The sequence below is a fragment of the Amycolatopsis tolypomycina genome, from assembly GCF_900105945.1.
Taxonomy (GTDB): domain Bacteria; phylum Actinomycetota; class Actinomycetes; order Mycobacteriales; family Pseudonocardiaceae; genus Amycolatopsis; species Amycolatopsis tolypomycina.
Genome location: NZ_FNSO01000003.1, coordinates 784,241 through 896,360 on the forward strand (window position 1 = coordinate 784,241; position 112,120 = coordinate 896,360).

Below are 112,120 nucleotides of genomic sequence, written 5' to 3' on the forward strand. Positions count from 1 at the left end.
CCGAAGTGATCGAACGGAGGTTCGGTTCGCTCGGAGATCGCCCGCCTTGCGGACGATCTTGCCGGCCTGGATGACAAGTCGTCCGGATATCGATCGGTTGGCCGGCGCCAGCGGGCGGGGAAGAGCCGCATGTGCCTCGACGAAGACCAGTTCGCATTCGGTGCCGTGCGTCGCCAGTGTCCGCTCGACGTCCAGCACGGCGTGCCCCGTGCTGATCCGGCGGCGAAGGTTCGTCCCCACCTCGCTGCGGGACGTGCGCGAATCCGGTCAGCACATCCCGCAGCACTGGCTGCGTTTACCTCTTGGCTGCGGCGACCTTTTTCCGCGAACCACGCTTTGGCTTCGTCGGTGCTTGTTCGGTTTCCTGGGCGCGCTCGTACAGGTCGACGATCTCCGTGGAGAGCCTGCCGCGATCCGAGATCTCGTAGCCCTCGGCCTTGGCCCACGCGCGGACCTTCTTCGAGTACTCACGGCTGGTCGAGCTGCTCGGCGTGCTGGTCGCCCCCGTGGCCGACTTCATGCGCTTGCGGCCACCGGTTCGCCGCGCAGCCTCGATATAACCGGCGAGTTCCGTGCGGAGCCCTTCGGCGTTCTCGTCGGACAGGTCGATCTCGTACTCGATGCCATCCAGGGCGAACGTCACGGTTTGAGCCGCCGTGGTTCCGTCGATGTCGTCCAGTAGTTCTACTTTTACGTTTCGGGCCATGGCATGACTCCAGAGTGATCGCCTTGATGCTTGGACGCTGTCGAATATAGCGCACACCGAAAGCAGTTAACGGGCAATCCGGTGGCTTGTGCTGCCGCATGGTGTCTGGTTTAGAGAAACCTTTGCGAATTCGGGAATGCGGGCTTGAATGCCTGCCGTCCCAGCCCTACGGTTTCGGTGGTAGCGCGGTGACGTGTAGTAGCCGGAGTCGCGGCGCTGACGGCAAGCGGGGGTTCGGTCATTCTCAAGTTGCCCCTGCCTGCCCGATTCCGGCCGCGATCGATTGTGGACGTCCTGGTGGCGTCCCGGGTATTGAGGGGTGATGGCATGAAGACGCGGACCCTGTGGGCCGCCTTGCTTGCCGGTGAACCGGGCGTCATTTTCGGGGTATCGGTCTTGGCGTTCGTGGTCATCGTGACTGTCGTACTCGTGTTCTGTGACCTGGCGCCGCGGCGGGCCGAGGTTTCTGATGGCCGCCCGACGGTGTGGCAGCTTCAGCAGCAGAATCCTCGGAATAGGGAGGAATGGCTGCGACAACGAGTTGAGGCCTACCGAGACGCGGTCCGTCCACGGGCTGCGGAGGCTGTGCGGCAGGAGGCCGCCGAGCTGACGGATCGGGACGCGCAGCTGGTGGCACTGGTCACCGAAGACGACTGGCCGACCCTGGAGGACCTGAACGCGGCAGAACACGCGTCCGCCGATGTCGGGGCCGGGGCCTCCAGTGTCGCTGCGCAGGCGTGCGAACCCCGGCCGATCGCTCCCCAGGTCTCGAGCCGCAGCCGTTTGCGTGGACTGGCACAGCGCGAACCCCGGCCGTTGTTATACGGTCGGCCGGAGATCGCCGCGTGAGGCACCCGACGTTGCCACCTCCGGCGGTCTCGACCGGGCGTCGCTGGCGGAGCCGCGTCGACCGATGCCTCGGGATGTTCTACGCCGGTCGGCGTGGTCGTATTTCAGCGGCCGAGAACGGAGACCATCCGGGTCAGCAGGTAGGTGCACGCCCACCGCGCCTCAGTACCCTTCGGGTTGATCGCGCCCTTCGCGAGCTTCAGGGCGAGCTTCCGTGGCTCCGGGATCGTCGTCGGATCATCGGCGCCCTGCAGCGCGATCTGCCAGTCGAGTTGGGTCAGCCGGGAAATCTCGCTCCCGACGATCAGACGCCGGACCTTCGGGTCGTTCTCCAGCACCTGCACCACGAGGTCGGCGTTCTCCTGCCCGGGAAGCTTGGCGATCACGCTGAGGGAGTTCGTGCGCAGCGCCGCCGTGTCGCCCTCGATCGCCCACTTGCGGAACCACGCGACGGCCTTGTCGGACACGACGCTGCCCAGGCTGACGTCCGTGCAGTGTGCGGTCGGTGTGATGCGCAGCGGGCCGGGGTCGCCCTGCTCGACGCCGGCCAGCAGCTGCGCGCGGCTGGCCTTGTCGACGATCAGCAGGTTCGAGTACGTGCGAGGCATTCGGTGACCGCGCTTGTCGACCGGCCGCTGGGCTGCGCGTCGCCGCCGGACCGTGTCCGATGGGAGTGGCACCTGTTCGAGGCCGACGAGCTGGTGCACCTCTACCGGATCGCCGAGCTGCGAAACACGCGGCTGTACCTGCTGCGCCCGTGGTGCGTGCTGGACGATCCGTACCCCCTCGATCATGACCGGCCGAGCATCGACCCGCGCAACGTGATCCCCAGGCAGGACGGGACTTGCCTGAAGTGCGCGGGCCACGCCTCGGTCGTCATCCCCCATCCCCGAACCGGAACGCCGGTCGCCGGTGAGTTTGCCGGCGAGTTGTTCGAGGTGGTGACCCGCCATGGACACCCTTGACCGAACACATCCCGGGCAGGCCGATCCTCGGCAGGCTGGCCTGGTCGGTGGGCGTGTGCCCGGGGCGGAACACGGAACAGCGGCGCAGAACATGTGCAGCCGGCCCCAGCCCGCGCGGGTTGATCACCTGGCTGGCGAGCACACCCCCGGCTCCGCGCGAGGTGTTCCCTCGCGCTCGTCACGCGGAGCCGGGCTTCCCCACGCAGCCAGTCCACAACGTCCGCAGCGTCAACCGACCGACCGAAGGCACGACGATGGCCGTATTCACCCTCCCTGCGGTTCCGGCAGCGATCCCCAGCACGATCACGTGACGGGAGCGTTCGGAAGGTGTCGCCGGAGCGACCTTCGGCCAGGCCGTCCGATCGAGGCGGAGCGATGATGCCGGAGCACGACGACGCCGACGCGGGCATCGAGGCACGCATTGCTGACGGCGGCTGGGCAGTACGCCCACACGAGTGGGCCGCCGTCGACGGCCTGCCCGTTGCGGACTGGCGAGCCGACGTCCGGCGCCGGTGCGTGGAGGCCGGTGTTCCGTACGCGTTCCAGATCGACCTGGAGCACGGCGTGACCGCGGTGATCAACCCTCGGAATCCGCCGGACGAGACCGCGATTGCCGCCCGGATCGCCGAGCTGACGAGGATTCCAGGGCCCGGTGATCACGATCGGCGTTAGGACTCCCGGGTTCGCCGTTGTGCCCACTACCTGTGATCGGCTGGGGCTGTTCGAGTGAATCGCCGGCGGGACAGCTGCGTCGTTCGTGATCTCCTTTAGGCTGCGGTGACTGTCGTGAAAATCGTTTACGTGCACGTGGGGACGGGAGTCATGGCTCGTCGGAGGGGGACGAGGCCGGACCGGGTTCGCCTGCCGCGCGGTGGCGAGTTCGCTGCTGTGTGGGTGGGTGAGCTGGGCTCGGTCGCTGGGGATCAGCTGGCCAAGGTGGCTGTCGCACTGCTGGTTTTCGATCGCACCGGCTCGGCGGCGTGGACCGGCGCGGCATACGCGGCGAACTTCCTGGCACCGCTGGTGGCCGGACCGTTGCTGGCGGGCCTGGCCGATCGCTATCGGCGGCGTGAGCTGATGGTGGCTTGTCTGCTGCTGCAGGCTCTGTTCGTTGCCCTGATGGCGATTCCGGCGGCCCCGATCGCGTTCCTGTTCGCGGGGACGATGGCGGTCGCGTTGCTGCAAGTGCCGTTCAAAGGCGCTCAGGGTGCAGTGGTGCGCCAGATCCTCGCCGACTACATGATCGGCGAGCGAGGCGTGGAGCCGGACGACCCGGCGCGCGACGACCTCAACGGGCCGGGCCGGGCGCGGTTGGTGATGCTGAGGGAGGTCGGTCAGCTCGCCGGCCTCGGCGGCGCCGCGGCCGTGGTCCTGGTCATCGGGACCAGCTGGGCTCTCACCGCTGACGTTGCGACCTTCGTGGCCGCTGCGATCCTGCTGCGCAGCGGGCTGCGCGACCGGGTGGCGCCAGCTGGTCCCGCCTCGTCGGGCGGCTCCACCGTGGCGAGCCTGTTCACGCAGCTGCGGACAGCTGCCAGCCTCGTGCGTGACGACCAGGCGGTGCGGCTGCTCGTCGGGTTCATCGCCCTGATCGGCTGCACTGCCGCGGCGGACGCCGTCATCGTGCCTTTGGTAGCCGAGCTCGGCGCACCGCGGTGGGTGGTCGGCCCGCTGCTGGCGGCGGACTGCGTCGGGATGGTCATCGGGGCCCGCTGGCTGGAGGGACAGCCGGGAAGCCGCAAGACGCGGTGGATGGGGCCGATGGCCGTGCTCAGCGTTCTGCCGCTGGCCCTGTTCTGGCTCGAGCCCGCCGGCACGGCGGTGGTTGCCCGTGATCCGGGCTCCTGGCCATGGTTGGTGATCGGCGTGGGCGTGCTGCTGGTCATCTCGGGCGCGTGCAGCAACTACTACATCGCGGCGAACGCCGATCTGACCGAGCGTGTCGCCGACAGTGTCGCCGGTACGGCGAATGGTCTAACGAGCACGATCTTGCGTGCCGGCCAAGGCATAGGTGCGATCACGGCTGGTGCGATCGCGCAGTTTTCCAGTGCCGGAATGGCTGTTGCGCTCGTGGGCAGCCTCGGGGTACTCCTGACAGGGGCGGCTGGTGTCCAATGGCGACGGTTTCAGCGGTCGCCGCAGGTCAGGAGTACCGCGCAGGCATGACGTGTGCTCAGGTCTCGCGATCGCCAGGTACGAGGGAAAGGGGCATGGTTCACCTCCACACAAAGGGAAGACGGGAGTCGCCTGCGGACAGGAGACGGTGACTCAGAATTCCCAGGTGGACTCAGGTTTCGCGGTCGCCACAATTGCGCACGACGCACCTCCGCATGTCGATGGGCCAAGGGGAGGAGACGGGCATGAGGAAGTCCCGGGCGGACAAACACCCGGTTGAATCGACATCGTCATCACCTCCGCGAGCGGGCAGTCCCGCGGTCCTCCAGCAGCCGAGCAGAGCAGGGGAGTCCACCCAGCGTGCTGTGCTGAGGGTAATGCAGCGCGTGGCGATCTGTCTCACCCGCATGATCAGCCAGGTGCGCTACGCCGCTCGTGTGATCTCCCATCCGCGGTCCCGGTGGCGCCTGTGGGAGTGGGGTCGCCGCCCGGTGACGTGGGCATTGATCGCCGAGCCGCTGGTCCTCGCCTGGGCCGCAGTCGAATCCGTCGATGCGTTCGGCGCCGGTATCGATGCGGTGGCCTGGGTCCGCTTCGCTTTCTTGTGTGTTGCGGCTGTCGTCTACGTGATCGGCACGAACGTTGCCGAGGAGCGCCGGCGTGGCCGCGCCGGCGACAAGACGCACGTCGACCACACCAGCCTCGTGTTCTTCGCCGCGGCGGTCGTCCTGCCGGTGCCGCTGGCGATCGTGCTGATCGCGCTGGTGCGGTTCCATCGATGGTGGATTGCCCGCAAGCCGGTCCATAAGTTCGTGCACAGTTCCGTCGCCATCTGCTGTTCGGCGCTCGGGGTGCATGGCGTCGCGGGCCTGACGCCGTTGCGCGAGTGGGTCGGAGGAGTGCAGGTCGGCCTGGGGGCACCGGTGGCGCTCGGTCTGGTGGGAGCGGTTGCGGCCTACTACGCCGCGCAGACGGTCATGGTGGGCGCGGCACGCGGGCTGGCGTCGTCGGTGTGGGACCAGGCGCCGGCCGAGCGCGAGGACGGCTGGCGGGGTCGCCTGTGGGTCCACATGGTCGGTGACCGGTCCGACAATGCCGAGATCGTGGTGACCTTGCTGATCGCTGCGATGATCACGTGGTGGGCGCTCGCCTGGTTGCCGGTCCTGCTGTTCGTCATCCCGGTGGGCGCCTACCTCACCATCCGCGGCCAGCGGCTCGAGGAGAAGCAGCAGGAGATCGACGACCTGGCCCGTACCGCGGAGATCGACACGCGTACCGGGCTCCTGATGGTCGCTGCCTTCGAGAAAGCGACCGCCAAAGTTCTTTCCCGAGCTGTCCGCGGCGGGGAGCCGACATCGCTGCTGATCATCGACATCGACCACTTCAAGAAGGTCAACGACACCTTCGGGCACACCACCGGCGACGAGGTTCTCGCCGCGATCGGCGAGCTGCTACGCGATGTGTCGCGGCCGTCGGACCTTGCTTGCCGATGGGGCGGCGAGGAGATGGTGCTCCTGCTGCCGGACACTGACCTCGTCACCGCTCTCGCTGTGGCCGAGCGGATCCGGGCTGCGGTCGAAGCCATGACGATCCCGATCACCAAAGCTGCCGGTGGCGACGTGTGGTACATGGGTCTCGCTGACCACAATGGCGTCCGGAAGCCGGAGGAGATCCGCACCGTGTCCATCGGCGTCGCCAGCATCCCGGTGCACGGTGACCACTTCGGTGAGGCGTTCGAACGAGCCGACCAGGCTCTGTATGCCGCGAAGGCAGGCGGCCGGAACCGCGTCCGTGCCGCCGAGGCCGTGCGCTTGACCGAGACGGACCAGGTGGTCACCTGATCGCCGCCGCAGTCGGTGCCGTGGTTCGTCGGGCCACACGTCATCCGCTCCGCCGACGGCCGATCGCCCCGGCAGCGTTTCTGATCAGCGGTCGCGGCTGACGGCTCGGTGGGCGAACCAGCGCTCCAGTGAACTCGACAAGTAACTCTAAGTAGCAACATGTTAGGCCAAATGAGTGGTTCGGCTCCCGAGGTTCATTTAGGCACAGGCTGGTGTACCGCGTTCGCTGGAGTGTCGGTTAGGCTTTCACGAGGTGTCATGGAAGTGAGTCTGCGCAGTTCACGGGTTTGCGCCAGGTGCTGCGAAGATCGGATTGAAGCTGGTTCGCCGCTCGAGTGTCGCCGCTCGGGCGGTGGGCCCCGATCGGTCGATAGATACGTTGGGTAACTGATCGCTCCGACTGCACGGTGACGTCAGGCACGCCGGGGCGAGCAGTGTAGGGGTGAGCGAGCTGTCCTGGCCTGATCGGCGAGGACGGGGGCGGGTGGCGCCAGGCGCGCGACCGCCGCGCTCGAAGCACGGGGCGGGGATGGATGACCGAGAGCGGCCGCAGCGTCGAGCCGGCGGACTCCGAGGGCGGAACGGACGAGTGGCGAGGCGACGCCTCGCCATCGGTGGAGGCCGCGGAGATAACCAGCTTCGTCGGCCGAGCCAAGCTGATCAGCGAGACGAAGAGCCTGCTGCGCACCGCACGCCTGATCACCCTGTTCGGGCCCGGCGGCGTCGGGAAGAGCCGCCTGTTGCGCCGGCTTTCCACGGAACACGCACTCGCCGACGGCTTCCCGGACGGGGTGTGGGTTGTCGAGCTGGCCGACATACCGGCACGGGAGAACCTGCTCGCCGCAGGGTGCGCGGACCAGCTCGGCATCGGCGACAACGCGGACGGCCCGTCCGAAGCCCGGCTGATCGAATTTTTCCGGCAGCGCCGCGCTCTGCTGATGCTGGACAACTGCGAGCACCTCATCGACGACGTGCGCTCAGGTCAAGTTCCTGCGCTACTGACAACGCTGCTGCCGGCCGCGCCGGCACTGACGGTGGTGACGACCAGCCGAGTTCGACTGGGAGTGTCCGGCGAACACATCGTGAAGATCCACCCGCTGCTGCCCACGGAAGCCCTGTACCTGCTGCTCGACCGCGCCCGCGCAGCCGGGACCGCGATCAGCGAACCGGAGTACCCGCTCGCCCTCCGCTTGTGCGAAATGCTCGACGGCTTGCCCTTGGCCATCGAACTGGCTGCTGGTCAGCTCGACGTGATGACGCTGAGGGAGATCGTTGACCACCCCGAACTCCTGCGCCTGCTGGTCGACGGACCTTACGAGCAGCACCACCACCGTACGATGCATGCCACCATCAAGTGGTCCTATGACCTGCTGGGCGAACGAGAGCAGCGGATGCTGACGCTCGTGTCGATCTTCGAAGGTGGGTTCGACCTCGAGGCGGCGACCTCGGTCTGTGCCGACAACGGCATCGACACCTCGGATGTGCCGTCGCTGCTGAAATGCCTCGTCCGGAAGTCCTTGCTGCTGACCGAGTCCGCAAGCGGCCGGACCCGCTATCGCATGCTCGAGCTCGTCCGCCGTTTCGGCCTGCAGATCACCGCTACGTCAGGCATGGAACCGGAAATCCGCACCGCGCACGCGCACCACTTCCTCGCTCTCGCGTCGCGCGCCCGGAAGGACTGGTTCAGTGCGCGCCAGACGGACTTGATGCGCCAGCTGCGCGCCGAGCTTCCGAACTTTCGTGCAGCGCAAGTGCACTTCCTCTCGGCCAACCGCACTGTCGGCCATGGGATCACGCTGTCGGTTGACATCGGCGCCTCGTGCGCGTTCGTGTACGCCGGCGTCCTGAACGACAGCCGGCGCATGCTGACTCGCGGGCTTGAGCGGCATCCGGCCGAGCCGAGCATGGGGCAGCTGGCAGCCCTGTGCCTGATCTCGTGGATGGCACAGATCCAGGGCAGTGAAGCGGCCGGCGCCGCACAGGCCGAAGCCGAGGACGTCGCCCGTCAGCTGGGTTGCTCCGACTCGTTCGGCCCCTTGCTCTACAGCCGCGGCACCCGGCTCTGGCTGGCCGAGCCCGACCCCGTTCGCGCGCGAGACAGCATCGCGCTGATGGCCCGCGCGGAGGAGGCGTTCCGGGAAGCCGGCGAGGAGGGGTTGGAGTTCATGGCCGCGCTCTACGGGGCGATGTCCACAGTGTTCCTCAGCGGCCCCGAGGCGGCGTTCGCTGCGAGCGCGCGGGTGCTGGAGCTGGCGAGGGCAGCCGAGGCGCAGTGGTGCATCTCATGGGCGAAGTGGACCTGCGGGCTCGCCGAGCTGCTGCATGGGGACGCGAAGGCCGCAGCTGCGCATACGCAGGAAGCGCTGCAGCTGCAGCTGGAGATCAACGACAAGTGGGGACCGCCCTGGTCGCTGTGGCAGATCGCGTTGATCGCACTGCGGCTCGGCGACTACGAGCGTGGTGCGCGGCTGCTCGGCGGCGCTCGCGTGGCGCAGCGGCTGACCCAGACCAGCGTGCTGGGCATGCGGCCGTTCCTGCTCCTTCAGCAGCAGATCGAGTCGACCGCCCGGCAGCGCTTCGGCAACGAGTTCGAGATCCAGATCGCTGTCGGTGAATCCCTCGCGCGGTCGATGGACGAGGTGTACGACCTGGCCAAGGAACCGTTCGCCGCGGCCGAGGACGCCCCGGTCGCGTCGCAGCATGCCGAAATGCTGACGAAGCGGGAGCTGGAGGTCGCCGAGCTGGTCGCCAAGGCGCTGACGAACCCGGCGATCGGGCAGGCCCTGGGAATCTCCTCGAGGACGGTCGAGAAGCACGTCGAGAACATCTTGCTCAAGTGGGGCTTGACCTCGCGAACGGAGATTGCCGTCCGGTACCTGCGCGACGTCGCGCCGGCCAACGGATGAGACGGCGCAGCCCGCCCGTCAGTGCGTCCCAAGGCGACGTCCGCCCACCGAGCAGCACGGGCAAGCGGACGAGACCATGCATGATCACACTCGGTTTGTGCCGCAGCTGCGACTCGTCGATCGCCAGGCGGGCGCGCGGAAACGCACGCGTCAGCGCGGTGAACACGATCTCGGCTTCCAGCCGCGCGAGCGGCGCGCCCAGGCAGTAGTGGATCCCCTGCCCGAAGGACAGGTGCTTCGCGTCCCGGTACACGTCCAGCTCGTCGGGCTGCGGATACTGCGCGGGATCGCGGCCCGCGCTCAGCAGGGACACAAGCACGATCTCACCGGCCGGAATGACGACGTCCCCGTAGCGGACCGGCTCTGTGGTCCGTCGATAGGGCGCCATCCGGATCGGGCAGTCGTAGCGCAGCATCTCCTCGACCGCCCTGGGGATCAGGGCCGGACGTTGCCCAAGCAGCCGCCACCGGGCGGGATCGGCGAGCAGGTGCCGCATGCCGTTGCCGACCAGGTTGGTCGAGGCCTCATGACCGGCGACGAACAGCAAGAACACCATGTCCATCAGCTCATCGCCGCTGATATCGCCGCTGTCGCATAACTGCACCAACGCTGAGAGCAGGCCGTCGTCCGGGGCTTCTCGTTTGGCAACGATCAGCTTGTCGAAACGGTCCTGCATCGCATGCGAGGCCGGAAGGACCCGATCGGGATCGTCTTCCATCAAGGCCGCGGTCCACTCGCGCATCGGGTCGCGCTCGTCCAGCGGGATGCCGAGCAGTTCGCAGATCACGATGAGCGGCAGCGGGAACGCGACGTGTTCGATCACGTCAACCGGCTCCCGGCGGGGGAGCTCCTCGAGCATTTCGGCGACCAGACGCTCGATCCGGGGTCGGAGCAGCTGGATGCGGCCCGGTGTGAAGAGCGGGGAGACCAGGCTGCGCAGCTCGGCGTGGCGGGGGTCGTCCATCATGAGCATGCTGTCGCCGAACATCCGCGATTGCTCGGGATCCTTGCCGAGCTTCACCAGCTGCTCGCCGAGGACCCGGCGCAGCCCTGCGCCGTCCTTGCTGAGCCGCTTGTCGGCGAGAGCAGCCCGGGCGTCGGCATAGTCGCTGATCACCCACGCGGACACACCGCTGGGCAGCGTCACCCGTTGCGCCGAACCTCGCTCGCGGAGCGCTGTGGCGGACTCGTGCGCCTGCTCCCAATAGTCCGGACCGCAGAACAGCTCAGGCGCCATGCGGCCCTCCCAGTACAGTTCCTCGCCCGTTCGCCCGTCCTGGCGCGCTCGCGCCGACATGGCCGACGAGATGGGTGTCCGCCATCGCAGACAGCAGACGGGGTCGTTGTGGTCAGGGCTGATCCGTTTCACCGGTGGGCCTCAGGCCACCGGTGAAAGAGGACGTGTCGCACTCCCAGCATCGTCGACCGTGGCCGTCGCGACATCAGTGTGCACACGTAGATTCCTGCGCCGAGGGTACGTAGCCGTTGCGGCAACTACGTACTCGAAGGCACGTGCTCGTACTCGGAGGTGGTGCTCTATTCGTCGACCAGCGACTCAATTGAAATAGGTCGATCGATCGAAAAGAACGCTATACTCCGACGGTGGTGAGGCCGGCGGCGTCGCGCTGTCCGACGTGTGCGACGGTCGCGGCGCATGGCCCCAGCTGCGAATACTGTTCCCAGTGACCGGCTACGTGGTCACGTGGGACGGCGCTACGTATCTGCCCGTACTTCGATCGCAGGAATTCGACACCGGCGGTCGCGAGTGCGGGTTTTCCCGCATTGACACCACCGCGCACGACCGGCCTATTGTTGCCGTGTCGATGGAGATCCGGACCACCATTCACGGCTGGACCGGATCGGGTCCTCCCCATTCGCGACACATAGCCGGAACCCGGCATCGCGTGTCACCCGGGGTGGCCCACGGCAGGGGAGCACGACCTGGAGTCGCGATCGGCGCGCGTGCACCGCACCCAAGGGCTGGGCAGGCCCGTCGGTGCCACGCGTCGACAACGGCCGCTCGCGCGGCACTCCAGCGTGCACGCCTCATCGGCCGACGCGGTCGGCCATGAGGTCGAGCCGGACGGCGCCGCCCGGGCAGGGCGCGCCGTCCGGTCACGCGAACACCCGAGCGCCGAGGCGCAGAGGCACCCCGATGCGCGTCGTCGACACCGACCTTGAATCCCCACGAGATGACAGCATCGAGGCAACGCATGATCGCCCACGACAGCGAACACGGTGCCCAGCCGGTCGCGACCACCGTGCTCGTCGTCCGCGACGACGAGACAGGCTGGTCGCACGTGGCCCACGACATCGATCCACGACGACGGCCACGATTCGCCGGATTCATCCAGATCGACACCGAACGTGCGCTGGTCGCCGGCCTGGCCGCGGCGGACTTCCGCCTGGCAGCCGCATACCGGATCGACGAGTACTCGACGGCGTTCCTCTTCGGCCGAGTCGCCGCCCGCGACGGCGGGCCGCCGGCACTGGTCGTTGATCGACGAACTACCGGAGCCGCCATGTCCCGCGCATAGCTCGGCGGCCGGTCACCCACGGCCACCCGCCACACCGATACAAAATACGACGTCCAACATTCACTGAAGCTCGTTTTCTTCGCGAAAACGGGCCATTTGTGCTGTCCAAAACCGCTCGGAAGCCCGGCAGAAAATGGTCCACCAAAAGGGTTGACACCTACGCAGAGTGACGTGCACTCTTGCGGTAGATCGAATCAAAGCCGCAGCTAGAGAGCAGATGCGCGGCAGCTTTGAGAGCGCAAGTCGAAACTGACTGGTAACTGAAAGTAGTTACCTCGATCGGTTGGCTGGGCTCCAACGGAATTATCGCTGCAGGTGTCCCTGTATTTCCGGACGGAGCTGCAGAAGGCATCAGGGAAGGGTGAACCCATGGCGACACATGTTTTGCGGGCACGGCGAGCCGCGGTGATCAGCGATTATCGGCTGATCGCTCGGGTGGGTGCACTCGCGGCCGGTACCACCGCGATGGGCGGCGGCATCAGCCTGCTGGTGTGGTCCAGACTGGGAATGCTCCCCATGGACGTGCTCCATCTCGGCGTCAGCCGCGCGTCCGGCTGGACGTTCGGCGAGAGCCTCCTCGCGTGCCAGTTCCTGCTGGCGCTGACCTTCATTCCGCTGCGCATCCGTCCCGGACTCGGGACTGCGGCCGCCTTGGTGATTCCCGCAGCCGTCGCCGACATCCTCCTGGCGATCCTGCCGAGTCCCGACGGCCTGCCGTTGCGCGTGGCCGCGTTCCTGATCGGCGCACCCCTCTTCTGTGGCGGTGTCGCCGTCTACTTGCTGGCCAACCTTGGCTGGCTGCCCCGAGACGGGATCATGCTCGCCCTGGCCGGAGCGCGCGACGACATCGGCCGCACACGATCCTGGCGCACCGCGCTGGTGCGCATGGGCCTCGACGCGGCATTCGTCGCCGCCGGCGCCGCGCTGCTCGGCCCCGCGAACGCACTGCGCGCAGGGGCGCTGGCGCCGGGCACGGTGCTGCTCGCGCTCGTATCCGGCCCACTGATCGTGCTCTTCCGGCGCCTAATCGCTCGAGTTTCAGGATTCTCGCCGCAGTCCACTCAGGCCGCACCTCGCCACGGAACCGGTCGTCACCGGCGCACTCAGCCCACCCATGCCCGCAGCGACAGCGCATGACCCCGGACCAGTTCCAGCCGTTCAGTCAGAACCGGAAACCCACACGCAGAGGAAACGATCATGACTCAGCTCAAGCCGCACAACGACATCCAGATCGCAACCGGGCAACTCGGCGAACCCGTCATGGGACCCCAGCGTCAGCAGCTCACCGTCGCGGTCCATTCCGGCCTGGCCCCGATCCGGACCCTGTCGTCCGGGTTCGTGCGGATGCCCGGCGGCCACCACGCGCTCGCGCACATCCATGCCGAATCCGAGATCCAGGTCTACGTCGTACGCGGCAGGATCGCGTCCCTGGTCGGCCCCGACATGACGCCGACCCTGCATGGCCCCGGATCCCTGGTCTACATCGCGCCAGGAGTGGAGCACGTGGGCGTGAACCTCGATCCGCACGAGCCGGCCGAGTTGGTGGAGTTCCGCACCGATCCGGCGTTCAACACGGACGTGGTCCCCATCACCGGCTTGGACGCGCTCGCCGAAACCCGCGTCACCCAGCTGCGCCGTGAGTACCTGCTCGGCCGCTGCGACAAGCAGCTGGCCATCCCGTCCGTGCACGCCGTGACCCGCTGAGCCCCACGGCCAACCACAGGCACCCGCGCGTGAATCCGTGCGGGCATCGGAAACACATCACCGCGGCCACCGCCGCACCACCGAAAGGAACTCCTCATGCAGAACGTCCAGATCGTCCGGGCCATCCTCGCCGGAACATTCATCGTCGCCGGGATCGTGGCCGGCGCGGGCGCCGCGTCCGCCACAACAACGCACCAGTCCGCCCCGGCCGCCGTCACGGTCAGCCCCGACACCCGCGAGGGCGCGATCACCGACGCATCCCCGGGCGGGGCACCGGTAGTGGCTCCCGACGGCACCCGGATCTGGTGGTAGAGCCCCACGGTCAACCACCACCTCGAGCCGAATCTCTCCCGCCGGTCACGGCCAGGGCGCCGAAACACCAGCGATTCTCGTCACGCAATCCACACGTCTACCGACAATCAATGCTGCCCTTAAACGGGTGGTCCGACAAAACAAAATATCTGCCTCGTTGCCCTTGACTTCGACTGTTTTCCTGGGCAGCGTGGACGGCATCAGCAAACACAGGCGCTGATCGTGGGGTCACCACAGTAAGTCTGAGCCTCTGCGTGTGCCGACAGGTTGGGGAACCTGGCAGCACGGTGCACGCGACCCAGAGTTGGATCACAACTCTCCTCCGCCGGAGAACAGAATCAGTTTTCCGCGAACCATGGGGCTCGGGTGGGACTCCTCGAATTTCGGTCAAGAAATTCCACCAGAGGAGCAGAAATGATGTTGTCTCATCGAGTTCGACTCGGGCTCGTGGCCGCCGCCGCGGCGGCAACCACGGTCGGCGGGGCCGGCCTCGCCGACGCGGCCACCGGCCACGCCCCGGTGCCAGCACCGGCCGCGCACAGCGCGGCCAAGGACGTCGGGGTCCCGAGCGAGGTCGATTCCTCGGCGCCGGTGACCGCACCGGACGGCACCCGCATCTGGGGGCTGACGGCCCTCCCGTTCGGCGGCCACGCCACCCGCACCCGCCAGGCGACCCGCGAGGGCCGGGCGGCCTCGACGCAGAGCGCGATCGAGGTCGACATCCTCGCCTCGGGCGCCCGGCTGCGCGCGTCGGTGCCCCGCGGCACGGTGATCGGCCTGGCCTACCCCGGGCAGACCGCCTGGGGTGGCTGCCAGATCCCCGGTTCCGACGGCTACGTGTGGGGCTGGCTGAGCGTGCAGACCTCGGCCGGCTGGCGATCCGGCTGGATGCGCCACGACCTGTGGTCGATCACCCAGCACACCTACCCGGGCGGCGGGTCGGATCCGAGCAGCCTGCCCTGGTGCTGACCCGCCGAGGTCGATGACTCACCGGCCACGGTGACATCACCCCAGGGCTTGTGAGCCCGGCGGCCACCGCCTCCCCACGTCGATAGGTGGCCGCCTCCCCGGGAGGCGGCCGGCGCAACCACCCTCCAGCGTCGGCCGCCTCCCCAACCCTTCTTCAGCGAAAGCGCAGCCATGAACGAACCACGCCGCCACCCCGCTCCCGAGCAGCAGCCGCTGACGCGACCCGCCGAACCGGTGCTCGCCGCGCCAGCGGCCTCGCGAGAGTCGACGTCGGTTCTCCGCCCCGTGGTGCGTATCGCGCGCGTGACGGTGCGGCACCTGCACATCGTGCGCGCGCGGACGGACACACGAGGCAGCGTTGCCGCGGTCGGCTCAGCCGCCGGTCAGGATCATGATGAGCGCGCCACCGAACAGGCAGGGCCCGAACGGCACGGTGGCGTGGCCCCGCTCGTCGCCGCGGTGGGCTCCGGGGACGACGATCAGCAGCAATGCCAGTACGGCGGCCATCACCAGTGCGCCGGCTACCTGGGGCCAGCCGGTCCAGCCGGTCAGGGTGCCGGCGACGGCCGCGATGACGATGTCCCCGGCCCCGACGCCGCCGTTGGTGAGCACGGCCAGCACGAGGACCAGGCCACCGGCGGCCAGCAGAGCGCCGACAGCGCGCACCCCCGGCTCCAGGTCGTGACGAGCCAGGCACAAGGCCCCGAAACCGGCGACGACGCCCGCCAGTTGCGGCCAGGCCAGCTGTCGCGGCAGGCGGTGCTCGCACCAGTCCACGACCGCCAGCGGCACGCCAAGCACCGCCGCGAACCCGTACACCGCGAACGCGCCGCGGTCACCGACCCGCCACGCCAACAGTGCCAGCAGCGCCGCGGTGACCACGGCACCCAGCCACCACGACCCGGCGATCTCGTGCTCCTTCCGCAGCAGCCGACGAGTGACCGCGCTCGAGGCGGCGCCGAGCCCCAGCCCGACCGCAGCGGCGCCGAGGACCCACCAGAGGCCGTTCATCGACAATTGCACGACCCCTCCTGCTCTCGCATGATCACTGTGCCCGCCATCTTGCCTGGTCGCATGGTCATCTCGCTCGCGCGCAACCCGCGGGGGAGCGCACCGACGCGCAGCCGGAGGCGCCTCGTCGCTGTCGCCGCTGCGGTATTCGGGTTCGCCGTGAGCGCCTGCAGCGCGGGCGGCGCCGACGTCCCGGCCTCCTCGGCGAGCACGCCGATGGCCGTGGATCCGACCGCCACGACCGCATCGCCGGCCAGTGCGGCGAAGCAGAAGGCCGTCGACGCGTACCTGGGCATGTGGCGGGATGTCGCCGCCGTGGCCACCACCTCGGACTGGCAGTCGCCCCGGCTGGCCGAGCACGCCACCGGCGACGCGCTCTCGGTGCTCGCGCGCCAGCTCTACGCCGATCACTACAACGGCGTGGTCAGCAAAGGCGCTCCGGCCAATTCGCCAGTCGCCCAGTCCGTCGATTCGCAGTACGAGCCCAAAACAGTCGTGATCCGCGACTGTTCGGATGCGAGCACCTGGCTGAAGTACCGGACGGACAACGGAAAACCGGCCGATGACGAACCTGGCGGCAAACACTTGATCCACGCCGAAGTCAAACTGGCCGTCGACGGTTCCTGGCGCGTGACCCGGTTCGCCGTGGAACGGACCGGATCATGCTGACCACGGTACGCCGGTTCGGCATCGTCGCCACCGCAACCTCAGCGGTGATGTTCGCGAGCATCAACGCGGCGCTCGCGGGGGACTGGTACGGCGACATCGACTGTGGACAGTCCTCTTACCCCGGCTGTGAACTCGGCGCGGGCCAACGTGGCCACGACGCGCCCGCACCCCGGCCGGACCCGCGCTCCGGCGCGCCGAAAACCCACGACGGTCAGCGCGACACAACGTCGCCGCCGGGAGACCGGATTGTCGGCGGCGAGGACACCCGGGCGGACTGCTCGTATGTCCGCAGCGACTACCAGCCACCGTCCAACGGAATCCAGACCGCGAGCCACCGCTCCGGCCACTCGGCGTCCGCCGACGTGCGGTTCGCCTCCCTGGCACGGTCCACCCCGCACGGGCCCCGGCTGGTGCAGGCGCCCGGTCAGGCCGGGGCGTGGTACGTCTACCGGTGCTCGGGGCCGGGCTCGCGCGATGCGCTGTTCCGGGCGCCGGTGTGGTTCGCCGACGGGCAAGCGCCAGGCGTGGCTCCGGTGCCCTCGCCGCAGCAGCTGGCCGAGCAGGCCCGCTCGCAGCTGCGGCTGCCGAGCCCGGTGATCGCCTCGAGTCCGGTAGGCACGCAGCTGGTCCGGTTGCCGACGTGGCTGTGGCTGGATCGGGCGATGTGGCAGCCGCGCTCGGCGATGGCGTCGGTGCCCGCGGTGTCGGTCACCGCGACCGCGATCCCGACATCGGTGTCGTGGTCCACCGGCGACGGAGCCACGGTGACCTGTACTGGTCCCGGAACCCCGTTCCCGGCCGGCGGTGCAGCGCAGGCCACGTCGCCGGATTGCGGACACACCTACCAGAGATCCTCGGCCGGCAGCCCCGGTGACCGGTTCCCGATCACCGCCACGGTGTCCTGGCGCATCACCTGGGCCGGCGGCGGAGCCGCAGGCGCGTTCCCGGACCTGACCACCAGCGCCGCCGCTGCACTGCGGGTCGCGGAAGCGCAGGCGCTCGGCACCGGATAAGTCCCGCGCACCGTCCCCGCACCACCCGACTTCCGTTTCCTGATCCCGTTTTCGCGCACACCGCAGATTCCACGGGCACGGGCGAGCTACACCTGGAGGGACCTCATCGTGAACAGCACCGACACTCCCGCGCGCGGCCAGAAACGCGTCGGTGCATCGGCGCCGGCGTCGTGGCTGGACCGCACCGGCGCACCCGCCACACCGACGTCCCGGCGCCCGCGGAAAGTGCCGCATCTGGCTGCCGGGGCACTGCTCGTCGTGCTCTGCGCCGGCGGAACCGTCTGGTGGACCACCAGCACCCAGGACCGGACGCCGACCCTGGCCGTGGCCAGGCCGGTCACCGTCGGGCACGTGCTGACCAGCGCTGACCTGCGCACCGTCGACGTCTCCGCATCGCCGGGCACCGCACTCGTCCCGGCCGATGAGGCTGCCAGCGTTCTCGGGCGGCCGATGGCGACCAACCTCGGGCCCGGAGCCCTGTTGACCCCGGACGCCGTCGGCGCCGCCCAGCTACCCGCACCCGGGCGCGCGATCGTCGCGGTCGGGGTCAAGCCCGGCCAATTCCCGCCCGCACTGACCGCCGGCACCCCGATCACCGTGATCGTCACTGCCGCCCCGACGCAGCCTGCGACTACCGCGCAGGGACCGGCGGCGGGCACGACCTGGCGCGCCACCGTGGTCGATGTCGCACCGGCGGCTACGGACCAGACCAGTGTGGTCTCGCTCGACCTCACGACCACCGACGCCGAGGCGCTGGCCCAGGTCCCGGCCGGTCAGCTCGCCCTGGTGATGCAGCCCGCGGGCGGTGGCCGCTGATGCTGATCGCGTTGTGCTCCGTCCACGGCTCGCCGGGCGTGACCACCCTGGCCGTCGCCCTCGCCACCCACTGGCCCGAGGTCGCCCATAGCCGCCGGCTGGTCGCCGAGATCGACCCGGCCGGCGGCGACCTGGCGATGCGGTTACATCTGCCGACCACGCCCGGACTGGCCAGCCTCGCCGCCGCCGCACGCCGGCAGCCGCGCCCCGAACTCGTCTGGGAACACACCCACGCACTGGCTAGTGGCGCGCGGGTGCTCCTCGCCCCGCCCGGCAGCGGGCACGCGCGCGCCGCCCTGCACATCCTGACCGGCGCCGCCCAGCAGCTGCTGCCCGCCGCCGCCCGCCAGCCCGGAGTCGTGGTGCTGGCCGACTGCGGCCGTGTTGATCCCGGCACCCCGGCCGAGGCGATCGCGCGCCAGGCGGACGCCCTCGTTCTTCTCACGGGTACTCGCGGCGAGGACCTCGCCCACACCGCGGCACGGCTGAGCGAGCTGGCTCGCTGGACGCCACGGCCTGGCCTGCTGCTCACCGGCGACGGCTACCCGACCGCCGAGGTCGAACGCGAGCTCGGCGTGCCGACCATCGGGCGCCTCCCCCACGATCCGGCCGCCGCGGCCACCCTGACCGGCCACCAACCACCACACACGCGCCGCCGCCGAACCGACGGACTCGCCCGCCACGTCGCCGCGCTCGCACGCAGTCTGGCAACACCCGCCTCCGCTGCCGTTGCGCCGGCTGCCACGGCCGCAGACATGACCGGTTCGGCTGGTGCGGCTGCCGGTCAGCAGCGCACGGCCGATGGGACCATCGTCCCGCCTTCCCGCGCCGACCTGTCTCGCGGGCGTCGGCAGCCACCAGCCGGTGACCTGTCCCGCGGCAGCAGTCCGTCGTCCCCGACCGGGCCGGAGCCGCGGCCATGACGGCGAGCAGGCGCCCCACTGAACCGTCCACGGCCGCCATCGGCGCCGAGCAGCGGCTGCACACGCGGCTGCGGCGGGCCCTCGCCTCGGAGCTGCCCGCACGCGTCGAGGCCGAGACGGGGCCGGCAGCGGGTCCGCTTCCGCTGGCGCGGCGGCGAGAGATCGGCCGCGAGGTCCTCGACGGCGCGATCGCCGCGCACAGCGAGGCCGAGCTGGTCGCCGGTCGCGAACTGGTGGACTCCGGCAAGGAGCAGGGGCTCGTCGAGCAGGTGCTGGACGAGGTGTTCGGCCTCGGCGGCCTGCAGCCGCTGCTGGACGACCCGACGGTGGAGACGATCGCGGTCAACCGCTACGACCGGGTCTTCCTCCAGCACACCGACGGCCGCCGCACGGCGGCCGCCCCGGTCGCGGCCTCCAACGACGAGCTGACGGACCTGATCCGGACTTTGGCCGCGCGGGCGTCTTCGGAGGAGCGCCGCTTCGATCGCGGCTCACCCGCCCTGAACCTCCAGTTGCCGGGTGGCGAAAGGCTTTTCGCCGTGCTCGGGCTGACCGCGGGCGGGGTGACGGCGTGCACGATCCGCCGGCACGGCTACCTGACCGCAACCCTCGCCCAGCTGCGCCGCCGCGGCACCCTCGATGCCGGCTTGGAGCGCTTCCTGCGCGCGATCGTGCGGGCCCGCAAGAACACGCTGATCACCGGCGGCACCGGCGTCGGGAAAACCACGATGCTGCGCGCGCTGGCCGACGAGATGGATCCGCTGGAACGCCTCGTCACCATCGAGGACGCCTTCGAGCTCGGCCTCGGGCTGGATCCCGTGCGGCACGCCGACGTCACCGCGTTGCAGGCGCGCGAGGCCAATGTGGAGGGCGAGGGCGCGATCGATCAGGCCGAGCTCGTTCGCTGGGGCCTGCGGATGAGCCCGGACCGGGTGATCGTCGGCGAGATCCGCGGGCCAGAGGTCATCCCGATGTGCAACGCCATGTCCCAGGGCAACGACGGCTCCATGGCCACCCTCCACGCGAGCAGCTCGAAGATCGCGTTCACCCGGCTCGCCTCTTACGCCGCGCAGGGGCCCGAGCGGCTGCCGCTGGAAGCCACCGCCCTGCTCGTCGCCTCGGCGGTGCACTTCGTCGTGCACCTCGATCGCGCTGCCGACCGCACGACCCGGGTCATCTCGTCCATCCGCGAGGTCGTCGACGCCGAGGCCGGTTCGGTGATCTCCAACGAGGTCTACCGCCGCGGCCCGGACCGCCGCGCGGCGCCGGTGGCCGGGGCGTTGCGCGCGGACACCCTCGACGACCTGGTCGCGGCCGGATTCGACCCCGACCTGCTCTGCCGCCCGGAGGGCTGGTGGACGCCATGAGCCCCGCCACCACCACGATCACCGCCGCCACCCTCGGGCTGGGGACCGCCGCCGGCGTCATCCTGATCGTCGCCGCCTGGCGCCGAACCCCGTCGCCATCGGCACCTTCGCGCGGTGCCCGGCTGGTTCGTGCCCTCCGGGGCCGGGCCGACGACCGCCGCGCCCTGGCGCGCCTGACGACGGCGGTCGCCGCGGGCACGGGGACCGGGGCCGTGACCGGGTGGGTGGCCGGCGCGGTGCTGGCCGCCGCGGCCGTCTGGTTCCTGCCGCGGCTGGTCGGCCCGGACCGCGCCCATCACCGGCGGGTCGCGCGGATCGAGGCGATCGCCTCCTGGACGGAGATGCTGCGCGACGTGCTCTCTGCGGCGGCCGGGCTCGAGCAAGCCATCCTCGCCACGGCCCCGCTCGCACCCGCGGCGATCCGCGGCGAGGTTGCCACCCTCACCGCGCGCCTGGAAAGCGGGCAGCGCCTTGCGCCGGCGCTGCGGGCCCTGGCGGGCGAGCTGGACGACCCGACCGCCGACCTCGTCCTCGCCGCCCTCATCCTCGCCGCCGAGCACCAGGCCCGCCAGCTCGGCGACCTGCTCAGCTCCCTGGCCACCACCGCCCGCGGGCAAGCCGCGATGCGGATGCGGGTCGAGACTGGGCGGGCCCGGAGCCGCACCTCGGTGCGGGTCATCGTCGCCACCACCGTCGCCTTCGCCGCCGCGGTCGTGCTGTTCAACCGCGCCTACCTCGACGTCTACAACACCGCCACCGGCCAGGTCGTCCTGCTGCTCATCGGCGGCCTGTTCGCCGCCGGATTCGCCTGGCTCGCCCGCATCGCCACCAGCGGCCGACAGACCCGGGTACTGGCCATGGACGCCCCGGACGCGACCGGAACACGCGACGGCGACGAGCCGATCGCTGGGGGAGGTGAGCGCTCGTGATCCCCGCACTCCTGCTGGGCGCCGGTGCCGGCGTCGGCTGGTGGCTGCTGCTGACCTGGATCCTGCCTGTCCGCCCGGCCCTGCACGACCGGCTCGCCCAGCTGCGCACCCGAACACCGGCCGCGCCGATCGTCGTTGCGGACGACGCCTCCTGGGCCATTGCCTGGGTGCGGATGTTCGCGCCTGGCCTGCGGAAGCTCGGACTGCCTGGCGCACGGATCGAGGCCGATCTGCGGATCACCGGCCGCGGCACCGACACCCACCTCGCCGCCAAAGCCCTGCTCACCATCGCCGGGCTACTGACCCCGTGGCTCCTGCAAGCCCTCCTCGCCCTCGGTGAACTCTCGCTGGACGTCGAGGTTCCGCTGCTGGCCGGGCTGGTACTCGCCGCCCTGGGGTTCCTGACCCCTGATCTCGACGTCCGCGCCAAGGCCACCCGGCTGCGGCGCGAGTTCCGCGACGCGCTCTCGGCGTTCCTCGACCTCGTCGGAATCACCCTCGCCGGCGGCGCTGGCGTCGAAGCCGCCCTCGGCGACGCCTCGGCTGTGGGAGCGGGCCCCGCATTCGAGGCGATCCGCCGCGCCCTGCGCACCGCACAGCTGACCCGCACCACCCCGTGGACCACACTGCGCCGGCTCGGCGAGGAACTCGACATCACCGAACTGGCCGAACTCGCCGCATCGATCTCCCTGGCCGGTACCGAAGGCGCCCGCGTCCGTGCCTCGCTGGCCGCGAAAGCCCAAGCCCTGCGCACCCACCAGGTCACCGACGCCGAAACCGACGCCCAGGCCGCCACCGAACGCATGGCCCTACCGGTCACGGTGCTGTTCCTCGGATTCCTGGGATTTATCGCCTACCCCGCGGTGATCCAAGTCCTCAATGGCCTCTGACCGCTCCGTGTCCCCACCTCGACCCCGCGAAAGGCATTGAACCACAACGGAAAGAAGACACCACCATGTTGCACCACATCCGGACACTCTGGGAACTGACACGAGCACGCATCACCCTGCTGCGCGCCGAGCCGGAACGCGGAGAGATCACCACCACGGTCATCGTCACCGCCCTGATGGCCATCGCCGCGATCGCCATCATCGCGATCATTGTGGCGAAATTGGTCCAAAAGGCGGAATCCATCGACCTCGGGCTGGGCTGACATGCTCGGCAGGCCCGCCCGAGTCCCGCGCTTGCCGGCTCGAGTGCGGCGCGCTGTTGCGGGCGATCGGGGATCGGTGACCGTCGAGCTGGTGATCGCGACGCCATTGCTGCTGCTGGCGCTGCTGACGATCATCCAGTTCGCGCTGTGGTCCCACGCCACCCACGTCGCGCAGGCCGCCGCGTCCCAGGCGCTGGCGGCGGCTCGCGTGCAGGACGGCAGCAGCAGCGCCGGACACGCCGCGGGGCAGAGGCTGCTCGACGATCTCGCCGCGGGCCCGCTGCGCGACCCGCAGATCGACCTCACGCGGACCGCGACCTCGGCGACGGTGAGCATCCACGGCGAGGCGACCGCCGTCCTGCCCGGTGTGCACCTGCCCGTGCACGCCGAAGCCGCTGGGCCCCTGGAGAGGTTTGTCGGCACGCGGGCTGACGCCGTGTCCTGAGACCCCGTGTTGCGGCAGACATTCGACGCTTGGCCGAAAGGAAAGACCCGATGACACAGCAAGAACTGCGCACGACAGGGTCACCGGTGCAGGCAGCCATGTTTCCGGACGGGCCGGATTCGGTGCTGCGCAACCCCGATGTCTCCGAGACGCAATGGCACCGGGAACTTGTCCGCGCCGCGGTGTATCCGTGGCTCTTCCTCACCGAACTCGCCGGGATTCTGCTGCTCGTGCTCGCCGGGGTGCTCGGCGACGGTGTCGCCTCGGTGCTCGCGCTGAGCGCGGGAATCCTGACCGTGAGCGGGAGCGTGCTGGCCGGCTGGCATCGTGCCAGCCGCATCGAGTCCGACCACCGGCACGGCCCGGCGCGTCCCTGTCGTCTGGACCGGGTGCGGGGAGAGTTCTTTCTCCGTAGCCGCGACTTCAGCGGCCTCGGCACCGCGAGTGTGGCGGCACGGACGCTGTTCGCCGGCGTGGACGAGCTCTACCGCAGCCCGGCTCGCGACTGGATCGACCCGGCGCTGTGCGCCGAGGTGCATCGGGTGGCGTGGCAGGCGTTGTGCTGCCTGGACCGCACACGCGGCGCCCGCGGGCTCGCCGTGGAACTCGCCGCCGACCCCGATTCCGCGGTCGGCGACCTGGCCGTCGCGGCGCGCCACGCCGTGACCGCCATCGACGATGCGCTGGATGAGGTCGTGGGCCACATCCACGGCTGCCTGGTGCTGACTCGCGCCTGGGAGGCAAAACTGCGGCACACCGACCTCACCGCCCGGGCCGAACACACGCTCGCCGGCCTTCCCGGGCCCGACCAGCTGCGGCGACTGTCCGAGGCCGCCGAAGCACTGCCCCAAGCCGTGTTCGCCTACATCACCGCGGCCCGCGACGTCACCGACGCCGGACCATTCCCCTGGGAACAGCCCACCCGGTCCCGGCCGCGCCGTAGCCGGGCCCTCCGGTCCCGCCTCGGCACACCGTTCGCGAGGACGCCAGCCGGACATCCTCGAACCGGCGACGGCCTGCCGTGACCGCAGCGGCACCAGCGCAGACGTCGCGGCACCGGTGGTGGGCCGGCGACCGCGGTTCGGTGACGGCCGAGGCCGTGCTGCTCACCCCGATTCTGGTGCTGCTGCTGGTGTTCATCGCGGTCGTGATCCATCGCGGTGTCGACGCCCGGCTGCGCCTCGACGACGTCGCGCACCAGGCCGCGCGCGCCGCCAGCCTGCAACGCACCACCACCGCGGCAACCACAGCCGCCCGCGACACGGCCACGTCCGCGCTCACGCAGGCCGGGATCGCCTGCCACGGCGTGTCGACCAGCACCACGACGACGGCCACCCCGGGCGGGACGGTCATCGTCGTCGTGGCATGCACCGTCGATGTCGGCCAGGCCCTGCTGCTCGGCGTGGCGAGCCGGACCCTGCAGGCCACTGCGACCGAAGTCATCGACACCTACCGATCCGAAGCCCAGCCCGGACAGTCCCGATGAGCGCGTCAGCGCGCTTACCCCGCGCCCGCGAGGCAGGCACGGACCTGGCGTGCGGTCAGCGTCCGGTGCTCGAGCAGCCCCGCCGCGACGTGGCCGATCTGCGGCCAGTGCCGGTTGATCAGATCCCGCGCGATGTCTGCCCACGGGTCGGCCTGTCGGGCGGGGAGCCCGTAGGCCTGGCGCGCCTGCGCGATGAGCGCCAGGTCGTCGTGGCCGCCGTGCAGGTAGGCGTCGAGCGTGATGTCCTCGGGCGTCAGATCCTCCCGCCGCAGCTCGACCGTGCTGGTGGTGTCGAGGACGTGGCGGGCTTGGGCCAGCGGTCCGGCGTGCGCGACCACCGCGACCGAGGACAGGTCCACCGGGCGCGGCCGGACCGCGGTGAACCCGGCTCGTCCGGTGCCTCGGGGACGCAGGGTGACGTAGCGCAGCGCACGGCCCTGCAGCACGTAGACGACCGCGTGACCGGCCTCGTGCCAGGCGGTCAACACGTCCTCTCGCGACGGTGTGGACGGATGGGGCGCGTCGGTCACACCGGACAGTCTGCTCGACCGCCTGGCGCATCCTGCCGGGGCCCGCGCGGCTCGTCTGGGTGGCGCGCGCGGGTCTGGTGGCGGGCCGAGGACGGACGGGTCTCGGCATTCGTCGTCGTCTTGCTGATCGGCATCCTCGCTCTCGCCGGTCTGGGCCTGGACGGCGGGCTCGCGTTGGCGGCGAAAGTCCGGGTCACCGGCCAGGCGGAGTCTGCGGCCCGCGCCGGCGCCCAGGCGATCGACCTCGGCCTCTACCGCGCCACCGGTCGGCTCCGGCTCCGTCCCGCGCAGGCCGACGCGCTCGCCCGCGGCTACCTCGCCGGGATCGGCGCCACCGGCACCGTCACCGTCGCCGGCGACACCGTGACCGTCACCGTCACGACCGCCCAGCCGACCCAGCTGCTCTCGCTGATCGGCGTGCGCCAGATCCGCGCGCACGGCACCGGATCCGCCCACCCGCAACTCGGCGTGTCCGGCCTCGAGCGCTGACCCGCAGGCAGAACCCCAGCAAGGAGAAGGGAAACCGGCATGGTCACATCGGACGAGGAGATCACCCGCCGCCTCACCGAAACCGACACCGCGCGTAGCGCCCGCCGGCAGCAGGCGGCCACCATCGTGGGCGAGCTGGCCCGCCGGCACACCGAGCTGGCCGGGACACTCGCCGAGCTCGAACGAGAGCTCGGCGAGGCGTTGACCGCGGCCGGCGACGTCATCGACATTCCCGAGCTGTCCGCGGTCACCGACGTCGCCGCCGACGACCTGACGCGCTGGCGCGACCAGGCGGCCAAGCCCGCCCGCAGCGGCAAGCGCAAGCGCCCTAACACCAGAGGTGACACCACCGGCTCCACCAAGCAGACGGCAACCGCGCCGCGCGCCGCCCGACGGGTCGCACCGGCACCGCCGGACGCGGTCCAGCCCGTCGGCAGCGCGTCGGCCGCGGCCGGCGTGGGGAGCAGCTGATGACCGCGCCGTCCGGCTGCACGCGGATCGTTCGCACCGCACGGCTTGTCGGCCGGCTGGTGCGCGGGCTGCTCGCGGCTACGCTGCTGGCCGCCCTGGTGGCCGGGCTTCCCGCCGCACTGATCGTCGGCGTGGGCTGGCCCCTGCCGGCCCACGTCCCGAGCCTGGATGAGGTCGGCGCCGTGCTGATGGCGCCGATGTCGGCGCATGTCCTGCTCGACACGCTCGCGTGCCTGGCCTGGCTGCTGTGGCTGGCATTCGTCGTCGACGTCGCTGGCTGCGCCGTCGACGTCGCCCGGGGTGCCCGGTGGGCGCACCTGCGGCGGCAGCGTGGGCCGGTGCGACGGATCGCGGCCGGGCTCGTCGGCGCCGTGTTGATCGCCGTGCTGGGCCGTACCGCCACCGCCGCACCCGCCGTGCCTACGGGCGCAGCACGCCCCGGCGGGAACACCTCGCTCGTCGCGACTGCGCCCAACAAGACCGTGCCGACCACCGTCATGCCGATCGCAGGTGAGCACACCGGGATGCCGCTGACTGAGCACCGGGCATCGGCCGAGCCAGGAACCGAACGTGTCCGGCCGCCGGAGGACGGGGTGTACGACTCGCTGTGGCGGGTCGCGCAGCGCTGCCTGGGCGACGGGGACCGGTGGCCGGAGATCTGGGCCCTCAATGAGGGCAGCACGCAGCCGGGCGGGCGGGTGCTGACCAACCCGAACCTGATCCATCCCGGCGACCGTCTCCGCCTCCCCGGGAGCGGCTCGCCCGCAGCCCCCGCGGTAGCGCCGCGGCCCGCGCCGGCCAATTCGCCGTCACCCGCGACCGAGCCCGCGCCGCCGACGCCCAGCACCACCGCGCCACCGCCTGCCGAACCGCCCTCGCCCGCCGCGCCGACTAGCGCCCCTACGGCGGGCGAGCCCGCCGCCGGGGCGGCGTCGTGGGATGGCGGCGAGGTGTTCGTCAGCCTAGGCCTGGCCGCGGCCGTCAGCGCGCTGCTGCTGCTCGCTCGGCGTCGCCGCCACGCCCGCTACCAGCCCGGCAGCGGCCGCCGCCACGACGACCTGCCGGTCGCGCCCGTGGTGTATCAGCTGCGGCTGGCCCACCTGCGCGCCCAGCACCACGACGATGACGCCGACTTGGACACCGAGCCCGACGCCGAGCCGCAGGCCGAGACCGGCCACGTGCTCGACGACCCTGCCGCACGCGAGCACCGCCACAAAACAGCTCAGGTCACCGCGGCCCCCGGCGACGCAGCCCAGCTGCGTGTGCTCGCGCCTCGTATCCGGCGGGTGGTCGCCGGGCGGCCTGGCAGCGGAGGGGCGGCATCGACAGCGGTGGTGGACATCGCGCTCGACGCGACCGCCTCCGGCGTCGACGGCGCGACGACCAACGCCGCAGCCGGTGGGGGAGTGCGGGTTGCTCTCGATCTGGCCCGCGTCCACGGCCTCGGCCTCGTCGGGCCCGGCGGCTACGCCGCGGCCCGCGCGCTGCTGCTCACGATCATCACCGCGCCGAGGAGCGGGCCGGCGCCGCGGGTGCTCGTACCCGACGATGACCTGGCGCGCCTGCTGGGCGTGCCGGTGCCCGCCACCGGCCTCCCGGACACCGTCACCGTCGTGGCCGACCTCAACACCGCGCTCGCCACCCTCGGAATGCCGGATACCGCAGCGCCACGGCCCGCCGTTCTGGTCGCGGCACCACCCACTGAACCGGACCGGCAGGCGAGGCTGCAGCAGCTGCTAGACAACGGCGCCCAGCACGGGCTCAGCGCGCTGCTGCTGGGCCAATGGCGCGCCGGCGTGACCGCCTACGTCACCGCCCGCGGCGTCATCTCTGCGACCGACCCAGGTGTCGGTGAACCCCTGCGCGGCACCCGCGCCTTCACCCTGCCCGAGACCGCCACACGCGACCTGCTTGCTTTCCTGCACGCCACTCAGCCCGAGGAGGCTGCCCACGGCGAACCCGGCGCCGGGCCCGACTATGACGCGGCGGCGACTCTGCCCACGCAGCACCCGACGGCGACGCCGCCGAAGGCCGCACCCGCCCATCCCGACAACTCGCCGGCTGTCTCCGCGCGTCTGGAAATCACCTCAGGTCCGGCCGTAGCGGAACCATCGCCTGCCGCGTCCGGGGAAACCGGCGGCGACCCGCGCCCGCTGCCGCAGCCGGCCGACGACACGGAGCCGGGAACACCCGCACCGCTCGCCTTGACGGTGTTCGGCGCCCCCGCCCTGCGCTGGCGGCCCGAACCCGGACGGTCCGGGCGCGAGCCGCAGGACCTGTCCGGCGTGCTGAGCAGCCGGCCTGTCGAATTGCTGGTGTTTCTGGCCGTGCACCCCGGCGGGGTGTCCCGGGACGCGATCATCGACGCGCTCTGGCCCGGCGAACCACCCCGCAACCCCGCCAGCGTGCTGCGCACCATCCTCTCGCGAATCCGCCGCGCCCTCGACACCGCCACCCACGGCGCCGCCGGCGACCTGGTCCATGCCGAGCACGGCCAGTACCAGCTCGCCCCCGCGGTCGTGGACGTGGACTACTGGGACTTCGCCGACGCCGTCACCCGCCGCCGCACCGCCACCACAGCCGAGGCGCGCACCGACGCCTACGAGGCGATCGTGGCCCACTACGGCGGCCCCCTCGCCGACGGCCTGGACTCCGACTGGCTGGTCGCAGCGCGGGAAGCGACGCGCCGCGACGCCCTCGACGCCGTGGCCGCGCTCGCCCGAGCCCGCGTCGAGACCGACCCGGACCACACCCTGGATCTGCTGGAGACCGCCCGCGCGTTCGACCCGCACAACGAACTGCTCTACCGCGACATCATGCGCCTGCAGCACGCCCTCGGCCGGCACGACACCATCTCCCGCACCCTGACCCTTCTCCAGACCCGGCTCGCCGAAATCGACGCCACACCGACCGCCGGCACCATCGACCTCGCCGAGCGGCTGCGCGCCCGCAATACCGGAATCCCCGTCGATGACATCACCCGATCCACGGCGTCATGAATGAGCAATCCACCGCACTCGACAACGCCTCGGCCCCACCGTGATCGAGACGTAGGTTGCACACCACAAAGGCAATCGTGCAGAACAGCGAAATACCTCGATTTCGAACCACGATCTCGTTCGCGCCGATGCTAACGTCGGCTGTGGTGGCACAACCGTCGACGGCGAAGAAAAAGAATCTCGTGCACGTAGTCCCGTATTCCACGGCAATGCCGACATTCTCAAGTACCGAGTGGCGTGTGCGGTTGTCGCGCGCGGCGCGGACACGACGACGTCGTATCCGCACCCACCGCACCGCTCGAGACGCCGACGTCCTGGACACCGGGCATTGCGTCCCCGGATGGCCGCCCGCAGCCATGGACGCCGTCGCGAACCGCGCCATGTGCGACTGCCGGCCGTGGGGCCGCCCACCCGGCCGATCAGCCTCGCACCCCGGTATCCGACCAAGGCGGATCCCCCGGTCTCGAACGTCTCCGCAGCTCACACCCCCTGCAGGGGGATCCACCGGTGTCCCAGACTCGCTTGACACCAAGCAGGTAAACACATCAGGCCCGGCAGCGATGCTATGCGGCTGGCCTAACCGGTTCTCCTGGGCAACTCTGGTGCCTCGCTCGCCTGCTCGCGACCTCCTGTCCTCCTTTTATTTTACTTATCCTCTGTTTATCTGCAGCTACACTCGTCGCCGGCGTTCCCATTCTGACGGGTTCTGTAATGGCGTGACCTGCGCAAACGTGACCGGAAAATGCATGCTTTCCGCCGAAAGCTGGCCAAAATTCCCCGAATTTGTTCCGGAAAACTATTGCGTGGCAGTGCGGCATCGAGTTACGTTTGTCGTGTCACCGGGAAAGCGGAAAACCAAAATAGGCGACCGCCCCGAATGTGAACCCACAGCGTTTACCGCCCGCCGCGCCATTGTTAAAAAAGGCGCCTTCCGTGAATCCACCCGATGTCGCCCGCACATTCCGCGAAAGGAACTGCCGATGACCACGCCAGCCACGACTCCGGCCCCGGGCGCCGCGCCCGCCGCCCCGGGCGCGGCGACCCGGCTGCCCAGCGGCGAACTCCGCCGCATGGTCGCCGAACAACTGGCCAGCGACCCGACCGCCGCACTGACCCCCGGTGCCATCGCGGCCAAACTCGGCGGCAAGTCGTCCGGGGCGGTCGGGAACGCCCTGGCGACCCTGGAATCACGCGGGGAAGCCGAACGGGTCGGCATCAATCCGGTCACCTACCGCGCGACCAGCACCACGGCCGACGCCGCGAAAACAGCGACCGTCAACCCGCGCGGCACCACACCCGCACCGCCCCCGCCCGCCCCGTCCGCGCCGCCCGTTGCCCCGCCTGCCGCGCCCACCGTGGTGACCGGTCCGGTGCGCCGACCCAACGGGCAGATGTACCACCCGCGAAAACTGGGCGGGATGTCGGACGTGACCGCGTTGCGCACGCTGCGGGAGGCGGGGGTGTTCGCGCTCGTGTACGGCCCACCCGGAACCGGGAAAACCTCGCTCATCGAGGCAGCGTTCCCCGACTTGGTCACGCTCCAGGGCGACAGTGGCACGGTGGTCGACGACTTTGTCGGTTCCTACACACAAACCCCGGACGGCTACGAGTTCTGCTACGGCCCGCTCGTGACCGCGATGCGGGAAGGGCGGCCGCTGTTCATCGACGACGCCACCCTCATCCCGCCGACCGAGCTGGCCGTGGTGTACCCCGCGATGGACGGGCGCGGACAGATCACCATCAAGTCCTACAAGGGTGAAGTGGTGGACGCCGCCGACGGGTTCTACGTCGTGGCCGGACACAACCCCGGGGTGCACGGCGCGGTCCTCACCGATGCGCTGTCATCGCGGTTCGGCGCCCAGATCAAGGTGTCCACCGACTACGACCTCGCCCTTCAGCTGAAGGTCGATGAGAAGGCCGTGCGGGTGGCGAAGAACCTCGCCCTACGTCAGGAAAAAGGCGAGATCGGGTGGGCGCCGCAACTGCGCGAGCTGCTCGAATTCGCCCGCATCTCCCGCGCTGTCGGTGCCGACTTCGCCGCCGGGAACCTGATCGGCGTCGCGCCGGAGGAGGACCGCGAGGTGGTCGCCGTGGCGGTGCGGAACGTGTTCGGTGCCAACGTCATCCCGCTGGCCCTCGGGTCGCAGTTCTAGCCCGCCGACCGTCCGGAAAGGACACAACTACGATGACCGCCCACGTGGCCACACCGACCGCCAACCCGACCGCGATGTTTCCCGCCGCCCCCGCGTGGCTGACCCTGTCGGCCGCGTTCGGGAACGAGGTTCCCGCCATCGCCGACCGCGACGACCTCGTGGTCACCGTTGCCCCCGGAGCGGGCAACGGCGCGCCCGCCTGTTTCTTCCCCGACCTCGCCACCATCGAGGTCGACGGCGTGCACCTCGCCCCCGGGGTCGACCCGGCCACCGTCGAACCGCACCGGATCGGGGACCGCAAACGCTACCGCACCATCTGGGGACTGCTGACCCACGAATGCGGCCACGCCCGCCACTCCCGCTGGCGCGCACCCGACGACGCACCCCCGGGCGCGGCGGCGGCCGCCGACTTGCTGGAAGAGTCCCGCATGGAAGCGCGGCACGTGCGCCGCCGACCCGACGACCGGTACTGGCTGCGCGCCAGCGCCACCAACCTCATCCTCGCCGACACCAAAGCCAACAACCCCGCCGCCGCACCACAAATGACCGCACAGGGCGCCGCCCGCAGCGCCGCGCTGCTACTGGCCCGAGTGGACGGTGGCATCCTCAACCGCCGCGAAGTCGCCCCGGTCACCCGGGTGGTGCGCTCCGTTCTCGGCACGAACACCCTCGCGAAACTGCGCCGCATCTGGCGCGCCGCACACCGCACCGCCGACGACGACGCCACCAGGATGATCGAACTCGGGCGGCGCTGGTGCGAGGCCCTGGGCACCGACCCCACCCAACCACCCGCGCCCGATCCCGCCGCCAGTAGCGGTACCGGCGCGCCGTCGCCCCTGGCGAGTGCGATCACCCGCGCCGTCACCGCGATCGGCCGCGCGGTCGCTGCCGAACCGGCCCCCACCGACCCCGTCACCGACGCGATGAACGCCCGCGCCGCCGACGACAAGGCACGCCAGCAGGCGCACACCGACGCCACCACGGTCTTCGACGGAAACCCCGGACCGGGCAGCGCCACACCCGGACCACGGCGCAAGCACATCCAGCGCACCCGCGCGCCCCTGGCCGAGGAAGCCACCGCCGCACGCCACCTCGCCCGGGTGTTGACCACCGCCGGAGTCCGCGACCGCACGGCCACCAAAACCACCTCGCGGGTGCCACCGGGACGGCTGCGGATGCGCGGGGCGATCAACGCCGACGCGCAACGGGCGGCGGGCGCGATGCCCAGTGCCGAACCCTTCACCCGGACCACCCGCACCACCGTGCCCACCCCGCCGCTACGGCTTGGCATCGCGTGCGACGTGACCGGATCGATGGGGGCGTTCGCGGGGCCCGCCGCGTCGGCTGCCTGGATCCTCGCCCACGCCGCCCGCCACGCCACGGTGCCCGCCACCACCGCCACGGTGACCTTCGGCCGGGGCGAGGTGCACCCGCTCACCCATCCCGGGACCGCCCCGGCCCGGGTGAGTGTGTTCAACGCCAAAGGCGGCTCGCACCCGATCGACACCGCGATCAGCGCACTCGACGGGGCGCTCGGCCTGTCCCGTCCCGACGCCGCCCGCCTGCTGGTGGTGATCAGCGACGGCGCCTTCGAACGCAGCACGAAGGAACCGGGGCAGGCGATGCTCGACCGCCTGCGCGCCACGGGCTGCGCCGTGCTGTGGCTGACCCCCGACAGCCCCCACACCGCCCCGATGCGCGGGGCCACCGTGCACACCCTGACCGACCCCGCCGCCACCGCCCGCGCCATTGGACAGGCCGCCACGGCCGCGCTGCGCGCCACCCGCTGAACCACCGCCCCGGGGCGGACACCATCCGCCCCGGGGCGACCAAAACCCCACGACCGCAAGGAAAGGAAGCGCCAGCCATGACCACCTCAAAGCCCAACGAGGTCCGTGACCTCTCCGACAACGACATCCTGCGCGCGGCGCTCATGACCGCCACCTGGGCCGCCCACGAGGTCTTGCTGGACCCCGACGACCTCGCCACGGCACGCACGCAGGGCCACCCGCTGCGGATCATTCATTTGCCCGACGGGCGAATCCTGGTCACCGCCGCGCATGCGCCCACCTGCCCGCTGATCACCAGCGGCGGCCAGTCGCTCTGCGACGACCTCAACTGCGAGTGACCGACCACCGAAGCAATCCCACCGCCACCCACTGCCCCGAATACCCGTGAGGTGATCACCATGTACCGCAACGACATTACGACCGTCGGCGCGCTGATCGCGGCCCTCGACCGCTACGACCCCGACACCCCCGTCCGGTTCGCCACCCAACCCGACCACCCGTTCGCGCACACCCTCGGGCACGTCGTGTGCACGCCGGACGACACCGACGCCGACGGCGCCCCGCGCACCGAGCCGCGCGTGGTGTGGCTCGGTATCGACGAGCAGGAGGGCTACCTGCCCGCATCCGCCGCCGACGCGCTGGGCTGGTCGCGATGAACCCGACGAAGCCCGCCTTCTGTGCGACATGCCGCGCCTACGACTGGAATGAGCAGCACATCTGCGTGGACTACAACGGCCAGCCGTGCGCGCAATGCGGCGAGCCCACACTGATCGCCCAGATCGGTGCGCCCGGCTACGGCACGGTGCGCGTATGCCGGGCCGGACACGAGGAAGAGCTGACCCCGTGCGGGATTCTGGACATCTGGGCCGTGATGTGACGACACCGCACCGCCCAGCAGAACTCCCACCCGGCCTCGCAGAGAGCCGCAACCGCGCCGGCACTCGCCCCCAACCAACCCCTCGTCCCGCCGCCTCGCGCCGGGATAGTCGAAAGGACACCGCGTCATCATGACCACGCGTATACAGCGAATAGCCGCCGCTGCATTCGCCCTGACCGCCGAGCTGGACGGGTCGTGGGGACTGGCGACCGGCCGCTACGTCCGCCGCGACGTCGACCTGTGGCGGGCGCTGCTGCTCGTCGGCCCGGCAGGTGAGGTTCTCCGCGTTCACCAGGTCTACGGCGACCACCCCTGGGCCTACCACCTCCAGCCCATTCTCCCCGAGGACGAAGACCGAGACGCCACAGGATGGAACGGACAGCAGCACGGCATCGACCGCCCATGGAGGAACCCGCGAGGGTGGTCTTTCCCTGCTGATCGCAACCCGCACGGCATCACCATTCCGGTCAACGCCCCGGCCCGCGAGGCAGCCGAACTTCTCGAGATGACGGTCCTGCCCGACTACCGCTACTGGTCGAAACGAATCCGGGCCCGCAACGCACACCGCCAGGAACGGCTGCAGAACGACCTCACGCAAGCCGTCGAGATGGCGCACCGATTCGGCGGACCGGTCAACGTCGTATCCCGACGCTACAGCGACAAAACCACAAGCAAGCTGCCCGACGGCCGCTCGGAAATCACCCTCTACACCGCTTCGCCGCGCGTGGAGATGCGGTTCGTCGTCCACCGCGACCGCGCCATGACCATCGCACCCGATCTGGCCCGCCTCTTGGGTTTCCTCCCGTCCTGACCACCCCCAGAGCAAGGAGGCACCGCGATGCCGCGCCACGTGCACCAGCCACGAGCGACAACCACCACCGACGCGACCGCCTCACCGATCGGCGACGTCGTCGACCGCAGCACGGGCCTCCCGCGCCTGCTCACCCGCAAATGCGAGACGTGCATCTTCCGCCCCGGCAACCTCATGCACCTGAACGACGGCGCACGCGACGACATGGTCCGCGCCGCGCTGGCCAGCGACAGCTGGATCGTCTGCCACGCCACCTTGCCCGCTGCTGGGATCCCGGTCGGAGAGCAGGCGATCTGCCGAGGCTTCTGGGACGTGCACGCCCGCGACTCGTCCGGCTGCCGCCTCGCCGTCGCGTTCGGCGGCCCTGTCCTCGTGCCGCCACCCACCGAACCCGACCATCCGAACGCCTGACAACACCCACCGACCACGACGAGAGGAACCACCCCCACCGTGACCACGGCACTTCAGTCCCTGACCGATCGCGCGATCGCCGCCGCCCGCCGCTCCCGCGATATCGCACCGCGCGAGTTCGCCGACCGCGCCACCCTCCGGCTGCGCTGGGACCGCCGCGCGGTCACCGCCACCAACGTCGCCACCGCGCTCGGCGTGCCCGTCGACACGGTGCTCGTACGCGACGACCCCGACCGCCACTACGGCATCGGGACGAGCCGGATGCCGGGAGATCTGATCGAGGTCCACGGCGACGACGGCGCGCGGTGGCGCTTCATTCCCGACCTGGCCGGATTCAACCCGATGTGGGGGTGGCTGCTGCTCGGCGAGTGCCCGTACTGCGAGGCGCCAGGGGTTCCGCTGACCCGCGTCGCCGGCCTCGCCGACCTCGGCGCCCACCTCGCCCCCGAGTTCGGCGAGCACGGCGCGGACGCCGCACCCCCGGAGTTCCACGGCGACCCCGGCCACCACCCGGACTGCCAATTCGCCCCGCCCACTACCGACACGGAGGCCGAGTGAGATGGCCACGCGCACCGACTTCTACCTCGGTACGGGCCCGGGCGCCATGTGGCGCCGGTCGCTGATGTTCGCCGGTCATCCCGACAATCTCCTCAAGGACTTCGACGGACGTACCGCGCTCACCTCGGTGGCGCCCTCGCGCTACGCCTGCGCGGTCGAGGACCTGCTGACGACCTGGCCGATCCGGCGACTCGGCGCCGCGTTCCTACCGCAGCACCGGTCGCCGTGGGCGTGGGAGACCAGCCACCGCAACGACTGGATCCATCACCTACATCGGCGGCCCCGACGGCAGCGTGCACATGACAGCGGGCGGCGGTGACCACCGGCACCGCCTCGACCCGACAACCCGCACCCGCCCCTGCGGTGCGACCCGCCGGACTTCGCGGCATGGCAGCGCAACCCCGCCGCACCGCCAGCACTGCCGCTCCCGGTCTACCGCAGCCCCCACCCGCCGACCACCGAGATCGCCCGCGCTGACCGCTGTTCCGAAACCCAGTGCCACATCCCGAAAGGACAGACCCCGCGATGACCACCTTCATGCCGATTCCCTGGAACCTCTACCACGCCGCCGAACCCCAGGCGGGCGAGATTCTGCCCGCCCTGACCGGTCGACTCAGGCGATCTCGCCCGGTCGAGCAATTCGCTCCGGACTGGGACTACATCCTCACCGGGAGCGCCTCGACGGTGTCGGTGGTGGCGGCATTGCACTGCGGCCACCACCGACGTCCCCGAGCGTGCGTGGCCGCAGGTGCTGCGGCTGTACTGCCCGGCCGCGTGGCGGCTGCTGACCGAGGCCGGGATTTCGTTCGAGCAGTGGAATCTCGGCCGGTGCGATGCCGTGCTGTGCGCCCGGGTCGCGGCCACCGCCAACACCGAACTCGGCGGCTACGCCGTGTTCGCCGTCCTGGACGTTCCCGCCGCCGTCGCCGAGGTCGTCGCGACCCTCGGCAGCGTCCCCACCTTCGACTGACCCCGATTCCGTTCGTGCCCACGGAGGCGAACAAACCATGCAGGACACCAAGACCCGTCTCATGTGGACGGTGCTGGCCATCGCGCTGCCCGGACCGTGGACCCCGGTTATCGTGCTGGCCTACCTCCTCAGCCGCGCCGTCGAGGACCACCACGCCCCCGGCCACCACCTTCCGGCGATGCCGTACTGCCCGCGCGATCCCTACGCGTGCGTTCCCGCCCCGGCCCCGGTCCGGGTCGGCGGGAACCCGTACGCGCCGCCCCAGCTGACCGGGAGCCGATGATGTCAACCAAGACGGACTTCTACCTCGGGCGCGGCACCAGCGCCGAATGGCTCGGCTCGATCGCACGCAACGCACACCCCGAGGACGTCCGCGCCGTTCCGCCCGGACGACTGGCACTGACCAGCACCGACGCGGCCACCTACCGCGCCGCCGTCGACGACCTGCTCGTCGTGTGGGCCTGCGAGGACCTCGGCGACGCCTACCCGCGTCGGGGCGGCTGGCCATGGCCGTGGTGGACCAGCCATATCTCGAGCTGGATCGTCGCGTTCGACCCGGGCGAGAAGGCGGTGTTCATCACCGTCGGCGGCGGCGTGGCGTGGCACCGGATCAACCCCCGCTGCCCGGAAATGCCTGAGGGCGACGACCCGCTCGGCCCGCCCGACCTGGCGGCATGGGTACGTGACCCGGCCGCGCCGCCGTCGGTGCCGATGCCGCTGATGCGCGACCCCGCCACTGGACTCCCTACACCCGCAGGAGCACCACGATGAACTGTCCGACCACCCACGACTTCTACCTCGGACGCGGCCCGGACGCCGAGCTGGTCGCCTCGATCGACCTCAACCACTGCGCCTGCACCAGCCTCGCCGCCATCGAACGAGCGGGCACCACGGAGGAGTTCCGCCGGCGAGTCGAGCGCCTCTGCGCCACGATCCACCGCGACGAGACGGGCTACGCAACCAGCCCACCGTCGGCGACCTGGCAGTGGTTGTGGCCGACCAGCCACGGCACCGACCGAACGTATGCCTTCGACGACGGCGCCGTGTGGACCTGCCAGCGCGGGCAGCGCTGGTCGGCCCGCGCGGGCGACTACGTCCCGCCCAGTCCGGACGAGGCCCTTGTGGTGTTCCCGCCCGGTCGCGGCACCTGCGGCTACACCGGGATCGACGCCGCCGACACCACCGCCCGCCGCTACGGCCCGCTGCTCGGCCGAACCCACTGCGACGACATCGACGAACTCGGCATGCGGATCCTGGCCGACCTCACCCTGCCACCAGGCCCGGGAACACCACCCGAGCTCGCCGCGCTGCGCCTGCGGCTGGCCCCGGAACTGCGCTACGCCGTCACCGCCGACTCCTCGGCCGTGGAGCTGGAGATCGAGGTTCTCGGCTACCGCGACGGCGACCCCGCCGCCGAACTCGCCCGCGACGCCCTGGCCAGCCTGCCCGCCCTCTACGGATGGACTGACCCCGAGGGCGGCCCGCCCCGCTTCGGCGTCCGCGTCCTTATCGCCGACGACGATCGCGAGACCAGCCACCCCGTGCTGGCCCATCGCCGCACCCGGGCGGTCTTGATCGTCCGCTGAAATCCGCTGGCCCGACCACCTGGCACGACGATCACGGAAGACACCATGACCCACGACAGCTCACCGCACCCACTGACCAGCACCGAGACCGCTGCGACCACGGCGGCCCCGCGCAGCGCCGCCGAGCACTACGCCGCCGCCGAGACACTGTTCGCCCGCGCCCGCGCGATGCACCCGGAACTCAGGAGCCGCGCCGCCGACGAGGACGAGTACCGGCGCTGCCTGGACTGGGCGGATATGCATCTGCGTCTCGCCGAGGCCCTCACCGCCGGAGCCGGACTCCTCGCCACACAGCTTCGGCTCAAGGCCGACGGCTACCGGCTCCTGACCCACCTCGGATCCGAGGCCTACCAATGGGACACGTTGCTCAAAGACCTTCACCGCAAGCCTGAGGGGACGCCATGACCGCGCACACCGCCGACGCCATGCCGCTGGAGCCGAACTGCCCGAAATGCGACGCCGAGATCGGCCAAGCCCACAACGCGAGGTGCGACGTGGCGACGTGCCTGGCCACCGGGCTGCAGCGCCTCGACCACCCGCCGACCTGCCCCTGCCCACCGGACGTGTGGACAGGGCAGCGAGTCGGGACCGCCGAGTGCGCGGAGTTCGGCTGGATGTTCGGACCCGGACTGCCCGACCTCAACCGCCTCTTCACCACCGCCACCTGGGACCCGGGTACACGCCGCTGGACCCGCCCCGACACACCGCACACCACCGCCAGCGAAGGAGAAACGCGATGAGCGCGCTCACCACCACCCGGGACTCGTCCGCGGACGTCGACCTCGCCGCCGGCGAGCACTGGGTCGAGCTCGTGCCCGCCGCCCACGGCGAGCCGCACCAGCTCAGCTTCCCCGCCGTGATCGAACCCCGCCGCCGCCACGGGCTGTGGGTGCGGCCCCGGCTGCGCCGGGAGGTCGCCGAGGTTGTGTGCGAGTGGCTGAACCTGGTCTACCCGGTCGATCCGGACTGGTACCCGCTGGCCCGCTTTGAGGATGACCGGCTGGTGGTCTTCACCGGGGACGCCGCCCACCAGCGCCACGAGATCGCCCTCGGCGACGACGGCCGCTACCCGCTCGGCGAGATGGGCCGCTGGTTCCTCTCCGGGCCGACCCGCACCCCCGCCCTTCTCGACCGCCGGGAGGAGGTCCTGCGCGACGCCGCGCGCCGCCCTCCTCGTCCGGGCGAGACCCTGGTCACCTGCGCCCCCGGCAACCCGTCCCGGAGCGGGTTCCCGGCTCGGATCGAGACTCGTCCTGGGCAGGCGTGGGTGCCGGTGTTCCGGCCGGAGATCGCCGAGGCCGTCGCCGCGTGGTGCACGACCAACCACGTCCGATGCCCTGACGAGCACCCGCTGGTGCACTTCGACGGCGACACCCTCGTCCACGTCCACCAGCGCTGGCGTGCCCGCGACAGTTACCTGCCCTGGCGCATCGGCCCCGACGCGGACGGGAACTACCCGATCGCGGGCGACGAGTGGGCTTTTGAGGCGGTGACCGAGAAATCCGAGGGGGAGGTGCACGAGGCAACGGCCGCACCGGCCTGGCCCCGGCTCAGCGAAGGTGACGCCGGCTCGCTATAGATGACGCCGCGGCTCAGCTCCTTGACTCCGGCTCACTGAACCTGAATCCGCTCTGCCAACATCAGCGAGATTCACTGGAGTCGAGGACGCAGGGAGAAGCTGGTGGCTGGCAGTCTGCGCGCGGTGTTTGGTGGCCGCAGCACGAGAGAATCGCGGGGCGGCACGATCGACGACCCGACCGACCCGATGAGCAAGATGTTCTTCAGCGTCCTGGCCACCTTCGCCGAGTTCGAGGTCGACCTGCTGCGGGCGCACACCCGCGGGGGGATGGCCATCGCGCGTGCCAAAGGCAAGCGTCCCAAATTGTCCCCGGCCCAGCAGCGACATCTGCTCCGATTCCATCGCGAGGGCAAGCACAACGTCGTCGAGTTGGCCGAACTGTTCAACGTCTCCCGGCCCACGGTCTATCGAGCGTTCAACCGCGCGGCGACATCACCGGCGAGGGCCACGCGATGACCCACCCGCCGTGCGTGTTCTGCGACCTGCTGGCCGCCGGCCAAGCAACCTGGGTGGCGAGGGAACCCGAAGCCGCCGCGTTCTTCCCTCTGCCCGACTCGGCCCTGGCCCCCGGGCACACGTTGGTCGTGCCCCGACGGCACGTTGTCGGCGTCCTGGACGCCGACCCGCAGACTCTGGCCGCCACCGTGCGCCTGGTCCAGCGCGTGGGCCAAGCCATGACACACGCGCTGGAGGCGACCGGGGTGGTAGTGCTGAACGCTAGCGGCCCCCACTCCGGGCAAAGCGTGCCCCATCTGCATTTCCATGTCGTGCCACGCTGGCCCGACGATCAGGCTCACCTGTGGCCCGCTGATCGCTCCCGCCACCACGTCAACGGCGACGCCCACCACCTGTTGGCCGCCGCGCTGCGTCACGACCAGCCCCGATGATCCTCCGCGAGAGGCGAATCGGATCTGATGATGTACATCCACGAGCCGCCCGGCTACACCTGCCCGTTCTGCTTCCTACTCGCCAGCGGGCAGACCCCCATCGACGGCTCGCGACATCGTGGTGCGCACCCCACGCGCCACCGCGCTGGTCGCATCGGGCTGGTGGCCCACAACCCCGGCCACGTGCTGGTGATCTCCAACGCCCACCACGAGAACCTCTAGTCGTGACGTCCGCGTTGGGGCCGAGTCACCGCGCACGAAGGCGCGGGGCCACCGCCACGATAATGGCGGTGACCCCGCGCGCGGTCGGCTACCTGGTGACCAGGGAAGCGAAAACCGACGAGCCGCGTGGTCACGCGGTGGGGGCAGGGACCGGGGCGTCTGTCTTCTCCGGGTTGATCGTGAACCGCTTCGGCGCCTCGCACGTCTTGATCGCGTAGCCGTCGGCAACGAGCTTCTCCAGCGCGTTGTTCACCGCCCCGCCGGAGCGACCGAGATCCTTGCCGATTTGGGCGGGCCCGAAGCTCTCGCCCGAGCGCTCGGCCAGGTACTCCTCGACCAGCCCCCGCAAAGCACCCTTCGCCAACCGGTCCTTCCCCGTCGACGCAGCCTCGGCCGACACCACGCTCGAACCCGGCGAGTCCACGGCGGCGCTGAGCTTGTCGTCGTTCACCGGTGCCTCAGGCGACCGGGTGTGGTTCTCCTGCCTGCTGTCGTCTTCGGTGGCGAGGGCAGGCGCACCGTCGGCGACCGCGACGACCGTAGCGTCCGTACGGCTTCCCGAGTCGTCGGTCGCCGTCTCATCGCTGGCGGGGCCCTCTCCATCGTCGCTGATCGGTTCGGTTTCCTCGATGGCTGCGACGTCCGCCGGGGCGGCCTTGTCCTCGGAATCGGCACGTGCGGCCGCGTCCGGCAGTGTGTCCTGCGGTTCGGACGCGGTGGTACCGGTGTCCGACGGGACGAGCGTCCACGTGTCGGGCTTGCGGGGGCCGTCACCTGCGGCGCGCGTGGCCGCGCCGTCGCGGTCCCAGCGGGCGAGGATCTTCGCGGCGGTCGAGCGGCCCACCCCGGCCGCAATCGCCAGTTCGGCGGTCGTCGATCCGGGTTTGGCGGCCAGCACGGCGCGCACCTTGTCTTCCGTGGTCGGTGCGTCATTCGTGCCGGAGACGGCGTGCAGGGGACGGTTGGTGGTGGCGGTGTTCTTCTGGGACATGACGTTCTCCGTGTGGATCGGTGGGAAGGGGAATGGTCATGCCCCGGCCGGGGCTTGGCCCGCCGGTGCGCATCCGGTGGTTCGGGCTACACGACTATGGACGCTTCGTCACTGCCTCCATGTCAAGCGATCCATCAATATTCGTTCGTCTCTTGTGGACGGTTTCCCGTCACGGCGTGCGCCGCGCATAGCATCGCGGCCGGCTGATCGTCCAGCGCGATGGCGGATACGGTTCGCAAATCACCCCGTCGCGGCCGGAAATTCATGCCGGGCTTGACATCGACGACGTATCGAGCGTGGATGGACCCGTCACCAGCCAACCCGTCGCCCCGACGGCACGACGCCGGAACACCCCTGATCGAGTCAATCCACGCTCCGGGTCAACGGCGCCGTGCGACCGTCCACCCGACAGTGCGGCTGGAAGCAAACCCCAATTATTGGAGGGTCTATTTGTCATGACCGATGACACCGTGACGACCAATGCTGACAGTGTCCGGTACTTGATCGGCGATCATTACGACGAAACGGCTGACTGGCCGATCGTGAAGCTCGCCGACCGGCTTCGCACCGACATCCTCGACGTGCAACGCGACGACATGATCCCGGCCGAGGCCGCCTTCGTCGTGGACGCCGACGAATCCAGCCCGCAGCCGCTCATCCACATCACCATTTCCGGACTGCACACCCTGCATGGCACCGACAGGTTCCTGACCCGGGAAGGCCCGACTCTGTCGGCGACCATGACCGTGTTCGGGCTGGCCAGCAACTACAACCGAGTCGAACGCGCACGGCCCGCGAACGCCCGTTTCCTCGTCCAGATCGACGCTGTCACCGCTGACGGCGCGCCCTACAGCGTGCTGGTCGGGACGATCCATCGCTGGGACTGGTAGGCACCCGTCGTCACGACCGATGTGCGCCGCGCTCCAGTTCGGCACGCAACGGCAACGGAGTCGTGGATGCGACCCTCTCGTCCGCCCGGTCGCATCCACGACTCCGGCCGACTCTCGAACCCACCGTTAGGCGAACGTGGACGAACCGCGCGAACCTCGCCTGCGTCCGCTGTCTGCCGCCACCTCGATGTCGAGATGCGACTGCTCAAGGGGAAACGGTGGCAGCGTGTGGGCATCTGGCCCAATGTGGACGGTCGATGGCCGCACCTGATCGCGCCGACCGCTTCGGCGATCGCCAGTACCACGCCCGCCGAACCGTGATCTCCGCGCAGGCCGCGCTACGTCGAACCTCCCATCGTTCACACCTGTCGACCACCGCGCAAACCTGAATGACGACGTAGTTGATGTGACGACGGACGGTGTCCGCACACCGGCCGCGCACAGCGACGCGACCGGCCAACCCGCGTGGGCGCGCCCCATGTTGCTGCTCCCAATCGGCGAGCTTCGCCATCGACCCGGCAAAGGAAACTTGGCATGTCCATTGTGATATCCGCGCGTGATGTCCCCGAAATCAGGGCGCGTATGGCAGCCTGGGCACGTGATCCCGGCGCCGACGGCGCGGCCAACTGGTTCACGTTCTGGCTCGGCCCGCACCCCGAGCAGGCCACCGACTCGCGGGTGTTCAACCGCGCCGACGACGTGTCCGCGCTCATCAGCAGCACGCTGGCCGCCCAACTCCCGGTCGCCGAGCTGTTCTACGTGTCCGACGAGATGACCGACCTGGCCGGACACGCCGCAACGACGTTGACCGACTACCGCCTGCATCCCGAGGACCTGCCCGCGCCGGTCGGGATCATGGTCTACGCCCACCCGCCCGTCCCGGGCACCGCCACCAGCAGCCACGACGGCCTCACCGTCGTGTCGTGGGGACCCGGGCGCGGCGGGCTGTGGGTGCATACCTGGGCTTCCCTGAGCGCGGAGTGGACCAATGGGGCGTTACGGATCGGCCGAGTGCTGGCCGGGCTACCCCACGAGCACGTGCTCGAACGCGCTATCCGAGGCTCCCAGCACCCTCTGGCCGACCCCGAACGCAACCCGCCGACGACGGCGCAGGCCGCCGACTCGTTCGCCGCCGGGCTGCTGCCGAACCTGCGGCGCGCGCCCATCCCGCCCTCGTTCTCCCCGGCGCATGGCTACGAATGGCGAGGGCTGACGCCGATGGAGTTCACCGAGATGCAGGGCTGGCCCGGCTACGTGGCCAGCAACGGCGAGGGCATGGACGCTGACGCGAAGATCGCGCAGCAACGCGCCATCCTCGCCACGTGGCTGATGATGGGCCAGACGCTGGTCCGTTCCGAACAGCTCACCGCGCCCCGCGCGGCGCGCCGCCGCATCGCGCGCGAGGACCCGCATCTGGACCCCACCGTCCGCTACATCGACCTGCGCCGCGCCCGCACCGAACCGCCCGACCACACTGCCGAGGAAAGCCGGACGAGCACACGAGAATACCGTCATCGCTGGATCGTTCGCGGCCATTGGCGGAACCAGTTCTACCCCAGTCGAAACGATCATCGTCCTATTTGGATCGACCCGCACCTGGCCGGTCCGGAGGACAAGCCCTTGCTGGGCGGTGAGCGCGTGAACGTGCTGCGCCGTTGAAAAGTTACGGTCACACCGGTCACGGCGGCCTGCGACCACACCCTTGTCGCCACGACGCCGTGTCCGCGCGCAGAACAAGGTCGCGCACGTGGACAGCGACGCCCGACGGCACTCCGCTGCGATCGATGCGGGTGTCGGCGTCCTGAAAGCCGTTACGGCGCAACGCGAGCCGCCGGTCGTGTGGCGCCGTAGTAGTCGTCGCCCGGATGACGGTAGGGACGAATTCCGATGGTTTGGCCGACGTCCGGTGAGTCGATCATGTTGCCGCTGCCGAGGTAGAGGCCGACGTGGTGGACGCGTCCTGCGGTGGCGTAGTAGACGAGGTCACCGGGCAGCAGTGGCTGGCCGTCGGGGACGTGGGGTCCGGCGGCGTACTGGGCGCGCGAGGTACGAGGCAGGGCGATCCCGGCGGCGGCGTAGGCGGCTTGGGTCAGGCCGCTGCAGTCGAATCCGCCGTCGGAGCCTGTGCCGCCCCACAAATAGGGCAGCCCACGCTGCCCGCAGGCATAGTTGACGGCGGCCATCGCGGCGGGTGAGGCAGCCTGGATCATGTCGCAGTTGCCCGTCCCGGCCACGGCGGGCGCGGGGTCACACCGGACACCCGACACGGCCGCCACGATCGCGCGTGCAGTGCCCTCGTGTTTGGCGTAGGCGCCGGGGAAGCCCGAGCGCTGCACGGCTTGCGCGGCGTCGGTCACGCTCATCTGCTGCCAGTTCGGGATTGCCTGCAGGCGCTCGAAGAACTTCGCCGCCGCGTAGGTGGGAGTGGTGATCTGGTCGGGGCTGCCCCAGCCCATCGACGGGCGTTGCTGGAAGAGCCCGAGGCTGTCCCGATCGCCGTAGGACAGGTTGCGCAGCCCGGATTCCTGGAGCGCGGCGGCGACCGCGACCACCCACCCGGGCTCCGGCACGCCCCGCTGTTTCCCGACGCCGACGATCACGGCGGCGTTGCCCAGCTGCTCGGCGGTCATGCCCGGTACGGCCCCGGTCGGTGTCCCGTCGGGGGTGCAGGTCAGCGATCCCGGCGACGAGCGGCTGCTGAACAGCTGGCCGACGATGCCGGTGGCCTGGGCGCCGATGAGCAGCGGGATGGCGAGGACGACGGCCGCGATGCCGGCGCCGATCTTGCTCCCCACGGCAGTGCTCCTTTCCTGGTAGCGGCATCGGGATGCGGATCTTGACGACAGAGCCCTCGCGGACGGGGCTGGTGTCCGTGAGCGGCAAAGGAGGTCAGTGGTCGCCGCGGGCGATGCGGTTGGGGGTGGCTCGCGGCGGGATCGGGCTCGGTGGCGGGAGCCGGTAGGGCGCGGCCGCCGGCGCATCGCCGCCGTCGCCCGCGGCCGGGTCGGCGGCGTCGGCGGGCGGTGCGAGGCCGGGCCAGGCGTCGGTCAGCTCGGCGAGGTGGTAGCGGGGCCCCGTGGCTCTGGTGGTGCGGGACGAGGTGAGGGGCAGCCATACCGGCTCGGCGGGACTCGGATAGGGCGCGGTCGGGTCGAGCAGGTCGGCTGCCGCGGTGGCCACCGGGACGGTGTGCGGGGCGTCGAGCTGGGCGTGGACGCGGGCCAGGGCGGTGCGGGCTCCGGCTTCGCGGCGGCTGGTGGGCAGCCACACCAGCACCGGGGTGGCGATCCCGGTCGACTCGGCGAGCCGGGCGTAACCGGCGAGCTTGCGTCCGACCTTGGTCAGGGATTCGGTGCCGGTGTCGAACTCGAGAAACCACTCCACCTCACGGTCGGGGCTGCCGGCGTGGGTGGCGGTGTGCCAGCGGCCGTAGCCGTCGGGGATGACGAGGTCCCCGAAATGCCGGGCGCAGCGGGCCTCCGACCACCACACCACCAGTCGCTCGGCGATGCGGATATGTCGGCTGTGGGCGATGAGGGAGGTGAAGAAGTCGTTGACCCCGATGGTGTGGGCGAGGCGCTGGTTGTGGGCGATGGCCATGGCGCGGTCGTGGCGGTAGCCGAGGTCTTTGACCTCGAGGCCGTGCTCGGCGGCGAGGACGGCGGCGCCGGCGGGGCCGAGGACGTAGTGCATGGGGGCGGAGCCGAGCTGCTGGAACGGCTGGAACCGCGACACAGCGCGCCAGAGGTAGAGGTCGCGCAGGCGCTGGCGGGCCGAGCGGTCCGACGGGAACGCAGCGTCCTGGATCTGGACGGTGGTCAGGACCCGGTGTTCGTGCAGCAGCGCGAGCAGCCACTTGTCCCGGGCGGTGAGGCGGGAGGCGAGCATGGCCTGGTGCTCGACCGAGCCGGCGGCCCGCGCGGTCGGGCGGCCGGGCAGCGGGCCACGCATCGCCTTCTGGCGCAAGATACGGGTGATCAACGCGTTCTCCTCAAGATGTCAACAGGGTGTGGATAACTGCTGTGGGCAGCTCCATCTCGGCCCGGCACGACTTGGCGGTTGCGGCAATTCCGTTGTGGCAGCGAGGGAGTGCCGGGTTCTGCGGTGGCTAGGGGCGGCTGCGGCGCGGGTCGGTCTTGGGTGGCCGGGTCGGCGGAACCCGCCGCCCGGTCGGCCTGGACCGTGTCTGCGCGGCTGCCGCGGCCGTACTGGTTGTGATGTGACCGGCGTTGCTCGTGGTGCTGTGTGCGCGACGTCGGGCGCGGAGCACCGCGCGGATTTCCCGGGCCCGGCCGGGGATCGGGGCCGGGAGTGGGGTGGTGGTCATGGTGAAGGGCTCGGTTTCCTCGCCGTGCACGACCAAGCGGGTGGCGGTGTGGTAGACGCCGAGATGGGACAGGTCATGGTCCGAGAGCCGAGGTGCCGTGTGGCGGGCGAGCTCGCGGGCGTCCTCGGGGCTGGCGGAGAAGAAGATCTTGCTGCGGGCGTTGGTGGAGATGCCTTCCTTCAGTTCGCGGGACAGCTGCCCGAGGTGCTGGTGGGCCAAGGTCATCGACAGCCGGAAACCGCGGGCTTCGGCGAGCATGTCTTCGAGCGGATAGGGGAGGTTGAGGAAGTTGTGGCATTCGTCGACCACCAGGCTCGCGTCGGGACGCAGCCGCTGGGGGACACGGGCGCGGGCGGTGGTGGCCTGCCATGTGCGGGCCACCACGAGGGACCCGACCAGCCGGGTGGTCTCCTCCCCGAGGGAGCCTTTGGGGATGCGCACCAGGCAGATGCCGCCTTCGTCGAGCACCTGCCCCATGTCCACCGTGGAGTGTCCGCCGGCGATGGCTTCCTTCACGAAAGGGCGCAGCAGAAACGCCCGGAGCTTGTTCATCAGCGGCGAGATCACCTGGGAGCGGGAGCTGTCGGTGAGGTCGTCGTACCACTCCCAGAACCCGGTCAGCACGGGATCGGTCAGGCCGGCCGTGATGCGGGACCGGAACGCCTCACTGGTCAGCAGCTTCGGCAGATCGGCCAGGGTGGGCACGCCTTCCTGGGCCCGCAGCGTCAGGCACGCGGCGCGCATCAGGTCGTCGGTGCGCGGCCCCCAGAACGCCGAATAGACGCGGCGGAAGACGGAGACGAGGTTGTCTACCTCACGGTCGGTTTCCCCGCCCTCCAAGGGGTTGAGGATGGGTGGGCGGTGCAGGGAGTCGGCGTCGAAGAGCACCACCCGCTCCGCGGCCGAGCGGGGGAGCCGGTTGAGGACGTCGGTGACCAGATCACCTTTCGGGTCGATCAGCACAACACCCCGGTTACGCTCCGCGTCGTCGAGGATCATGGTGCCCAGCAGGGTCGACTTGCCGCTGCCGGTGGCGCCGAGCACGTGCAGGTGATGCCGGGCGTCGGCCACCTGCAGCCCGACCGGGCGGGCATGTCCGGTGTCGGCCTGCCCTAGGGGTTTGACCTGCGGGCCGGGTGTCGCGACCCCGGGTGGCGGGGCGACGGCTTTGGCTCCGGCGCGTTCGACGCCGGGGATCTCCGGGTCGGTCGGCAGGTGCGCGATCGCCGCGAGCTCGGGCACCGAGAGCAGGTCACCGCGGTCCAGGTGCCGTTGGGCGAGGGCTCGGGTGGGGTGGCGCAGCCGGGTGCGGGTGTAGTGGTTGTGGTCGGTGTAGGCGGCGAACGCGGCCGCCAGCGCGTGTGCGCGGCCGCGTGCGGTGTCGCGGGCCTGGCGGGCCAGGTCGGTGCCGGTGTCGGCGGGCAGGTCGGTCGCGACGGCGTAGCGGATGAGGGTCTCGTACTGGGAGCCGCGCTGTTTGCCGACGATGGCCTTGTTCTGCGCGGAGTATTCCAGCGACAGCTGCGGGTCCTGGCTGATCCGCCGTGCGTCGGCGGTCTGTCCCGAGCGGGTCGCGTGGGCACCGGGGGTGATCAGATCGAGGATCCGGCCACCCAGGCGACGGGAGGAGCCGTGGTGGATGCGGCGGGCGGCACGGCGAGCTCGGGCGACGCGGCGGCCGGTGACCGGGCGAGCGAGGACCTGGACGCAGGCGTACTCGTCGCGGCCGAGCCCCACCGGGGCGCCGAGCAGCCCGCGGATCGGGTCGGCGTCGAAGCCGGTCCGCAGCGGCAGCGCCTCGGGCCGGGCCAGCCGTAGTTGCCCGCCGACGGTGATCCGCCGGCGCCCGGCCTGCAGGGCGGGGAAGGGTGCGATGGCGGGGTGGGTGCGGGTGTGTGAGCCGGGCCAGGCCGCCTCGACGGCCCGTTCGACCAAACTGGGCGGGATGACACCAGGGACCCAGAACTGCACGGTGACGCCGTGCTCGCCGAACACGTACTCCATCGCCAGATGCGGCTGCCCGGCGAAGAAGCGTCGCCAGGAGGGGCGCAAGAGCCCGACGAGGTTGGACCAGACCGCAGCCCCGCCGGCCGGATCGACCACCGGCGGGGCGAGCACGGTGATCCGCCGGGCATCGGCCAGCAGCCCGGCGTGTCGGCGCATCCGCCACCAGCGGCGGAGGGCGACCCAGCAGGCGAGGGCGAGGGGCACGGCGGGGACCACGACAGGCCCCCAGGTTTGGGCCCAGTCCCGCAGTGCGGCGAGCAGGGCGGTGATGGTGCTGCCGGGGTCGCGCAGGTAGTCACCCACCCAGCCCGCGGGCACCGCGACTCCGGCGGTGTGCATGGTCATGGCGAAACTCCCTTACGGGCAACAGGTTTTCGGGTAGCGGAGCTGTGGCGTGGTGTCAGCCTGGGTCGAGATCGACCTGTCCGACGTCACCGAACCCGGGGGCATCGAGGTCCGCATCCGTGTCCGTTGCGGACGGTTGTGTGGGGTCGAGGTGCCCGAGGTCGATGTAGGCGTCGGCGAGGCCACCCTCGACGATGTCCGGATCGTCTGCGGCGAACCGGGCGAGCTCGGCCGGGTCGGTCGTGACCAGAAAGTTCTCCGCGGGCGAGGCGAGCGACTGGAACGCCACCCGCTGCGCGCCCGCCGCGAGCAGGCCTTGGCCGCGGTCGGCGGAGAGCAGGAACTGCCGTTCCCCGGCGGAGAGGGCGAACGATGCGGAGATCTCGTCGATGGCCTGGGGTGCCTGGCGCATCAGGATCTGGGTGGCGGCGTTGGCGACGATGGCTTTGCCGAGGTCGCTGCCGAGCACGTCGCCGGCGTCCTGGCTGGCGACGGTCAGGCCGCCCCAGTGTTTGCGCAGCGCCTTGGCCATCCGGAACAGGTAGCGGGCGCCGTCGGGCAGTTGCATCAGCAGCCACGCCTCGTCGACGACCACCAGCCGGGGCCGCCGGTGGGCGGGGTTGGAGACCCGCTGCCACACCGCATCGAGGACGAGCAGCGTCCCGGCCGCGCGGAGTTCGTCGGGCAGGTCGCGCAGCGAGAACACCACCAGGTGCCCGTCCGGGGCGGCGGAGGTGGGGCCGGTGAAGGGATCGCTGAAGGCGCCGTCGACGAACGGGTGCAACCGCGCGGCCAGGTCCGCCGCGATCGCGTCGCCTTGGTCGCCGGAGCCAGCGAGGACGTCACGTAGGTCGGCCAGCAGCGGGGCCGGGCGGGTCCAGGTCCGCGGGTCGGCGGTGATCCCGGCACGGGCGTAGGTGGCGGTGATTGCTGTGTCGAGCACCGTCCGTTCGGCCGGGCTGATGGCGGTGCCGAACAGGACGGCGAGGACGGTGTGCAGGAACAGGGAGCGCCGGGCCAGGGCGTCCTGGGGGGCGGTGCGCCGTCCGTCGGGGGTGGTGTGGATGGGCAGGTCGAACGGGTTGAGCCGGACTCCGTTTGCGCCGAGGTGCAGGTAGGTGCCGCCGACCTGGGCGGCGAGGCGGGCGTATTCGTCTTCGGGGTCGATGACGAACGCCTGCACTCCGGTGTAGAGGCTGCGCAGGGTCTCGAGTTTGACCAGGTAGCTTTTGCCGGATCCGGAGCGGCCGAGGACGACGGAGTTGTAGTTGTCGCAGGCGAATCGGTCCCAGTGCACCAGCCCCGACGAGCCGACGTTGTAGCCGTAGAGCACGCCTGAGGGCGCTGTGGTGGTGGGGTCGGTCGGTGGGAGGTCGGGGGAGGTGAACGGGTAGGACGCGGCGACGGCGGGAGTGTCGAAGGTTCTCCTCAGGCCGAGGGTGTCCAGCCCGAGCGGCAGGGTGGAGACCCAGCCCTGCAGCGCCCGGTAGGTGGCGGGTTTCGCATCGAGCAGCAGCGACGCGCACAGCGTGCGCAGCGCGGAGACTTCCTCGGCCAGCGACGCTTCGTCGGGGGCGTGGACGGTGAGGTACAGCCCGAACTGGAAGAGGCGTCCCTCGCCGCGGGCGATGCGCCGGGACAGCTCGGCGGCGTCCTCGGCGGCGGCGTCGAGGTCGGGGTCGTCGAGCCGGTCGTGGCGGGCGTTGTACCGGCGGGAGGACTCGAGACGGCCGCGCTGGCGGCGTAGCCCGCTGGCCGCGGTGGCCGGGTCGACCGGCTGGACGTGCACTGACACGTCGAGGCGGGCCGGGTAGGTCAGCAGCGGTGCGAGCCATCCGGGATAGACCTCCTGGGGATAGCCGGTGATCCCGAAGGAGGCGACGAACTCGTTGCCGACTTCCAGATGCCGGGCCGAGACCGACAGCGAGTCGGGGGTGAACGCGCCCGCCGACCCGCGGTGCGGGCGGTGGTGCCTGGTGCGAGCCATGGGTTTACCTGCTCTCGATCTCGTCGTCGTAGTCGAAGTCGTCCTCGTCGGACAGCCACGGACCCGATCGCGTCGCCGGCGACGGCATTGGGCGCGAGCGGGCCGTGCGCTCCGGCGCAGCCGGCGCAGCGGACGAGGCATGGCGCTGCGGGTCCCGGCGTGCGGACTGCGGCACCGGGTCAGTGGTGTCCTGGTCGGGGCCATAGAGGTCGGTAAACGTGGTTGTGCTCGTGACGACGTCGTCGGAGGAGGCCAGCTGCGCGGAGGGCGGCAGGAACGTGTCCGGGTTGCAGGCCGAGGCGAGCACGCCGGTCGCGGCGCCGGCGTCCAGCGGGGTGAGGACGATCCCGGCGGAGGACAGCAGGTCGGTGGCTTCGTCGAGGCGGCGCACCAGCCGCTGCTCGGCCGCCTCTCGCACCCGGCCATCCACCAGCTGCTCGTCGCGCTGCCGCCAGCGCAGCATGCTCGAGGCCCTCGGCGCGGACGAGGGGCGCAGCGGCTCGCGCAGCACGAGCAGCACCTGCCGGCGCAGCAGGTCGGCGTGGGCGGTGAGCTCGGCGAGGTAGTCGGCGTGATCGAGCGCGGCAGCCTCCAGCGCCGGGTGCGGCAGCCCGGGCGCCCGGGCCCGCAGCTGCGCGATCTGCGGGGCGAGGTCGAGGCGTTCGGCGCGCACCAGGATCTGCACCGGCGCGGTCAGGCTGTGCAGGTAGCGGGCGAAGGAGGCAACCAGGGCCTCCTGCTCACCCGGCGTCCGCAGGGAGAAGTTCACCGTGGAGCACGCCGCGATGAGGGCGAGCCCGTCGCCGCTGAGGTCGACGACTCCGGCCCGCGCGCCGGTGTCGGCGACGCCGCTGGCGGGCAGTTCCAGCGCCACCGGCGACACCGATGCCGCGCCAGCCGAGACCGGGTGCCGTCCGCGGTCCCGGGTTCGGGATACCGGTTGCTGCGCGGTCAGCCAGGCGGGCGCCGGGCCCACGCCCTCAGGCGCGGCGACGCGATGCCGCGGGGACAGGTGCTGGCGGATCGCGGCGAGCACGAGCCGGTCCAACGGGACCCCATCCCGCTGCCCGAGGGCCAGCACGGCGACCGCGATCCCGACCGGCACCGCGACGATTAGGAACACCGGCAGCGGCAGCCACGCGCGAGTCAATGAGTACAGGCCAGACAGGAGGAGGCCGGCGACGCCGAGGATCCCCAGTTGGCGGGCGGTCAGCGGCCCCAGCACGCGGTCGGGGCGGTTGACGTCGGCGGGCACACGCACAGGACGGGACACGACAAGGTCCTCATTTCTTCTTCGGGGCAGGGGCGCGGCGGGGCCGTTTCGGCAGATCCAGCGGCAGCGGTAGCTGCACCCCGACCCGCCGCGGTTGTGCCGCCGGAGGCGGTGTGGCGGTGTGCTCGGGCGGCGGTGCCGGTTTGGGTTGGCGTCGGACACCCAGCGGCAGCGGGTACTGGCCGGAGGCGAGTGGCCGGTTGCCGGTGTAGGCGTCGCGGGGGCGGCGGCGCGGGGCCCGGGCGGCGCGGTTGATCTGCCCGGACGGGGTGATCAACCCGGGCCCGGTCTGGCGTACCGGCGGTGGTGCGGCGGTGTCGGCGAGGGTGTGCCGGGGCGGGCGTGCCGCGGCGGGGCGCAGGTGGATCGGCAGCATCCCGGTTTCGGGTGCGATCAGCGCGTTCGGCAGCGACGCGGGTGGCCGGGCGTTGCGGTTGATCCGCCCGTCGGGGGTGAGCAGCCCGGTCTGGTGCACCGGCGGCGGGGCCGGTGGCCGGTCGGCGAGGTCGTCGGCCAGCGACCGGCGCCCGACCAGGTCCGGCGCGTGGCGGGTGGTGATCGGCAGTCCGAGCTGATCACGAGGGAGCGCATTCGGCAGCGTCCTCGGCGGCAGCGCCCGCGGGTTCGGGGCCACGCGGCGCCGCTCGCCCGACCCGGCGGCGGTGAACAGTGGCAGCTGCCCCGGACCGGGCCCGCGGTCGGTGAGCGGGTCGGTGGGGGCGAGGTCGCCCAGCCGCGGCGACCGAGGCGCGCCCGGACGTGTCCGGCGGACTCGCATCGGGAGCATGAACTGGCCGGTGCGGGTCGAGGGCGGATCCGCCGGCGGCGGGCCACCGGACGGGTCGCCGCGACCGTGCGGCCCGGTGTTGCGTCCTCGACTGCGGCCGCGGAGGGCGGCGGTGGCGCCGCTGAGCAGCCCCATCGTCTTATAGGCGAGCACGCCGCGCACGATCCGCCCGAGCAGCGAGGGCCGTCCGGAGCGCAGCGGGGCGAGGAACCAGAACGGGATCTTGATCAGCACGTAGAGCAGCGCGATGCACAGCAGCACGTTCATCAGCGCTGAGGGCGTCGGGCCGAGGACGGTGAACCCGCCGGGGGCGAAGAAGATCCTCACCGTGACCACCAGCGTCAGCGACTGGCCGACCTGGATCGCCAGCACTCCGCCGTAGCCCTTCCACCACCAGATGGCGACGCCTTCGGTGTGCGGGAGGGCGTGGAACATCAGCGCGATCGGCGCGGCGGCGATCAGCAGGACCGTCACGATGACCCGCACGACGAACACCACGAGCAGCACCAGCAGCAGTGCCACCAGCACCAGGCCGAGCACGCCGAGGAACAGGCCGCCGCCGTGCAGCGACCCCTGCACCATGGTGACCAGGCTGCGGGTCATCGCGGCCGGATCGACGCCGTCGCCGAGCACCGCCGCCGAGAGCGCGTTGGCGATCTGGATGCCCTTGGTGGCCAGGAACAGCGACAGCGTCCCGGCCAGGAACCCGACCACCAGCCGGGGGGCGAGTTCCTTGACGGTGTAGCGGGTCTGCAGGGTCTGGTAGGCCATGATGATCAGCCCGGCCAGCAGCACCAGGACCACGTAGGCGGTGAGCAGGATGTGCCACGACCCGGTCCACGCCGCGCCGAGCCCGGGCAGCTGATCCGGCTCCGGGGTGGTGAGCAAGGTCTTGCCCAGCAGGTCCAGCAGTGGATTCAGCCCGGCCGCCACGACCGCGGCGAACATCGCGCTCGCGGCGACCACCATGCAGCCGGTGAGGTCGGTCAGTCCGCACTCCGCGGCGTCGCCTCCCGGCCCATTGGGTATAGGCGCCGGGGGTGGGGTGCTGGGGGCGAGGGTCGAGGGCTGGGGAATGCAGTCCGGTCCCGTGCACGGTCCATCGAGGGAGGGGGCGCAGCCGGGCAGCACCGAGCCGGGGAAGCACGACGGTCCGGGGCCGGGCAGCGTGGTGATCGGCGGCAGCGGCGTCGCCGGGATCGTCCGGGGCGGGCTCGCGGTGGGCAGGTGGCAGGCCGGTTCCGGTGAGCCGGACGCGCAGCTCGGGTTGGGCGGCAACGGCAGCGGCGGCACCTGCTGTGGCGCGAGCCGGCCAGACTGCGCCGCCGGTGCCGGTGCCGGCGCGGGTGCGGCGTTGGCCGTGGCGAGCGCGCCGAGGGCCGCCGCCAGCAGCACGCCCAGAACGACGAGGATCCGCCGCCGCCGCGGCGGCCGGGCGGTACGGCGGGTGTCCTCGCCCGGAGCGACCATGCGGCGGTTCGGTGAGATAGGAGCGGCCACGGCTACAGCCCGCCCACGAGGTTCTTGAGGATCTCGACGACCAGCGGCGCCAGCGCCGCCAGGCCGAACCCGATCCCCGCCGCCTTGAGCGCACCTTTGGCCTTCTCGACTTCGCCGGGGTTGTCGCCGGCCATCAGGTAGCGCAGCCCGCCGATGGTGAGGAACACCAACGCGACCCCGGCGAGGATGCCCATGATCCAGTTGCGGATGTTGGTCAGAACCTGATCCACGGTCTGAGCGAGCGCGACGTAGGTCACCGTGTCCGCGTGCGCTGCCGACCCGGACAGCAGCAGCGCCGCGGCGGCCAGGATGAGGCTGAGCAACACCGCCGAGCGGCGCCGCCGCCGGCGCGATGACGACCGACCCGTCGGGCACGTCCTCGGCGTGCGTGGCTGGTGGCGAGGCGCGGGCGCCGGGGCGGCGGTGGCCGAACTCGGACGCCCGTCTCGACGCGCCGGCGGGCGGATCGCACGAGGGCAGCGGCGGGTGGCGCGGATGCGGCCGCGACCAGTGATCAGTCCCATCACGCAGCCCCCCGAGCAGAGCCCGGCACGGCCGCGAGACGGTGCGGTCCGGGGAGATCGGGCGTGCATGGGCCGCGGTCGTCGACTCCGGATTCGGGGGTGTCCACCGACGCCGGGCGACGCAAGTTCTGCGCCGGCCCCGGACTCCGTCGTGTAACGCTGCGTAGCTGGGATGCGGTGGGTGTGGCCGAGGCGCAGCGCGGGATTTCTGCTCCGGGAGTACCTCGCCGGAACCCCGCGGCGGTCTCTGGGGTCAGGTGTGCGGCGAGGCGGGACTCGGCGCGCCGACGGGTCTTCCTGGCCGCCTCGTAGGTCTGCCCGCGCGCCTGCGCAGCCTCGGCCAGCGACAGGTCACCGAAGCGGGTCGCGCCGATCAACGTGGCCTCGCCGGCGGAGATCACGCCCGCATCGGCCGCGGCGAGCAGCAGCGCGAGCTCGGGATGCCCGCTCGGCTGAGGCGGCGGGCACGAGCGGAAGCCAGACCGGGGAACGGTCAATGCGGCCAGGACCCCTTGCACGTCCTCGTCGCACGGGTCACCGACCGGTGCCGCGGCATGCAGCGCCTCGCGCACCGCGGCATACCCGGACCGGAAGGCGCTCCACCGCAGGCGCACCACGATCATCGGACGATCCAGATCGACGGTCGCGAGTGCCTCGAGGAAGCCGGTCAAGACGGCGGCGTGGACGTCGTGAACGTCGTCGCGGGTCAGCGCGGCCAGGCTCGCGGCGACCCGCACCAGCCACGGCAGGGCCAGCCCGACACACGCGACCGTCCACTTCGCGCCATCGGCGCGGGATCGGGTGACGAGCGCGGCCCAGGCGGCATCCCGGGTGGGTTGGGCACGGTCCTGATCCAGCAGCAGCGTGCCGAGCTCATCCAACGGCACGGGCCGCGCCGGCAGGCCCGGGATCGGGCGGCAGTCGAGGGCGACCGGATCCGGTCCGGTGACCAGCCACTCGAACGCCATGCGAGCCGTGTCAAAAACCCCAGGCTCGGTGACATGGACCGCGGAACGGCGCACAAAAAAACCGCTCAAGCCGGGATCGTTCTCCGGCGACGACACAGCCATGGCTGAATCTCCTAAGACGTGAAGGCAACGTCGAAAGGAAGCCATTCAGGGCGCCTCAAAAGCGCCTCAAAGCCGCCTCAAAGCCGCCTCAAAACCGTGTCAAGAACGCATCAAAACCGCCTCAAACCACCGGTATGTGAAGGCGCAACCATTTGTCGAAGGGGTGCATGGGAACACTGCGCTCCTGCCGGGCGAGGTGGACGTGAAACGGTACGCCACCTGCGGTGATGATCTCTTGATGCGGTCGCGGCGAGTGGTAGCGCCTCAAGCACGTTCAGTCGCCTTGAGGCTGAGGTGCGTGTGCTCGGCGCTCGTTCGAGAAATTATCGAGATTCATCACGTGGCCTGCCGGGTGTCGTGTTCCCGGGAGTCAACTGATCCGCTGAAGCTCAATTGGGGTGGCGTGAGCCCGGCTGGGCAGATTTCTACTTTTTTTGCGATCCGGTGTCCTATCGAGGCCGTTTTTCCGGAACTAGTAAGTGACAGCACCACTAGCCCGCCGGGACGTCCCGGCGGCCCCTGGCACCGGAGGCCATTCATGACACAGCGCCCGCCGTCCCCGGACGGCCGTCCCCGCCGCCGCGAGGACTCGACCCGCCCGCCGCGCACCCGGCGCGGGGGCGAGCTCGCCCCCTACCCCGGCGCCCGCTCCCGCACCACCACGGGCGCTCACGGCACCCGTGCTGCCTCGCGGCCGGAAGGCACGCCGCCACGGTCGCGCCGACGCACGAGCACCGCGTCGCCGGAGCCGACTCCGGCGACGGTGTGGACGTGCGGACCCGACCCGATCGACGCGCACGAGACGTGGCCGGTGCCGATCGTGGAGCGCATCACGACCGCGTTCACCGCACCCGGCGCGCACGTCGTCCTGATCGATGTCGGTACCGACGCGGCGGCGACCACGACGGCCGCTACTGCGGGCGCCACGACGGCCGCTACCGCGGGCGCCATGGCGACCGGCGCGGTGGTCCCGGAAGCAGTGCAGGAGGCGGTCCGCGCGCTCGGCCGCACCGTCACCGCGACCGTTGTGGACACACCCGCCGACGCTTCCGGTTCGCCCGTCCGACCGTTCTGGGCCGACCTTGTCCTCGACGCCGCGACACCCGCGCCGGCACCCGCCGCGCCGACGACGCGCCCGGCGCACGGCGCCGCCGGCAGCGGAGGCGGCGCGCCGGGTTCGTCACCGGCGGAGCGCGCGGATCTGGTGCTCGTCGCGTTGCCCGCGCACGCCGCCGAGCAGGTGTCGCTCGACCGGCTCGCACTGCGGGCGGCGGGCCTGCTGCGCTACGGCGGCATCTTCGCGGTGTATACGCACAGTGACTGGAACGAGGGGCGGTTGGTCGACCCGACCGGCGCGGTCGTCGCGGCCGCGCAGCACGCCGATCTGCTCTATCTGCAGCACATCGTCGCGCTGCACACCCCAGTCCGCCACGGCCGTCTGCACGCCGCGCCGACCACGGCAGTGGTCGCCGAATACGACCGCACCGCACACCGCGCGACGGTCCGCGGGCTGCCCGCGCCGCACCGGCGCGCCCACAGCGACATCCAGGTCTTCGCCCAGCCCACCGACCTCGGCACGCCGCCCCCGGACACCGATGTCGCGGCCCTCACTCCCGACGACGAGCCCGGCTACGGAGACCTCCGGTGAGCACGCCGTCACCCCGATCGCCCGAGGCCGCCGCGGCCGTTCCCGCCTCGTCGAAAGGCAGCCCGCTCATGTCCCACCCACAGCCGTCCCACCCGAACCCCGACCCTGCATCTGGGCCTGTCGCCGGTGGTGGTGACGACCTCACGGTGCCGATTCCGGGTGCCCTCATCGACGCCCTGGACACCACGCCCCGCCCTGCGACGCGTGCGGCGACAAGCGCCGGGGCGAGCGTTCCGACCGACCCTGGCGCGGCGGACGATCCGGCGGCCGCGGGGGAGGTGCCGCTGTCGGTGTGGGTGACCGCGCAGACCTCGCCAGCGGCGCAGCGCAAGGGCCGCTACGTCGCCGACTCCACCGCGCACCCGGCCAAGATGCTCCCCGCGGTCGCCGCGCACGCCATCCGCCACTACACCCGTCCCGGAGACCTCGTCTTCGACCCGATGGCCGGCTCCGGCACCACCCTGGTCGAGGCGATCGACGCCGGGCGCCGCGCGGTCGGGGTGGAGTACGAACCGCACTGGGTCGACGTTGCCCGGGCGAACCTCGAGCTGGCCCGCGAACGCGGCCAAGACGTGGACGCCGAGATCGTGCCCGGCGACGCCCGCCAGCTGCCCCACCTGCTGCCCGCGAAGTACCGGGGGCAGGTCGCGCTGGTGGTCACCTCGCCGCCGTACGGGCCGTCGCTGCACGGGCAGGTCGTCACCGCGACGACGGATTCGCCGGACGGGAAGGTGCACAAGTACCACCACCGCTACGGCAACGCCCTCGACCGCGGCAACCTGGCCAACGTCGGCCACCACCGTCTGCTCGCGGGATTCACCCGCATCCTCACCGGCTGCGCCGCCGTGCTGCGCCCCGGCGGGCACGTCGCGATCACCGTGCGCCCGTGGCGCGAGCATTCCGAGCTGATCGACCTGCCCTCGCAGATCATCGCCTGCGGCCAAGCGGCCGGGCTGGTTCCGGTCGAGCGGTGCATCGCCTTGCTGGCCCGCGTCGCCGACGCCGGCCTCGTCGCGCGGGGTTCGTTCTTCCAGCGCGACTTCATCCGCAAGCAACGCGAGCAGGGCCTGCCGCTGCACTTGATCGCGCACGAAGACGTGGTTCTCCTGCGCCGTCCGCTGTTGCCCCAGAGTTCGGCGGCGACTGTGCGCGGCGGCCGTGGCCGCGGAGCGTCGGCATGAGTGCCCGCGTGCGATGCACCGCCTGCGGGTGGACCGTACACCGCCGCTGGCCAGATCGAGCGCGCCGCGCCGCCGACCGTCACCGCTGCGCGCCGCCCGGGCGGCCGGGGGCCGCAGCGCCCGGACGACGAGAGGTGCCGATGACTGCGCCGTCCCCGGTCGTTCGCCTCGGAGAGGGGCTCACCAGTGAGCGCACCTCGCCGTGACGATGTCACACGCGCGGCCGCCTCCGGCGCCGCCACGCATGTCGTGGCGACCACGGGCCCGGTCATGCCGAACGCAGACCGCGCACCACATGCCCGCCGCGTCGCACGCGGTCAACGGACGCTGGTGGACCGGGGCGACTACGCGGTCGCCGGGCATCGCTGGGAACTCGTCACCGGCCGCCCCCGCGTCCTACCCGCCGCGCGTGCCCGCCGCGCTCGCACTGGCTCGCGTCGCTGAACTCGCGGCGCTGCGGGTGCGGAGCCGACCCGCCACTGGCCCGTCCCGCAGCGCCGCACTCCACCCGCACTGCTCCACCCGGAAAGAGGGGTATTGCCATGCCCGCCCGCAGCACAACGCGTCGACTCAGCCGTCTGCGCCGCTGGGCCCGCGCCATCGGTCATCGCCTGACGGTGCGACACCAGCGGCCGCCGAACCGAGCCGGCACCCGCCGCACCCACAACCACGTCGGAGCGCCGCAGCACCCGGTGACACAGCGGTCCGCGGAGGCACTCGCGGCCCTGATCCGCGCCGGCTGGAACGTTCATCACCCGCCGTACGGCTACACCACCATGACCGTCGCCGAGCCGGCGCGCAGCCGCAGCGCCAGCCCCCGGACGCGCCTCACCCCGGACCCGCGCCGGGCACCGGTGGTACAGGCGATCTTCTATTGGCGCGCGGTCACCGGCCTGTCCGTCGAGCACATCACTGCCCGGCTCGACGCCGACCCCGACCGCTACCCGCCGCCCGGGACGCACACCTCGTGGCCGCCCGCCGCGGTCACCGCGATCATCACCAACATCAAGTACACCGGCTACCAGGCCACCGGAACCCGTGACGAGCACGGCGCCTTCCGCCCCGCCGCACACTGGGTGCTCTCCGACCAGCCCGCACACCGGGCCCTGATCACCCCTGCGTTGTTCTGGGCTGCTCAAAGCCCGGCGACCAGCGTCCGGCGCATCCCGCATCGCCTGCTCGCGCCGGCCCGCGACCACGCCCCCGGCCACGACGGGACGCAGACACCGTGACCACCACTGTGCGCGCGCCCGCCACTCGACGCGCCACCACATCGCGCCCGACCAACCCGTCGGGATCGGGGCGCCGTCCACACGCGACCCGGCGACCGACGCGGCCACGCCGCAAGCGCTACGCGGGCACAGCACACGGCCGCTACCTGAGTTTCGGCGCCGGGGGCCGCGCCGTCCGGCCAGTTGTCCCCGGCACCGGCCCTGACAGCGTCGCGCACCGGCCGTCGGCGGCGCCGACGACACCTGACACCAGAACCCTTGTCGATGCGCGGAAACGGCGTGCCCGAGAACGTGGTTCCGGTCTCCGTTCCGTCCGCATCGCCGAACGTGAGGACATCACCGTGCACGATCCCGACCGCCCGACGCCTGCCACACCCGACGCTGCGCCGTCCGACACCGCGCTGCCCGTCGCCGCCCGGGCGCGCACCGCCGAACAACTGCGTGCTCTGGGTGTCACCACCGACCTGATGACCGCCGCGAAGGTGCTTCGGGTCGCACGGACAGCGGCTTACACGGGCGCTCGTAACGGAACCTTTCCTGTTCCGGTGGTGCGGACCGGCCGCCGGTACCGGGTCGTCGTGGCCCGGCTGATCGAATTTCTCGGCCTGGACGAAGAGCCTCGTAGCTGACGCTTCCCCTCTGTACGTACCAGAGCGTCGATAGCCGCTGTCCGAACAGACCCTGCGGATTGCGGAAGGAACACAATCCGATGACCCAACAGCACTTCTCGGGCAGCACGTTCAAACGCTGCTCCTGCAAGCACCCCGACACGCGAAAGCGGCTCGGCGCCACGTGCCCGAAACTCAAGCGACGCAACGGGACCTGGAGCTCCGAGCATGGGACCTGGTACTTCCAGGCCGAGTTGCCGCACCGACACGACGGAATCCGCCGGACCCGCCGTCGCGGCGGCTACGCCACCCAGACCCTGGCGCAAGATGTCCTGGACAAGATGGCCGCGCTGGTCGAGGCGGCCGAGCCGCACGGCGGCGCCGCGCTCCTCGCGATCGGTGATCTGATCGATGACCGGTTACAGACCGGGGAACCGCTTCCCGAGCCAGAGGAGATCGCCCAGCAGCTCAACGCCGGCACCCGCGCGCTTGGGAACCAGATCCCCACCGTTGCCGAGTGGCTTGCGACCTGGCTTGCCCGCCGCAGGAAGCTGCGCGGTGGCACCAAACTTTCCTACAGCAGCCACATCCGGCTCTGGCTCGAACCGTACCTGGGCCACTACCGCCTCGACGCGCTCACCGTCGAACACGTGGCCGGCATGTTCGACGCGATGGCTGAACGCAACGACGCCATCCTCGCCGCCCGGGCCAGCGACGACCCGCAGATCCGCAAGAGCGTGCGCGGGGTGCGGACCATGGGAGCGGCCACCATGCAGCGCTACCGCGCCACGCTGCGCGCCGCGCTCAACGCCGCCATCCGCGACCCGAAACTCAACATCACCTTCAACCCGGCATCCCATGTCGAGCTTGACTCCGGCAAACGACCCAAGGCGCTGCTGTGGACGCCCGAGCGGGTCGAGCGCTGGAAGCGCACCGGGGAGAAACCGTCCCGGGTGATGGTGTGGACACCCGAGCAGGTGGGCCGGTTCCTCGACCACGCCGAAGGCCACCCCTACTACGTCCTGCTCCACCTCATCGCCTACCGGGGCCTGCGCCGCGGGGAGGCCTGCGGCCTGCCCTGGTGGGACGTCGACCTCACCGCCGCGTCCATCACCATCACCACCGCGTTCGTCCAGGTCGGCTGGACACCCGAGTTCGGCGAACCCAAGTCCGAAGCGTCGGGCCGCAGTATCGCCCTCGACAACGCCACCGTCGACGTCCTGAACGCCCAGAAACAACGCCAGGAGGCGCTGCGGCTGGCCGCCGGGGCCGACTGGGCCGAGCATGGCCTGGTCTGCACCGAACTCGACGGCAGCCCGCTGCACCCGGCCAAGCTGACCGACGCCTTCCATGTCATCGCCGACGCCGCCGAACTCCCACCCGTGCGCCTGCATGACCTGCGCCACGGCGCGGCCACCCTCATGCTCGCCGCCGGCGCCGACCTGAAAGTCGTCCAGGAACTTCTCGGCCACTCCAGCATCGCGATCACCGCCGACACCTACACCCACGTCCTGCCCGAACTCGCCCACGAAACCGCCGAAGCCGCCGCATCCATCGTGCCCCGCCGCGGCCAGCACCAGCTGCCGCCCGCCGCCTGAGAACACCGGCACCGTCCGCGGGCACCCGCGTCCGAGCCCCGGCCCGTGGATGAAACGGCCGGGGCTCGGCCGTCTCATCGGCGCCAACGGCCCAGCTGGCTGCGGCACGGGCAGGGGACGGTGGACACTCAAGCCCACTTGCGCGTCCGATCTCCGACCGTGCCTCGCCGGCCGAGTGGCCGGACGAGTTTGGTGGGGTCGCCCGCGTGATCGAGCGCTACCACTGTTGTGGCTTAGTGCCAGATGACGGTGATGGGGTGGTGGGGGCGGTCGAGGAAGAACCGGCCGCACGTGGGGTCGGAGTCGTCAACGCGGTCGGCGGGAATCTCGAACCGGACGCTCCGGCGCCGGAAGTTCCTGTCCCAGGTGCGGATCTCGTCGGCGACGCGTGCCGCCAGTTCACCACCGTTCGGGCCGTGCCCGATGACGCCGGTTTCGGTGAGCTCGTGGCCCTCGCTGTCGTAACCGCCGGGACGCTTGGCCAGGTAGGCCAGCTCACCGTCACCGGGGACGGCCATCCCGGTGCGGAACATCGGGGTGACGCGGCCGGAGTCGATCGCCGTCTGCTCGACCGGCATGCTGCGCAGAGCGCCGGGTAACGCGCAGGTGAGCCAGAGGTACATCCACTCCAGCGATTCCCTCCGGGCGAAGGTGACCCCGGTCCACATCTCACTACGCGGCTGGTCGAGCACGCCGGTCAGCCGCTCGGCGGCGAAGGGATAGTCCTGGTGCGTCTGGAGTGCGACGCTGTTGTCGCCGGTCAGGTCGATCCGGCCCCGGGGGTCGTCGGCGATCCCGCCGCGCAGCGGGACGAAGCCGCACATGGCGTGCTCCGCGCTGCGCCAGCCGCCGTCGGCGTCCCGTTCGAACGCGATCGAGCGCGACACGCTCCCGCGAATCCGCAGCGGTATCACCAGCCGTCCGGCGGGCGCCAGCTGGGACAGCCAGCTGGCGGGGATTCCGTAGGCGCCGACGGAGGCGATGACGCCGTCATACGGTGCGCCGGGCTCGTGTCCGCAGGCGCCGTCGCCGAGGACGACCTCGGCGTTGCCGATGCCGGCGGCAGCGAGGCGTTCGCCGGCGAAGTCGACGATGTCGGCGTCCACGTCGATGGCAGTGACGTGGCCGTGCTCGCCGACCAGGTGCGCCAGCAGCGCCGCGTTGTACCCGGTTCCGGCACCGATTTCGAGAACGCGGTCACCGCGCTGAGGGCGCAGCTGGTCGAGCAGGAGCGCGACGATGCCGGGCTGCGAGGCGCAACTCAACACCTCGCCGTCCGCGCTTCGCTTGGTGACCACGATGTCGTTCGCGTAGGCGACGGTCAGCTCGACATCCGGGACGTAGTGGTGGCGTTCGACCGCGCGCAACGCGTCTTCGACCGTTCGGCTGCGGGCGTACCCGGCGTGCTTGACTTGGGCGATCAGGGCTTCCCGCAAGGCTTCGGGCGACATGTTGTCGGTCGTGGTGAGGTTCATCGGCGCCTTTCGTGAAGGTGCGTCGGTGCGTCGGGTCGGTGGCGTCCGCGTGATCCACAGCGATCGAGCGAGTCCAGTCGTCGATTCTGGGGCAGACCCCCGACAGAAATCAGGCACGGCGCCCTGCGACTTGCCGCCCCGCGCCATCTCGGGCAGAGGACGGCCTGGGGCCGACGTGCGGCTATCACGGCGCGCAATCGTCACCGGCAGCGAGAGCCGTACCCAATCAGGTGCCGCGACGGGTTCTCGCCCGTCTGGACGCTGGAACGAGGCGACTCCTTCTTGCACTGCGACGCGCGCCCCGACTTGGTCTCCGACGTCGCTCCCGGGCACCGCCCGACACCAGCCTCCGCCGCTGAGGTTCGGTGAACGGCCGCCGGACCAGGGTGGCGTCAATCCGTGGCCGCCCGACCGGGGGCTTGGTGTCGCCCGTTTGGTACAGGCAGCATCGAGCACGTGGAATCTCGCGAGTTTCGCGTGCGGCTGCCGGTCGATGTCCCGCCGGCCCGGTACGCAGCGATCGTGCACGCGGTTGCCGGAGTGCTCGACGCGGCCGGCGTCGTCGCCGGATCGTCGATCGTGGTGGACCACGCAGCCCGCGACGAGGACCTGAACGACGGGTACGACCGGTTCGGGGTTCACTATCCGTGGAGTGACTGCTGACGGTTGCCCGCAACGACGCCTGGATCGTCGCCGGCCCAGCCGTGCGCGCGCCCGGGGACAGGGCGCGCACAAGGGCGCCGGGCCGGACACCCGCGCGGGACGTGCGGGAAGGCGTGTCGGATAGCCCGTCGTGCTCTGGCGGTTCGTGGTTCTGCGCTGCCCAGTCGAGGGACTCATCCTCCGCAGTGGACGGTCGGAGGGAGTGCGGGTGTGATACTGAACGTGCACCGGAACGTACTTGGGGCGAAGGTTCATCGATGGCCGTTGACACGACTTACCTGGGGTTTGTGCCTGAGCACAGTGACGCCGGGCACCGGGTGCTGGGCATTCGCGCCGGCGAGGACGGGGCTGTGGCCGAGCTGTTCGCCGAGCTTGCCGAGGGCCCCACGGCCGTTGTGCTCGCGGACGCGCTCAACGGGAGCCTGCAGCACCGCGAGACCGCCGCCCGCCAGCTCGATGCCGTGCTCGCCGACGTGCCCGAGGAGGTGCGTGCCGCGGTGTCCGCGGTCCTGCCGCTCCTGGCATCCACCGGAACCGCCCAGGAGCATTTGCGGGTCGCTGCCGAGCTGCCGGGCTTGTGCGAGCCCGGGCCGGCCTTGTTCACGACGACGAACTGCCCTGGTCGGTGCGAGGTGTGCGGGATCTGCCGCGACGATTGCGCGGACTGCCCCCGCTGCCGTGACTTCGACTGCGAGGTGTGCTTGCCGGTGGCGATCACTCCGCGCACCGCCGCCGCGTTGGACGCCGCGCTGGGCAGGCTGGCCGACGAGGTCTACGACATCGCCGAGCAGACTCCGCTGGCCGGTAGCGGGCCGGCCGCGGACGCGGGCGACATCATCCCGCCGTGCGTGGCCGACCGTGACCCGTCGTTCTTGCGCCGCTACGCGCGGGCCTTCGACGACCTGGCCGCCGACCTGACAGCCGGGCGCCGGCCGACACCGGCGTGTACCGCTGAGGAGATCGCCCTGGACCTGGCCATCCAGGACGCCGAACGCTGTCAGCAGGACGAGCCCGAACTGCATACCGACTTCGTGGCCGCCTATCCCGGTTCCCGGTTCGACTTCCACTGGTTCACCCTGCAGGACCTCCTGTTCCAGGACAAGGACTACGAGGGCTTGCTCTGGCACCCGGCACCGCTGTCGTACGACGACGCCGAGGCCTGGTTCGGGGAGTTCGGCAACGTTCCCACCCGCGACCCGGAGCGCGGATTCCGCCGCTGACCAGCGTGACGCTTGACAGGGTGGGCGAGACTAGCGCATCATCCGAACAGGTGTTCGATGAGTGTTCGGGTTTGCTCGCGGCGTTGTGCGTGGGTGTCTCCGGTGCGGGCTCGTGGTGCTGGAGGTGAGCGGCAGTGGCAGTCCCGGAAGCGCTTGCGGAGTTCACCGCGATCGCCGGCGTCCGCACGGCCTCCCAGCTTCACCGGCCCAGCCCGGACACCACGGGGCCGGCCCAAACGCTGCCGGTGCTGCCAGCGTTGGGCGTGCTGCTGCCGGGCAGCGGGCTGCGGCGGGGCAGCACTGTCTCGGTGCTCGGGTCGACGTCGCTGGTGTTGGTGCTGCTGGCCGAGGCGACTCAGGCCGGGTCGTGGGCCGCGGTCGCCGGGATGCCCGACCTCGGCCTGGTCGCGGCTGCCGAACTCGGTGTCGACCTGGACCGGATAGCGCTGGTCCCGGATCCGGGTGCGGAGCTGGTAGCGGTGCTCTCGGCGTTGGTTGACGGTTTCGATCTGGTCGTGCTGGGCCCGACAGTATGTCGCGGGGCGCAGCCACAGCTGGCGCGGCGGCTGGCCGGGCGCCTGCGCACCCGCGGCGCCGTCCTGCTCGCCGCCGGGCCCTGGCCCGGCGCCGACGTCGAACTTTGTCTGTCCGGCCACACGTGGCGCGGCACCACCGCCGACGGCCACGGCTACCTGCAAGGCTGTGACGTCGTCGCCACCAGTCGCGGGCGCGGCGCCGCCACGCGCCCGCATTCGATTCCGCTGCAGCTGCCAGGCGCCGGTGGCGTGGTCGCCGCCGGTGAGCCGCTGGCCCGGCGGCCGCTGGTCGAGGTGGCTGGGTGAGCGACGCGCCGCGGCTGCTGGTGCTGTGGTGCCCGGACTGGCCGGTCGTCGCTGCAGGCGCCGCCGTAGGAACACCGCCCTTGGCGCCGGCGGCGGTGTTTTCGGCGAACCGGGTCGTGGCCTGCTCCGCGGCAGCGCGCCGCGCCGGTGTGGGGCGCGGGATGCGGCGCCGCGACGCCCAGTCCCGGTGCCCGGAGCTGGTAGTGCACCAGCACGACCGGGACCGCGACGCGCGGCTGTTCGAACCGGTTGCCGCTGCGGTCGAGCAGCACGCGGTCGGCGTCGAGGTCGTGCGCCCCGGGATCGTCGCGGTCCCGGTCGGCGGGGCGGCCGGCTATTTCGGCGGGGAAGCGACGCTGGCGGAACGGCTGCTGGACGAGGTGTCGGCGAATGCCGGGGTGGAATGCCAGATCGGGATCGCCGACGGCCTGTTCGCCGCGACGCTGGCCGCCCGCCGCGCCGCTTTCGTCGCCCCCGGCGGCTCCGCGCCGTTCCTGGCGCCGCTGCCGATCACTGAGCTGGATCAGCCGGGGGACGAGCGCGGCGAGCTGGTCGGCCTGCTGACCCGGCTGGGGTTGCGGACGCTGGGCGCGTTCGCCGTGATCGCGGAGCGGGACGTCGCCGGCCGCTTCGGGCGGGACGCGATCGTCGCGCACCGGCTGGCTCGGGGGTTGTCGCAGCGGCCGCCGCTGCGCCGCGCGTTGCCGCCGGAGCTGGAGGTGACCGAGGAGTTCGAGACGCCGCTGGAGCGGATCGACGAGGCCGCGTTCATCGCGAAAACTCTGGGCGAGCGGTTCTTCGCTGGCCTGGCCCGCCACGGCCTGGCGTGTACGCGGTTGGCGATCGTGGCGGTGACCGCCTCGGGCGAGGAGCGGGTGCGGTTGTGGCGGTGCGCGGAGCCGCTGACCGCCCGCGCGACCGCGGACCGGGTGCGCTGGCAGTGCGAAGGCTGGCTCACCGCTGCCCCGGGCGACCGGCCGAACTCGGGGATCGTCCGGCTGCGGCTGGTGCCGGAGGAGCTGGTGGGTGGTGAGGCGCTGCAGCTGCAGCTGGGCGCGATGGGCCGCGACGCCGACGCCGCCGAACGCGCCGGCCGGGCGATGGTGCGGATCCAGGGGCTGCTCGGCCCCGAGGCGGTGCTCACGCCGCTCTTGGATGGCGGCCGCACCGCGGCCGAGCGCGCCCGCCTCATCCCTTGGGGCGATCCCCGCGCTACCGCGACCGCGGACGCGCCGTGGCCCGGGCGGCTGCCCGCGCCCTCCCCCGCGACCGTCTTCCGGCAGCCGGTCCCGGCGGCGGTGCGCGGCGCCGGTGGCCGCGAGGTCGAGTGCACGATGCGAGGAGAGCTGACCGAGTTGCCGGTGACGGTCGCGGTCGACGGTGAGCCTGCGCTGCCGGTGATCAGCTGGGCCGGTCCCTGGCTGCACCGTCCCACCCTGCAGGCGGGGAGCCCGCCGGGAGTCGCCCGGATGCAGATGGTCCTCGCCGACTCGGCCGCGAACCGCCACCGACCGCTGATCCTGGCCGTCACGCTCGGCCCGAACCCGCAGTGGACGGTCGAGGGAATCTACGACTGACCCGAGCGTCTGCGTCTGAAGTGCTGCGCCCTTTCGGGTGGTTGCTTCCTGTTTGCGCCACGACCGGGCCGGCCGTCCCCACACTGAATGCCAGGACGGACCGAGCTGGCCGGGTAGCGAGGGACATCGTGGGTGTGCTGCTGAAACCGACCCCGCACATGGGGGCCTGGGCAGTCGAGATGTTCACCGACCGCACCTGCCTTCGCCGGACCGCCCTCGCCGACAGCGCACCCACCACACGCGCCCGCAGATCCCACCTCGCCGTGCCGGACGATGTCAAGCTGCCGCAGCTGGACGTCGAAGAAGCCGAGGCCGAACGCGGCTTCGGGTTCGAGATCGCCGATCTCGAACCGGTGATCGCCACACTCGACCAAGTGCTCGGCGACGCCCTGTACTTCGACTACATCGGTCGCGTGAACATCGACCTCGGCCGATGGCGCCGCCCGCGAGCCGAGGACGGCTGGGTCACCATCGACGGGCCTATCGCCGAGGCTTCCACTCGGGTTCATGACCGAGCGGTGGAACTGCGCTACGTCCACGTCGCCGAACTACGCCTGGTGCTGGTCGATTTCGCCGACATTCGCGCGGCCGACGACGACTCATAGTGATCGACGCCGTCCTCAGGTGCCCAGAAGCGTCGTGGAGATGACGTCAATAGGGCCGTCGGCCGGCTGCGTACGTCGACTCGCCGGCCGGGCCTTGCTAGGCCGTCGCGGTCGGCGCCCCGATTCAGCGGTCACGTGAGGAGATCCGGTGCACGCACGGCGGCCCGGCCGGCGGGTAGGGGATGCGGGCGCGGAAGGCCTGCGCGACGACACCGTCGGGAAGCGGCGCGGTCCAGCGGTACTCGGGTAGGCACTCGCGGGCTGCGGCAACGAGCGTGCGGCCGTAGCCGAGCCGCCGGTACCCGGCAACGACATGGACGTAGCCGAGCGTGGCCGTCCGGCACGCCGGGCAGCAGGTGAACGTCACCGTGCCCACGACCGCACCGTCGAGCCGCAGCTCGATCCGGTCGATCACCGTGTCGCTCGCGGCAGGGTGCGCGACGAGGACGAGCCCCTGCTGCGGCGCCGCGTCCGGCCGGTGCTGGACGGCGACGTCGAGGTGGGCCCATTCGGAGAGGTGGCGTTCACTCGGGTCGCAGGCTTCGACGCGCCGGCAGGTTTCGCAGAGTTGTGCACTGCTGGTCGTGACCGGATGATCTTGCGCGATGAACATCGACGTCTGGCGGGTTGTCCTCACCCGCACCGAGCTGCCAACCGTGACACAGCAGCCGCCGTTCGTGAACGCCCTACTTGACGGGCGCGTCGACTGGTTGCGGCAGGAGCGGCTGACCGACGGCACGCCGTACTTGCTGTCTCCGACCTTTCGGTACGACGTCGACCTCAACGACTTCTTCCGGTCCGCGGTCATGGCACAGCGAGCACCGCTGACGCAGCAGGGCTACGCCCGGGATCTTGCGGCGTTCCTGTCCTTCCTGTGGTCTGCGCGCGGACGCCGGTCCTGGCGCGACGCTTCCGAGGCAGATCATCTGGCCTATCTGGTGTGGCGGCGCCAGGACCCGGCGGGGCCGCGGGTGTCCGGTGCGACGTGGGACCGCGAGGTCGCGGCGGTCAACCAGTTCTACCGATGGGCACTGCAGGCGGGACACGTCCAGGCGCACCCCATCCCGCAGACATCTCGGCGTCCGCTGCCTGCGGGTGCCGGCTGGGCCGGGTCTCGAACGCTGGACGAGCAGCGTCCTGCGACGTATTCGCACGACGGCGTCCGTGACCGTGTGGCCTGGCTCCCGCCGGCGGCCTACCGGGCGTGGCGAGACGTCGGCCTGCGAGGCTACGGCCCCGACGGTCTGCCACGGCCAGGATTCCGGGGGCGGTGGGCGACCAGGAACGCCCTCTTCAGCGACCTGATGGTCCGCACTGGACTTCGACTGCAGGAGCAGTCCGCCCTGACGACGTTCGAAGTCCCGCCCGGTGGCGGCGCGGCGTCCGGGTATCGGCGGTTCTGGCTGCCGGCGGCGATCGCAAAGGGCGCCTCGGCTCGCTGGGTGTATGTCCCTGGTGGTGTGCTGGGCGATCTGCACGAGTACTTGACGATCGACCGTGCGGCGGTCGTCGCCGAGGCTCAGGCCGATGGCCGGTACTGGCGAGTGCGGCGCCCGCTGGTCGTGGAGGACCCGGCTCGGCCGGTCGTGGCTCGCGCCGGGGTGGCGCGGTCGGTGGATGTCGCGCGGCTCGGGCCAGGGGAGCGGCGGCGGCTGCTGGTCGAGGGCGAATGTGGTCTCGAACCGGCTGCGCTGTGGCTCGGCGAGCAGGGGTGGCCGATCACGATGTCGCGTTGGAAAGGTGTGTTCGCTGAGGGCAACGATCGCTGCCGCGCTGCGGGCCTCGCCGCTCATTGTCACCCGCACATGCTGCGCCACTCCTTCGCCGTGGTCACCCTTGAACAGTTGCAGCGCGGGCACCTGGCTGCCCTGGGCGAGCTGACGGCGGCTCAGCGCGGCCAGTACACCCGGATCTTCGGGGATCCTCTGGACTGGGTCCGCCGGCGGTTGGGGCACCGGTCGGTCGTGACCACCCAGATTTACCTGCACGCGCTCGCCGAGCTGGAGATGGAGACGCGGACGGCGCTGGTGCCGGACGGCTGGGAGGACCCCCGCGAGCCCGCGGTACTCGGCATGGCCGGACAGGACGAGGCTTCGTGGTGACCGGTGACGGTCGGGGACGCACTCACCGCGGCCGTCGCGCAGAACTCCCCAGCGCAGCGTTCTACCAGCCACCGTCCATGCCCGTCGACTCCGGCCAGGACGACACGGTGGTCGTGTTCGTCGGTGAGGACCAACGCGAGCACCTCTTCGACGTCAGCGCACTTCCCTTGCCTGACTGGCATCCCGTCCTCGCTGCCGGTCTGCGGGCCTTGATCGGCCCCGGCGGCAGCCGCCGCACCGCGGCGTCAGCTAAGGGGACGTGGTCGACGATGGCCAGGTTCATCCGCGCCCTCGCCGAGCTGCCCGACCCGCCGCACCATCCACGGGCCCTGGCGCCGGCCCAGGTCGAGAACTATTTCGCCGACCAGCGGCGGTCGATTTCGGCTCAGTCCGTCGGTGCCGAGCTGCTCCGTCTCCGCGGCTTGTTTCGCACACCGGCGGTGCAAGCCGAGCTCGAGCCCGCGGTGCTGGATCAGCTCAACCGCCGCACCACCATCCCGCGCACCGCCGGGCGCTCCGGCTACAGCGATGGCGAGCTCACCCGCATCCTGCGCGCGGCGCGCCAGGACGTCGCTCAGCTGCGGGACCGGATAGACGCTGGTGAACACCGCCTCGCCGCGCTCGCCGCGCTCGCCGCGCTCGACGACGAGCATGCCGCGCTGCGCCAGCTCGCCGGCACCGGCACACCCGTCTGGATATCGAGGGGCGGCGCGAGTGCTGAGATGCGGCGCCGTCGCGAGCTGGCGGGCCTGCTCTTCGTCACCCGGGCCGATCTCGAACCGCTGCTGCTTCTGTTGGCCGCGGTAACCCAGCGCAACATCGAGACGATCAAGGAACTGCCCGCCGATCACCGCATCATCGAGGACCGCGCGGTCGAGGTGCAGCTGACCAAACGCCGTCGCGGCCGCCAGCGGTGGCACGACACTGTCACCTGGGAAATCGGCCCACGACACCGAGAACTCCACACCCCTGGCGGTCTCTACCTGCTGGCCCACCGGCTGATGGCCCGCGGCCGGGCTCTCAGCGGCTCGACCTCGATCTGGTCGATCTGGCGCAACACCCTGCGCAACCGGGCAGCTGACGGAGAACACGCCGACCCGTTCGCGCGCACGCTGGATGCCAGCCTCAAGCTCCCCGCTTGGAGCGCCCTGCACGACCTGCGCACCGACAACGGCACCAAGCCGCTCAAGGTCGAGAGCGGGCGGCTGCGCACCAGCATGGAAGTCCGGCGCACCCGCGCCGCCGGAGGGCACCTCCCCTCAGCGGCCCGGTCCAACAGCACAGCGGTGCTGTTCGCCGACTACCTGCGTGGCGACGCCACGGCGATCGACTGGGCCCACGACGTCACCGCCGAAGCCTTCATCGACGCCGAGCACGCCGCGCTGCAGGCACACCAGCGCGCTCTGACCGCCACCGGCGGCACAACGCTGACCGTCCATCCTGCCCACTCGCCTGCAGATACCGACCCGGCGACTGAAGCGGCGTGGAACGCCTGCACCGACCCGCACGCGCACCCGAGCACTGGCACAGCCTGCCGTCGGGTGTCGGCGCTCGACTGCTTCCACTGCGCGAACTGCGTGATCACCCCCACGCATCTGCCGGCGATCCTCGCGCTGCGTCACGCGCTGGACCAGCGCCGCTCCCTCGAGAAGACCGATCGATGGTGGACACGCTACGGACCAGCCTGGGCCGCGATCCAGCATCACGTCCTGCCGAAGTTCACCCCGGCCGAAGTCGAGCACGCCCGGGTCGGCGCCGCCCCACCGACGTGGCTGGACCTGGTCGAAGACCCGTGGGAGCACCCGTGACCTCGACCGCCCGCGCCCTCGGCTCCCCGGCCGATGACCTGTTTGTGCTCGCCGGCCGCCCACTGCGCCCTGGCGTCGCCGTCGAGACGACATCGCGGTTCACGGACCTGGCCTGGGAACTCGGACCGGCGATCCTGCAGCACCACGCCGGCCGCGTTCGCCTCGATTTCGCCCGTGTCCCACCGTCCTATCGCGACATCGCCAAACAGCTCTGCCACGCCCTGCTGTCCGGACCGCTCCCGCCAGACGAGTTACGTCCTGCGACCAGCACGGTGAAGCGCATCTTCGGTTACCTCACGCGGTTTCTGGCCTGGCTCGACACGCAGCCGCCGGACGATGGCACCCAGGCACCGGTCCGGCTCGCCGACCTCACCTCCGCTCGGCTGGCGACGTTCGAGCAACATCTGCGCGACTCCGGCGTATCCGCCGAGGGGCGGGCCGGGGCCTGCAGCGCGGTCCGGATGCTCTGGCGCTTCCGGCACTGCCTCACCGACGGTCTCACCGTCGACCCGGCGGACCTGGCCTCCTGGGCTGTCCCCGCCGCGCAGCGGCGGGAGAACACCACCGCCCGGATTCCCGAGGAGGTCCTCGGGCCGCTGATCGGCTGGGCGCTGCGCTTCGTGCGGGACTTCGCCCCCGACATCGTCGGCGCTGCCGAGGCATTGCGTGCCTATCGCCGTCCACATCGGATCAACCGCCGAGGCGACAACACCGGCGTCGCCGCCCGGATCCAGCAGATCCTCGACCACTACGTCGCCACCGGCGAACCGCTGCCCAGCTACGAAAACCAACCCAACCTGAAGTTCCTCGCCTGGCAAGCCGGATGTCATGTCTCGGCGCTCTACCACGGCCACCGGCCCGACGCGGTGCGCACCGCTGCCGCGATCGTCGGAGTCGCGTCCGACAGCCGGCTGCCGGTCCCGATCCGCGGCCGCCTCGACGGACAGCCCTGGCTGCCCGGCATCCCCGTCGGCCATCCGCAGCACTCGGTGTCCATGCTCAGCCGGATCCTGTTGGTCGCCTGCTACATCGTCATCGCCTTCTTCTCCGGCATGAGGGACGGCGAGATCAAGCACCTGCGCCGGGGATGCCTGCGCGTGCATCGCACCGCCGACGGGACGGCGTATCGGTGGAGTGTGCAGAGCGTGGCCTTCAAAGGCGAACGCGACCCCCGCGGCACGCCCGCGACCTGGATCGTCGGCGAACCGGCAGCCCGCGCTGTCGAAGTTCTCGAGCAGCTGCAACCCGACCGGTCCGACGACCTGCTCTTCGCTACGCTCGACGTCACCACGGCGCCGCACTCGCCCGAGGCGCGTGCCGCGAGCGGGAAGGTCCCGAGCGGCGCCACCACCAACCAGCAGATGCGGGACTTCGTCGCCTGGATCAACCGCTACTGCCGGGCCCACGACCGCGGCGACGGCATCCCCGACGTTGACGGCCGGCCGTTGCGGCTGCGCACCGCTCAGTTCCGCCGCACGCTGGCCTGGTTCATCGCGCGGCGCCCGGGCGGCTCGATCGCCGGTGCCATCCAGTACCGGCACTTGAGCATCCACATGTTCGAGGGCTACGCCGGCACCTCGGACTCCGGTTTCCGCGCCGAGGTCGAAGCCGAGCAGGCCCTCGCCCGCGGCGAGGTGCTGCTGAACCTGGCCACCAATCACGACCACCCGGACCTGAGCGGTCCGGCTGCCGTCGAGGCTGGCCGCCGCCTCGGCAGGTTCGCCGCGCCGTTCGCCGGGACAGTGGTGACCGACCCGGTGCGCCTGCGACGGATCCTGCACCGCGACGACCCCGCGATCTATCCCGGCGAGTACGTCACCTGCGTGTTCAACCCTGACACCGCACTGTGCCTGGCCGACCGCGCGCGACCGGCGACACCCGAACTGTCTGCATGCCGCCCCCTCGACTGCCCCAACGTCGCGCTCACCAGCGCCAACGTCGCCGCCCTGCGGCGCGAGGCCGATCACCTGACACACGAACTACAGCCACCGAGCTCGCTGCCGCCCCTGCTACGGCACCGCCTGGCCGAGCGCCGTGACCGCATCACCGGATACCTCGCACGACACACCGCGGAGACCTCATGACCCGCCATACCGGCCTGCCCACCGTCGAGGACGTCCGCGCCGCGCTGGCCGCCTTGCACGCCGACATCGAGGCCACCCGAGCGCCGACCGTCCTCGCGCTCGCGCAGCAGGTTGGTCTGGCCAACACGACCTTCCGCCGCAACTTCCCGGAGATTGTCGCGCAGATGAAGGACACCTCGACGACGCAGCACGACCTCCGCCGGACGGACGGCAGTAGCACCGCGGACGGTCTCGCGCAGCAGAACGCGCGACTGCGGCACCACAATCGCGAACTGAGCGAACACCTCGCACTGGCCACCGCGGAGATCCAGCGTCTGAGCCTCGAGGCTCACGGACTGCGCGGCGAACTGGCGGCACTCCGCAACGTCAGCACCATCGGTCCGCGCCGGCCGCGCTGATGCCCACCGCGCCCGGCACGACGCCCCGTTCCTTCAGGACTCCGGCAGCGGTGTTACCGACAAGGACTTCGGTCGGCTAGGGCAGATGGCGGTCGATCCGGCGCAGCAGCACCCCGAGGACTCCGCGCTGATGCCAGCCCTTGTCGATGACGTAAGTGCGGGCGGAGTGGACGACCGACCGCCACCGGCCCGCGATCGTGGGGTGCTGGGCGTCCTCGAGCTGAGTGGCGCGCCGATGGAGCCACCGAGCGCAGCCCACACAGACCGCGACCTCAGGGTGGTTGCCGAGATGGACCAGTTCGTCATCGCGTCGCTCGGCACCGCAACACCAGCACCGTGGCGCAGACGTCGTGGCATCCTCGTGCGCAGGCTGTGCGGTCATCGCATGCCTCCGGGTGTCGGCCATCCTCGCTGTGACCCGCCGACAGTATCCCCGCTGGCGCCCGCGGTGCTGTGCACATGCTGTTCGCCGGGTGCTGCCGACCCTCGCACCGACGCTTAGGGCGAATGGACGCAAGCGTTTCACCGCAATGGCCGCAACCTCGTGGCGAATTGTCACTTGCGGTGAGTATCCGGAGGTGACGAGAACGGCGAAGTGCACTCGCTTGGCGGGTGTCGAGTGTTGCGGCGCCAGGAGAAAACTCGGCAGTGGTGCGTGCCGAGTTTCTCGTCGCGACGTGACAACCACCGGGGGACCTAATTCAGTGACGCGTGCGATGACGGGGTGGATGCGCGAGACGCGATCGCCGTGGCCGTTGTGGCACGACGGATCGGGATTCTTCCAGTGGGTTTGCGGCGGTGACATGAGGGCGCATCCATCACCCGCACTGGAAGGAACACGTTGTGAGTCATCCCGAACTGGCCACCACACTCACCGAATTGCTGGGCCTTGAACAACCCCCGGTCGCGCTGGCGATGGCCGACAGCCCTCCCGAGGGCGTCACCGCCACCGATCACGCGGTTCCGTCAAGCTGCACCTTCTGGCGCGAGGCCGAAAAAGGGGTCTTCTACGCCACCGCCGCACAGCATTTCAACTGTCCGGTCGGATCGCACGTGATGGGTTTCGAAATGCCTGAAGATGTCCAGGCTCAGCTGGGCGGGCTCGTGCAGTCGATGTGCGACGCGCAGTATCTGGACATGGCTGAGGTCGCCAAGATCCCGGCCATGGCAAAGAAAGGTGCCGGCGTCGTCTACGGTCCGCTGGCCGAGTTGCCCGTCGCCGCTGATGTGGTGCTGATGTGGCTGACCCCGTCCCAGGCCATGATCTACAACGAGGCCACCGGCAACGCCAGCTGGACCGCGTCGGCACCGGGGACGGTGTCGGGCCGGCCGGGCTGCACCGCTCTGCCGCTGGCGGTGACGACCGACGAGCCGAAGATGGCGCTGGGCTGTATTGGCATGCGGACCTTCACCGGCATCGGGGATGACCGGCTGCTGGCCGCGGTGCCCGGCGACAAGATCGAGGAACTCACCGCCGCAATCGAGGCCGCCGTCACCGCCAACGCCGGGATGCGGTCCTTCTACGAAGGGCACAAGGCCCAGTTCGCCTGATCCCAGCCGGCCCGCCCGTGTGCGTGGTCCTTGCCCGTGTGCCGAGCCCGGTGCACGAACAGAGGATTGCGCACACGGGCGTTGTCGTTCTACCGTCAGTCACATCGAAGAACGTTGATGTGCAGGTAGAACGACGATTGTCGATCTGGGGGGCACGGAATGCGGAACGGAGTGCCGACCGCCGTATCGGAACCTGAAACTCCACGACCCGCGGCTGCGGAATCCGTCGCCCCGGCGGCGGCTGACAGCGTGGAGTGCGCGCCGCACTGCAGCGTTCCGCTGAACACCCCTCGCCTGTCGCACGACGAGGCCACCCAGCTCTCCAGCGTCTTCAAAGCGCTGGCGCATCCGACGCGAGTCCAGCTGATGAACTTGCTGCTGGGCAGCAGGTTCGCGGTCTGTGCCTACGACCTGCAGGTGGCGATGGGGATGCCCCAGTCCACGATCAGCCACCACCTCAAGCTGCTGGTGGGTTCCGGGCTGGTGCACCGGCAGCAGCGCGGGATCTGGGCCTACTTCTCGATCAACACCGACGCGATGCGCGCGCTCGGCCTGGTGATCAACCTGGACGACGCCGCGCCGCAGCCGTTGTCTCCCGCCGCGTTGCGCGACCCGGCCGTCGAGCAGCCGGACGAGGCCCTGTGAACCGGCCGCACGCCCGCGACCTCGTCCTGGGGGAACAGGGATGGCGGTGGCTGCGGGAGTCGGAGATGTCGTTGCTGCCGCGCCCCGTGCGGCCCGCGGCCATGCGGTGGGCCTGGGCTGGGCTGGCCATCGTGCTGCTGGGCCTGGCGATCGTCGTCCTCACCCTGGGGATGCGGTTGTGACCAGCACCGGCTCCACCGTCGACGACCGTCCCGCCGGGGGCGCACGACGGCCGCGCCGGCGCGCGGCTGGGCGTGCGCCGCGGCGGCGGGTGCGGGTGCCGGTCGTGCTGCAGGCCAGCCGCGCCGAGTGCGGCGTCGCGTGCCTGTCGATGATGCTCGCCCACCGCGGGCATTCCGCGTCCCTGCACGACGTGCGGGCGGCCTGCCCGGTCGGGCGGGACGGCATCAGCGCCGGCGCGATGGTCCGCGCCGCCCGGCACCTCGGGATGACCGCCAGCGGCCATCCCGCGACTCCCGACGTCCTCGCGCAGGTCGAGATGCCGGTCATCGCCCACTGGGAAGGCAACCACTTCGTGGTCGTCGAGCGGCTCACCGCCCGCAGCGCCCGGGTGGTGGACCCGCAGCTGGGCCGACGACGGCTTCCCCGTGCCCAGTTCGACGCCGGCCTGGGCAAGGCGGTGCTGCAAGTCCGCCGCGGCGAAGGCTTCATTCCGGACGCCGAGCGTTCGGAGCCGTTCGGGCGCCGGTATCTGCGGGCCCTGCTCGCGCTGCCTGGCACCGGCCGGTTGCTCGCGCAGGTGCTGCTGGTCACCGTGCTCACCCAGCTGCTGGTCGTGGCGATGCCGCTGGCCACGAAGATCGTCGTCGACGATATGGCCCGGCTGGACGCCTCGTCACTTATCCCGCTGCTCGGTGCCGGCATCGCCGTCGCCGCCGTGGCCCAGCTGGTCACCGGGCTGGTGCGGTCGGCGTTGCTGGTCCGGTTGCAGGGCCGGCTGGACACCCACGCGCTGCTCGGGTTCACCGCGCACCTGCTGCGGCTGCCGCTGCGCTACTTCGAGCACCGCAGCACCGGCGACATCGTCACCCGCTTCGGCACGATCGCGTTGCTGCGGGATCTGATGACCAGCCAGACCCTCTCCGCGGTGCTCGACGCCGTGCTGGTGCTGACCTACCTGGTCATCCTGTTCGTCATCGACCTCACCATCGGCCTCGCCGTCCTGGCGGTGATCGTGGCCGTGGTCGTGCTGCTGTGGTCGACCACCGGCCGGGTCCGCGAACGCATGGCGCTGGATCTGTCCAGCCAGTCCGAGGCCCAGGGCTACCTGGTCGAGCTTTTGGAAGGGATCGCCACCCTCAAGGCCGCGGCCGCCGAGGACCGGGCGATGTCGCGGATCGCCGGGCTGCTCACCCAGTGGATCACGGTCACCTTGCGCCGCAGCTACCTCGCCGCGGTGATCGACGCGGCGACGACCGCGCTGCGGTTCCTGACCCCGCTGCTGGTGCTGTGGCTGTGCATCCAGCGCGTCGCGGCCGGCACGCTGTCCGCCGGCACCATGCTGGCCGTCACCTGGCTGGCCGCCGCGATCGTCACCCCGCTCGCCTCGGTCGCCGCCAACGGTCAGCGCCTGCAGCTGGCCGGTGCTCAGCTGCACCGCCTCGGCGACGTTTTGGACACCCCACCCGAACCCGTCCCCGATCAGCCGGGCGAGGGGTTCCGGTCGCGCGGGCGGGTGGCGCTGGAGGGCGTCGGCTTCCGGTATGACCCCTACAGCCCGCCGGTCCTGCAGGACATCACCCTCACCGTCGAGCCGGGGCAGCGGATTGCCGTCGTCGGCTCGACCGGATCCGGCAAGACGACCTTGGGCATGCTGCTGCTCGGCCTGTACCAGCCGAGCGAAGGCGTCGTCAGCATCGACGGGCATCCCATCGACACCCTCGACCCGCAGACGCTGCGGGCGCAGTTCGGGGTGGTGCTGCAGGACCCGTTCCTGTTCAGCGGCACGGTCGCGGAAAACATTGCCTTGCACGACCCCGCCATGCCCCGCGCCGAGATCGAACGCGCGGCCCAGGCGGCGTGCCTGCACGAGGAGATCATGGCCATGCCGAACGGCTACGCCACCCACCTCTCCCAGCGCGGCGCCGGGCTCTCCGGCGGCCAGCGCCAGCGCCTGGCTCTCGCCCGCGCGCTGGCGCAGCGCCCGGCCGTGCTGCTGCTGGACGAGGCGACCAGCAACCTCGACGCGCGCACCGAGCGCCACGTGCATGACAACCTCGCTGACCAGCGGTGCAGCCAGGTCATCGTCGCCCACCGGCTCAGCACCATCCGCGACGCCGACCGGATCATCGTCCTCGACGGAGGCCGCATCGCGGAGACCGGCACCCACCAGGAGCTGCTCGCCCGCGGCGGAAGCTACGCGGAACTGGTCGCCGCCCAGCTCGACATCACCCGGCACAACGGACACGCCCCCGGCATCAGCGACCAGCCGGCCGAGGACCTGGCCGCCTCAGACTCCCTGGAACCAGGGACCCACAACTACTCGCAGGGGAGGTGAACAGACATGGAGGAGACGATCCAGGTGATTCCGGAGATCACCGAAGCCGAGCTCGACGAGACCCTCGGCGGCGCGGGCGACCCCGCAGTGTGCGTGATGACCGTGGACGGCGGCTGCCAGTGCTGACCCACGAATAAGCCGCCGCGGCTACCGGCGGCGTGGTGAGCGGGCCAGCGTGACTCTGGCCCGCTCACCACCTATCTGAGCAGACCAACACTCCATCACCCGGCAGTGCGGTCGCCCGGCATCCATCCTGCCTGGCGAACACGGCCCCCGTGAAGCTTGGCGGAGCTCACACCGCCCTTCGGGACGGTCTCAGTCCAGCTCGCTGCCGACGTGGGCCTCGCCGGGCTGCGCGAGGTCGATCTCGTGCAAGATCGGGCACTCCCGCCGCTCAAGCGGCATCTCGCACGTATCCACCAGCCGGGCCAGCGCCGCCCGCATCCCCGTCAGCGCGGCGATGCGGCGGTCCAGGTCGACGATCCGGTCGCCAGCCATCTCCCGGACCGTGTCACAGCCCTCCGGTCCGCCGACCGCCAGCTCCAGCAGCTCCTCGATCTCATCCAGTGTGAAACCCAGCGACTGAGCCCGCTTGATGAACCGGATCGTCCGCACCGCCGTCGACGGATACGCGCGGTAGCCGCTCGACGAGCGTGGCGGCTGCGCCACCAGACCCCGGCGCTCGTAATAGCGCAGCGTCTGCACGTTCACCCCGGCCCGGCGGGCCACCTCACTCGTTCGCACCCACCCATCATCAACCCTGTACCCGGGTACAGGCCAACCGCGAGACAGTGGCGTCGCGGCGTCGTCCGCGGCTTCGCCGCGCGGTCGAGTTGCGGGCCGAGCGACACCCGCACTTGACTCGGTAGTCGGGTACAGGGTCAACGATGGCCACGGACTGACCCAGCAGCGATGAGGACCACCCGATGAAGATCGACATTCTGCACGTGCCCGACTGCCCCAACCTCTCGTTGCTCCAGCAGCGGCTTCACCAGGCACTCGACACCGCCATCGACGACCCGACGATGGCCGTCAGCACCGTGGTCATCCCCGACCTGGAGGCAGCCACTGCGACGGGCATGACCGGATCACCGACCCTGCTCATCGACGGCACCGACCCCTTCGCAGAAGCCGGCAGCGGCCCCAGCCTGTCCTGCCGCCTCTACCGCGACCCCGATGGACGAGTAACGGGCGCTCCCTCGGTCGCTGCCCTGCGCGACGCACTGGTCGGCCATGCCGGCAGCGGCTCCCCGTGCGACGCCGGACCGTGTTGCACGTCTGCCAGCCACGAGACACCGCCGCGGTCGTTGCAGGACTGGCGTGCCCGCGCCGCTCCGGCCGACCCGGCCGAGCGGGCTATCCACCACACGATCCTCCGCAGCTTCGCCACCACCGGCGCCGCACCAGGACCGACCACGCTCGACCACGTCGCGGCACCGTTCGGGACCTCCGCGAGCGCCGTGCTGCGACAGCTGCACGAACGCGACACCATCCGCCTCGGCCCCGACGCCCGCATCCGCGCCGCGTATCCCTTCTCGGCCGTCCCGACCAGACACCGGGTCCACCTCGCCGGAGGACCGACCGTCGAGGCGATGTGCGTGATCGACGCCCTCGGCATTCCGGCCATGCTCGACACCGACGCCGCCATCACCACCACCGCTCCCACCGGCGGACACCCGATCACCGTGTCCGTCACGGGCGGCCGGACGACGTGGAACCCGGCAACTGCCGTGGTATTCCTCAGCGCCTATGCCGGCGGCGGCCCGTCGGCGGACAACTGCTGTGGCTACCTCAACGCCTTCCCCGACCGCGACGCCGGCGAATCCTGGGCCGCCGCCCACCTGCACATTCCCGGCGAGCTCATCGACGGCAGCCAAGCCGAACAGCTCGGACGGCACATCTTCGGAAATTTGCTTGCCGCGCACTAGAACCAGCAACCGAGAGCTGTTCAGCCTGTTCCGCACCGCCGCAACGGTGGACTTCTGCGAGTCCTGCGCGCAGGTCTGCACCGGCCAGTGCTGCGCCGACGCTCTGCTCGACCGAGCCCGTACCCAAGCGCTGCAGCTGCACTCCCGCTCCGCCGCGGCCGACAACGCCTCCGGCATCGCCGTCGCCCTCGAAGCCGCCCGAATCCGCACACCGACCATGCCCGATGGCGCCGGGCTCGCGGTCGGTTTCCTCGACGCCGAGGAAATCGGCGCGCGCGGCTCCGCCCACCACGCTCCGACCGTCGCGCCCGACACAGTGGTGATCAACGTCGACGGCGCCCAGCTCGGCGACGCTCCCACCGAAGCCGGTGGTCCGGCCCACGCGCTGCTGGCCGCGCTCGACCAGGCCGGCCGCGAGACCGGCGTTCCACCGCGCGCCGGGGCCATGGCCTCGGGCAACCGTCGCTACGCCGCGGCGGGGTTGCCCGCGGCCGGGATCGGCATGGGCATTCCCGGCTACCAAACTCCGGCCGAAACGGCCGACCGCGTCGAGACCCACACCCTCGTCGCGGCGACCCGGCTCGTCGTCGCCACGGTTCGGCAGCTCGCAGGCTCGGTCACCGGCTGAGGGTGAGCTGCCGCTGGTGGAAGGCGAAATGCCGGGCCGGGTAGCGGTAGATGTCGGCGAGGGTCATGCACGGCTGGAAGAACGGGTCCCAGCGGGTCGGGTAGTGCATTCTGCGCACTAGGTCCGCGTCGTCGGCGCGGTCCAGGCTTCGGTGGAGCGAGGCGATGATGTGGTCGAGCCAGCGGGCCGCTCGGTCGGGGCCGATTAGACCGCCGCCGCACGAACCGAGGTAGTTGATGACGTGGAACGGCCGGGTCGCCGCGTTCAGCGTCGCGGCGAACCCGCGGCTCACCGGGTCCGGAAGGCGCCCGAACACGCGGACCAGTACCAGCAGGGCGCGCACGATCTGGTAGCCGAACACCAGGTGGAACAACAGCTGCTGGTTGGTCCACCGGGTGCCGTCCGACCGGCGGTGCAGGTCCGCGGTCGTTGCGGCGGCCACCAGCTCGTGGAACGTCGCGCGGTCCTGTTCCCACTGCTCGTGCACGGCCTGCTGATCCATCGCCAACCCTTCGGTTGCCTCGGACGAGCATCTCACCGACGAGCTGAAGCCGCCCTCAGCCAGCTCACCGCCGGCATCCGCGCCAACAAACGTCGCAGATCGGTCGATCACCTGATCAACCGCGCAGTGGCCGCACCAATTAGCGCCGGTCGTCACGAAGCTGCAGCGTCCGCTCGTGACGATTGTGCCTACAGCATCAACGGATGCCGCTCCCGACGACACGCGTTCCTGTCTACTCGTTGTCGCCGTTGGCGAGCTTCATGTGGGAACAGTAAAACGGACTGCTTAGCTGCACACCCTCCGGCCAGCGCTGGGCCGCGCAAAATGCCCGTGCCGCCACTGACTGGTCCAGTGCGGTTGTCGACCACCGATAGCCTGGCCCGCGTGCTAACGCTGCCGCGACCAGTGTTGTGCCGAACCCTCGGCGCCGGTAGGAGGCGTCGACCTGAACCGGACCGAGTACTCCTCTCCGGTCAATCCCGCATAGCCACAAGTCGAGACCGCCGATCTGTTGACTGCGCAGTTGCAGCACGATCTGCCCTGCCCCGGCTCTCATCCTGGGCGGCCGGGCGACCAGCACGAGTTCGGCGTGCGTCGGCGGTGCCTCGTGCGCGAACCGCAGATCGATTTCGAACCAGGTTGATCTGGACAAGCCAAGCGCCTGGCACAGGTTGCAACTCGAGGTCGGCACATAGACCGAGTGGTCATAGCCCATGGTCCTGATTTCGGCAAGTTGATTTGGCCCCGGTTCGGCATTCTGATTTGGCCCCGGCGGCTGGGTTGCGGGATCGGTCGGCATCTTGATGTGGCCCCACCTGCCGCCGTTGGCGTCGGGGCGGCATTCTGATTTGGCCCCACCTCGTTCGGGTGTTTCTGCTGGTCGAGTCGAGTGCTGGCTGGTCACGATGGCGTGGTGAGCGAGCGTGAGCCCGGCCCAGTGGTGACGTTGGTGTGGGCGCTGGACGAGGTGTTCATCGGGTTCGCGGGCCGGCCGGTCGCGGTGGTCCGCCGCGAGTTGGAGGCCGCCTGCGAGACGTGGGACTGCCGGCTGGATGAGGACACGTTGGACGTGTTCGCGGCCGAGATCGCCGCCGGCGACCGGGTCGAGATCGACGCGGGAACGATCCGTGTCCCGCCGACCGGGCCGGTCGAGGTGGACTGGCGCGACGCGCCGTTCTGACCCGGGTATTCAGCTGGCCCGGGTGCTGCTGCGGCGGCGTTTGGTGGTGCGCAGCCGGAACGACTCGGTGCCGGTCTCGATGATCGAGGCGTCGAACGTCAAGCGGTCGACGATCGCGGCGCAGAGCCGCGGGTCGGTGAAGGTGCGAGCCCACTCGCTGAACGCCGAGTTGCTGGCGATGGCGATGCTGGAGCGTTCCTCCCGCTCGGTGAACACCTGGAACAGCAGCTCCGCGCCGCGCCGATCGAGCTCGAGATACCCCAGTTCGTCGAGGCAAAGCAGGTCGACTCGGCCGTAGCGGGCGATGGTCTTGGACAGGTGCTTGTCGTCGGCGGCCTCGACGAGCTCGTTAACCAGCGCGGCGGCGGTGACATAACGGACCTTGAACCCGGCTTCCGCGGCGGCGGTGCCGAGCCCGATCAGCAGGTGGGACTTGCCGGTGCCGGAGTCGCCGATCAGGCAGACCGGTTGCCCGGCGCGGATCCAGGCGCCCTTGGCGAGGGTGTGCACGAGGGCGGGCGGGACGTTCGGGTTCGCGGCGAAGTCGAAGTCCTCGATGCGTTTGGTGCGCGGGAAACCGGCCTGCTTGACCAGGCGGGCCTTGCGGCGGACCTCGCGGTCCTCGCACTCGATGAACAGCAGCTCGGACAGGAAGCTCTTGTAGGTGGCCTGCTGGCGGGCCGCGGCGGCGGCCTGGTCGCCGAAGCGGTCGCGGATCGTCGGCAGCCGCAGGATCCGGCAGGCCTGCTCGATCGCGGCGTCGGCGGCTTCCTCGGTGAGCTGGTCCCGGCCGCGGCTGGTGGTGCGGGTCATGACGCGTTCCCCTTCTTCGGAGTATTGCTGAGTAACTGGTCGTAGGCGGCGACCGACGGGGCGGGGCGGGAGTCCGGTGGCAGGTCGGAGTCGCGGCGGCGTTCGGGCAGCGAGACGACTTTGCTGCGGCTGCGCTGCGGCCCCGGAGGCTCAACTTCGACATCGCCGGCGGTGCTTCCTGCTGCGGCGGCGTGTTTGCGGGCCTCGATCGCGACCACGTCCGGCGAGACCGACCCGGCCTCCAGCGTGACGCGGATCCCAGCGATCACATGCGCGTGGGCCATCCGCCGGTGCAGCAGCAGAACCTCGATTAGCAGCCGGGTGCCGGCCTGGTCGCCGTGTTTGGCGCGGGCGGCGGCCCAGAACGCGTCGTGGGTGGCGGTGAACCAGCCCTTCTGCCGTGCGTGGACCAACGCAGTCGCCCCGCGCAGCGCACCCGGTTTGCCGGCCAGGACTTCGAGGTAGTGATCGAGCACCAGGTGCTGGCCGCCCTTGGTGGTCAGCCGCGGGTGCCGGGCGACCTCGGCGGATCCGTGCAATACCACCAGTTCCTCCGCGTCGAGCTTTGCCCGGACCGTCTGCCCGATCAGCCGCGCGGGAACTGAGTAGAGCGCTTGGCGGACGGTGATCCTGGCGTAGCGGTCGACGCGCGGTGTCGTGGTCAGCGCGATGTCGAACTCGTCGACCGGCAACGCCGCCAGCAGCGGTGCTTCGAGCGCGAAGTCCTGCCCGATCGTGGCCGTCCGCTGGTCGATGTGCCGGGCGTCCTCCGCATGGTCGGCTGCGGCGAGCCGGTCGTTGATGCCGGCCAGGCCGGAGATGTCGGCGATTTTCGGGACCGGGACGAACCAGCGTCGCCGGAACCGCCCGCCTTCGCCTTCGACACCACCCTTCTCGTGGGCGCCTTCTTTGCCTGGCATGCAATAGAAACTGGTGACACCGTAGGCGGACTTGAACAGCACCCACTTCTCGGTTTCCACTCGTGATCGTCCGAAGCAGACCCGCCGGACCGCCGAGGACAGGTTGTCGTAACGGATCTCCCCGGCCGGGACACCGCCAAGTTCGGTGAACGCTGCGACATGCCCGGCAAAGAACGCTTCCTGCCCTTGCGAGGAGTAGACGCGATGAATTGCCTTACCAGAAAAGGACATTCGCAGCGTGAAGAGGAAGCACTTGGTGTCGACACCGCCGACGTTGACCCAGACCTCGGCGAAGTCGACCTCAGCGTCCTGGCCCGGAAGATGCGTCTGTGGAACAAATCCGTCCATCACTCCTGCCCGGTTTCTGGCTTCCAGCAGGATCTCCGGGCGGCGGCGGGCGACGTACTTCGACACGGTGCGGTAGGCGATCTCGGCGTCGTGCTCGTCGACCAGCCGCTCCCAGATCCGGTGCGCGGTATGCCGCTGCTTGCGCGGCGCGTCCAGATCCGCTCGCAGGATCTCGTCCATCGCCTCACGCAGCGGACCCGTCACCGGCGAGGACCGGGCTGGTGTCTTCCGCGGCGGCGGGACGGCCGAGCCGAGCGCCTGACGCACCGTCCGGCGATGCACCCCATGCCGGTCAGCCAGCGCCCGGACAGACAGGCCTTCCACCCGGGCATCTCGCCGGATCAGCGCGAACAACTCCACCCTGGACACCATCCCGGCTCCCACGCGGACGGCCCCTCCCCGGCACTGTCCACCCAGGACCCTCTCCTCGACCCACCGACTCGCACACCACGAGCAGGAATTCGCCCGATCGGTGGGGCCCGCTAACGGTGCCGAACCGGGGCCAAATCACGATGCCACGGCCATGGTCCGCCCCGCCACGTCAAGATCATGTCCGTTCAGGCAGCGCTCTTGGCGCTCTGCGGGTCTGGCTGGCAGACCGCTGTCTGAAGCGGGAGTGCTGGACGCTGAGCCCGTGGTCAACGGTCACGCCCCAACTGGGTCCACAAGCAGAGGGTGCCGTGCAGCTGGTAGCGGTGGCTGTAGGTGCGGGTCATGCCGTAGTGAGTCAGGTACTCCCCGCGCAGGCACTGCGCCGGGATGCTGGTGCTCGGCCGGATCGGGAGCAGGTCGCCGTACTCACCGCGGACGCCGGAGCGTGGACCGCCGACGGCGGGCTGGTGGGCGGTCACCGGAAATCGCGCGAGGGCGCGGTCGCCATCGACAGGTCGAGCGCTTCGATCCGGTCGGCGACGAGGGTGACGACGCCTTCGGCGGCTTGGACCTGGCCGCGGATGAGCAGGGCGGCGCTGGCGCGGGCGATGCGGCGGTGGCGCTGCCAGAGCCCGGGCGAGACGAGGACGTTGGCCATGCCGGTCTCGTCTTCGAGGTTGAGGAAGGTGATGCCGCCGGCGGTCGCGGGCCGTTGCCGGTGGGTGACCGCGCCCCCGACCCACACGCGGGTGCCGTCCTCGACTTTGGCGAGGGCGGCGGTGGTAATCGCGCCGCGCTGGTCGAGCAGTTGCCGCAGGTACTGCACGGGGTGCGAGTCGGGAGAGATGCTGGTGGCCCACAGGTCGGCGGCGGTGACCTCGAATCTGGTCATTCCGGGCAGGGCGGGGGCGTCCAGGCCGGGCACGAGCCCGGGCAGGTGCCCGGGCCGGGTGGCCGCGGCGGCGCCGGCGGCCCAGACGTCCTGGCGGCGGTCGCCGCCGAAGCTGGTGAACGCCCCGGCGGTGGCGAGGGCTTCGGCCGCGGACCGCTTCAGCTGGACCCGGCCGGTGAGGTCACCGATGCCGGTGTAAGGACCGTTGATGTCCCGTTCGGCGACAATCTGCTCGGCGACGGCCTCGCCGAGATACCGGACCCCAGCCAGCCCAAGCCGCAGGGCGACGCCACCGGTGCTGTCGGGATCGGGTTCGAGGGTGGCGTGGGCGAGGCTGGCGTTGATGTCGGGTTCCCGGATGTGGACGCCGTGCCGGCGGGCGTCGGCGACCAGCGACTGCGGGCTGTAGAAACCCATCGGCTGGGCGCGCAGCAGCCCGGCGCAGAACGCGGCCGGGTGGTACCGCTTGAACCAGGCGGAGGCGTAGACGAGCAGGGCGAAGGACATGCTGTGGGCTTCGGGGAAGCCGTAGCCGGAGAAGGCGTGGATCTGCTCGAAGATCCGCGTCGCCAGTTCGCGGTCGAGGCCGTTGGCCTCGCAGCCGGCGAAGAACCGCGCCATCAGCGCTTTCATCTTCGCGCTGGAGCGTTTGGCGCCCATGGCGCGGCGCAGCTGGTCGGCTTCGGCGCCGGTGAAGGAAGCGACGTCGACGGCCATCTGCATCACCTGCTCCTGGAACAGCGGCACGCCGAGCGTGCGGTCCAGGGAGCCCGCCAGCAGGGGATGGGCGTGCTGCCATTCCTCTTCGCCGCGGCGGCGCCGGATGTAGGGGTGCACCGAGCCGCCCTGGATCGGGCCGGGCCGGATGAGGGCGACTTCGACGACCAGGTCGTAGAACTTCCGGGGCCGCAGCCGCGGCAAGGTCGCCAGCTGCGCGCGGGATTCCACTTGGAACACGCCGACGGCGTCGGCTTGGCAGAGCATGTCGTAGACCTTGGGGTCGGCGAGGTCGAGTTTCGCGATGTCCACGGTGGTGTCGTGGTGTTCGGCGACGAGGTCGATCGTGTAGTGCAGCGCGGAGAGCATGCCGAGGCCGAGCAGGTCGAACTTCACCAGCCCGACGGTCGCGCAGTCGTCCTTGTCCCACTGCAACACGCTGCGATCGGCCATGGTCGCCCACTCGACCGGGACGATCTCCGACACCGGCTGCTTGGAGATGACCATGCCGCCGGAGTGGATGCCCAGGTGGCGCGGGAAGTCCTCGATCCGGCCGGCCAGGTCGAGGACGTCGCCGGGGATATCGCCCGCCGCCTGCTGTTTCGTCGCGGCGACGCCGCCCCAGCGGTCCACGAGCTTGCCGTAGGCGTCCTGCTGCCCCGGCGAATGACCGAGCGCCTTCGCCGCATCCCGCACCGCCGACGGCGCGCGGTAGGTGATGACGTTGGCGACCTGCGCGGCGTGAAACCGGCCGTGCTTCTCGTAGACGTACTGAATGGCCTCTTCGCGGCGGTCGGACTCGATGTCGATGTCGATGTCCGGCGGCCCGTCCCGCTCCGGCGCCAAGAAGCGCTCGAACAGCAGGTTCCACTTCACTGGGTCGGCGTGGCAGATGCCGAGCGCGTAGCAGACGGCCGAGTTCGCTGCGGAGCCGCGGCCCTGGCAGAGGATGTGGTTCTCCTTGCAGAACCGGACGATGTCCCACACGACGAGGAAGTAGCCGGGGAAGTCGAGCTTCTCGATCACGTCCAGCTCGTGTTCCAGCTGCGCATACGCCCGCGGCGACTCCTCACGGGAGCCGTAGCGGGTGGCCGCGCCGGCCCAGGTCAGCTTCCGCAGGAACGACATCTCGTCGTGCCCAGGGTCGACCGGGAACGGCGGCAGGTCCGGCGCGACCAGCTGCAGGTCGAACGCCACCTCGACCCCGAGCACCGCCGCGCGCCCGACCGCACCCGGATAGCGGCGCTCGAACCGCCGCCGCTGCTCCATCCCCGAGCGCAGGAACGCCTGCCCCGATGGCGGCCGCCACCCCTCCAGCTCCTCGGTCGACCGGCGGGCCCGGACCGCGGCCAGTGCGTCGGCGACCGCCGCGTCACCGGGGGTGGCGTAGTGGACGTTGTTCGACACCACCGTCGGCAACCGCATCTCGCGGGCCAACTCGTCGAGATCGTCGTTGACGGCGTCGTCGAGGGGGTGCCGGTGATTGATCAGCTCGACGGCGACGTGGCGGTGGCCGAACCAGTCGACCAGCCGCGTCAGCTCGGCACGCGCCGCAGCCGGGCCGTGCTCGGCGAGTGCGCGGCGGACCGGGCCCTTGCGGCAGCCGGTCAGCACGACGACGTGCCCGGCGAGTTCGTCGACCAGCTCCTCGAGGTTGTAGATGGGGCGGCCTTTCTCCCCACCGGCGATCTGGGCGTGGGAGATGACCCGGCAGAGCCGGTGGTAGCCCTCCTGCTGCCGGGCCAGGACCAGCAGGTGCGACCCAGCCGGATCGGGCTCGCCGGCCTGCGGTGAAGGCAGGTCGAGCGACAGCTCGGCCCCGAACCCGACCCGCACGCCCAGCTCGCGGGCAGCGTCGTTGAACCGGACCGCGCCGTACATGCCGTCGTGATCGGTCAGCACGAGCGCGTCGAGCTCCAGCCGGGCGGCCTCTTCGACGAGGGTTTCGGGGTGGGAGGCGCCGTCGAGGAAGCTGAAGTTGGAGTGGACGTGCAGCTCCGCGTACGGGGCGCGGATCCGGTCGCCGCCGTCGTCGCGGCCGCGGCGGTCGCGCAGGTCGTCCGGTGCGCCGGCGTAGCCCTCGCGCTTGCGTGACCAGGCGGGCGAGTCGCTGCCGTCGCCGAGCACCGGCGCGCGGCCGGAGGCGATCCGCTCGACCTCGGACCACGGCACGCTCGGGTTGTTGAATGCCACGACAAGCTCCCACACCACGCCAGGATCGCTGTGGGAAGTCAGCGACGTGCATCGAACACAGGTACGACTACGTGGGCCGATCCTGCGCGATGGATTCCGCAGTGTCAATCCGAGGTGACCCCGGTAACCGCAGGTGAACGCCACGACACGGTGATCAGTGGTGCGTGATAGAACGTGGTGCGAGTGGTTGACTGCACGGCGGCGCCGTTAGGCCGAAAGAATGATCTGGGGAGGATGCGTGGCCGAGGAACCAGACCTGACCGGGGCGACGGTGTACGAGGTCGCCGACAGGCCCTCGCTCGGCGGCGGGCGATGGTATGTCCTGCCCGACGACAGCACGTTCTTCCGCCCGACCGGCGGCGAACTGCGTCAGTCGTTGATCACCGCACACACGCTGCGCGACCGGTCGACCTGGACCGAGGTCTCGGAAGGCTGACACGCTCGCGCTGTTCAGCCCGGCGTCTCGCCTCGGAAGAACTGGCGGCTCGGAACAACGAGACCAACCAGCGGAAGCACGATGAACACGACCTGGTGGACGTGGTCCTTCCCAGGCGGCAGACCGCCCAGCAGGTGTGCGAGCCAAAACGCCGGATAGAACCAGAGCGCAAACCACGCCCACCGCTCGCGGCGCCGGAAGGGCACTACGGCCAACAGGGCGCCGAACAGGCCGAGCCCGACCGAGGCAAGTCCGTCCGCGCGATACAGCAACGCATCGCCGGCCGGTGGCGCGATCGCGACCACCAGGCCGAAGCCTGCGATCCCGAGGCTGACCGCTGCCAGGCTGATCCAGCCGACCCGCAACTCAAGCCGTTCTCGCCGCATCCGCCGAACCTACCGCCGCCCAGCCGAGAACCAGCTTCGCCAGAGTGCTGCGCTTCGACACCGCTGTCTTGGTCTTCTGATGGACGGGACCGCCGGCGGGCGAGGTTGTGACGGCTGACCCTCCGAAGGTCGGGATGTTCCGGACGATCCAACAGGAATCCGTCTCGGTGAACAGTTTCGCAGTGGTGTGGTCATCTGGTGGCTTCTTCACTGTCATCGTGGCGTCGCCGACGCTGCGCATGGTGATGGCCACCAAGAAAGCCGAGCCCTGGGGGCTCGCTGTCGTTCTGCGAAAGGACTCGGATGAGCCGGATCGTTCTTCGTGCCTGCGTGACCGCGGCCGCTGTCACCGTCACGGTCGGCCTGATCGATATCCCCGCCTCCGCCGCCGGCGCCGTGGTCACCGGCCCGCTGTCGATGGCCGCGTCGTGCTCGCAGTCCTACCTGCCCCTGCCGGACCCGGCCTGCACGCCGGGGGCGAAGAACCCGGACGTGACCCAGTCGACGATCGGCTCGACGATCTGTGTCTCCGGCTGGACGGCCACGATCCGCCCGTCGACCACCTACACCAACGGGTTGAAGAAGCAGGGCATCATCGACTACGGCTACAGCGACACGAGCATGTCGGACTATGAAGAGGACCACCTCCTCCCGCTAGAGCTCGGCGGCGCCCCGAAGGACCCGCGCAACCTCTGGCCGGAGCCGCACTCGGGCAGTCCGAACTCTTACAGCAAGGACTCGGTGGAGAACGCGGTCAAGAAGGCCGTCTGCGCCCACCAAGTCACCCTGTCCGCGGCCCAGACCGCGATGCTGAACAACTGGACCACCGCGAAGTCCGTGCTCGGCATCGGCTGACCGGACCGGAGCCTCAGCCGGCTTCATCGGAGGGACAAGGCCTCGCGCCGCTGGCTTGCGGGGATGGCTGGTGTGGTCGTGCCTCGCAGGTGGAAAGTGGCGTCGAGATCGCCTCCCTCCGGGTGGAGGGTGAGGTCGCCTCCGGTGGCGCGGGTGTAGCCAGTAGCCCCGTTCAGGCTGCCTGGAGGCACAGCTCGCACTCGGCTTGTCACTGTTTGCGCAGGTGACCTGGTGTCGGTTGTGGACGTTCGCCGGGCGATTGCGCGTGGTGTGGGCGACGATGGATGTCATGGCGGCGCTGCGGTCTCCGGTGCAGTTGATGCTCGCGCAAGCAGCGCGGGACGTGCCCGAGTCGCGGCTGGAGCGCCGGTGGGCATTCGAGCCGAAGTTCGACGGGTGGCGTGCGGCGCTGTTCACCGCCGGCCGGGTGTTGCAGAGCCGGCGTGAGACCGACCTGGCTGCACGCTTTCCCGAGGTCGTGGACGCGGGGGCGCAGCTGGGTGATGTCGTGCTGGACGGCGAGGTAGTGGCGCTGCGCGCGGGCCACCTGGACTTCGGGGCGCTCACCTCGAATCCGCGGGAGCGTCCAGGCGCTGGCGTGACCATCTACTTCGTCGCGTTCGACCTGCTCGCCGACAGCACAACCGACCTGCGGTCGAAGCGCTACCGGGAGCGCCGTGCACGGCTCGAGCAGCTGTTCGCCGGAGTCACGCCGCCGTTGCAGCTGGCTCCGAGCACGACCGACCGTGCGGCCGCGCTGGCCTGGATGCAGCCGGAGGTGAGCGCCGTCGGGATCGAGGGGATCGTGGCCAAGCTCCAGGACGCCCCTACCGCGCCGGCCGGACGGGTGCGTGGGTGAAAGTTCGCCAGATGATGGTGGTGGACGCGTTGGTTGTCGGCGTAGCCGGCGATGCACGGCAGCCAACGGAGGTCGTTCTCGCCCGCCGTGACGACTGCGGCGAGCTGCGCCAGATCGGACTATCCCTGCCGCTGGCGTCGGCGCTGCGAACCGAGGTCGGTGCGCGGGTCAGACTTACCGGCGAGCCTGCGGTCCAGGTCTCGACCGGCGTGTTCGGTCGCGGGCACACCGACTACCTGCCCGTGCAGCCGGATCTGGTCGTCGAGGTCGAAGCGGAGTCGTCGGTCGAGTCGTTCACCAACCGACTCCGGCCCCGCGTGTACCGGGTGCGGCCCGACCTGCGCCCGGACGATGCCGCGCTGTGACCGCGTCTGCCGTCATCCAGGGTCGCCATCGTGACTCGCCGAAGCTCGGCGGGCGCGACTGACCTGGGGTTTGTGTGTCGAGACCGAGCGTGGCGGGTTCGCGCGGTTCGGCAATGTCGTCGTCCGGTGTCGCAGCTGCAGTGGCTGGTTTTGTTCGTGGTTTGTGACCGCGTTTCTCCGCGGGAACCGACCGCACATCGGTCGACGGGGAGGCTTGTGTTCGCGAGAACCGACCGCACTGCCGCCCGACCCCGAACGCGACGGGCAGCACCCGCTCTACCTCGATCCTGGCGATCCCGCCGTTGCGACGGCGCAGGTCCAGGCGGAGCGCCCGCAGCGAAGCGAGGACGAACGGCCTGGAGGGGCACCGCCGCAACGGCCACACTCGGCCACGAGGAAGGGCACGTGCGGTCACTTCTGACCGACATTGATCATGGTGAAGATCGTTTTGTGCGGTCAGATGCGGCGAACAAGTGCGGTCAGTTGGCGCGAACACAATCAAGTGGCCGATTGACGGGCGCGGGGTGATGCTGATCAGTATGGGAACGGTGCACCAGTTGGCGGGGCGGCGGCCCGGCGACGAGCGAGCCTTCCGCGCGTCGATCGCGATCGGGATCGGGGATGACGACACGGTCGGCACGCTCACCGTGTCCGAGCATGGTAGCGAGGCCGAGGCGCGGGCTTGGCTCGAGGAGGAGTTGCCGCGTGCCCGGTTCCCGGAGTGGGTCGGTCGCCGCCGGCACGGTACAGCCGGCGCGTTCTTGTTCGGGCAGATCGAGCGCGGCTTCTATGTCGAGGACGCCGCCGAAGGCCTCGCGTTCGAGCCGGACCTTGATCAACCGGGTTGGGACGCTGACCTGGTCGACGGCATGCTGCGGTGGCGGCGCAGCCCTTGAACGCACCTCGGGACGAGGCTGGTGCCTCAGCCCGCCGGAGGTACCGATCGGCGCTGGTGCCTCTGTGCGCCGCTGCTCGCGTCCAGCGGACCGGACTGGCAGCGGGCGAGACGACGGACGCCGGAGGGCTGGCGTCGCTGCCCCGCTGCACACGACGCCGGGCTGATTACTGGCATTTCGGCCGAGGCGAGCGGGACAACGCCCGGGGTTCGCAGCCTTCTTTGCGCCCTGACACCGTCGCAGAGCGATCCTCTACCGGCGGACGGGTCCCTGTACCGGGGCAAAATCGGGAAGATTGTGTCACCGGACTTCTGTCACTGTGTACAAGCATCGGATGTCGTTACGAGAGTTGTTTTGCGTATCGTTGTGGCTATGTCGGGATTACTGTGTCGAGTTAATCCTGAATTTGTGTTGCGGATGATTCGACGAAGCTAGTCAATCCGGTAAACTAGTCTATGTGGATTCGGGTACTTCGCTCGTGTCGTCTGCATTCGGCACGGTGACAGACTCGTATCCCGCTGGTAGAGGAGCCGCAGGAGGCCAGCCGGCAGCCCCTCTACCAGGAGAAATGAGCCGCGCTCGGCTGCTAGAGGATCAGCATGAGGACGCCGAGCACGGCGAGGAGGACGGCGTACCCGGTCACCTGGACGGTGATCGGGCCGCTGATCTTCAGGGTCAGCAGGACCCGCGTTCTCCTCTTCATCACTCTCACCTCCTTTCCTGTCGTGAGCGCTCGCACGGCAGGAAAGGAGGTGATGGGGAAACCGTACCGCGTCGCGGCGCCCGCCTGTGGCATTCCACGGGCCTTACTGTTTCTTCGCCGCGTCTTCGCAGGTGCACGGGCTGCGTCGGCTCGCGGTGTTGATGTACGTAGGTCTGGCTCCAAGCCCAGGCGGCGGTTCCCTGGCCGGGCATGGCCCCCGGAGCCAGGCCCACGTCTCGCATGCCGGTGCCCGGAACGGGACGCTCTGTCGGCGATGAGTCGTCTTCACGAGGCCTCCGGCCGAGCTTGCCGGCGGGACCTCGGATGCGCGGGCGGTGCGTCTCGGCGAGGTGGAGTAACTCGCCGCAAGGACGGATACCACGTGGACCCGCTGGTCAGCTTCCAGCGGTGGCCGGTCCGAACAGCCGGGTCCCATGGGGCACGCTGGAACGCCGTCGCGCGGCGCGCTTCGGCGGGCAGCGGCGTTGTCTGCTGGAGCGGTCCGTGCGTGCTGCCGAGTGCGGGCTCATCGCCTCCGGCGAGGCAAGAGGGCGTCGAACAGCCGATGCCCAGCGGCGATCGCGATACCGGTGGCGAACGCGGTCAGCAACGGTCCCGCGAAGGCGGATCCGGCCCTCGCCGGTTCGCCGGGAACGCCGGCGGCACCAGCCGGCATCGTCGACGGCGTAGCTGCGGGTTCACGCTGCATCGGCTCTGTGATGTCCCCTGCGGGTGCGCTGGTCGGCCGGGCCAGGCGGTGGATGTCGTGGACGACCTCGGCGAGCTTGGTAGCCACTGGTTGTCCATCCCAGACCAGCAGATCCACCCGACCCAGGGCGGCCAGCTCGGCGAAGCGGCCGTCCGCGCTGCCGACCAGGAAGATCCGGCCGCCTTCCGTGTGGACGTATCGCGCGTGCGCGAGCAGGGCGAGCTCGGCGGCGTCCGGGCCCGGCTGGACCCGCAACGATGCGATACGCAGTTCGGCCAGCATCGACGCGAGCGGATCGCCGTCGGCCTCGTCGGGAACGGCGTAGGCCGCGACCGCGTGGTGGATAGGCCCGGCGGCGGCCAGCAGGCCTGCCAACCGTGTCCGCAGCGGCCGAGGCCGCAGCCGCACACAGCCGAGATTCTCCAGGTCGAGCAGCAGCGTGCGGTCGTCGGACCTCAAATCGGCGGCCTCCGATCGGCGGGAAGCGTTGACGTCGAACGGTAGCGCTGTCACCGCGGAGCCGACGTTCGGCTCGGCGAGTGCTCCACAACCAGGCTTACGTCGGGGATCGGGATGGTCTCTGCCGATGTGCTCCCCACCGAGTGCGGAACTGCCAGTCGCTGGTTGCGCGGGTGGGTGTCGATCAGCGGGCGCGCCCAGGCGGGTGCCTGCTCGAGCAAGTACCTGCGGCTTTCGGATCGCCCCGGGCCACAACACCACGTGGTAGAGATCGTCGCCGTGGATGCCGTCGCTTGAGATGGTGCCGAAGCCCGCGGCGTAGATGCGTGCGGTGTAGCTGCCGGCGGGAACGGTGATGCGGGGGACGGCGTCGATGCAGTCGAGCATCGACACGATGACGGTGCCGGATTCGATGTGCAGGCCGGCTTCGGTGACGTGGTCCCAGCCGTCGAAGTCGTTGACCGGACCATGCGTGCGGACGTCCAGGATGACCGGAACGGTGGTGCGTCGCGCGGTGCCGACGCCGACGACACCGTCGCGCGCGGCGATCATGTCGGAGATCAGGGCGCGGGTCCACGCTCGGTCGGGTTCCAGCCGCGCGGTCTCGTCCTGGACCATGAAGCTGTTGTAATCGGCGAAGACGTCGAGCTCGGCGTAGGCCAGCTGCATGCCGGCTGGCCTGCCAGCCGGTGCGTGGTCAGCCATCAGGTGTACCTGCACTCCGTGGGATAGGTCGTGGATCGTCTGCCCGGACCGCTCGCCGGCGAGCTGCGGGGATACCGGCACGCCCGTCGGCGCCGTCGTGGCGCCGGGGATACCGCCCCAGCCAGGACCTGTTTCCCGGGCGAGTCCTGATCTCTGCCGGTCACGCTACCGTTGATCGGCACGGGTTGGGCCGCACGAAGGAGTCCCGGGTGTCTACGGTCAGGGGTGGCGGAGCGTGCCTGAGCAGCGCAGCTACCACGGCGGCTGCGCTGGACCTGCGGGCCCATCCCCGGGACGACGTGCTGGCTCGGGTCGAGAAGGCCCTGGAAATGCGGCTGGACCGGGCGGGTCTGGTACGGAAGCGCCGCTCGATCGGCGCGGCCACCGACCGCGGCACCTGGGTCCGTGTCGAGATGCGGCGCATGGAGAAGATGGCCGGCCAGGGCTTCAACGGCCCGGAGGCGGCCGCGCTGCTCTCCGGCATCGCGAAACCCGCCTGGCACGCCAGCGTGACGTGGAGCGAGCGGGAGCACGGACTGATGTGGCGGGCGGATGAGACAGAATTGGTCGCGGCCGTGCCGATCAAGCCCGGCGGCGTCCTCACCACCGATCCGCAGCTGCCGGCGGCGTGGTGGTCGACGCTGAACGCCTCGCTGGACGCGCTCGCGGTGGCCGAGACCACGCGGATCGCGACCCTGCACACCACGCCGATCACCCAAGCCCGCGTCGCGGAGCAGATCCGTGCGGCGTTCGGCCCGGATATCGACACCACGATCGAGCGATGGGTGCCCGCCCACGCGGACTTCGCCTGGGCCAACCTGACCGGCCCGGAGTGCTGGATCCTGGACTGGGAGGACTGGGGCCTGGCCCCGCGCGGGCTGGACGCGGCGATGCTGTGGGCGGCGTCGCTCGCGGTTCCCGGTCTGGCCGAGCAGGTGTACCGCCTGCGGCAGGCCGATCTGGACAGCCGGGACGGGCAGCTGATGCAGCTGTTCTTCGCCGCCGCCATCGTCGGCGCTCCGGGCGGCTCCGTCGGGCCGCTGCTGGACGCGGCCCGCACGGCAGCCGACAGGTTGCTCACCGAGCTGCGGTCCTGATCGGTCCAACGACCACACCAGGCGTTCGTGGAGTCCGATCTTCAACTCCGGCAGCCGGGTGCCGGCCGCGTGGGCGCCGAGAGGTCAGGTCAGGTGCTGGTCGACGGCGGGATCGGTCCTGGCTGCAGAACCGCCGCGAGCTCGTCGGGAAACCCGAGCTGTCCCTGGCAGATCTCGGCCGGAGTACGGCCGTTCGTCTCGAGGGCGGTCTTGTCCGCGCCGCGCTCCAGCAGGAGCTTGATCATCGCGCCCTCGGGGGATTGGCGCCAGCGGATCACCGCGAGATGCAGCGGGCTGACACCGGGGGTGCAGACGGCCTGCACGTCGGCGCCCGCGTCCAGCAGCACCCGAGCGGCGTCGACGGCGCCGTCCTGCACGGCGAAGTGCAATGGCGTGTAGTGGCTTCTCGTCTCTGTCAGGTTGACATCGACCCCGGCGGCCAGCCGCTCGCGGACCCCGTCGGCGTCATTGTTGTTGGCCGCGTAGTGCAACGGGTCGCGGCCTGCCTGGTCCAGTCCGGTCATCTCATCTCGCTCCGGTCGATGCCGAGGGTGGAGCTGTCTTCGAAGTAGTAGACGTTCGCGAGATCGGGGAAGTCGGCGAAGTTCCTCATGCGCTCGCTGGTCCCTGGTGATCGGTGTGCGGTTGTCACCAGAACAGGTTTCTGCGTTGGCCGGTGCAGAAGCGGCGCGCGGCAATGAACAGGCGAAGGTAGAGCTGGTCGAGTGTAAGGTAGTTGGGTACCAGGTCGGCGGTGGCCAGGGTGCCGTCGCTGTAGTCGAGGCCGGTGTCGGTGCGGGTGGCGTAGCGAGCGGGCACGGCGTCGATGTCGCCGTCGGCGAGCGCGATCGCGTCGTGCAGGGCGATGTCCACCAGACCGGACACCTCGGCGTCGGCCAGCGGGATCTCGTCCAACCCCACGTCCAGGGGCAGCAGGTGCCAGTGCTGGAACTCGCGCTCGACGTAGTCGGGTGCGAGGGTGACGGCGGTCTGCCGCAGGCCGATTGGGTGAAGGTCGCGATAAGCGACGGGGAGGCCGAGTTCCTCGTGGATCTCGCGTACGCCGTCGGGGATGGTCTCGCCGGCATGGTAGTGGCCGCCGACGGTGATGTCGGCGTAGTCGGGCCGGTTGAAGCTGTACCGGCCAGGGGCCTTTTTCTGGAGGAGCACACGCTGGGTGGTGGGGTTGACGGCGAGGGCGGAGAAGGTGCGGTGCCACAATCCCTTGGCGTGCGCGGTCTTCTTGTCTTCGGTGCCGATGGGTTCGTAGCGGTCGTTGAAGATGTCGATCAGCGTCACAAGTAGTCCTCGGCTGTGGTGAGCGTCGTCAGATTTCCATATCCCTGTGACGCACGCATCCGGAATGTCGGCACGGTCGCCCAGAGCCTCGCGCGCCGGGAGGACCTAATGGTCGGTCACCCGGAACGCGGGGTGCTTCGCCGCGCTGCGCGGGGGTCGCTCGGGGCAGGTGGCGTGGGCGGCGGCGTTGCCGCAGTCAGGAGATCGTCGCCGACGGGTGCGAGGCGCGCGTCGCGGCAAATGCGGTCGACGGTGTCGGCCAGGCTGGAGGACTGGGGAATCACGATCTCCCCAGGTACGTCCAGCCGGTCGTCCGGCTCGAACCACGAGGCCATGTCGGTGATCGAGAACTCGTCCGCCTCAGGTCTGGTGGCGTGGCGGGAGAACGTCTCGGCCAGCTCGACCTGCAGGAAGTAGACGAGCGTCCGCCCGCGGTGCGCAGTCATCAGCTCCCGCAAGGCCGGACCGTAAGCGGCCGCGCTGAGAATGCCCTCCACCAACACCGGCCACCCCGCGTTCAGCAGGAAGCCGGCGGAATGTGCGATGAAGTCCGGTGCCAGACCCCCGGAGACGTCTTTCCGTTCCCAGAGCAGCGATCTCCTGATCACATCCTGACCCAGGACCGCCATTCCGCGCCCGTGGCGCTGGCGCACCGACTTCGCCACTGACGACTTCCCCGAACCGCTCGGCCCGCGGACGATGATCAGAAGACTCGACGGAGATCCTACCTTTTCGTAGCCCAGCACGCCCACGAGCATGCCAGCGCCGCACGACCTCTCCACGCCCGCCATGCCGACGGTGGACGAATGTGGTTGTCCAGCCCGGGCAACGAAATGCGACCGGTCACGCCGGGCAGCACGAGCGCGCAGCGACTTGCGGAAACTGGTGCAGCGCGTCGCGGTCGTTGAGCAGCCGGGTGACAATCAGTACAGTGCCGGTTGTGATTGCTGATCACGAGGTATGCGGCCGCTGGATACCAGCCATTCCGACGCGCGGGCGGCCGGGTTTTCTGTCTGCGGGACGTGGCAGGCTGCGATCATGACGATCGAGCCCGGCCGGGAGCAACAGTCGAATGCTGGTGACACGGTGACCGTCGTGGGCTGGACGTTCACCGTCAGCGGGGATGGCCGGCAAGCGGAGGTGCGTGCGCCAGGCGGAATCGTCGTGACGGCGGTCTCCGGCAGCACGGCGACTCTGTCGCTTCCGGACGTCGAGCCGCCGTCCAACGGTCTTGATGCCGGGCCGCCCCCGAAATGGGACGTCGACCTCGCCGAGCTCATTCTGCGGCGTGCACGTCCCGTCGGATCGGTTTTCATCCGGGCGTTGGTCGATCAGGGCGGGACTGCCACCGCCGAGAAGTTGCGGGAGCTGACCGGCCTCGATGCCTTGAACCAGGCCACCCAGACCCTGACGCAGGCCGCCAGTGCGGTGTTCTCCGAAGGCGACCGCCACCGACGCGGCCGATACTGGCGTCACTTCTTCGCCGCGCGCACGCACCCCGACCAGCCACGTGGCCGTGTCTACGACTATCACCTGCCAGAGGAGTTGGTTCCACTCTTCGCGGACGCGCTTGTTCGTCTCGGTCGTTGACCGGATCGTCGGGGCTCGGACTGGCAGCACGTGTGCACCTGCGACAGACAATTCCACAGTTGGCAAGATCGTGCCGAACTCAGATTCGGCAATATGTGCAGCTGATCCGAATTCGATGGATCAATCGCCAGCCCGCGAAACAGTTCGTCTGGTTTGGGGTTTCGCGAAGCGCACTATTGATCAATTCAGCGAAGGTTCGCGGATCTACCTCGTCACGTCCAACAGCGGCGGGTCCTTGACCTCGAGGGTGTCGATGAGTGCGTCGAGACCGCCGGTCTGCGCTTGCTGGACTTCGGCGGCGGTGAGGGGGATGAGGGTGACGATCTGGATTCGGATGTCGCCGTTGTCGGTGACAGTGTTGAAGGCGTCGTCGAGGTAGGGGTGGCTGGCGGCGAGCAGGCCGTGGATGTTGGTGCGGTCGAGGATCGGTGCCTGGCTGGGGATCAGCTGCGGCACGAGGGGGCCGCGGTCGGTCTCGAGGATCTGTTCGAACATCGCAGTCACCAGGTGCGCGGCTGCGCCGTCCTGGCCGGACAGGACCGAGCAGACGAGCTCCTGGGGCTTCAGCGCGGCGACGTCGAGGTCGGAGAGCCCGCGCGTGGCGAAGGAGACGTACTCCGGCCGCTCGTGCCGCCACAGCTGCACCCCACGGTCGAGCTGCCTGACCTGGGTGGCTGCGCCGAGGAAGCGGGTGAGGTGATCGCCGAGCTGGGGATGGGTCATGGGGTGAGCAGCTCCTGCAGATCCTCGGGGAACTCGAACTGGCCTTTGCTGCGATCGTGGGGTGTCCACCCGTGCATGTCCCCGGCGGTCTTGTCGGCGCCGCGGTCGAGCAAAAGCTTGATCATGGCGCCGTCGGTGCTTTGCCGCCACCGGCTGACCGCCAGGTGCAGCGGGGTGATGTCACGGTCGGCGCGGGCTTCGATGTCCGCACCGGCGTCGAGGAGCGCCGTGGCGGCGGCGAGCGCGCCGTTGTCGACGGCGAAGTGCAGCGGGGTGTAGCGGGCGCGCTGCTCGGGCAGGTCGACCGGGACTCCGGCGGCCAGCCGTTCGCGGATGGTGTCGGGGTCGTTGTTCATCGCGGCGTAGTGCAATGGGTCGCGTCCCTCGCGGTCCAGGTCGCTCATGTTCGTGTCCTCCCTTCCGTCCTTGGCATTCCCGTCGGTTCGACCGTACAACATGATCACGGTGGTAGTTCGTACTTGTGGCTGCGGTTGGCGGCGCGGTCTTCGAGCCGGTATCGGGTGGATTGGTTCTGGTCTTCGATGACCCGTTGCCGGTCGTAGCCGCCGGCTTCGGCTTCCTGCTTGTAGCGCCACCATTCCTGGCCCGGCCGGTGCCCCATGTCGTACGTGCCGGGCTTGGGGACGGTCATGCCGTTCGGGTCGGGTTTGCCGGTGTCGGGGTTGACCTTGGTCAGGCTGCCGTCGGGGTTGTGTTCGGCGGGGATGATCTTGCCGGAGGCTTCGCATTCGAAGCCCTGCCCGTCGGGGGTGCGGGTCGCGTCGCGGATGACGGCGCGTTCGGTGCTCGCGCGGAGTTTGACCCGGTTGCGGGTGGGTTCGTAGATCGGCCGCGGCGCCGGCGTGGGTGGCTCGTCGGGGCCATGGTGTCCGTCGGGTTTCGGTTCGCCGTCGCCGGGTTCGTGCCGGCCGGCGCGTTCGCGCAGGAGCTTGCCGCCGCCGAAGGTGGCGAGACCGACCAGCATTTCGCCGGTGACCTTGCCCAGGGCGCGGTCGCCGCGGCCGTTGGCCCAGTCGTCCCAGGCCACCATCTCCTTGAACGTGTCGACGGGGTGGGTGATGTTGTGCGCCATCGCCGCGACGGTTTCGGCGGGATCGGATACCAGGGTGTAGAGGGCTTCACCGGCGCCCTTGATGCTGTCCCAGATGCCGCCGTAGAAGTTGGCGTCGGATTGCTTGCGTGAGTCCTGGGGTGCGAGCGCGGCCTCGGCGCGCAGGGCCTCGGCGCAGCGGTCGCCTTCGCCGGTGACCTGCTGGCGGGCCCGGGCGAGCATGTCTCGGGCTGCCTGGCGCTGGGCTTCGCCGGGGTCGGTGAACGGCGGAGCCTGCACGACGGTGGGGTCGCCGTGCTCGGCGTTCGCGCGGGTGCGCGTGTCGGCGTCGGCGACCGCGCGGTCGTGATCGGCCTGGGCCTGGCGGGTGGCGGTGTCGCCCTGCTGCCACAGGGCGATGGCTTCGGCGGCCTGGCCTTGGGCCCAGTTCAGGCAGTTGGCGAAGTCGGTCAGGGCGAGGGCGGCGTTGTCCAGGGAGTCCCCGGCGCCGATCCAGCGGGGGATCTCGGTCTGGTGGTCCTCGTGGAACTTGTCCGCGGCCGGGCCGCGCCAGGCGCCGGTGTCGATCCGTTTCAGCGCGTCGCCGGCGGTGTTGGCGTCGCGGGCGCGTTCGTGCAGGACCCGCGCGTTCTCGAACACCGCGTCCGGATCCCCCGGAATCAGGGCCTTCGGGTCGGTGGTCTGGCCGAGCTCCGGCACGTTAGTTCCCTCCGAGCATCGGCGGATCGGGGGTTACGGAGTCCCAGCCGGGATCCTCCTTCATTGCCGCGGTGTTGTCGTGCTCGACCGTCCGGTAGGCCTTCGCGGCCTTACCGAGGAGGTCACCGAGGTCGCCGGCGCGGTCGGACAGAGCGTCCAGCCCGACGCTCCACCGGCCGCAGAACTCGCCCAGCGCACCGTGCACCCCGTCATGGCCGTAGAGCGGCGGCTCCCCGCACAGGCCCCGCAGTTCGAAGCTGTTCTGGTCGTGCACGATCTCGGCCATGCTCGTCGACGCGCTCTCCAGCGCATCGATCTCTACGTGAAACCCTGGACCATCCACGCGGTCCACCCCTCCCCGTTGTTCCCCAGTTTGATCAGGTCGCGGTGACGGTGCGTCTGCTCGTCGCTTGCGCCCACGCCCGGGTGATCAGATCCGGGGGTGCCATCCGGGCGAGCACCGGGAACCGGTGCTCGTCGTCCGGGTCGATCATGACCCCGATGCCAGGGGGTACGAGTTCGAGCAGGTCGGCGCCGGTGGTGGCGAAGTAGTCGCAGGCACCCACGTGATGGGCCAGCCGGGGCAGCGTCGAGAACGCCACCAGCCACGACCCGCGGTCACCCAGGTCGACGACCAGCAGGCGGCCCGGCTCGGCCGGGCGCTGCACGTAGACGCGAGCACCAGCGAAGGTGTCCATGAAGTCGGTCGCGCCGCGGACGCCACTCCAGACGTCCCGAGCGACCTGCGCCAGACGCGACTCAGCCTCCCCCTGGTCGCGATCCACACCCGGCACGGTACTCACCGTAACCGCCTCGATCAACTGGCTCACCGCTGATCACCCAGACGCCGGAGTCGCGTGTGTCGACCAAGCGACGTCGGCCTGTGTTGCTCGACGGTAGGCGGCGCGGGCGGCGGCGACGGGATCACGCAGGTGGGCGCTGGTGTCCGGATTGCAGTCGAGCGGATGACGTGGGTCCGGGCGTCGGAAGCGGTTCCGAGGTGGCGGCGGGCGGTCTGCGGCACGACGAGCGTTGTGCAGGTACAGACCGAGCGCCGCGCTAGTCGCGAGCACGACCAACATCCCGAGGGCAGCGACGATCGCGGCGAGACTGAGCCAGAACCACGCACTCACCCACTCTCCTTTCCTTTGGGTGACTGGGTCGTTGAGCAGGACCGGGAGCGCGCGGTGGCCGTTGGAGGTCAGGCGTCCGGCGAGCCCGCGCGGTGCGCTGTAAGGCGCATGCAGCCCACTCTCCGTGCCGTAGTGGCCGGAGCGGCGGCGTCCCGTGGCCGCGCTCCACTCGTGCAGGCGGCCCGGAAGTTGCCAGCTGAACATCTGTTTCTAGTACCGAAGGGGTGCGATGACTCCGGCTGCGAGCTGTCTCGCTTTGCCGCAGGAGGTGGCGATGGGTTCGCCGGAGCGGCCGTTGAACAGGATCCCGATTCCTTGGCTCTGTGCGATGTCGACGATCATCTGGCACGAGGTGAAGGACCCGTCGGTGCCGGTGCTCAGCACCCATTCGCCGGCGGGATACCCGTCGAGGGACGTGGTCGTGACCCCGCTGCCGGGTCCTGTGACGAGGTGGAGCGGCCGGGTTGTTGGGTAGAACCGGACTTCGGCCGCTGCGGTCAGGTGCGGGCCGCTGGAGAGGCGGCATTGAGCCTGGCCGCCTGCGCCGGGAAGGACCGTGTCGTGCGCGTCTTCGCGCTCGGCCACGCCGAGCCCTGCAGTCAACTCGGTGGGTACCCCGGAACAGGGCGCGGCGAGGTAACGTGAGACGTCCAGCGGAGCCGCGGTGACCGGGACAGGTGCCGCTGAGCCGCTCGGCGTGGGCGGTTCGTTCGGGCTTGTGCAGGCTGCGGTGACCAGGGCGACCGCGAGGCCGGCCAGCGGGGCGTAGCGGATCGGGTTAGCCATCGAGGCGCCTCCGGATCGAGTGTGGGGGCCGGGTGACTGTCAGGTCGCGGCTGAACGCGCGCGCGTGGGCAAGGGCCCTGGTGGGGGCTCCTTTCTCGCCTGGCCGGGGTAGGGCCTGCAGACGTGCGGCGATCTCGGTCAGCGTGCCCGCGTGGCGCCAGACGGTGGCGCCATCGGCGTCGTACTGCTCACCGATCGCGAATGCCGCGCTGGTGAACATCACGATGCGGTGCCCGTGGTGCGTAGTGGTCTCCACGTCGGTGGTCTCGTAGTCGCCGTGGTAGGCCAGCGTGCCGTTGACGAGCTCGCTGCTCCACTGCGCGCGGTCATCGCCGGTGACGAGCTCGGCCAGCGCGGCGTACGCCTGGCGTTCCTCGCCACCCGAGCCGAGGCGGGCAACGGATGTCAGCACGTTTAGACCCGCGGAACCTGGCGCGTCGGTACCTGGCAGATCGCCGAGGTGCCAGGCCGCCTGGGTGAACCAGTCCGACACGTTGCTGGCGAGGCGAGTGATCGGGCATCCGTGGCCGCGGTGGTCCACACGGACAACGAATCGCCAGTCGTCTCCGTTGAACTCCGCGGTGGCCTGCACCCGGACGCCGACGCGGCGACGCCGAGGCCGAACTCGGTGGAGCACTGTGCATTCTGTCCCGGGGGCCAGCCGTGGGGGCCGCATCGGCTCCAGCTGACCGTGGTGGCAGCTGAGCGACCGCACGTGGACCTCGGTGACGCAGCCGAGCCGACGTAGCTCGGCGACCGCGGCGCGGACCGCCCGGTGCTCGCCGACCGTGTCCGCGGGTGGTGGCGGGCTCCCGCAGGACGTCACGCGGCGGCTCGTCGACTCGCGATGGATCACCTGGCACCTCGCCCCGCAGCCGATCGTCCGGTAGCCACGCAGCCAGCGGCTGTGCTGGTGTCCTGCCTGGTCCGGCCTGATTTCCACCGTCCGCGCGACACGCGTACGGCGGTGATCACGAACGGTCGCCTGGTTGGTGTCGCGTTCACTGTTGCGTTCACTCGGGGAGCCTCAGCAGAGGGTGATCGACCAGTGGTGTAGCGCGCGTCGCGTAATTGTCGAACCGTGTGACGAGTTTGTCCCTGCGGGTCGCGTCGACCTGCACGAGCTCATTTTCTGTGTCCTCGAAGGCCACGACGTCGCCAGCGACGGTGAACAGCGAGAAGGACGTCTCCATTCCGTAGTAAAACCCGTCCATGACCTTGCTGGGTGCCCGCCCTGACAAATGAAGGTCTCGTGCTCGTGCGTGCTGGTTCATCATGATCGTGTCCGAGCCGGCCGGCCGTCGCAGGACCGACGCATCGACGATGAGAGATGCTTCCAGGCCTCCGTTGAGGTACGCCGCGCGGCGCATCGCGCGGGCTGCGATGGCGTGCTGGATCTTGTCGGCGGTGAAGCTGTCGCCGTATGAACGCAGGACGGCCTCCGCGTAGTCGGGCTCCTGGACCGGGGTGGGAAATGCGGAAGCGCTAAATATGCGTGCGCTTGTTGCGTGGGCTTCGACTTCGAAAAGCGCGATGACCGCCGCCGGAAATACTTTCCGGTATGCGTTCCACCATTCGCCGAGTCCTTCCCTTCTGGCGTGGTCGTGCGTCATGATGATCCTTTCGTCAAATTCCGCCGTCGCCGGATGTCCCGTTGTGTGCCGATGCTTGTTGCGGCGCACGAGATCCGTGGTCGAGGGCTGCCAGTGCCTTCTGAGCCTTGTCCAGTGCTGCCCCGCCGAGGTCGTGAAGAAGCTCGATTGCCTCGGTCAGGTAGGCGCGGGCCTGATCGGGGTTGCTGTCGTGTGCGGCGACCTCGGCAAGGGCAAGCAGCACGCTCGCCTCGTAGACCGCCGAGCCCGTTCGGCCGAGCACGCGGCGCGCCATCTGCAGGCGTTCAATGGCCGCGTCCTGACGTCCGGCCAGCGCGTCGATCCGAGCCAACCCGAGAGCGACGCGGGCGACGTCCTTGTCGTCGCCGATTGCGGTCAGCATCTCCAGTGCGGTCTGCAGATGTGGTTCCGCCTCGAGCTCGCGGCCGGCCTGCAGCAGCGCGTCGCCGATGCGGCTGTGCCGCGATGCGACGCCCCGGTCGATGCCGAGATCCGCTTCGATATGCATGCTCGCGGTGAAGTGCTTGATCGCGGTGTCGACGTCGCCGCGGGCCTGCGCCACTCTGCCGAGCAGGTCCAGCGCGGCGGATTCGGTGCGGCGGTCCTCGGCGTGACGTGCCAGTTCCAACGCGTGCCGGACTTCGGTCTCGGCCTGCGGCAGCTGCCCCAGGTCCAGGTATGCCCGTCCGCGCTGGTAGCGCAGCCGGGACTCGGCGACCTTGTTCCGGCAGCGTTGCGCCGCGGTGATCCCGAGCTGGTGCGAGCGCAGCCATTCCGGGAAGGGCTTGCGGTAGAGCATCAGCTCCCAGAGCGCCTCGCACAGCTGCCACGCCAGTTCGTCGTGCCGGTCGGCGACCGCCTCCTCCAGCACGGCCAGCACGTTCGGCAGCTCTCGGTGCAGCCAGTCCAGAGCGGCGGCGTCGGAGTCGAACCGGACCGGCTCGCCTGCCAGCTCGTCGGCGACGGGGCTGACTCGCCAGCGCACCGGGATCACGACCAGGTTCGCCCGGGTCATTTCCCGCAGGTACCACGCGGCGGCGCGGGGGACGACCTCGAGCCGGTCCCGGTCGGGGGCGGGTTGGGCGCGCGCGTGCAGCCGGACCAGATCGTGGAAGCGGTACCGGTCGAGGGCGACCTCCTCGAGCAGGCTCGCGTCGACCAGGACCTGCAGCGCCACGGCCACCTCATGCTCGGCCAGCCCGGACACCGCGGCCGCCACGTCGATCCCGAACTCGGGCGCGGGGAGCGAACCCAGGCACCGGTACAGGTCAGCCGCATACGATTGCAGGTTGCGGTAGGACCAGTCGAACAGCGCCGTCACCGAATCCTCCGGAGCGGACAGGCGCGACAGGGCCGCCAGCCGCGACCGCTCGTCCCGCAGCCGCGCCACGACCTCGGACACCGACCACGTCGGTCTGGTCACCAGCCGGGCCGCGGCCACCCGCAGCGCGATCGGGAACAGCCCGCACAGCTGCGCCAACTCGGCCGTGGCGTCCGGCTCATCAGCGGCTCGCTCGCCGATCAACTCCTCGAGCAGCGCCACCGCGGCGGCCTCGGGCAGCGGCGGGACCTGCACGAGCTGGGCGCCGTCGGCGAACAGGCCGTCGAGCCGCAGCCGGCTGGTCACCACCACGACGGATCGGGTTGAGGTGGGGATCAGCGGCCGGACCTGCTCGGCCGAGGCCGCGTTGTCCAGCACCACCAGCATGAGCAGTTGCCGTCCGGCGGTGATCGTCCGGTACAGGGTTACCTGTTCGGCCACGGTGGCCGGAACGTGCCGTGGTTCGACGCCCAGCGCGCGCAGGAACCGGCCGAGCGCGTCGACCGGCGCCACGGTGGTGTCGGGGGAGAAGCCGCGCAGGTCGACGTAGAGCTGGCCGTCCGGGAACCGTTCCGTGTGCCGGTTCGCCCACATCACAGCCAGCGCCGTCTTACCCACGCCCCCGGGACCGACCACCACCGCCACGCTGGCCCGAGATCCCGACCCGCGGCCGTGGAGATCCATCAGCGCGTCCAGATCAGCGAGCTCAGCGCCGCGGCTGACGAAAAACGCCGGCACGGGCGGCAGCTGGCGCGGACTGCCCGGATGTCGGTCCGCTGGACGCGGCCCGCCGTCGGCGTGTCGGTCGGACACCTTCCCGGCCGCGTCAGGCGGCTCGGCCGACGGCGTGCTGGCGTTGGAATCCGTTTCGTGCGACGGGTCGCGGCGGCCGACGCACTTCTCCGCCGCGGCAGACGAGCCGTCTCCGAGTCCGTCGACGTTGGTCACCGTGCACACCTGCCTGACGCGCGGACTCCGGCCACACTCGCGTACGCAGTCCTCAAGCTGGGGACCGCAGCGACAGCCGCCAGGCACAGGGATTCAGCAGGCCGTCGGTCGCCGGCGCGCCGCGGGTTGGCCCAGTTGGCCGTGAAGGTGATGCCAGGCTCGAGGAGGTCGAGTCCACGGAGGAGGTGTCCGAGTTCTTCGGCGGTGCGCAGGTGACGCTGGGGCCAGTGGGGAGTGCGGAAAAGCTGGCACACCTGCCGCATCTGCCCGACCAGAGCCAGATCCGCCGTGTTGTCGGTGTCGAGGCCATCGACGGTGGCATGGGTCGCGATCATCAGACTGCCCGGGGGCAGCCGCTCGGTGTAGCACCCCAACGTGGCGGCCAGCGCCTCCGTGTCGTCGGTCGCATCCAGAACGCCGTTCAGTACCAGGCAGATCGGAGTCCCGTCGGATAGCAAGTCCTCGATGACGTCGGTGAACAGGATCGTGCCGGGCACGTGGAAGTCGCCGCGCACACAGTCGATCTGATCATGTTCCGACGCAAGAAGATCCAAGTACGCCAGTACATATCTGTCCTTGTCGGCATACACCACCTGGCCCGAGGTGAATGGGAGAACGTAGTCATCCATGGGCTCGGTGTCCGGCAAGCCACCGCCGATCGTCAGGAATCGGTGGATGTCCCGCTCCTGCACCGCAAAGCGGATCGCCCGGCGGACGAACTCACGCTCCTCGCTATAGACCCGCGGCAGACTCGGCATGATGCGAGCCGCGTTGGCGCACCATGACTTCTCGATCTCCCAGGCCTGGCCTCCGTTGAGGAAGCAGTCCTTGATCCGTGCGGGGCTGGCGCAGCATGTGCACAGCTCCGGCGGCTCCCATTGGTGTGCCACCACGCGCAGCGCAGTGTCTGATATGGACGGCCAGGGCGTCAAAGCGCTTCGGCCGAGGTGTGTCGGTGCAGCAGCCGACTTTGTGGGGCAGCCGGATAGTGGCGTGGTGGGTTCCATCGGACAAGGTCTTCCTGAACGGGGCTTGTGTTCCGGTGCGGTGATCAGTGGCAGTCGACGGCGGCCAGCGTTGATCGAGTACTGCGGCATGCCGGGACGATGGTTCCTTCGGCGCCGAACTCGGCACCGTCGAGCGGGATCCAGCCGTCGCCCGGTCCGCATGCGGATCGACACGGCGCCACTCCCGTGGCTGGACTGTGACGGTGCGGTCGTCTACCAGGACGTGCACGGCCGCCCTGGCGCTGTGTCAGCCACCCGCCCACGACCGGACCATGTGCACCGCGGTCGGCAGGTCGACAGCGGTGAGCACCCTTTCCTGGCTGCCGTTCGGGTAGGCCGTCGCCTCGGCGTCGTCGCGCAGGTGGATCACGCGTGCCCCGGCCCAGAGGGCGCCGTACACATCGGCGATCAGCTGGTCGCCGATGTGGACAACGTTCTCGATTTTCGCGCCGTGGCGTCCGGCGACTACCTGCCATAGCCAGGGTTCAGGCTTCGCGCCACCGAGCTTGAAACTGGTGTACACCGCACGGAGCGTGCCGAAGTGTTCGGTGCGCACCTTGTGCACGCGCTCTGGCCCGCCGGTGACGGCCATATTGGACAAAGCGACCACAGGTGCGACCTCGGCTAGTTCCTTGAGTGCGTTGTGTGCGTGCGGGTACGGGAGATAGCCGCGGTCCCACCTGGTCGGGAACTCGCTGAACGGGATCAGTAGCTGACGACTCACTTGGTTGATCAGCTCGCTGGTCAACGCCGGGGCCCGATACAGCAGGCAGCGCACGGCCTCCCCAGCCCGTTCGGGTGCAATGTCGGCCAACGGGGACAGTTTCAGCAGGCGATCCTTTGTGGATGTTCCGGTGAACGTGCCCAGGGTTCTGCTGATATCCACTGTGATCAAGTCGACCTTGGCTGCCATCAGAAGACGTTCTCCCATCCCGTTTGTGGTTGTGCGATACCCGCGCGGGGGCTCGGCACGTCGACGCGCTGGCAAGTCTTCGGGGGTGAGAGCATCGAGCGGGAACGCTTTCGGGTTGAGGTTGGACTGGAAGGGTTCCGGACGGGGCGTTGCCTAGAAGCGGGCGCGCGTCGCGGTGACGAGCAGGTGTTCCGGGCCGCGGGTCCAGGGCGAGGGGCGCAGCGGAATCTCGCTGGCGGGCACGGCCAGGCGGGCGTCGGGCAGGCGATGCAGTGCGGTTTCGACGGCTATTCGGGCGATGAGGCGGCTGGCGCGCTGGGCGGGGCAGGCATGCGGGCCGACACCGAACGCCAGGTGCGCGCGATTGCCGCTGTCGCGGCGATCGTGTCCGCCGACCCAGGAGTCACTGTTCGCTGCCGCCAGCCCCAGGATCAACGCGTCGCCGCGGGCGATGCGCTGACCACCGAGGACAGTGTCGGCCACGGCCCAGCGGGTCGGTTGGTTGGCCATCGGCGGGTCGGCCCACAACACGTGGTCGAGTGCGTCGT

118 protein-coding genes (2 of these 118 cut by a window edge) are annotated in these 112,120 nt (G+C 70.5%); 75 read left to right on the forward strand and 43 right to left on the reverse strand.

Annotated elements, in window-relative coordinates; genetic code table 11:
- Positions 1-198, reverse strand: the 5' portion of a protein-coding gene (locus BLW76_RS47625) for a hypothetical protein (RefSeq protein ID WP_143060568.1). The gene continues 9 nt to the left of window position 1, outside the view; only the first 198 of its 207 coding nucleotides appear in the window; it begins with the start codon at positions 196-198; its stop codon lies beyond the left edge, outside the window.
- Between the two features lie 97 nt (positions 199-295).
- The gene (locus BLW76_RS09440) at positions 296-706 is read right to left on the reverse strand and encodes a histone-like nucleoid-structuring protein Lsr2 (protein ID WP_091305487.1); all 411 of its coding nucleotides are present in this window, start codon (positions 704-706) and stop codon (positions 296-298) included.
- A gap of 327 nt (positions 707-1,033) precedes the next feature.
- Between BLW76_RS09440 and BLW76_RS09445 the strand changes: the two genes are divergently transcribed.
- Positions 1,034-1,555, forward strand: a complete 522-nt coding sequence (locus BLW76_RS09445) for a hypothetical protein (RefSeq protein WP_143060569.1) — start codon at positions 1,034-1,036, stop codon at positions 1,553-1,555.
- A gap of 104 nt (positions 1,556-1,659) precedes the next feature.
- Here BLW76_RS09445 and BLW76_RS09450 read toward each other — a convergent pair whose 3' ends face one another.
- Entirely contained in the window at positions 1,660-2,163 is a 504-nt protein-coding gene (locus BLW76_RS09450; protein WP_091305491.1) for a hypothetical protein, read from the reverse strand.
- 3 nt (positions 2,164-2,166) lie between these two features.
- Between BLW76_RS09450 and BLW76_RS09455 the strand changes: the two genes are divergently transcribed.
- The 5 genes from BLW76_RS09455 (at position 2,167) to BLW76_RS09475 (ending at position 9,382) form a co-directional block, all read left to right on the forward strand.
- Complete coding sequence (locus tag BLW76_RS09455; protein WP_091305492.1) at positions 2,167-2,520, forward strand: hypothetical protein; 354 nt, start codon at positions 2,167-2,169, stop codon at positions 2,518-2,520.
- 378 nt (positions 2,521-2,898) lie between these two features.
- Positions 2,899-3,192: a hypothetical protein gene (locus BLW76_RS09460; protein WP_143060570.1), complete on the forward strand. Its 294-nt coding sequence runs from the start codon at positions 2,899-2,901 to the stop codon at positions 3,190-3,192.
- A 222-nt stretch (positions 3,193-3,414) separates the two neighbouring features.
- Positions 3,415-4,686: an MFS transporter gene (locus BLW76_RS09465; RefSeq protein WP_208613247.1), complete on the forward strand. Its 1,272-nt coding sequence runs from the start codon at positions 3,415-3,417 to the stop codon at positions 4,684-4,686.
- Positions 4,687-5,012: 326 nt separating this feature from the next.
- Complete coding sequence (locus tag BLW76_RS09470; RefSeq protein ID WP_167384530.1) at positions 5,013-6,476, forward strand: GGDEF domain-containing protein; 1,464 nt, start codon at positions 5,013-5,015, stop codon at positions 6,474-6,476.
- A gap of 533 nt (positions 6,477-7,009) precedes the next feature.
- Positions 7,010-9,382 (forward strand): ATP-binding protein, encoded by a 2,373-nt coding sequence (locus BLW76_RS09475; protein WP_091305497.1) that lies wholly within the window; start codon positions 7,010-7,012, stop codon positions 9,380-9,382.
- On the opposite strand, the gene BLW76_RS09480 is transcribed toward BLW76_RS09475, so the two are convergent.
- A complete protein-coding gene (locus BLW76_RS09480; protein WP_091305891.1) occupies positions 9,309-10,619 on the reverse strand; it encodes a cytochrome P450 family protein in 1,311 nt (436 codons plus the stop codon). The two genes, BLW76_RS09475 and BLW76_RS09480, sit on opposite strands and share 74 nt — an antisense overlap.
- A 976-nt stretch (positions 10,620-11,595) precedes the next feature.
- On the opposite strand from BLW76_RS09480, the gene BLW76_RS09485 reads away from it, so the two are divergent.
- The 5 genes from BLW76_RS09485 (at position 11,596) to BLW76_RS09505 (ending at position 14,904) form a co-directional block, all read left to right on the forward strand.
- Entirely contained in the window at positions 11,596-11,919 is a 324-nt protein-coding gene (locus BLW76_RS09485) for a hypothetical protein (RefSeq protein WP_091305498.1), read from the forward strand.
- Positions 11,920-12,288: 369 nt separating this feature from the next.
- On the forward strand, positions 12,289-13,056 hold the full coding sequence (locus BLW76_RS09490; protein WP_143060572.1) for a YczE/YyaS/YitT family protein: 768 nt from the start codon (positions 12,289-12,291) through the stop codon (positions 13,054-13,056).
- 60 nt (positions 13,057-13,116) lie between these two features.
- Entirely contained in the window at positions 13,117-13,623 is a 507-nt protein-coding gene (locus tag BLW76_RS09495) for a cupin domain-containing protein (protein ID WP_091305501.1), read from the forward strand.
- 96 nt (positions 13,624-13,719) lie between these two features.
- Positions 13,720-13,935 carry a hypothetical protein gene (locus tag BLW76_RS09500; RefSeq protein WP_091305503.1) on the forward strand — a complete coding sequence of 72 codons (216 nt, stop codon included), beginning with the start codon at positions 13,720-13,722 and terminating at the stop codon, positions 13,933-13,935.
- A gap of 447 nt (positions 13,936-14,382) precedes the next feature.
- Positions 14,383-14,904, forward strand: a complete 522-nt coding sequence (locus BLW76_RS09505; RefSeq protein WP_091305504.1) for a hypothetical protein — start codon at positions 14,383-14,385, stop codon at positions 14,902-14,904.
- A gap of 372 nt (positions 14,905-15,276) precedes the next feature.
- Here BLW76_RS09505 and BLW76_RS09510 read toward each other — a convergent pair whose 3' ends face one another.
- Positions 15,277-15,927: an A24 family peptidase gene (locus BLW76_RS09510; protein WP_091305506.1), complete on the reverse strand. Its 651-nt coding sequence runs from the start codon at positions 15,925-15,927 to the stop codon at positions 15,277-15,279.
- Positions 15,928-15,978: 51 nt separating this feature from the next.
- Between BLW76_RS09510 and BLW76_RS49525 the strand changes: the two genes are divergently transcribed.
- From BLW76_RS49525 to BLW76_RS09565, 11 genes are all read left to right on the forward strand, one after another.
- Entirely contained in the window at positions 15,979-16,584 is a 606-nt protein-coding gene (locus BLW76_RS49525; protein ID WP_244170097.1) for a hypothetical protein, read from the forward strand.
- The gene (locus BLW76_RS09520; protein WP_244170098.1) at positions 16,578-17,597 is read left to right on the forward strand and encodes a hypothetical protein; all 1,020 of its coding nucleotides are present in this window, start codon (positions 16,578-16,580) and stop codon (positions 17,595-17,597) included. Before BLW76_RS49525 ends, BLW76_RS09520 begins: the two co-directional genes overlap by 7 nt.
- Positions 17,598-17,705: 108 nt before the next feature.
- On the forward strand, positions 17,706-18,413 hold the full coding sequence (locus BLW76_RS09525) for an SAF domain-containing protein (RefSeq protein ID WP_244170099.1): 708 nt from the start codon (positions 17,706-17,708) through the stop codon (positions 18,411-18,413).
- Entirely contained in the window at positions 18,413-19,336 is a 924-nt protein-coding gene (locus tag BLW76_RS09530) for a CpaE/TadZ family protein (RefSeq protein ID WP_244170100.1), read from the forward strand. The genes BLW76_RS09525 and BLW76_RS09530 overlap by 1 nt, the downstream gene beginning before the upstream one ends.
- Positions 19,333-20,703: a TadA family conjugal transfer-associated ATPase gene (locus BLW76_RS09535; protein ID WP_091305508.1), complete on the forward strand. Its 1,371-nt coding sequence runs from the start codon at positions 19,333-19,335 to the stop codon at positions 20,701-20,703. Before BLW76_RS09530 ends, BLW76_RS09535 begins: the two co-directional genes overlap by 4 nt.
- Positions 20,700-21,632, forward strand: a complete 933-nt coding sequence (locus BLW76_RS09540) for a type II secretion system F family protein (protein WP_091305900.1) — start codon at positions 20,700-20,702, stop codon at positions 21,630-21,632. The genes BLW76_RS09535 and BLW76_RS09540 overlap by 4 nt, the downstream gene beginning before the upstream one ends.
- The gene (locus tag BLW76_RS09545; RefSeq protein ID WP_091305510.1) at positions 21,629-22,522 is read left to right on the forward strand and encodes a type II secretion system F family protein; all 894 of its coding nucleotides are present in this window, start codon (positions 21,629-21,631) and stop codon (positions 22,520-22,522) included. Before BLW76_RS09540 ends, BLW76_RS09545 begins: the two co-directional genes overlap by 4 nt.
- Positions 22,523-22,587: 65 nt before the next feature.
- The gene (locus BLW76_RS09550) at positions 22,588-22,785 is read left to right on the forward strand and encodes a hypothetical protein (RefSeq protein WP_091305511.1); all 198 of its coding nucleotides are present in this window, start codon (positions 22,588-22,590) and stop codon (positions 22,783-22,785) included.
- Position 22,786: 1 nt separating this feature from the next.
- Positions 22,787-23,230, forward strand: coding sequence for a TadE/TadG family type IV pilus assembly protein (locus tag BLW76_RS09555; RefSeq protein WP_091305513.1), 444 nt, complete (start codon positions 22,787-22,789; stop codon positions 23,228-23,230).
- A gap of 50 nt (positions 23,231-23,280) precedes the next feature.
- A complete protein-coding gene (locus BLW76_RS09560; protein ID WP_143060573.1) occupies positions 23,281-24,255 on the forward strand; it encodes a hypothetical protein in 975 nt (324 codons plus the stop codon).
- Entirely contained in the window at positions 24,252-24,716 is a 465-nt protein-coding gene (locus BLW76_RS09565) for a TadE/TadG family type IV pilus assembly protein (protein WP_091305516.1), read from the forward strand. Before BLW76_RS09560 ends, BLW76_RS09565 begins: the two co-directional genes overlap by 4 nt.
- Before the next feature lie 14 nt (positions 24,717-24,730).
- Here BLW76_RS09565 and BLW76_RS48375 read toward each other — a convergent pair whose 3' ends face one another.
- Positions 24,731-25,246: a hypothetical protein gene (locus tag BLW76_RS48375; protein WP_167384531.1), complete on the reverse strand. Its 516-nt coding sequence runs from the start codon at positions 25,244-25,246 to the stop codon at positions 24,731-24,733.
- 120 nt (positions 25,247-25,366) lie between these two features.
- Between BLW76_RS48375 and BLW76_RS48380 the strand changes: the two genes are divergently transcribed.
- The 3 genes from BLW76_RS48380 to BLW76_RS09585 are packed head-to-tail and all read left to right on the forward strand — an operon-like array spanning position 25,367 to position 29,205.
- On the forward strand, positions 25,367-25,735 hold the full coding sequence (locus BLW76_RS48380) for a hypothetical protein (protein WP_091305520.1): 369 nt from the start codon (positions 25,367-25,369) through the stop codon (positions 25,733-25,735).
- Between the two features lie 39 nt (positions 25,736-25,774).
- Positions 25,775-26,206, forward strand: a complete 432-nt coding sequence (locus BLW76_RS09580) for a hypothetical protein (protein WP_091305521.1) — start codon at positions 25,775-25,777, stop codon at positions 26,204-26,206.
- The gene (locus tag BLW76_RS09585; RefSeq protein WP_091305523.1) at positions 26,206-29,205 is read left to right on the forward strand and encodes a BTAD domain-containing putative transcriptional regulator; all 3,000 of its coding nucleotides are present in this window, start codon (positions 26,206-26,208) and stop codon (positions 29,203-29,205) included. The genes BLW76_RS09580 and BLW76_RS09585 overlap by 1 nt, the downstream gene beginning before the upstream one ends.
- On the opposite strand, the gene BLW76_RS47635 is transcribed toward BLW76_RS09585, so the two are convergent.
- Positions 29,183-29,587: a hypothetical protein gene (locus tag BLW76_RS47635; RefSeq protein ID WP_143060575.1), complete on the reverse strand. Its 405-nt coding sequence runs from the start codon at positions 29,585-29,587 to the stop codon at positions 29,183-29,185. The two genes, BLW76_RS09585 and BLW76_RS47635, sit on opposite strands and share 23 nt — an antisense overlap.
- 598 nt (positions 29,588-30,185) lie before the next feature.
- Between BLW76_RS47635 and BLW76_RS09590 the strand changes: the two genes are divergently transcribed.
- From BLW76_RS09590 to BLW76_RS09675, 19 genes are all read left to right on the forward strand, one after another.
- Positions 30,186-31,358, forward strand: a complete 1,173-nt coding sequence (locus BLW76_RS09590) for an AAA family ATPase (RefSeq protein WP_091305524.1) — start codon at positions 30,186-30,188, stop codon at positions 31,356-31,358.
- A gap of 32 nt (positions 31,359-31,390) precedes the next feature.
- Entirely contained in the window at positions 31,391-33,148 is a 1,758-nt protein-coding gene (locus tag BLW76_RS09595) for a VWA domain-containing protein (protein WP_091305526.1), read from the forward strand.
- A 77-nt stretch (positions 33,149-33,225) separates the two neighbouring features.
- Positions 33,226-33,486, forward strand: coding sequence for a hypothetical protein (locus tag BLW76_RS09600; protein ID WP_091305527.1), 261 nt, complete (start codon positions 33,226-33,228; stop codon positions 33,484-33,486).
- Between the two features lie 60 nt (positions 33,487-33,546).
- Positions 33,547-33,804, forward strand: a complete 258-nt coding sequence (locus BLW76_RS09605; protein ID WP_091305902.1) for a hypothetical protein — start codon at positions 33,547-33,549, stop codon at positions 33,802-33,804.
- The gene (locus BLW76_RS47640) at positions 33,801-34,025 is read left to right on the forward strand and encodes a hypothetical protein (protein ID WP_143060576.1); all 225 of its coding nucleotides are present in this window, start codon (positions 33,801-33,803) and stop codon (positions 34,023-34,025) included. Before BLW76_RS09605 ends, BLW76_RS47640 begins: the two co-directional genes overlap by 4 nt.
- 130 nt (positions 34,026-34,155) lie before the next feature.
- Positions 34,156-34,836 carry a hypothetical protein gene (locus tag BLW76_RS48385; RefSeq protein ID WP_091305528.1) on the forward strand — a complete coding sequence of 227 codons (681 nt, stop codon included), beginning with the start codon at positions 34,156-34,158 and terminating at the stop codon, positions 34,834-34,836.
- Positions 34,837-34,863: 27 nt separating this feature from the next.
- Positions 34,864-35,247: a hypothetical protein gene (locus tag BLW76_RS09615; protein ID WP_091305530.1), complete on the forward strand. Its 384-nt coding sequence runs from the start codon at positions 34,864-34,866 to the stop codon at positions 35,245-35,247.
- A 39-nt stretch (positions 35,248-35,286) separates the two neighbouring features.
- A complete protein-coding gene (locus tag BLW76_RS09620) occupies positions 35,287-35,805 on the forward strand; it encodes a hypothetical protein (protein ID WP_091305531.1) in 519 nt (172 codons plus the stop codon).
- A 1-nt stretch (position 35,806) separates the two neighbouring features.
- Positions 35,807-36,124, forward strand: a complete 318-nt coding sequence (locus BLW76_RS09625; RefSeq protein ID WP_091305533.1) for a hypothetical protein — start codon at positions 35,807-35,809, stop codon at positions 36,122-36,124.
- Between the two features lie 429 nt (positions 36,125-36,553).
- A complete protein-coding gene (locus tag BLW76_RS09630; protein WP_091305534.1) occupies positions 36,554-36,775 on the forward strand; it encodes a hypothetical protein in 222 nt (73 codons plus the stop codon).
- Positions 36,776-36,812: 37 nt separating this feature from the next.
- Positions 36,813-37,058 carry a hypothetical protein gene (locus BLW76_RS09635; RefSeq protein ID WP_091305535.1) on the forward strand — a complete coding sequence of 82 codons (246 nt, stop codon included), beginning with the start codon at positions 36,813-36,815 and terminating at the stop codon, positions 37,056-37,058.
- Complete coding sequence (locus BLW76_RS09640) at positions 37,058-37,546, forward strand: hypothetical protein (protein ID WP_091305537.1); 489 nt, start codon at positions 37,058-37,060, stop codon at positions 37,544-37,546. The genes BLW76_RS09635 and BLW76_RS09640 overlap by 1 nt, the downstream gene beginning before the upstream one ends.
- A complete protein-coding gene (locus tag BLW76_RS09645; RefSeq protein WP_091305538.1) occupies positions 37,543-38,361 on the forward strand; it encodes a hypothetical protein in 819 nt (272 codons plus the stop codon). The genes BLW76_RS09640 and BLW76_RS09645 overlap by 4 nt, the downstream gene beginning before the upstream one ends.
- A 45-nt stretch (positions 38,362-38,406) precedes the next feature.
- Entirely contained in the window at positions 38,407-38,766 is a 360-nt protein-coding gene (locus BLW76_RS09650; protein ID WP_208613248.1) for a hypothetical protein, read from the forward strand.
- Entirely contained in the window at positions 38,763-39,101 is a 339-nt protein-coding gene (locus BLW76_RS09655) for a hypothetical protein (protein WP_091305539.1), read from the forward strand. The genes BLW76_RS09650 and BLW76_RS09655 overlap by 4 nt, the downstream gene beginning before the upstream one ends.
- The gene (locus BLW76_RS09660) at positions 39,098-39,940 is read left to right on the forward strand and encodes a hypothetical protein (protein WP_091305541.1); all 843 of its coding nucleotides are present in this window, start codon (positions 39,098-39,100) and stop codon (positions 39,938-39,940) included. The genes BLW76_RS09655 and BLW76_RS09660 overlap by 4 nt, the downstream gene beginning before the upstream one ends.
- Before the next feature lie 102 nt (positions 39,941-40,042).
- Positions 40,043-40,396, forward strand: coding sequence for a helix-turn-helix domain-containing protein (locus BLW76_RS09665; RefSeq protein WP_244170101.1), 354 nt, complete (start codon positions 40,043-40,045; stop codon positions 40,394-40,396).
- Positions 40,393-40,827, forward strand: coding sequence for an HIT family protein (locus BLW76_RS09670; RefSeq protein WP_091305542.1), 435 nt, complete (start codon positions 40,393-40,395; stop codon positions 40,825-40,827). Before BLW76_RS09665 ends, BLW76_RS09670 begins: the two co-directional genes overlap by 4 nt.
- Before the next feature lie 30 nt (positions 40,828-40,857).
- Positions 40,858-41,049, forward strand: a complete 192-nt coding sequence (locus tag BLW76_RS09675) for a hypothetical protein (RefSeq protein WP_143060579.1) — start codon at positions 40,858-40,860, stop codon at positions 41,047-41,049.
- 130 nt (positions 41,050-41,179) lie between these two features.
- On the opposite strand, the gene BLW76_RS09680 is transcribed toward BLW76_RS09675, so the two are convergent.
- Positions 41,180-42,040: a COG3415 family protein gene (locus BLW76_RS09680; protein WP_091305546.1), complete on the reverse strand. Its 861-nt coding sequence runs from the start codon at positions 42,038-42,040 to the stop codon at positions 41,180-41,182.
- Positions 42,041-42,495: 455 nt separating this feature from the next.
- Between BLW76_RS09680 and BLW76_RS09685 the strand changes: the two genes are divergently transcribed.
- Together BLW76_RS09685 and BLW76_RS09690 are read left to right on the forward strand one after the other, a co-directional pair.
- Positions 42,496-42,930, forward strand: a complete 435-nt coding sequence (locus BLW76_RS09685) for a hypothetical protein (protein WP_091305547.1) — start codon at positions 42,496-42,498, stop codon at positions 42,928-42,930.
- 534 nt (positions 42,931-43,464) lie between these two features.
- Positions 43,465-44,589, forward strand: coding sequence for a hypothetical protein (locus BLW76_RS09690; protein WP_244170102.1), 1,125 nt, complete (start codon positions 43,465-43,467; stop codon positions 44,587-44,589).
- A 152-nt stretch (positions 44,590-44,741) separates the two neighbouring features.
- Here BLW76_RS09690 and BLW76_RS09695 read toward each other — a convergent pair whose 3' ends face one another.
- From BLW76_RS09695 to BLW76_RS09730, 8 genes are all read right to left on the reverse strand, one after another.
- Complete coding sequence (locus tag BLW76_RS09695) at positions 44,742-45,725, reverse strand: C40 family peptidase (RefSeq protein ID WP_091305550.1); 984 nt, start codon at positions 45,723-45,725, stop codon at positions 44,742-44,744.
- A 94-nt stretch (positions 45,726-45,819) separates the two neighbouring features.
- Positions 45,820-46,911 (reverse strand): replication-relaxation family protein, encoded by a 1,092-nt coding sequence (locus BLW76_RS09700; RefSeq protein ID WP_091305552.1) that lies wholly within the window; start codon positions 46,909-46,911, stop codon positions 45,820-45,822.
- A gap of 127 nt (positions 46,912-47,038) precedes the next feature.
- Positions 47,039-49,609, reverse strand: coding sequence for a type IV secretory system conjugative DNA transfer family protein (locus tag BLW76_RS09705; RefSeq protein ID WP_091305554.1), 2,571 nt, complete (start codon positions 49,607-49,609; stop codon positions 47,039-47,041).
- 55 nt (positions 49,610-49,664) lie between these two features.
- Positions 49,665-51,596 (reverse strand): VirB4 family type IV secretion system protein, encoded by a 1,932-nt coding sequence (locus tag BLW76_RS09710; protein WP_091305556.1) that lies wholly within the window; start codon positions 51,594-51,596, stop codon positions 49,665-49,667.
- Between the two features lie 4 nt (positions 51,597-51,600).
- Entirely contained in the window at positions 51,601-52,869 is a 1,269-nt protein-coding gene (locus tag BLW76_RS09715) for a PrgI family protein (RefSeq protein ID WP_091305558.1), read from the reverse strand.
- A 10-nt stretch (positions 52,870-52,879) separates the two neighbouring features.
- Positions 52,880-55,126 carry a TrbL/VirB6 family protein gene (locus tag BLW76_RS09720; RefSeq protein ID WP_244170103.1) on the reverse strand — a complete coding sequence of 749 codons (2,247 nt, stop codon included), beginning with the start codon at positions 55,124-55,126 and terminating at the stop codon, positions 52,880-52,882.
- A gap of 32 nt (positions 55,127-55,158) precedes the next feature.
- On the reverse strand, positions 55,159-55,482 hold the full coding sequence (locus tag BLW76_RS09725; RefSeq protein ID WP_091305560.1) for a pilin: 324 nt from the start codon (positions 55,480-55,482) through the stop codon (positions 55,159-55,161).
- Between the two features lie 197 nt (positions 55,483-55,679).
- Positions 55,680-56,750, reverse strand: a complete 1,071-nt coding sequence (locus BLW76_RS09730) for a hypothetical protein (RefSeq protein WP_091305562.1) — start codon at positions 56,748-56,750, stop codon at positions 55,680-55,682.
- A 538-nt stretch (positions 56,751-57,288) separates the two neighbouring features.
- Here BLW76_RS09730 and BLW76_RS09735 point away from each other — a divergent pair.
- The 5 genes from BLW76_RS09735 to BLW76_RS09755 all read left to right on the forward strand — a co-directional run bounded on the left by BLW76_RS09735 (position 57,289) and on the right by BLW76_RS09755 (position 63,017).
- Positions 57,289-58,398 carry a hypothetical protein gene (locus BLW76_RS09735; protein WP_244170104.1) on the forward strand — a complete coding sequence of 370 codons (1,110 nt, stop codon included), beginning with the start codon at positions 57,289-57,291 and terminating at the stop codon, positions 58,396-58,398.
- Positions 58,399-58,466: 68 nt separating this feature from the next.
- A complete protein-coding gene (locus tag BLW76_RS09740; RefSeq protein ID WP_208613249.1) occupies positions 58,467-59,579 on the forward strand; it encodes a TRM11 family SAM-dependent methyltransferase in 1,113 nt (370 codons plus the stop codon).
- 692 nt (positions 59,580-60,271) lie between these two features.
- Entirely contained in the window at positions 60,272-60,811 is a 540-nt protein-coding gene (locus BLW76_RS09745) for a recombinase family protein (protein ID WP_167384532.1), read from the forward strand.
- 341 nt (positions 60,812-61,152) lie between these two features.
- On the forward strand, positions 61,153-61,440 hold the full coding sequence (locus BLW76_RS09750; RefSeq protein WP_091305567.1) for a hypothetical protein: 288 nt from the start codon (positions 61,153-61,155) through the stop codon (positions 61,438-61,440).
- Between the two features lie 59 nt (positions 61,441-61,499).
- On the forward strand, positions 61,500-63,017 hold the full coding sequence (locus BLW76_RS09755) for a tyrosine-type recombinase/integrase (protein WP_244170105.1): 1,518 nt from the start codon (positions 61,500-61,502) through the stop codon (positions 63,015-63,017).
- A 233-nt stretch (positions 63,018-63,250) separates the two neighbouring features.
- Here the strand turns inward: BLW76_RS09755 and fxlM are convergent, their stop codons facing one another.
- Positions 63,251-64,492 carry a methyltransferase, FxLD system gene (gene fxlM / locus BLW76_RS09760; protein ID WP_091305570.1) on the reverse strand — a complete coding sequence of 414 codons (1,242 nt, stop codon included), beginning with the start codon at positions 64,490-64,492 and terminating at the stop codon, positions 63,251-63,253.
- Between the two features lie 456 nt (positions 64,493-64,948).
- On the opposite strand from fxlM, the gene BLW76_RS09765 reads away from it, so the two are divergent.
- The 5 genes from BLW76_RS09765 (at position 64,949) to BLW76_RS09785 (ending at position 69,399) form a co-directional block, all read left to right on the forward strand.
- A complete protein-coding gene (locus tag BLW76_RS09765) occupies positions 64,949-65,155 on the forward strand; it encodes a hypothetical protein (protein ID WP_143060580.1) in 207 nt (68 codons plus the stop codon).
- Positions 65,156-65,442: 287 nt separating this feature from the next.
- Entirely contained in the window at positions 65,443-66,375 is a 933-nt protein-coding gene (locus BLW76_RS09770) for a hypothetical protein (protein WP_143060581.1), read from the forward strand.
- Positions 66,376-66,509: 134 nt separating this feature from the next.
- Positions 66,510-67,217 carry a molybdopterin-binding domain-containing protein gene (locus BLW76_RS09775; protein WP_091305575.1) on the forward strand — a complete coding sequence of 236 codons (708 nt, stop codon included), beginning with the start codon at positions 66,510-66,512 and terminating at the stop codon, positions 67,215-67,217.
- On the forward strand, positions 67,214-68,794 hold the full coding sequence (locus tag BLW76_RS09780) for a DNA polymerase Y family protein (protein ID WP_244170106.1): 1,581 nt from the start codon (positions 67,214-67,216) through the stop codon (positions 68,792-68,794). The genes BLW76_RS09775 and BLW76_RS09780 overlap by 4 nt, the downstream gene beginning before the upstream one ends.
- Before the next feature lie 128 nt (positions 68,795-68,922).
- Positions 68,923-69,399 (forward strand): hypothetical protein, encoded by a 477-nt coding sequence (locus BLW76_RS09785; RefSeq protein ID WP_143060582.1) that lies wholly within the window; start codon positions 68,923-68,925, stop codon positions 69,397-69,399.
- A gap of 124 nt (positions 69,400-69,523) precedes the next feature.
- Here BLW76_RS09785 and BLW76_RS47660 read toward each other — a convergent pair whose 3' ends face one another.
- Positions 69,524-70,036, reverse strand: coding sequence for a GNAT family N-acetyltransferase (locus BLW76_RS47660; protein ID WP_143060583.1), 513 nt, complete (start codon positions 70,034-70,036; stop codon positions 69,524-69,526).
- Here BLW76_RS47660 and BLW76_RS09795 point away from each other — a divergent pair.
- From BLW76_RS09795 to BLW76_RS09830, 8 genes are all read left to right on the forward strand, one after another.
- Positions 70,005-71,501, forward strand: a complete 1,497-nt coding sequence (locus BLW76_RS09795) for a tyrosine-type recombinase/integrase (RefSeq protein ID WP_091305580.1) — start codon at positions 70,005-70,007, stop codon at positions 71,499-71,501. The genes BLW76_RS47660 and BLW76_RS09795 overlap by 32 nt on opposite strands.
- A 77-nt stretch (positions 71,502-71,578) precedes the next feature.
- Positions 71,579-73,309 carry a hypothetical protein gene (locus BLW76_RS09800; RefSeq protein WP_091305582.1) on the forward strand — a complete coding sequence of 577 codons (1,731 nt, stop codon included), beginning with the start codon at positions 71,579-71,581 and terminating at the stop codon, positions 73,307-73,309.
- A complete protein-coding gene (locus tag BLW76_RS09805; protein WP_091305584.1) occupies positions 73,306-75,393 on the forward strand; it encodes a site-specific integrase in 2,088 nt (695 codons plus the stop codon). The genes BLW76_RS09800 and BLW76_RS09805 overlap by 4 nt, the downstream gene beginning before the upstream one ends.
- Positions 75,390-75,791: a hypothetical protein gene (locus tag BLW76_RS09810; RefSeq protein WP_091305586.1), complete on the forward strand. Its 402-nt coding sequence runs from the start codon at positions 75,390-75,392 to the stop codon at positions 75,789-75,791. Before BLW76_RS09805 ends, BLW76_RS09810 begins: the two co-directional genes overlap by 4 nt.
- Positions 75,792-76,634: 843 nt before the next feature.
- Positions 76,635-77,342: a DUF169 domain-containing protein gene (locus tag BLW76_RS09820; protein WP_091305588.1), complete on the forward strand. Its 708-nt coding sequence runs from the start codon at positions 76,635-76,637 to the stop codon at positions 77,340-77,342.
- Between the two features lie 159 nt (positions 77,343-77,501).
- On the forward strand, positions 77,502-77,987 hold the full coding sequence (locus BLW76_RS50405) for an ArsR/SmtB family transcription factor (RefSeq protein WP_091305590.1): 486 nt from the start codon (positions 77,502-77,504) through the stop codon (positions 77,985-77,987).
- Positions 77,984-78,169 carry a hypothetical protein gene (locus BLW76_RS48390; RefSeq protein WP_167384534.1) on the forward strand — a complete coding sequence of 62 codons (186 nt, stop codon included), beginning with the start codon at positions 77,984-77,986 and terminating at the stop codon, positions 78,167-78,169. The genes BLW76_RS50405 and BLW76_RS48390 overlap by 4 nt, the downstream gene beginning before the upstream one ends.
- A complete protein-coding gene (locus BLW76_RS09830; RefSeq protein ID WP_167384535.1) occupies positions 78,166-80,505 on the forward strand; it encodes a peptidase domain-containing ABC transporter in 2,340 nt (779 codons plus the stop codon). The genes BLW76_RS48390 and BLW76_RS09830 overlap by 4 nt, the downstream gene beginning before the upstream one ends.
- A gap of 315 nt (positions 80,506-80,820) precedes the next feature.
- Here BLW76_RS09830 and BLW76_RS09835 read toward each other — a convergent pair whose 3' ends face one another.
- Entirely contained in the window at positions 80,821-81,249 is a 429-nt protein-coding gene (locus BLW76_RS09835) for a MerR family transcriptional regulator (RefSeq protein ID WP_091305592.1), read from the reverse strand.
- A 182-nt stretch (positions 81,250-81,431) separates the two neighbouring features.
- Between BLW76_RS09835 and BLW76_RS09840 the strand changes: the two genes are divergently transcribed.
- Together BLW76_RS09840 and BLW76_RS09845 are read left to right on the forward strand one after the other, a co-directional pair.
- On the forward strand, positions 81,432-82,433 hold the full coding sequence (locus BLW76_RS09840) for an alkylmercury lyase family protein (RefSeq protein ID WP_091305593.1): 1,002 nt from the start codon (positions 81,432-81,434) through the stop codon (positions 82,431-82,433).
- The gene (locus tag BLW76_RS09845) at positions 82,420-83,061 is read left to right on the forward strand and encodes a M28 family peptidase (protein ID WP_208613250.1); all 642 of its coding nucleotides are present in this window, start codon (positions 82,420-82,422) and stop codon (positions 83,059-83,061) included. The genes BLW76_RS09840 and BLW76_RS09845 overlap by 14 nt, the downstream gene beginning before the upstream one ends.
- On the opposite strand, the gene BLW76_RS09850 is transcribed toward BLW76_RS09845, so the two are convergent.
- A complete protein-coding gene (locus BLW76_RS09850; protein WP_091305595.1) occupies positions 83,051-83,563 on the reverse strand; it encodes a DinB family protein in 513 nt (170 codons plus the stop codon). The two genes, BLW76_RS09845 and BLW76_RS09850, sit on opposite strands and share 11 nt — an antisense overlap.
- Before the next feature lie 232 nt (positions 83,564-83,795).
- On the reverse strand, positions 83,796-84,362 hold the full coding sequence (locus BLW76_RS47665) for a GNAT family N-acetyltransferase (protein ID WP_143060584.1): 567 nt from the start codon (positions 84,360-84,362) through the stop codon (positions 83,796-83,798).
- 114 nt (positions 84,363-84,476) lie between these two features.
- On the opposite strand from BLW76_RS47665, the gene BLW76_RS09855 reads away from it, so the two are divergent.
- Positions 84,477-84,743: a hypothetical protein gene (locus BLW76_RS09855; protein ID WP_244170108.1), complete on the forward strand. Its 267-nt coding sequence runs from the start codon at positions 84,477-84,479 to the stop codon at positions 84,741-84,743.
- Between the two features lie 9 nt (positions 84,744-84,752).
- Here BLW76_RS09855 and istB read toward each other — a convergent pair whose 3' ends face one another.
- The 4 genes from istB to BLW76_RS09875 all read right to left on the reverse strand — a co-directional run bounded on the left by istB (position 84,753) and on the right by BLW76_RS09875 (position 90,998).
- Positions 84,753-85,556, reverse strand: a complete 804-nt coding sequence (istB, locus tag BLW76_RS09860; RefSeq protein ID WP_091305597.1) for an IS21-like element helper ATPase IstB — start codon at positions 85,554-85,556, stop codon at positions 84,753-84,755.
- Complete coding sequence (istA, locus tag BLW76_RS09865) at positions 85,553-87,196, reverse strand: IS21 family transposase (RefSeq protein WP_091305599.1); 1,644 nt, start codon at positions 87,194-87,196, stop codon at positions 85,553-85,555. Before istA ends, istB begins: the two co-directional genes overlap by 4 nt.
- A gap of 266 nt (positions 87,197-87,462) precedes the next feature.
- Positions 87,463-87,675, reverse strand: coding sequence for a hypothetical protein (locus BLW76_RS09870; protein ID WP_091305601.1), 213 nt, complete (start codon positions 87,673-87,675; stop codon positions 87,463-87,465).
- Complete coding sequence (locus BLW76_RS09875; protein ID WP_167384536.1) at positions 87,672-90,998, reverse strand: error-prone DNA polymerase; 3,327 nt, start codon at positions 90,996-90,998, stop codon at positions 87,672-87,674. The genes BLW76_RS09870 and BLW76_RS09875 overlap by 4 nt, the downstream gene beginning before the upstream one ends.
- A 238-nt stretch (positions 90,999-91,236) precedes the next feature.
- Between BLW76_RS09875 and BLW76_RS09880 the strand changes: the two genes are divergently transcribed.
- Entirely contained in the window at positions 91,237-91,434 is a 198-nt protein-coding gene (locus BLW76_RS09880) for a hypothetical protein (RefSeq protein WP_091305602.1), read from the forward strand.
- A 14-nt stretch (positions 91,435-91,448) separates the two neighbouring features.
- Here the strand turns inward: BLW76_RS09880 and BLW76_RS09885 are convergent, their stop codons facing one another.
- Together BLW76_RS09885 and BLW76_RS47670 are read right to left on the reverse strand one after the other, a co-directional pair.
- Entirely contained in the window at positions 91,449-91,820 is a 372-nt protein-coding gene (locus BLW76_RS09885) for a hypothetical protein (RefSeq protein WP_091305604.1), read from the reverse strand.
- Positions 91,801-92,073, reverse strand: a complete 273-nt coding sequence (locus BLW76_RS47670) for a hypothetical protein (RefSeq protein WP_143060585.1) — start codon at positions 92,071-92,073, stop codon at positions 91,801-91,803. The genes BLW76_RS09885 and BLW76_RS47670 overlap by 20 nt, the downstream gene beginning before the upstream one ends.
- A gap of 50 nt (positions 92,074-92,123) precedes the next feature.
- On the opposite strand from BLW76_RS47670, the gene BLW76_RS09890 reads away from it, so the two are divergent.
- From BLW76_RS09890 to BLW76_RS09905, 4 genes are all read left to right on the forward strand, one after another.
- Positions 92,124-92,675: a hypothetical protein gene (locus BLW76_RS09890; protein WP_091305606.1), complete on the forward strand. Its 552-nt coding sequence runs from the start codon at positions 92,124-92,126 to the stop codon at positions 92,673-92,675.
- 289 nt (positions 92,676-92,964) lie between these two features.
- Positions 92,965-93,534 (forward strand): ATP-dependent DNA ligase, encoded by a 570-nt coding sequence (locus BLW76_RS09895; RefSeq protein ID WP_167384537.1) that lies wholly within the window; start codon positions 92,965-92,967, stop codon positions 93,532-93,534.
- Between the two features lie 11 nt (positions 93,535-93,545).
- The gene (locus tag BLW76_RS09900) at positions 93,546-93,899 is read left to right on the forward strand and encodes a hypothetical protein (RefSeq protein ID WP_091305610.1); all 354 of its coding nucleotides are present in this window, start codon (positions 93,546-93,548) and stop codon (positions 93,897-93,899) included.
- Positions 93,900-94,438: 539 nt separating this feature from the next.
- Positions 94,439-94,795 carry a hypothetical protein gene (locus BLW76_RS09905; RefSeq protein WP_143060588.1) on the forward strand — a complete coding sequence of 119 codons (357 nt, stop codon included), beginning with the start codon at positions 94,439-94,441 and terminating at the stop codon, positions 94,793-94,795.
- A 1,229-nt stretch (positions 94,796-96,024) separates the two neighbouring features.
- Here the strand turns inward: BLW76_RS09905 and BLW76_RS09910 are convergent.
- Positions 96,025-97,371 carry a hypothetical protein gene (locus BLW76_RS09910; RefSeq protein WP_143060589.1) on the reverse strand — a complete coding sequence of 449 codons (1,347 nt, stop codon included), beginning with the start codon at positions 97,369-97,371 and terminating at the stop codon, positions 96,025-96,027.
- 209 nt (positions 97,372-97,580) lie between these two features.
- On the opposite strand from BLW76_RS09910, the gene BLW76_RS09915 reads away from it, so the two are divergent.
- A complete protein-coding gene (locus BLW76_RS09915) occupies positions 97,581-98,468 on the forward strand; it encodes a phosphotransferase (protein ID WP_208613251.1) in 888 nt (295 codons plus the stop codon).
- Positions 98,469-98,557: 89 nt separating this feature from the next.
- On the opposite strand, the gene BLW76_RS09920 is transcribed toward BLW76_RS09915, so the two are convergent.
- From BLW76_RS09920 to BLW76_RS09930, 3 genes are all read right to left on the reverse strand, one after another.
- Positions 98,558-98,992 (reverse strand): ankyrin repeat domain-containing protein, encoded by a 435-nt coding sequence (locus BLW76_RS09920; protein ID WP_091305616.1) that lies wholly within the window; start codon positions 98,990-98,992, stop codon positions 98,558-98,560.
- Positions 98,993-99,116: 124 nt separating this feature from the next.
- Positions 99,117-99,767, reverse strand: a complete 651-nt coding sequence (locus BLW76_RS09925; protein WP_091305618.1) for an NUDIX hydrolase — start codon at positions 99,765-99,767, stop codon at positions 99,117-99,119.
- Between the two features lie 116 nt (positions 99,768-99,883).
- On the reverse strand, positions 99,884-100,513 hold the full coding sequence (locus BLW76_RS09930) for an AAA family ATPase (RefSeq protein ID WP_244170109.1): 630 nt from the start codon (positions 100,511-100,513) through the stop codon (positions 99,884-99,886).
- 292 nt (positions 100,514-100,805) lie between these two features.
- On the opposite strand from BLW76_RS09930, the gene BLW76_RS09935 reads away from it, so the two are divergent.
- Positions 100,806-101,357 carry a hypothetical protein gene (locus tag BLW76_RS09935; RefSeq protein ID WP_143060590.1) on the forward strand — a complete coding sequence of 184 codons (552 nt, stop codon included), beginning with the start codon at positions 100,806-100,808 and terminating at the stop codon, positions 101,355-101,357.
- Between the two features lie 204 nt (positions 101,358-101,561).
- On the opposite strand, the gene BLW76_RS09940 is transcribed toward BLW76_RS09935, so the two are convergent.
- The 7 genes from BLW76_RS09940 to BLW76_RS09970 form a co-directional block, all read right to left on the reverse strand.
- Complete coding sequence (locus BLW76_RS09940) at positions 101,562-102,080, reverse strand: suppressor of fused domain protein (protein WP_091305621.1); 519 nt, start codon at positions 102,078-102,080, stop codon at positions 101,562-101,564.
- A complete protein-coding gene (locus BLW76_RS09945) occupies positions 102,077-102,484 on the reverse strand; it encodes an ankyrin repeat domain-containing protein (RefSeq protein ID WP_091305623.1) in 408 nt (135 codons plus the stop codon). Before BLW76_RS09945 ends, BLW76_RS09940 begins: the two co-directional genes overlap by 4 nt.
- 56 nt (positions 102,485-102,540) lie before the next feature.
- On the reverse strand, positions 102,541-103,851 hold the full coding sequence (locus BLW76_RS09950; RefSeq protein WP_091305624.1) for a putative T7SS-secreted protein: 1,311 nt from the start codon (positions 103,849-103,851) through the stop codon (positions 102,541-102,543).
- Between the two features lies 1 nt (position 103,852).
- Positions 103,853-104,194, reverse strand: coding sequence for a hypothetical protein (locus BLW76_RS09955; protein ID WP_091305920.1), 342 nt, complete (start codon positions 104,192-104,194; stop codon positions 103,853-103,855).
- 34 nt (positions 104,195-104,228) lie between these two features.
- Complete coding sequence (locus BLW76_RS09960) at positions 104,229-104,636, reverse strand: SseB family protein (protein WP_143060591.1); 408 nt, start codon at positions 104,634-104,636, stop codon at positions 104,229-104,231.
- A 558-nt stretch (positions 104,637-105,194) separates the two neighbouring features.
- Positions 105,195-105,770 carry a DUF3558 family protein gene (locus BLW76_RS09965; protein ID WP_091305627.1) on the reverse strand — a complete coding sequence of 192 codons (576 nt, stop codon included), beginning with the start codon at positions 105,768-105,770 and terminating at the stop codon, positions 105,195-105,197.
- Positions 105,763-106,362: a hypothetical protein gene (locus BLW76_RS09970; RefSeq protein ID WP_091305629.1), complete on the reverse strand. Its 600-nt coding sequence runs from the start codon at positions 106,360-106,362 to the stop codon at positions 105,763-105,765. Before BLW76_RS09970 ends, BLW76_RS09965 begins: the two co-directional genes overlap by 8 nt.
- Before the next feature lie 133 nt (positions 106,363-106,495).
- On the opposite strand from BLW76_RS09970, the gene BLW76_RS48395 reads away from it, so the two are divergent.
- Complete coding sequence (locus BLW76_RS48395; protein ID WP_167384538.1) at positions 106,496-106,660, forward strand: hypothetical protein; 165 nt, start codon at positions 106,496-106,498, stop codon at positions 106,658-106,660.
- A 123-nt stretch (positions 106,661-106,783) separates the two neighbouring features.
- Here the strand turns inward: BLW76_RS48395 and BLW76_RS09975 are convergent, their stop codons facing one another.
- The 5 genes from BLW76_RS09975 to BLW76_RS09995 form a co-directional block, all read right to left on the reverse strand.
- Positions 106,784-107,383 carry a Scr1 family TA system antitoxin-like transcriptional regulator gene (locus tag BLW76_RS09975; RefSeq protein ID WP_091305630.1) on the reverse strand — a complete coding sequence of 200 codons (600 nt, stop codon included), beginning with the start codon at positions 107,381-107,383 and terminating at the stop codon, positions 106,784-106,786.
- A gap of 13 nt (positions 107,384-107,396) precedes the next feature.
- A complete protein-coding gene (locus BLW76_RS09980) occupies positions 107,397-109,340 on the reverse strand; it encodes an ATP-binding protein (protein WP_244170110.1) in 1,944 nt (647 codons plus the stop codon).
- A 308-nt stretch (positions 109,341-109,648) separates the two neighbouring features.
- Positions 109,649-110,542: an SAM-dependent methyltransferase gene (locus BLW76_RS09985; RefSeq protein WP_167384540.1), complete on the reverse strand. Its 894-nt coding sequence runs from the start codon at positions 110,540-110,542 to the stop codon at positions 109,649-109,651.
- A gap of 364 nt (positions 110,543-110,906) precedes the next feature.
- Entirely contained in the window at positions 110,907-111,572 is a 666-nt protein-coding gene (locus tag BLW76_RS09990; protein ID WP_167384541.1) for an HAD family hydrolase, read from the reverse strand.
- A 153-nt stretch (positions 111,573-111,725) separates the two neighbouring features.
- Positions 111,726-112,120, reverse strand: partial view of a cytochrome P450 family protein gene (locus BLW76_RS09995; protein WP_091305636.1) — the end only. The gene runs 841 nt beyond the window's last position; the window shows 395 of its 1,236 coding nt (coding positions 842-1,236); its start codon lies beyond the right edge, outside the window; the stop codon is at positions 111,726-111,728.

What these genes read in the sequence shown, in the direction of transcription:
- BLW76_RS09585 (WP_091305523.1), top strand. Translation starts at nt 26,206, where the DNA reads ATGACCGCGCCGTCCGGCTGCACGCGGATCGTTCGCACCGCACGGCTT.
- BLW76_RS09605 (WP_091305902.1), top strand. Translation starts at nt 33,547, where the DNA reads ATGTACCGCAACGACATTACGACCGTCGGCGCGCTGATCGCGGCCCTC.
- BLW76_RS09975 (WP_091305630.1), bottom strand. Translation starts at nt 107,383, where the DNA reads ATGACGCACGACCACGCCAGAAGGGAAGGACTCGGCGAATGGTGGAAC.
- BLW76_RS09660 (WP_091305541.1), top strand. Translation starts at nt 39,098, where the DNA reads ATGAGCGCGCTCACCACCACCCGGGACTCGTCCGCGGACGTCGACCTC.
- BLW76_RS09895 (WP_167384537.1), top strand. Translation starts at nt 92,965, where the DNA reads ATGGCGGCGCTGCGGTCTCCGGTGCAGTTGATGCTCGCGCAAGCAGCG.
- BLW76_RS09710 (WP_091305556.1), bottom strand. Translation starts at nt 51,596, where the DNA reads ATGGCTCGCACCAGGCACCACCGCCCGCACCGCGGGTCGGCGGGCGCG.
- BLW76_RS09685 (WP_091305547.1), top strand. Translation starts at nt 42,496, where the DNA reads ATGACCGATGACACCGTGACGACCAATGCTGACAGTGTCCGGTACTTG.
- BLW76_RS09535 (WP_091305508.1), top strand. Translation starts at nt 19,333, where the DNA reads ATGACGGCGAGCAGGCGCCCCACTGAACCGTCCACGGCCGCCATCGGC.
- BLW76_RS09615 (WP_091305530.1), top strand. Translation starts at nt 34,864, where the DNA reads ATGCCGCGCCACGTGCACCAGCCACGAGCGACAACCACCACCGACGCG.
- BLW76_RS09500 (WP_091305503.1), top strand. Translation starts at nt 13,720, where the DNA reads ATGCAGAACGTCCAGATCGTCCGGGCCATCCTCGCCGGAACATTCATC.
- BLW76_RS09675 (WP_143060579.1), top strand. Translation starts at nt 40,858, where the DNA reads ATGTACATCCACGAGCCGCCCGGCTACACCTGCCCGTTCTGCTTCCTA.
- BLW76_RS09905 (WP_143060588.1), top strand. Translation starts at nt 94,439, where the DNA reads ATGGGAACGGTGCACCAGTTGGCGGGGCGGCGGCCCGGCGACGAGCGA.
- BLW76_RS09595 (WP_091305526.1), top strand. Translation starts at nt 31,391, where the DNA reads ATGACCGCCCACGTGGCCACACCGACCGCCAACCCGACCGCGATGTTT.
- BLW76_RS09720 (WP_244170103.1), bottom strand. Translation starts at nt 55,126, where the DNA reads ATGGTCGCTCCGGGCGAGGACACCCGCCGTACCGCCCGGCCGCCGCGG.
- BLW76_RS09635 (WP_091305535.1), top strand. Translation starts at nt 36,813, where the DNA reads ATGCAGGACACCAAGACCCGTCTCATGTGGACGGTGCTGGCCATCGCG.
- BLW76_RS09680 (WP_091305546.1), bottom strand. Translation starts at nt 42,040, where the DNA reads ATGTCCCAGAAGAACACCGCCACCACCAACCGTCCCCTGCACGCCGTC.
- BLW76_RS09990 (WP_167384541.1), bottom strand. Translation starts at nt 111,572, where the DNA reads ATGGCAGCCAAGGTCGACTTGATCACAGTGGATATCAGCAGAACCCTG.
- BLW76_RS49525 (WP_244170097.1), top strand. Translation starts at nt 15,979, where the DNA reads ATGGTCATCTCGCTCGCGCGCAACCCGCGGGGGAGCGCACCGACGCGC.
- BLW76_RS09850 (WP_091305595.1), bottom strand. Translation starts at nt 83,563, where the DNA reads ATGGATCAGCAGGCCGTGCACGAGCAGTGGGAACAGGACCGCGCGACG.
- istA (WP_091305599.1), bottom strand. Translation starts at nt 87,196, where the DNA reads ATGGTGTCCAGGGTGGAGTTGTTCGCGCTGATCCGGCGAGATGCCCGG.
- BLW76_RS09555 (WP_091305513.1), top strand. Translation starts at nt 22,787, where the DNA reads ATGCTCGGCAGGCCCGCCCGAGTCCCGCGCTTGCCGGCTCGAGTGCGG.
- BLW76_RS09890 (WP_091305606.1), top strand. Translation starts at nt 92,124, where the DNA reads ATGAGCCGGATCGTTCTTCGTGCCTGCGTGACCGCGGCCGCTGTCACC.
- BLW76_RS09650 (WP_208613248.1), top strand. Translation starts at nt 38,407, where the DNA reads ATGACCCACGACAGCTCACCGCACCCACTGACCAGCACCGAGACCGCT.
- BLW76_RS09670 (WP_091305542.1), top strand. Translation starts at nt 40,393, where the DNA reads ATGACCCACCCGCCGTGCGTGTTCTGCGACCTGCTGGCCGCCGGCCAA.
- BLW76_RS09590 (WP_091305524.1), top strand. Translation starts at nt 30,186, where the DNA reads ATGACCACGCCAGCCACGACTCCGGCCCCGGGCGCCGCGCCCGCCGCC.
- BLW76_RS09655 (WP_091305539.1), top strand. Translation starts at nt 38,763, where the DNA reads ATGACCGCGCACACCGCCGACGCCATGCCGCTGGAGCCGAACTGCCCG.
- BLW76_RS09550 (WP_091305511.1), top strand. Translation starts at nt 22,588, where the DNA reads ATGTTGCACCACATCCGGACACTCTGGGAACTGACACGAGCACGCATC.
- BLW76_RS09940 (WP_091305621.1), bottom strand. Translation starts at nt 102,080, where the DNA reads ATGACCCATCCCCAGCTCGGCGATCACCTCACCCGCTTCCTCGGCGCA.
- BLW76_RS09490 (WP_143060572.1), top strand. Translation starts at nt 12,289, where the DNA reads ATGGCGACACATGTTTTGCGGGCACGGCGAGCCGCGGTGATCAGCGAT.
- BLW76_RS09560 (WP_143060573.1), top strand. Translation starts at nt 23,281, where the DNA reads ATGACACAGCAAGAACTGCGCACGACAGGGTCACCGGTGCAGGCAGCC.
- BLW76_RS47665 (WP_143060584.1), bottom strand. Translation starts at nt 84,362, where the DNA reads ATGCCGACCGATCCCGCAACCCAGCCGCCGGGGCCAAATCAGAATGCC.
- BLW76_RS09450 (WP_091305491.1), bottom strand. Translation starts at nt 2,163, where the DNA reads ATGCCTCGCACGTACTCGAACCTGCTGATCGTCGACAAGGCCAGCCGC.
- BLW76_RS09480 (WP_091305891.1), bottom strand. Translation starts at nt 10,619, where the DNA reads ATGGCGCCTGAGCTGTTCTGCGGTCCGGACTATTGGGAGCAGGCGCAC.
- BLW76_RS09645 (WP_091305538.1), top strand. Translation starts at nt 37,543, where the DNA reads ATGAACTGTCCGACCACCCACGACTTCTACCTCGGACGCGGCCCGGAC.
- BLW76_RS09810 (WP_091305586.1), top strand. Translation starts at nt 75,390, where the DNA reads ATGACCCGCCATACCGGCCTGCCCACCGTCGAGGACGTCCGCGCCGCG.
- BLW76_RS09475 (WP_091305497.1), top strand. Translation starts at nt 7,010, where the DNA reads ATGACCGAGAGCGGCCGCAGCGTCGAGCCGGCGGACTCCGAGGGCGGA.
- BLW76_RS09530 (WP_244170100.1), top strand. Translation starts at nt 18,413, where the DNA reads ATGCTGATCGCGTTGTGCTCCGTCCACGGCTCGCCGGGCGTGACCACC.
- BLW76_RS09840 (WP_091305593.1), top strand. Translation starts at nt 81,432, where the DNA reads ATGAAGATCGACATTCTGCACGTGCCCGACTGCCCCAACCTCTCGTTG.
- BLW76_RS09460 (WP_143060570.1), top strand. Translation starts at nt 2,899, where the DNA reads ATGCCGGAGCACGACGACGCCGACGCGGGCATCGAGGCACGCATTGCT.
- BLW76_RS09920 (WP_091305616.1), bottom strand. Translation starts at nt 98,992, where the DNA reads ATGACCGGACTGGACCAGGCAGGCCGCGACCCGTTGCACTACGCGGCC.
- BLW76_RS09640 (WP_091305537.1), top strand. Translation starts at nt 37,058, where the DNA reads ATGTCAACCAAGACGGACTTCTACCTCGGGCGCGGCACCAGCGCCGAA.
- BLW76_RS47635 (WP_143060575.1), bottom strand. Translation starts at nt 29,587, where the DNA reads ATGGCGCGGTTCGCGACGGCGTCCATGGCTGCGGGCGGCCATCCGGGG.
- BLW76_RS09470 (WP_167384530.1), top strand. Translation starts at nt 5,013, where the DNA reads ATGCAGCGCGTGGCGATCTGTCTCACCCGCATGATCAGCCAGGTGCGC.
- BLW76_RS09520 (WP_244170098.1), top strand. Translation starts at nt 16,578, where the DNA reads ATGCTGACCACGGTACGCCGGTTCGGCATCGTCGCCACCGCAACCTCA.
- BLW76_RS09445 (WP_143060569.1), top strand. Translation starts at nt 1,034, where the DNA reads ATGAAGACGCGGACCCTGTGGGCCGCCTTGCTTGCCGGTGAACCGGGC.
- BLW76_RS09910 (WP_143060589.1), bottom strand. Translation starts at nt 97,371, where the DNA reads ATGGCTGACCACGCACCGGCTGGCAGGCCAGCCGGCATGCAGCTGGCC.
- BLW76_RS09730 (WP_091305562.1), bottom strand. Translation starts at nt 56,750, where the DNA reads ATGGCTGTGTCGTCGCCGGAGAACGATCCCGGCTTGAGCGGTTTTTTT.
- BLW76_RS48385 (WP_091305528.1), top strand. Translation starts at nt 34,156, where the DNA reads ATGACCACGCGTATACAGCGAATAGCCGCCGCTGCATTCGCCCTGACC.
- BLW76_RS09795 (WP_091305580.1), top strand. Translation starts at nt 70,005, where the DNA reads ATGAACATCGACGTCTGGCGGGTTGTCCTCACCCGCACCGAGCTGCCA.
- BLW76_RS09440 (WP_091305487.1), bottom strand. Translation starts at nt 706, where the DNA reads ATGGCCCGAAACGTAAAAGTAGAACTACTGGACGACATCGACGGAACC.
- BLW76_RS47640 (WP_143060576.1), top strand. Translation starts at nt 33,801, where the DNA reads ATGAACCCGACGAAGCCCGCCTTCTGTGCGACATGCCGCGCCTACGAC.
- BLW76_RS09495 (WP_091305501.1), top strand. Translation starts at nt 13,117, where the DNA reads ATGACTCAGCTCAAGCCGCACAACGACATCCAGATCGCAACCGGGCAA.
- BLW76_RS09735 (WP_244170104.1), top strand. Translation starts at nt 57,289, where the DNA reads ATGACACAGCGCCCGCCGTCCCCGGACGGCCGTCCCCGCCGCCGCGAG.
- BLW76_RS09690 (WP_244170102.1), top strand. Translation starts at nt 43,465, where the DNA reads ATGTCCATTGTGATATCCGCGCGTGATGTCCCCGAAATCAGGGCGCGT.
- BLW76_RS09965 (WP_091305627.1), bottom strand. Translation starts at nt 105,770, where the DNA reads ATGGCTAACCCGATCCGCTACGCCCCGCTGGCCGGCCTCGCGGTCGCC.
- BLW76_RS50405 (WP_091305590.1), top strand. Translation starts at nt 77,502, where the DNA reads ATGCGGAACGGAGTGCCGACCGCCGTATCGGAACCTGAAACTCCACGA.
- BLW76_RS09900 (WP_091305610.1), top strand. Translation starts at nt 93,546, where the DNA reads ATGATGGTGGTGGACGCGTTGGTTGTCGGCGTAGCCGGCGATGCACGG.
- BLW76_RS09705 (WP_091305554.1), bottom strand. Translation starts at nt 49,609, where the DNA reads ATGACCATGCACACCGCCGGAGTCGCGGTGCCCGCGGGCTGGGTGGGT.
- BLW76_RS09540 (WP_091305900.1), top strand. Translation starts at nt 20,700, where the DNA reads ATGAGCCCCGCCACCACCACGATCACCGCCGCCACCCTCGGGCTGGGG.
- fxlM (WP_091305570.1), bottom strand. Translation starts at nt 64,492, where the DNA reads ATGAACCTCACCACGACCGACAACATGTCGCCCGAAGCCTTGCGGGAA.
- BLW76_RS09485 (WP_091305498.1), top strand. Translation starts at nt 11,596, where the DNA reads ATGATCGCCCACGACAGCGAACACGGTGCCCAGCCGGTCGCGACCACC.
- BLW76_RS09800 (WP_091305582.1), top strand. Translation starts at nt 71,579, where the DNA reads ATGCCCGTCGACTCCGGCCAGGACGACACGGTGGTCGTGTTCGTCGGT.
- BLW76_RS09945 (WP_091305623.1), bottom strand. Translation starts at nt 102,484, where the DNA reads ATGAGCGACCTGGACCGCGAGGGACGCGACCCATTGCACTACGCCGCG.
- istB (WP_091305597.1), bottom strand. Translation starts at nt 85,556, where the DNA reads ATGACCCGCACCACCAGCCGCGGCCGGGACCAGCTCACCGAGGAAGCC.
- BLW76_RS09935 (WP_143060590.1), top strand. Translation starts at nt 100,806, where the DNA reads ATGACGATCGAGCCCGGCCGGGAGCAACAGTCGAATGCTGGTGACACG.
- BLW76_RS09580 (WP_091305521.1), top strand. Translation starts at nt 25,775, where the DNA reads ATGGTCACATCGGACGAGGAGATCACCCGCCGCCTCACCGAAACCGAC.
- BLW76_RS09885 (WP_091305604.1), bottom strand. Translation starts at nt 91,820, where the DNA reads ATGCGGCGAGAACGGCTTGAGTTGCGGGTCGGCTGGATCAGCCTGGCA.
- BLW76_RS09600 (WP_091305527.1), top strand. Translation starts at nt 33,226, where the DNA reads ATGACCACCTCAAAGCCCAACGAGGTCCGTGACCTCTCCGACAACGAC.
- BLW76_RS09625 (WP_091305533.1), top strand. Translation starts at nt 35,807, where the DNA reads ATGGCCACGCGCACCGACTTCTACCTCGGTACGGGCCCGGGCGCCATG.
- BLW76_RS09740 (WP_208613249.1), top strand. Translation starts at nt 58,467, where the DNA reads ATGTCCCACCCACAGCCGTCCCACCCGAACCCCGACCCTGCATCTGGG.